We start from the raw sequence: 92398 nt of genomic DNA, 5'->3' as shown, positions 1-92398 counted from the left end.
CACGTACTCGGGGCGGATTACGGGACGCTTTCCCGTCCGGGACGCCTGCCCTCGTTCTGCGCTTTCTCGTCACACGGGAATTTTCCCGTTTGACGAGAAAGCGCAGAACGAAGACCCTCGCCCGCTAGCGACACTCAGGTGTTGCGTCCCAGCTGACCTGACGTAGTCCCGTCCTTCTTGGCGTATTCGTCGGTTGTCCCGCCCTGGTTGACGCATGATCGCTACAGTTGCGATCTCTTCTGGGCGCCGCCTATCTCTGCGCGCCACCCGATCACTGCGGCCGACGCGGCGAGGTCAGGACAGCCGCTCGTCGGCGGCGCTGCGGTGCGGGATCTTCTCGGCGGGGACGGTGCCCATGCGGCCCGCCTGGAAGTCCTCGAAGGCCTCGGTGATCTCCTGACGGGTGTTCATCACGAACGGGCCGTACCGCGCGATCGGCTCGCGGATCGGCAGGCCGCCCAGGACGAGGATCTCCCAGCCATTACTGCTCGCGAGGGGCTGCGAGTCGGCCGCCGTCACGGTCAGCGCGTCGCCCTTGCCGAAGACGGCCAGCTGGCCCTCGTCCACCGGACGCCCGTCCGGGCCCGCCTGGCCGCGTCCCGACAGGGCGTACACCAGCGCGTTGAAGTCCCGCGGCCACGGCAGGGTCAGCCGGGCGCCGGGTGCGACGGTCGCGTGCAGGTAGGTGATCGGGGTGTACGTGACGCCCGGCCCCTGGTGCCCGGCCAGCTCGCCGGCGATGACCCGGACGACGGATGAGCCGTCGTCGCTGGTCAGCAGGGCCACGTCACGCGACCCGATGTCCTGGTAGCGCGGCGGCACGCGCTTCTGGGCGCGCGGCAGGTTCACCCACAGCTGCACGCCGTGGAAGAGGCCGCCCTTGGCGACCAGTTCGGGCGTGGGCTGCTCGATGTGCTGGATCCCCGCACCCGCGGTCATCCACTGGGTGGCGCCGTCGGTGATGAGCCCGCCGCCGCCGGTGGTGTCCTGGTGCTGGAAGGCACCGTCGATGATGTACGTCACGGTCTCGAATCCGCGGTGCGGGTGCCAGGGTGTGCCCTTGGCCTCGCCCGGGCCGTAATCCACGGCTCCCATGTGGTCCAGCAGGAGGAAGGGGTCGGCGAGCGACAGGTCGATGCCGGGGAACGGCCGGCGGACCTGGAAGCCCTCCCCTTCGAGGTGCTTCGAGGCGGTGACGATCTTGGTAACCGGTCGCCAGGCGGTCTCCTGCTCCGGGAGACGGGGCAGCCGGGTCAGGGTCAGCGGATCGGCGGTCACGGCAGGCATCGGAACCTCCTTGGTGGATACGACCCCTGCAACGTGATTGAAGATTAAACTATTCCGCCGCACCCATGCACCGGCACGTCGAAGGGCTGCTCGCCACCGTAAGGGATTCTTGTTGAAAATTCAATCACTCTGTATGATGGAGGCATGAGCGAACCGCGCTGGCTCGATGCCGCACAACAACGCGACTGGCGCGCCTACATCGAAGGCAGCGTCCGGCTGGCCGACCTCCTCGACCGGGACCTGAAGGCCAAGCACGGGCTGGCCACCGCCGAGTACGAGATCCTCGTGCGATTGTCCGAGGCCCCCGACCGGCGGCTGCGCATGGCCGAGCTGGCGGAGTACGCGAGCCAGTCGCGGAGCCGTCTCTCCCACACCGTCGCCCGCCTGGAGTGCAAGGGCTTCGTGGCGCGCGGCACCTGCGGCGCCGACAAGCGCGGGGTCAACGCCGAGCTCACCGAGAAGGGGTTCGCCTTCCTGGAGCAGGCCGCGCGTGATCACGTCGCCACCGTACGCGAGTTCTTCGTCGACGTGATCGACCCCGAGGACCTCGAGGCCATCGGCCGGGCGTTCAGCGCCGTCGCCGAGCAGGTCGGCAAGGTGCGCTAGTCCCCGGCTGCTCATGTGTTCAGCCCGGTGCAGAAGCCGAGCGAGAACAGCGTCATGAAGGTCCAGCCGCACATGAGCCCGACGCCGTACAGCCGCGTGAAGCCGGTCATCTTCCAGGCCAGGAAGCCACCGAGACCGAACGCCAGCAGGAGCAGCGCCAGGGCCTGGGACAGCAGGCTGAAATTCTTGCCGCCCATGACGTTCATCTCGAAGGCGGAGTACATCATGATCGAGTCGACGAGGATGAACGTGCCGAGCCCGCTGCCGACGGCGGTTATCTCGCGCATACCGAGGGGCGGCCGCCGCTTGTCGCTTGTTTCCGTCATGATCGGTCCTCGCGGATGATCGGCCCTCCCGGCCGTAGCGGCAGCCTAATTCGCTCGTCGATTTCGGACGAAGCATCGGCCACCGCATGTAATCCTTCCGTTATGGAACGCCTGACCCTGGCCGCCGCCGTTCTGGGTGGTGCGGCCCTCACTCTTTCGGCCTGCGGCGGAGGATCGTCGGACGCGGCCCGCCCACCGGCCGCGCCGGTGACGTCGCCGGCCTCGATGACCCAGGGGGCCGCCACCCCGACGTCCTCCCCGTCCGCGACCGCGGCTTCGACGCCGGCGAAACCGCAGGCCTTCACCGCGAAGATCACGAAGATCCCGTCGCGCGCGACGGTGAAGTACTCCTGGCACTCCGGGTGCCCGGTCGGGATCGACGGTCTCCGGCTGATCCGGATGACGTACTGGGGCATGGACCACAAGCCGCACCAGGGCGAATTGATCGTCAACGCCGGCGTGGCCACGAAGATCGTGAGCGTCTTCCACAAGCTGTACGACGCCCGCTACCCGATCCGGCGCATGGAGCTCGTCGACAAGTACAAGGGCAGCGACTTCCAGTCGATCGAGGCCGACAACACCTCGGCGTTCAACTGCCGTAACGCGACGGGTTCGAGCAACTGGTCACAGCACGCGTACGGACTCGCCGTCGACGTCAACACGTGCGAAAACCCCTACGTCCACGCGAACGGCCACATCGAGCATCCACGCTGCGTGAAGTACGGCAACCGCAAGCGCATGGATCCCGGCGTGATCCACGCCGGCGACAAGGTCGTCCGGGCCTTCCGTTCGATCGGCTGGGGCTGGGGCGGCACCTGGGGCGGGCCCTGGGACTTCCAGCACTTCTCGGCGAACGGCCGCTGACCCGCGCGTGGTCGCGTGTCAGGGACGCTGTCGTCAGACGACGAGCAGCGCGACCACCACGATGAGCACCAGCAGGACGACCCCGCCACCGACGATCAGCCCGGTGTTCGGGCCGGACGACGCGGACTCTCCCCGGTTGGCGAACGCCCGGAACTGCTGGGTGTTGCCCGCGGGATCCTGTTCGTTTTTCGGCATGCTCGTGACCATAGTGGAGGTACAACGAGGTCATCGAACTTTTGCGACATCCGCGGGGACGAGGCGCCGCAAGGGTGGACAGAAGGGCCGGAGCGTCGCTTTTAAAGCCTGGAAACGTCACATAACGTGACAGGCATGGGCGGATCGGAATTGCGCGCCGAAACGGCGCGCGGCGCGGCGTACGACGCCCCTTCCGGCACCCTGCTCCTCCGGCTGCTCGACGAGCTCGGCCCGGGCAACCAGTACCTCATCGTGGACCGGCTCGCCGAGCACTACATGCAGGTCTACCGCGAGATCGACGGGACGTTCGCCCTGGAGTACCGCGAGGGCGCGGCGGACCGTCACTTCGAGGCCGTCGCCGTCGACCTGTGGCAGGTCCATGAGGTCCTCACCGCCTGGGCGGCCGACGCCCCGGGATGGCGGGAGGCGTTCGACTGGCGGCACTGGCCACCGGAGGGATGACACCCCGTCGTCGATCACCGGAACGGGTTGGCCGCCCGTCGACTCGGCGGCGCCCGCGCGATTACAAATCGGTCGCGGTCACCGCGCCGGTCCGCTTACCGTTCGACCATGGCGCTCCTCGTCTCGGTCAACATCGGAAGGCCACGGTCGAACCCCTGGAAGGACACGGGGACCACGGGCATCGACAAACGCCCCGTCGACGGACCGGTCGCGGTCACGGCGCCGGGCCCCAAGGGCACCGGCGCCGTCGGCCTCGCCGGAGATCGTGTGTATGACGTCAAGCACCACGGCGGCGACGACCAGGCGGTCTACGCCTACGCGCGCGAGGACCTGGACCGCTGGGCGGCGGAACTCGGGCGCGAGCTCCCCGACGGCGCCTTCGGCGAGAACCTCACCACGTCCGGCCTCGACGTGAACGGCGCGTTGATCGGCGAGCGCTGGCGCGTCGGTGAGCAGGTCGTGCTCGAGGTCTCGTGCCCGCGCATCCCCTGCTCCACCTTCCAGGGCTGGATAGGGGACCAGGGCTGGACCAAGCGCTTCATCCGGTCCGCCGTGCCCGGTGCGTACCTTCGGGTGATCGAGCCGGGCGAGATCCAGGCCGGGGACCGGATCACGGTCGAGCACCGGCCGGCGCACGATGTGACGGTCGCGCTGACCTTCCGCGCCCTCACGTCCGAACCCGACCTGCTCCCGAGGCTGGCGGCGGCCGCCGCCCTGCCGGAGGAGACGAAGCAGCGCGTGAGCCGGCGCACGGGCCGGCCCTGACCCTGTCCACACCCTGTGCACCGCGACGCACAACCGGATGCGACCGCCGTCCACGCCTGTGCATCGCGACGCGCGCACCGGCTCGCCGACCGCGGCCGCCGTCCACAGCCTGGGGACACGCGTCCCGCGCGCGTGGCCCCGTCCGGCCCGCTATGGTGGTCATCGCCTGGAGGGTTCGCATAGTGGACGAGTGCAGGCGCCTTGAAAGCGCCCAGGGCTGGGGACAGTCCTCGTGGGTTCGAATCCCACACCCTCCGCCGACCGAAAGGGCCGCCGCCCGTAAGGGGCGACGGCCTTTCGCGTTCTCGCGGCGACCTCAGCGGGGCCAGGCGAAGCCGTCGCCGACCGTCGCGGCCAGGACCAGGTAGGCGTCCTGGGTGGCGGCGGACAGCTGCTCCAGCTCCACCTCGGCGCCCTCCTCCAGGTGCGGGTCGTACGGGATGCGGACGACCGCGCGGCAGCGGCTCTCGAAGTGGCCCTGCAGGCGGTCGAGGTCGACCGTGCTCCTGCTCCGGGACCGCACCATCGACAGCACGACGACCCCGTTTCGGACCAGCTCGCCGTAGTGGTGCGCCTCCAGCCAGTCGAGCGTCGCCGAGGCCGACCGGGCGCCGTCCACCGACGGGGAGCTGACCAGCACGAGCTGGTTGGCCAGGCCGAGGACGCCCGCCATCGCCGAGTGCAGCAGTCCGGTGCCACAGTCGGTGAGGCAGATGGAGTAGAAGTGCTCCAGGACGTGGGAGACCGTGCGGTAGTCCTGCTCGCTGAACGCCTCGGACACCGCCGGGTCTCGGTCGGAGGCGAGCACCTCCAACCGGGAGGAGGCCTGAGAGGTGTAGGCCCGCACGTCGGCGTACCGCTGGATCTGCTCGTGCTCGTTGAGCAGGTCGCGGACGGTCGTCGCGGTCTCCAGCCGGACCTTGTCCGACAGCGTGCCCCGGTCGGGGTTGGCGTCGACCGCGATCACCCGGTCGCCGCGCAGCGACGCGAGCGTGGCGCCCAGGCCGACCGTCGTGGTGGTCTTCCCGACGCCGCCCTTGAGGCTCATCACCGCGACCCGATGGTGGCCGCCGGCCACCGGGGTGCGGGCACGGGCCAGCAGCTCGCGGCGGCGCAGCTCGGCCGGGGACTCGCCGGGGTGGATGGTCCCACCGGACGCCTTGTACAGGGCGCGGCGCCAGCCGTTGGCGGGCGCCTGCCGACGGCCGCGCAGCAGCGTGTCGGCGCTGAGGCTGTCGGCCGTCTGCGCACCGCTCTGCGGCTGGCCGTACGCCTCCGGCAGCGGCGCGAAGGGCGGCCCCTCGTCGGGCTGCTGGACGTACGCGGGCGCCTCCGGCTGCCGACCGTAGGCGAACGCCTCGGGCTGACGGCCGTACGGCGGCGCCTCGGGCTGCGGCGGGAAGCCCGGGGCCTCCGGCTGCCGGCCGTACGGAGCGGCCTCGGGCTGCCGGCCGTACGGCGGTGGGGCGTAGGACTGCCCCGGGTGGTCGGTGGGCGGCGGGCCGGGGAAACGCGGCTCCTGCTGCTCGGGACCCGGCGGCCGACCGGGGTACTGGGCCGCGTAGTCGGGTGCTCCGGGGTACTGCGGCCCGTAGTCCGGATAGGGCTGCCCCTGCTCCGCTCCAGGGACCGGGTAACCGGTCGGCGGCGGCGAATACTGCGGTGGGCCGCCGAACGCCGGAGCGGAGTACTGCGGATAACCGGGGTAGCCCCCGTCGCCGTACATCTCGAACCCGTCGGCCTGGGTGGCCTCGGCGGCGGGGCGCTGCTGCTCCACCAGCTGCGTGCGCTCGGCGTCGGCGACGCCTTGATCGTCCTCCGGCTCGGCCGGCGGGGACGGCTGCTGCACGTCGTACGGCGCGGAGCCGTCGTCCGGATCGGCGGGGCCCGCGTCGTACGGCTGCGCGGAACCCTCGCCAGGGTGCTGCGCGCCGCCCCGCTGGTCGGGCGCCCCGGTGTCCTGCGCGTCCTGCGCGGAGACGGGGCCGAAACCCTGCGTCGGGAACGGCGCGAAGGCGGGGCCGTACTCCGCGGCCGGCGCGCTCGGGTACTGCGGGGGCGCGCCGAAGTCCGGCGGCGGAGGGTACCCCGGGGCCCCGAAGCCGTACGGCGGCTGCCCCTCACCGGACGGCTGCGCCGACGGATCGGGGGACGACGCCGGGAACGTCGGCGCCGGAGGGGTGTTCGTCCAGGGATTGGCCGGGGCCGGATCCTCCTCCGCCGCGTCGTCCCGCGGCTCGGCGGACTCGCTGTTCATGGCATCAAGAGACGCGAGCTGTTCCTCAAGGGAACGGCCCGTTTTATCCTGATCGTTCTTGGCCACCAGGTCCCCCTCGCGGACGCGCAGTGGATGAATCAACACGATATGTTCATCCGCAGCCTAAGCCACCACAGGCCTTGACCAATACCGTGTCGCTTGAGCATCCCCGGGTACCGTCAAACCCATGCATGCCATCGTCATCGAAAAACCGGGCGACCCCGACGTATTGCGCTGGACCGAGGTCCCGGACCCCGTCGCCGGCCATGACGAGGTGGTGCTCGACGTCGTTGCGGCGGGAGTCAACCGCGCCGATCTCATGCAACGGCGTGGATTCTATCCGCCGCCGGAAGGGGCACCGGAGTATCCGGGCCTCGAGGCGTCCGGGCGCGTCGCCGCGGTCGGTGCCGGCGTCACCGGGTGGAAGGTGGGCGACGAGGCCTGCGCGCTCCTCAGCGGGGGCGGCTACGCCACCCGCGTCGCCGTGCCCGCGGGCCAGCTCCTGCCGGTCCCGCGCGGCCTGAGCCTGGTCGAGGCCGCCGCGCTGCCCGAGATCGCCTGCACCGTGTGGTCCAACGTGTTCATGCTGGCCCGGCTCCGTCCCGGCGAGTCGTTCCTCGTGCACGGCGGCGCCGGCGGGATCGGGACGATGGCGATCCAGCTCGCCAAGGCGCACGGGGCGCGGGTGCTGTGCACGGCCGGCAGCGCGGAGAAACTGGAGCAGTGCCGGCGGCTCGGCGCGGACGTCGCCATCAACTACCGCACGGAGGACTTCGTCCAGGCGGCCCGGCCCGTCGACGTGATCCTGGACAACATCGGCGCCGAGTACCTCCCCCGCAACATCGAGGCCCTGGGCACCGGCGGCCGGCTCGTCGTCATCGGACTGCAGGGCGGCCGGGTAGGAGAGCTCGATCTCGGCACGCTCCTGACGAAACGGGCGGCGGTCCACGCAACCTCACTGCGCGCCCAGCCGTTGGAGGAGAAGGCCCAGATCGTCGCCGCGGTCCGCGAGCACGTGTGGCCGCTGGTCGAGTCCGGCGCCGTACGCCCCGTCGTGGACCGTACGCTGCCCATGGCGGAGGCCGCCGAGGCGCATCGCGTGATGGAGGACGGCGGGCACGTCGGAAAGATCGTTCTAACGGTGTGAGACTGGGAATCTATGAACAATCCACTGAGCAGCGAAGACCCGCAGATCGTCGTCGTCGGCCCGGACGGCCTGCCCCTCGGGGCCGGGGAGACCACGGGCGAGGGCGAGTCGGAGGAACGACCGATCACCGAGATGGTCGAACAGCCCGCCAAGGTCATGCGCATCGGCAGCATGATCCGGCAGCTCCTGGAGGAGGTGCGCGCCGCGCCGCTCGACGAGGCCAGCCGGGCCCGCCTGGCGGAGATCCACCAGCGTTCGATCAAGGAGCTCGAGGACGGCCTCGCCCCTGAGCTGATCGCGGAGCTGGAGCGGATCTCCCTCCCGTTCACCGACAACGGCGTCACCCCGAGCGAGGCCGAGCTCCGCGTCGCCCAGGCGCAGCTCGTCGGCTGGCTCGAAGGGCTGTTCCACGGCATACAGACCACGCTGTTCGCCCAGCAGATGGCCGCCCGCGCCCAGCTGGAGCAGATGCGGCGGGCCCTTCCTCCGGGCGTCATCCCGCAGCAGGACGAGTCGGACAACGGCCGCTCCTCCGGCCCGTACCTCTGACCGGCCCGGTCCGTACGCCCACGACGGGGACCGGCGAGAAGCCGGTCCCCGTCGGCCGCCGGTGGCGTCTGCCACGCTGTGCCACCACCCGCCGTCCTTCTTCACCCAGTGACGCGGGCCTGGTCCTCCGGGAAGAGCTCCTCGATCATCCGGGCGACGCCGTCCTCGTCGTTGGCGGCCACCTTGTGGTCGACGGCGGCCAGCACCTCCGGGTGCGCGTTCGCGACGGCGTACGCCCGGCCCGCCCAGTTCAGCATCGGCAGGTCGTTCGGCATGTCGCCGAAGGCGACGACGTCGGCCGCGTCGACGCCGTGGCGCGTGCACAGCTCGGCGAGCGTGCTGGCCTTCGACACCCCGAGCGCACTGATCTCGATCAGCCGGTCGCCGTTGGAGTGGGTGGGCAGAACGACGCCGCCGACCAGCTTCACCGCCTCGGCGAGCAGCGCGTCGGCCGCCAGCTCCGGATGCCGGGCGAGCAGCTTGGCCGCGGGCCGCGCCACCAGCTCGTCGATCGGGACGGGGGTCCGCGGCGTACGGGAGTCCCAGTAGGACAGCGGGAAGCCGTCGGCGTAGGCGAGACCGTCGCCGTTCTCCACCGCGAAGCCGAGCCCCGGCAGTGCCTCGCCGAGCACCTCTACGGCCGTACGGAGCGCGTCGACCGGGATGAGGTGCGTGTCGACGACCTGCTCCGTGTGCAGGTCGTACACGATCGCGCCGTTCGCGCAGATCGCCAGCCCACGGTGCGCGACCGCGTCGGCGACGGGCCGCATCCAGCGCGGCGGGCGGCCCGTCACCAGCACGAGCACGGCACCCGCCCGCTCGACGCGGGCGAACGCCGCCACGGTGCGCTCGGACACCGTATGGTCACTGCGAACGACGGTGCCGTCCAGGTCCGTGGCGACCACCCGCGGACGGGTCATCGCGCCACGGGCTCGAGCACCTCACGGCCGAGGTACTTGCGCAACGCCTGCGGGACACGCACCGAACCATCGGCCTGCTGGTGGTTCTCCAGGATCGCGACGATCCACCGCGTCGTGGCCAGCGTGCCGTTCAGCGTCGCCACCGGACGGGTCCGGCCATCGTCGTCGCGGAAGCGGACGGACAGCCGGCGCGCCTGGAACTCCGTGCAGTTGGAGGTCGAGGTCAGCTCACGGTAACGGCTCTGCGTCGGCACCCAGGCCTCGCAGTCGTACTTGCGGGCGGCGCTCGTGCCCAGGTCGCCCGCCGCGACGTCGATCACGCGGTAGGGCAGCTCGACCTTGGCGAGCATCTCCTTCTCCCAGTTCAGCAGGCGAAGGTGCTCCTCATGCGCGTCCTCCGGATCGCAGTAGGAGAACATCTCCACCTTGTCGAACTGGTGCACCCGGATGATGCCGCGCGTGTCCTTGCCGTACGAGCCGGCCTCCCGCCGGAAACAGGACGACCAGCCGACGTAGCGCCGGGGCAGGGCATTGACGATCTCGTCGCGGTGGTACGCGGCCATCGGCACCTCGGAGGTGCCCACGAGGTACAGGTCGTCCTCGGGCAGGTGGTAGACCTCCGAGGCGTGCGCGCCGAGGAACCCGGTGCCCTCCATGGCCTCCGGCTTCACCAGGACCGGCGGGATCATCGGGATGAACCCGGCCTCGATCGCCTGCTCCATCGCGAGGTTGAGCAGCGCCATCTGCAGCTGCGCGCCGACCCCGGTCAGGAAGAAGAACCGGGCGCCCGACACCTTCGCCCCGCGCTCCATGTCGATGGCGCCGAGCCGCTCGCCGAGCTCCAGGTGGTCCTTCGGCTCGAAGTCGAACGCAGGCGGCGTGCCGACCGTCTCCAGGACGACGTAGTCCTCCTCGCCGCCGGCGGGCGCGCCCTCCTCCACGATGTTCGGCACGGTTCGAAGGACGGTCTGCAGCTCCTGGTCGAGCCGCTGCGCCTCGGCGTCGGCCTCCTTGACCTGCTGGGCGAGCTCCTTGGCCCGGGCGAGCAGCTTCTGACGCTCCTCACCCTGCGCCTTCGACACCGACTTGCCGAAACTCTTCTGCTCCGCGCGCAGCGACTCGAAGGCGTTCAGCGCGGAACGGCGCCGCTCGTCCAGATCGAGCAGCGCATCGACGACGGCCTCGTCCTCGCCCCGGGCGCGCTGGCTCGCGCGCAGCCGGTCGGGATCGTTTCGAAGGGCTCGCAGGTCAATCACAGAGACGAGGCTACCGCCCGGCCCGCCCCGCACCGACCCAATAACCGATCATCCCGGAGCCGATGCCGAAGGTGGCCGCGCGACGGGCGGTGAGGCGACGATGTCGTCGGCGATGCGCCGTCCGTTCACCGGCCGGTGCGGCGCGGATGGGAGAGTCACGGGCATGGACGACGACCTCTCCTTCGCACTGTTCCTTGCGGACCGGGCGGACACGATCACGATGAGCCGGTTCCGGCACGCCGACCTCGACGTACGGACCAAGCCGGACCGGTCGGCGGTGACGGAGGCGGACCTCGCGACCGAGCGCGCGCTGCGATCGCTCATCGCCGAGCACCGGCCGGGCGACGGCATCGTCGGTGAGGAGTTCGACGAGACGCCGGGGGAAGGTCGCCGATGGATCCTCGACCCCGTCGACCACACGGACAACTACACGCGGGGCATCGAGGTCTTCGCGACCCTGATCGCGCTGGAGGAACAGGGGCGGATCACCGTCGGCGTGGTGTCGGCTCCCGCCATGGGCCGCCGCTGGTGGGCGTCGCGCGGTCAGGGCGCCCACACCAGCGGGCCGCCCTGGAACGGCGCCGACGGTGCGCAGTCCGCGAGGCGCATGCGCGTGTCGGACGTCGACGACCTCGCCGACGTCCACCTCTCGTACGCCGCGCTGGACCACTGGGAGCGGCGTGGTCTCGTGCCCGGGCTCATCCAGCTGTCGAAGGCCGCGCGCTATGAGTTCGCCTCGGCCTGCTTCTGGGGCCAGATGCTGGTCGCCGAGGGCCGCTGCGACGTCAGCCTCAACCCCCGGGCCAAGATCTGGGACAACGCCCCGATCCAGGTGATCGTCGAGGAGGCCGGCGGACGGTTCAGCGACCTGGCGGGCGAGCCCCGCATCGACCGGAACTGCGCCGTCGTCACCAACGGACTCCTGCACGACGAGGTGCTGGCGCTGCTCTCCCGCCCGCCGGACGAAACCCTCGGTGAAGGCGACGGCAGGAGCGCCGTTTAGGCGAATCGTTCGGCTTCGGGGCTGCGTTCACCGAGCATCCTGCCCGGTTTTCCCGCTCGATCGAACGAATTGATCATGCACTCGCCGCCGGTGGATGATGCGTGGGCCACGACGACATCTCATCGGAGGAACACCGCATGCGCAGATCGCTGGCGATCGTCGCCGGCCTGGCGATGGCCGCGCTCGCCGTACCCGGCACTGCCCACGCCGCATCGATCCGGACACAGTTCACCGAGTTCGGCGTCACCCCGTTGCAGTCGGACATCGACCACCCGCGGACGTACCAGGGACGCCTGGTCTACAAGGACGCTGGCGGCACCGAGCACGGGCTCGCCGGGGCCACCGTGTCGCTACAGGAGGAGAACCGCCTCACCTGGGTCCCGCTCGGCACGACGACGACCGACGGTGACGGTCGTTTCTCCGGATCGGTGAACTACGCCCACGTCGGGTCGCTGGTCATGCGGTACGAGCCGCCGTCCGGATCGAACTACTACTACGCGACGTCGAATGACGTCCAGGTCTACCCCATTCAGGTCGCCAGCCGGATCTCGATGAGTCTCGCGCCGAAGCCGCAGTTCATCGGCGACAAGGTCACCGTCTCCGGTGTCGTCGAGCGAGTACGGCCGGACGGCTCGTGGGTCGTCGTGCCGAGTCAGCCGGTGCGGGTGTTCTATGTCCCGAGCGACACGCAGTCTCCCGAGCCGATCGCCACCACGCACTCCACGTCCGATGGGACGTACCAGATTCCGGTCGCCATTCCCGGATCCAACGGACGCATCCTGGTCGACGACTACGACGGCGGGACCGGCCCCTACCGGACCGCCCAAGCCTCGAGCGCCCCCCTGTTCCTCTCCTACTACCGGACCCGGATCGTCGGGTTCGACGCCGGGCCGGAGCCGGTGAAGAAGGGGAGGACGCTGACGGTCCGCGGCACCCTGCAGTGGTACGCGAAGACGAAGACCTGGCGCCCGTTGAAGGGGGTCAGTGTGGCCGTCTACTTCAAAAAGTCCGGTTCGACGGCCATGACCAAGATGGCGACGGTGACCTCCGACCGATACGGGCGGTGGCAGAAGAAGTTCAAGGCCGCCAGGGACGGCACCTGGTACGCCACGGCCCTGCGCAAGGACCCGTACCTGCCGATCGCCACCAGCGGCGACTACGTCGACGTCAGGTAGGACGGATCACGGCGGTGGCCCCGGGCAGGGCCCGGGGTCACAGGTCGTGGCCGGAGCGGATGGCGTGCAGCCAGGCGGACGCCTCGGCGAAGTCGCTGTCGTGGGTGCCACGGCGGATCTCGGTGCGCCCGTGGTCGGCTCGTGGGTAGCTGCCGAGGAAGCGCACGTCGGAGCAGATGCGGCGCAGGCCGATGAGCGCCTCGCCGACCCGTGCGTCCGCGACGTGGCCCTCACAGTCGATCCAGAAGCGGTAGCGGCCGAAGCCGTCACCGGTCGGCCGGGACTGGATGAGCGTCAGGTTGACGCCGCGCACCGCGAACTCCGTCAGGAACTCCAGCAGCGCTCCCGGATGATCGTCGGTGAGGTAGGCCATCAGCGACGTGCGGTCGAAGCCGGTGGGGGCGGCGGGCGGGCCGGGCGGCCGGACGAGGACGAACCGCGTGACCGCGCCGGGGCGGTCGGCGATGCTCCGCGCGGCGGCCACCAGGCCGTACCGCTCACCGGCGATGGGCGCGGCGATCGCGGCGTCGTAGCCCGAGGTCGGGTCGGCGACCGCCATGGCGGCACCGGCGGTGGACGTCCCGGTCGCCACCTGGGCATGCGGGAGCGTACGGGCGATCCAGCGACGGCACTGCGCGTGCGCGTGCGGGTGGGTGCAGATGTTCTTGATGTCCTCCATCGCGGTGCCCGGCCGGACGAGCAGCTCGAACTCGACGGGAAGGAGGACCTCGCCGGTGATGAGCAGCACGTCGCCGTCGGCGAGCTCGTCGACGGTCGTGGTCACGGGGCCTTCGACGGAGTTCTCCAGGGGCACCATCGCGGCGGCCGCGTCGCCGCGGCGGACCGCGTCGAGGGCCATCGGCACCGTGGAGAACGGCTCGCGGATGCCCTGCCGGGCCTCGGGAAGAGTGAGGAGGGCGGCTTCGGTGAAAGTGCCCTCAGGGCCGAAGTAGGCGAACCGTTCGGGCCGGTCGGCCGGTGCCGCCTCGTCTCGCGGGCTGTCGTCGATCACGGAGTCCCCTCATGCCACTGCTGTACAGGTCCGGCGTCATCCCAGGTTAAGGCTGGTCTCGGCCTGGAACGCACCGTGGGCCCGGGTCACGTGGACATGGGGGATCGCCCGTTCACGCCGATGTCGCGCCCGTCGTCGAGCCGGATCTGCGGCCCCTGACCGAGCTTGGCCGCGCGCACGACCTGGTCCTCTTCTGGAGAGAGCAACTGGAGGCTGCGGCCACTCTGAACGATCTTGGCATAGGTGCGGGTCTCGGTGCGCCCGTTGATGGAAGTGAGCACGATCCCGTCACCGCCGGAGTTGAGCAGGGCCAGCGAGAAGGACAGGCCGCCGGACTCCTCCCGGAGCGCGTCGTAGTGGACGATCGCGACGTCACGGATGGCACGGTTGTCGGCGACGCCCGCACTGACCTCCAGGCGGCGACGCATCATCTCGGCGCATTCCTCGACGGCCTGCGCGGCGCGGCGCCGGGCGGTCAGCCCGGTGTAGAGACCGAGTCCGCCAACGCCGACACCGGTCAGGGCGAGCGTGATGAGGATCACGGTCCGAGCGTACCCACCTGGGGCTCCTGACGCGACGTGTCCACGCGATCACGTTGAGATTCTCTTACCGGTGCCGCCCTCTCGGGCCGTCGGCGACGGAACACGAGGAGAAGCCCGACGGCCCCCAGGCCGTACGCGTCCTGGACGATGCGGCCGATCGCCCGCGGGCCGACGTGGTGGGCGAGCATGGTGATGCCCCACCACGGGATCGTGAGGACGTAGAACAGCCACACCCCGGCCGCGAGCGCCAGCGCGCGGCGGCCCCGGCCGGATCCGGCGAGCGCCCCGAGGACGACGACCAGCCAGGCGAGATGATGGATCCAGGAGACCGGCGATATGAGCACCGCCACCAGCCCGGTGATCGCGATGCCGCCGATCTCGTCGCCCTCCAGCGCGGTACGCCGCGCGGCGCGGAAGCCGAAGTAGGCGATCAGCCCGGCGCACGCGAGCCACAGCGCGGCCGTGATCGAGTCGGGCAGGTAGGTCCGCAGGAGCATGCCGCGGATCGACTGGTTCGTGGTGGCGGTGTTGGAACCGAGCCGTTCGCTGTCGAACAGGGCACGGAACCAGTAGTCGGCGGAGTCCACCGGCAGGACGAGGAACGTGCCGAGCGTTGCGATCGCGGCGCCGGCGACGGCCGTGCCCGCCTCCCGGCGGCGGCCGGTGACGAGGAAGTAGATGATGAAGACGCCCGGCACCAGCTTGATCGCGGTGGCCAGCCCGATGAGCAGGCCGCGGGGCCAGCGCGGCCGCCGCGCGGCGCAGTCCGCCACGCACATCGCCACGAGGAAGACGTCGACCTGCCCGAACCGGATCTGGTCCCGCAGCGGCATGGGGTACGCGCACAGCGCGACGATGACCCCGGTGAGCACCGGCGCCCAGGGACGGAACCTGTCGAGCAGGGGGCGGAAGGCGTAGCGCACCGTGATGGTCAGCGCGAGCAGGACCAGCGCGACCCACAGCCACTGGGCGACGGTCCACGGGACGAAGGCGAGCGGCACCGCCAGCAGCACGGCGAAGGGCGGGTAGGTGAACGGCAGCAGTTGCGGCGGCTGGGTCATGAAGTCGTAGACCGGTGCGCCGCGCAGGACCGCCTGCCCACCTGACCGGTAGACGTCCAGGTCGACCATCCGCTGGTCGGGCGGGTTGGTCAGCCAGTGCAGCGCGAGCGGCCCGACCGCGGCCACGACGATCGCGAGACCCGCGACGACCATCGCGATCTCGCGTTTCGTCCTTCGCTCAGCCATGGGTCCATCCTGTCCCACGTCGGGGGGTGCCATGGAACCGGACGAGGCCGGTGAGGGTGGCGCACACCGGCCACGAACCCAAGATCCGCAAACGCGAGTACACCGGCGAGCATGACGGACGCGGCATTAGCCTGGGGTCGTCCCAAGATTCCGGAGGTGATCGTGGCACGGCCACGAAAGGCGGAACGTCACCGTTTGAGCGCCGGGGCCGCCGCGCTGGTGGGGTTCACGGCCGCGTTGCTGGGCCTGCTGCCGGCCACCGCGACCGCCGCGCCGCAGACGGCGGAGCCCGCACCGGGCACCGCGATCGCCGCCCCCCTGACGTCGGCCTCGGGTGCGGCCTCCCCCACCTCGGCCCCCACCGCGGGCACGCCGACTGCGGGCACGGGCTCGAAGACGCGGGGACGGGTGCTGCTGATCGGGGTACCGGGGCTGCGCTGGGACGACATCCGCCGGACCGGCACCCCGAACCTCTGGAACCTGACCGGCCAGGCCGCAGTCGGCTCGCTGTCGGTGAAGACGGTGGCCGGGCACACCTGCCCGATCGACGGCTGGCTGACGATCTCGGCCGGCCAGCGGGCACAGTTGCGCAATGGCGGCTGTGGCCTGCCGCCCGCGCCGACGACCGGCACCACCACGGTCCCGGGCTTCCCCGGCCTGCGCGAGGACAACGCGCACAATAAGTACGGCTCGAAGCTGGGCCTCCTCGGTGACGCGGTGCACCGCGCCGGGGGCTGCACGATGGCGATCGGTCCGGGCGCGGCGGTCGGCGTGGCGGACGGCACCGGTCGCGTGGACGGCTACGCCCCCTCGGTCGACAAGGCGCCGGCCGACGCGTGGTCGCGCTGCGCGCTCACGGTGGTCGACGTCGACGACGTCGTACGGGCCTCCGTCAACGCCGGGGTGGACGTGGACGGCCGGCAGGTCCGGGTCACCTCGAAGGACCGCGCCGCGGCGGCCTCGGCCGCCGACGCGCAGGTCGGCCGGATCCTCCGGTCGGCGCCCGCCGGCACGACCGTGCTGCTGGCCGGGCTGTCCGACAACACGCACACCTCACGCCTGCACGTCGCCATGGCCACCGGCCCGGGGTACGGCCCCCGCTACCTGACGGCGAACTCCACGCGTACGGGCGGCCTGGTGACGCTCACCGACGTGACGTCGACGATCCTGCACACCCTCGGCGTCGCCCAGCCGAAGGACGCGGTGGGCTCGCCGTGGCGCCTGGACGGGCGGAAGTCGGCGTCCGTGTCCCGCGTCGTACGCGCGCTGAAGGACAGGGACGCCGCCGCGCAGGCGTACGGCCGTTTCGTCTTCCCCTTCTACCTGGCGCTGATCGCGGTGCAGATCGCGCTGTACGCCTTCGCGACGGTCGCGCTGCGCCGCAAGGCGCACCGGCTGCTGGCGGCCACGAAGGTGGTGGCGCTGGCCGCGGGGGCGCTGCCCGTGGCGTCGTTCCTGGCGAACGCCGTCCCGTGGTGGGCGAGCGGGCAGCCGGCGCTGATGCTGACCGTGCTGATCCTCCTCGGCGTCGCGGTGATCACGGCCGCCGCGGCGGCCGGGCCGTGGCGCCGGTCCGTGACCGGGCCGGGCGCGGTCGTCGCCGGGGCCACCGCGCTGTTCCTGGCGCTGGACGTGATGACCGGGAACCACCTGCAGACCTGCAGCGTGCTCGGCTACACCCCGGTCGTCGCCGGCCGGTTCTACGGTTTCGGCAACACGACGTGGGCCCTGTGGATCACCGGGGTGATCATCGCGGCCGGTGCGCTGGCGGGCCGGTTGATCGCCCGCCGGGGCGACCGCCGCCTCGCCCCCGTCGCCTTGGTCGTCGGCGCGGGACTGGCCGCGCTGGTCGTCGACGGCGCGCCGATGTGGGGGGCCGACTTCGGCGGCCTGATCGCGACGTTCCCGGGGTTCGCGGTGTTCGCGTTCATGCTGAGCGGACGCCGGGCCCGGCCCACGCGGGTGATCGCGGTGCTGGCCGCCGGCGCCGTGCTCATCCTGGGCGTCTCCTTCCTCGACTCGCTCCGGGCGAACCCCACCCACATCGGGGAGTTCTGGAACAGCCTGACGAGCGGGGACGCCGGCACGGTGATCTTCCGGAAGTTCCGCGGCATGATCGGCACGTTCGGCAACTGGAAGCTGTCGGTGATCGCCGTGGCCGCCATCGGCTTCCTGTTCTTCGCCCTGCTCCGGCCGCTGGCCTGGCGCGCCGCCGCGCTGCACATGGCCTACGAGCGCGCCCCCGCGCTGCGGGCCACGCTCGCCTCCGTGCTCGTCACGTCGGTGGTCGGCATGCTCGTCAACGACTCCGGCGTTGCGATCCCCGCCATGGCGTTCACGATCGCGGTCCCGCTTGCGCTCGCGGCGAGTGTACGGGCGCTGGAACTCGGCGCGAGCGAACGGCCACCGCGACCAGAGCGATCAGAAGAGCCGTCAGCACACAAGGGGTGACCTGCGACCGCACACCGGTGACCAGCCAGTCGAGCGAGTGTGGGAGTCCGGCGAGACGCGGATCGCGGGCCGGCAGGTAGGCGAGGGCCAGCACGCTCGTACGGGCGAGGAGCAGACCGTCGATCCGTGACCACGGCACCATCGCGAGCATCGCCCAGCCGAGGCCGTCGTACCAGGGCAGGGCGTACGGCGCGGCGAACAGCCAGGCGATCGCCACCACCGCAGTGATCCGGAGCGCGTCCTCGCCGTCCGGGTCGCCGATCACGCCGATGTCGCGCACGCGCGGCCGGGGGGCGGCGCGCAGCAGCAGGACGGCCAGGACGACGGTCAGGGCGACGGCCGCGCGCTGGACGGCCGAGCGCGGCATCGTCAGGAGGAGCCCGCCCCCGGCCCCGGCGAACAGGTGCCAGGGCGTGGCCAGGGCGACCGCCCGTGACGCGCGGCCCAGCTGGTCGAACGAGTGCGGTCCGGCCATGAGATACGCCAGGCCGGTGACGAGCGCGGCCGAGGCGACCAGCGCCGCCAGTCGCACGGCCGCCGGGCCGGCGCCGGTCCGGGCCGCCGGCCGCGCGGGTCCGGCCGTCCGGCGGGCCTCCCACCAGTCGCGCAGCAGGATCCAGGCCGGTCCGGCTCCGACGATCGCCACGTTGATCTTCACTGCGGCGCCGGCCCCGATGAGGATTCCGGCGACGACGCAGCGGCCGAGCGTGCGGGCGTCCGCCTGGCGCGACCACGGCGGGTCGGGCAGCGCGAACACCACGAGCCCGGCCACGGCGAACGCGAGCGCGAGGACGTCGTTGTGCGCCCCGCCGACCATCGCGTAGAGCATCAGCGGGTTGGCCGACCACAGCAGCGCGGCGCGCAGCCGGCGGTCCCGGTCGCCGCGCGCCGCGTGGGACAGCAGCAGGCCGACGATCAGGAAGGCCATCACCTCGGTCACCGACATCGCGAAGACGGTGAGCCGGACCGAACGCCCTCCGATCAACGACGCGAAGGTCTGCTGCGCCGTGGCGATCGGGCCATAGAGCGTGGGGGCGGCCCGCCAGTCCTGCACCGCGCCGATCACCGGGTCGGCGGGCAGGTCGCGGGCCGCGGTGGCGTACGGGTCGTTACCGGTGACCGCCATCCGGCCGTACGCGGCGTAGTTGAGGTGATCCGCCGAGCCGATGGGCGGCATGAACATGAACGCGACCGCCGCGACGGCACCCGCGATCAGGAGGATCCGCGGCCGGATCCACCAACCGCGCCGGGACGCGTACAGGCACAGGCCGAGACCGAGCGCGGAGAGCCCGACGCCGGCGGCGGTGAGCGCGATGACGAGGTGTGGTGAGGGGTGCGCGACGAGGGAGAAGGGAGGCTGGCCGGGGGCTCCGGGCAGGGCGGGCTCCATCACCGAGGGGCCGAGCAGGGCGACGGTCAGGAAGCAGGCCAGGCCGAGCGCGGCGGCGGACAGCCCCGCGAAGCCCAGTCGATCAGCGCGTGGCACGGCGCAGCCGGGCCAGCCTGCGGGCCACGGCGGGCTCCCGGGCCGCGAGCGCCCGCCCGACGTCGCGGAACTGCCGGGCACGGTGCACCTGGGCCCGCCAGTCGGTGCCGGTGGCGCGGTGGGCGAGAGGGACCTCGACCTCGGTCACCTTGAAGCCCTGGCGCAGCAGGTCGATCGTGAGGCCGGTCTCGACCCCGAAGCCGGGGGCGAGCGGCAGGGCCGCCTCGAACGCCTCGCGCGTGAGGCAGCGCTGGCCGTTCAGCGGCTGCGTGGGGGCCCAGCCGGTCAGGCGCTGGACGCCCTCGCGGGACAGCCGGACGACGAAGCCGTGGCCGCCGAGCTTCACCCGCTCGGAGAACACGGCGATGGTCATGGCGGCGGCACCCGTCCGGACCGGCTCGATCAGCGGCCCCGCCTGCCGGGCCGTCTCGGCCAGGTCGGCGTCGAGGAACAGCAGGTGGCGGGGGACGTCGCCGTCCAGCAGCCGCACCGCGGCGGCACCCGTCTCCATCGCGGCGCCCTTGCCGCGGTTGCGCGAGTGTCGTACGACCTTCGCGCCCGCGCCCTCGGCCAGCCGTCCCGTCGCGTCGGTGGACCCGTCGTCCACGACGACGACGAGGTCGACGCCGGGCAGCGACGCCGCCGCCTCCACCGTCGCGGCGATCCGGTCCTGCTCATCCTTGGCCGCGATGATGACGGCCGTATCCGCCTGCATGAAGGCGATGGTAGTGGCGGTCAGGTGCCTTCGAGGGCCGGTAGGGCATCGTGCACGGAGAACACCGTGTCGAGACCCGTGACCTGAAGGATGCGGCGGACCGCCGGACGTGGTGACGCCAGCTCGAGCGAGCCGCCGTGTTCACGGAGTCGTTTCATGGCCGAGAGCAGGACGTTCATCCCGGTCGAGTCGCAGAACTCGACCCCGCTCAGGTCCACCACGACCCGGCCGGTTCCGTCGCGTACGAGCGAGGCCAGCTCGGCTTGCAATCTGGGTGCCGTATAGAGATCGACCTCGCCGTAGACGGATACGACGGCGTGACCCCCCTGAGATGCGGTCGAGACCTTTAGCTCCACGTGCCGCACACTAGCGCTCTCCGAGCGGGCGAACCAGAGCCGAGCGGGATTAGGGACCGGCCGTTGCCGGGCTGTGGCTCGCGCTTTGCCAAGGTGCCCGTGACTTCTGCACCTTACGACGGAAATGTCCGCCAATTCCGGCCACGGCGCGGCGACAGGGAGATCTTCTCAATTATCGCCGTGGAAGTCCGCGAATCCGTCCACCGGCGCGTCGCCATGCGAGAAGCTGTGATGGTGACACGACGCTCGATGACCTCCGACATGTTCGGCAATTTCGGACACGACCGTGTCCGTGAGCGCCTGGAGACGATTCGCGCCAGGTCCGAGAAATCCAGTTCATGGCGGTCAATGACGCAGTACGTTTCGCGCCTGGTCAATCGCGAGGGATTCGTTCCGATAAAGGCCCGGCTGGCCCGAGAGGACATCGTATTCCTCGCCTCCGCCCGTGACGACGTCATCGCCTTCTGTGAGATGACGCTGCGCCTCATCGACCTGCACCAGCCGCGCGACGCCGGCGGCCTCACCAGCGACACCGACAACCCCCTGTGCCGGTGCCGGGCCTGCATGTGGCGCTGGCCGTGCCCGACCTTCCGCGCCATCCAGGACGCCGTCGACCGGACCCCGGGGTCCTGACCGCGCCCGCGATCATTTCGTTATCGATCACTCCAAACCAACCGTGATCTTGGCGCATCTACCGATGCATGACAAAAACGATGTCCAAGGCCATGGGGTTCACCGCCGCCATCAGCCTGTCCGCTCTGGTCGTCACCGGATGCGGTTCCAAGTCCAAGGAAAATGCTGACGCGCAGCCGAGCGCGAGCGTTTCCGCCTCCGGCTCCGCCGGCGCCGGAACCCCGTCGAAATCGAGCGGGAAGTCCGGCGGGAAATCCACCGGCGGAAAGAGCCAGTCATCCGGCAAGGGAGCGACCGTATTGCCGATGACGGCGTCGGTCCGCTCGGCGCTGCGCGACGCCTTCCTCACGAAGGCGATGGAAACACACCGGAAGGAGAAGCAGGCCAACCTCGTCGGCCCGACGGAAACGCACTACGGAAAGGTCGGTGGCGTCTATTACGCCATCGGTGAGATCTCGTTCAAGGACGACCCGGCGTCCAAGCAGGACGGCCCCCACGTATGGAAGAGCCCGAACGGAACCGACTGGGGTTACGAGGGCGACACCGGAGGCGACGTCTGCAGCAAGGTGCCGAGCGCTCTCGCCAAGGTGTGGGGCAAGTCCTGCTGATCGCTTCGCGGTGACCGACTCGCCGTCACCCGCCAGGCCGGCGACCTCCGCCGTACAGGCTCCCTGACGCGTCGGGCCGCCACCTCCGGACAGGAGGCGGCCCGATGACTCGCGAGCGGACCAACGGACTCATCGAGGCGAGTTGTCCACAGGTTGTGGATTCCGCCGTCCACAGGAAACACGGCGGGAGAAGAGCCGCGCCGACCAGGGATGAGAGGCCCCACCCGATCGGTCCGCCGGCTCACGACCCGGTGTTCTCCACGAGTTGTCCACCGGTTGTCCACAGCCGCACCCGTCGGGTGGCAGCGCGCGGCGCGACGAAGATCGTGACCGGCATCGGCCCGATATGCCCTGTCATCGCGGCCCGAACGCGTACGCTCACCCCATGGGGCGGACGATTCTCACCATCATCGGGATACTGCTGGCGATCTGGCTGTTGTTCACGGTCCTCGGAATGCTCATCGCCGCATTGAAGTTCCTGCTCTGGCTCGGTGTTCTCGCGGTCGTGGGCGCCATCATCGTGACGGTGATCAGCAGAATGGCGAAGAGCCGATAGCGGGCCTTGTGCCGGCCTGTGGATGGCACGGATGATTCCGACATGAACCTGACGGGCATCCTCCGGGACCGGGCGGCCGAGCGGCCGGACGCGACCGCCCTGATCCACGAAGGCGTCCGCGTCTCGTACGGGGAGTTCGACCGCCGGGTGGACCAGGTCGCGACGGCCCTCCGGGCCTCCGGCGTACGCCCGGGCGACCGGGTCGCCGTGCTCGACAAGAATTCCCTGGCCTATGCCGAGGTTCTGTTCGGGGCGGCGCGGGCCGGAGCCGTGCAGGTCCCGATCAATTACCGGTTGTCCGCCGACGAGATCGCCTACATCGTCGACAATTCCAAGGCACCGGTGCTCGTCGTGGGGCATGAATTCCTGCCGATGCTGGACGCCATCGCGGATCGCCTGGAACACACCGAACACCTCATCGTCGTCGGCGGCACCGATCACCGCTACACCGACTACGACACGTGGACCGATGGAGACGCCGAACGCGGCGACGAGTCCGGTGAGGTGTTCGTCCAGCTGTACTCCTCGGGCACCACGGGCCGCCCCAAAGGGGTCATGCTGACCCACGAGAACTTCCTGACCGCGGTGCCGATGAGCCAGGAGATCTGGAACCTCCGCCCGGACAGCGCGCTGATGGTCGCGATGCCGATGTACCACATCGCCGGGTGCATCCTCACCGTCTGCGCGATCTATGACGGCATCCCCTGCGTGATCGTCCGGGAGCCCGATCCGGTCAGGATCGCCAGGGCCGTCGAGGCGCACAAGGTCACCCACGTCTTCCTCGTCCCGGTCCTCCTGCTGCTCATGCAGCAACTCCCGCAGGTGGGGGAGGCGGATCTGTCCAGCCTCCGCCTGCTCATCTACGGTGCCTCGCCGATCAGCGAGGACGTCCTGCGCGGCGCGATGGGGATGCTGCCCTCGTGCGACTTCATGCAGGTGTACGGCCTGACGGAGACGACCGGGGCCATCAGCCACCTGCCCCCGGCCGACCACATGCCCGACGGCACCCGGCTGCGCAGCGCGGGCATCGCCAACCCCGGCACCGAGCTGAAGATCATCGACCCGGCGACCAGTGAGCCGGTGCCGACCGGGCGGGTCGGCGAGATCGTCTGCCGCTCTCCGCAGAACATGAAGGGCTACTGGTCCCTGGAGCAGGCCACCAGGGACGCCATGCTCCCCGGCGGCTGGCTGCGCACCGGTGACGCCGGCTACCTCGACGAGGACGGCTACCTCTACATTCACGACCGCGTCAAGGACATGATCATTTCTGGTGGGGAGAACATCTACCCCGCCGAGGTGGAGAACGTCCTGATGAGTCATCCCGCCGTGGCCGACTGCGCCGTCATCGGTGTGCCGGACGAGAAGTGGGGCGAGACGCCCAAGGCCATCGTCGTCCGCGACGGGGAGGTCGGCGAACGCGAGCTGATCGACTTCTGCCGGAGCGGGCTGGCGCACTTCAAGTGCCCGACCTCCGTCGAGTGGACGGACTCCATCCCGCGGAACCCGACCGGCAAGGTGCTCAAACGCGACCTTCGCAAGCCGTACTGGGAGCACGAGAACCGCGCCGTTCGATGAGCGCATAATCCAGGGGGAGATATGAACGCGTTTCCGCCCGGACCGCCCGGAACACCATCCGGTCCGTCGGGTCCGCCCCAAGGCCCACCGGGTCCGCTCGGGCTGCCGCCGGGTCCCTCCGGAGGGCCGCCGGGTCCGCCGGTGCGGCAGCCGCTCCCGCCCGAACAGCTCCAGGCCATCCTGAACAACGCGATCATGCGTCAGGCGTCTCTCGGCTGGCGTGTACAGGCGCAGTTCGACGCGCAGGCGGTGATGGTCAGCGGCGGCCAGGTGAACCATGTCCTGCACCTGCTCATCACGCTCCTGCTGTGCGGGCTGTGGCTGCCCGTCTGGGTCATCCTCGCCATCACCGGCACCGAGAAGCGCCTGACCATCGCGGTCGACCCGTACGGCGTCCTGTTGTTCAACGGCCGCCCCGTTCCGCCGATGGGGCCCGTGGGACCGATGGTGGGGCCCGTGGGGCCGGTCGGTCCTCTCCCCGGACCGCCGCCGGGCAATGTCAACGCGCAGGCCGTCGCCGCCGCCAACTTCCGGCGTGACCTGCGGCGCAAGGCCCGGGAGCAGGCCGCGACCGACGTCGTGCTGGCTCGCGAGCTGCGGATCGGCCGTCCCGACCTGCCCCGGCACTACGACGACGGCGGGCTGATCGACGTCAACCACGTGCCGCCGCAGGTGCTGACGATGTTCTCGGGCGTCACGCCGGAGCTCGCCGAGCACATCGCCCGCGTCCGCGACCACGTCGGTGGCTTCTCCTCGGCGGAGGAGCTCGCGGCGACCTCCGACCTGCACCCCGACCTCATGCCCGAGATCGCGGAGTACGCCGTCTTCCTGCCCTGACCCGACGGTGTGATCCAGGTCACGGGAACCGTACGGTGTCGACCGGACAGTCCTGGGCCGTGGAGATGAGTATGCGCGCCCGCGTGCGCGCCGGAGATCCGGATGCGTTCAGAGAACTGTTCGACGAGCACGTCCGCTCGGTGTACAACCATGCCTTCCGTCTGACGGGCAGCTGGTCGACGGCGGAGGACGTGGTGTCGCTGACCTTCCTCGAGGCCTGGCGGCTGCGTGACCGGGTCGACGCCGACGCCGACGGCGGTTCGCTGCGCCCCTGGCTCCTCGGAATCGCCACCAACGTCGCACGGAACGTACGCCGGGCCGCCCGGCGATACGACGGCGCGCTGGCCCGTCTTCCGCGGCAGGAGGCGGTCCCGGACTTCGCCGAGGAGGTCACGGGGCGCATCGACGACCGGGAACGCCTCGCCCTCGTGCGTACGGCCCTGGCGGCGCTGCGCAAGCACGAGCGTGAGGTGCTGGCCCTGTGCGTGTGGTCCGGTCTCGACTACGCCGAGGCCGCGGAGGCGCTGGGAATCCCAGTCGGCACGGTGCGCTCCCGGCTGTCGAGGGCCCGCAAGAAGCTGCAGAGACTCGTCGCCACCGGGAAGATCCGGCCGCCCGGAGAAGATCGGGAACCGCACGCCGGCCAAGGACAGGGAGAAGGTGACCGCGAGATCGCGGTCCGGTCCGCTCAGGAGAACACCCGATGAACACCACCCCGACTCAGCCCGACCACGACGATCGTGACGAGTTGGCCCGGCTGCTTCCGCGGCCGACGGAACGGGACCTGCAGAGCGGCCGTCACCAACGACTCCAGGAGTTCGTGATGAGCCAGATCCACCAGGACCTGCAGCCGGCCGAGCGGGCCCCGCGCCGTACGCGGAAGCGTCGCCCCGTCTTCCTGGCCGCGGCGCTGGCCGCCGTCGCCGGCGCGACGGCCACCACTGTCGTGATCAGTACCGGAGACTCCGGGAAGCCGGCGGGCGGACCGGGCGGCCATACGGCGGGCCGTACGACGGCGTCGCTGTCCGCGCGGCAGGTCCTGCTCGCGGCCGCCACGACCGCGGAACGGACTTCCGTGGGCTCGGGCACCTACTGGTACATCAAGACGGTGACCAAGGACGCGAAGGGCGCTCCTCCGTTCCAGTGGGAGAGCTGGACCCGGCGCGACGGCCAGGAGTGGTTCAGAGGAAAGAAGTCGGGCGGCAAGGTGGTAAGGACCGTCCAGCCCGTTCCGTTCCGGCTGGGGGGCGCCGATGTGAGCTTCGCGCAGCTCGAGAAGCTGCCGGCCACACCGGACGCTCTCAAGGCGCGAATCGCCGATATCGTGAAACACGGTGACGTCAGGAGCAGCGCCGGCCGACTGAACGCCGACGACCAGCGGCAGGCCGTCTTCGAGGGATTGGTCTCCCTGGTCTCGGCATTGCCGACCACGCCGAAGGTCCGTGCTGCGGCCTTCCGCGCGATCGCCACTTACCCGAACGTCAAGAACCTGGGTGCCGTGAGCGGCGGGCAGGCTCTGGAGATCGCCTCCGAGCACCCGGCACCGCCCCCGCAGGCCCCCGCCGGCGGCGGCCAGGCGCGGCGCGATCGGGACAGACTGGTGGTCGATCCGGCGACCGGGCGCGTACATGAGACGAACTTCTTCGTCACTCCGGATGGGGCGGAGGTCTTCGTCCCGGGTGGCGCCACCATCGTCGCCGAATGGACGAAGGTGCTGCCCCGCTAGGGCCTGTCTCAAAGTCCCCGTCCGTAGCGAGCGGTGTCCAGGTGGTGCCTCGCAAGGCGGAGGAGGGAGTCAGCCCGGTGTTGGCTGGCGACCGACGACAACGCGGCGAGGCGCCACCTGGGCGCCGCGCAGTAGGACAGCGGGGCTTTGAGACAGGCCCCTAGGGCGCCCTGGCGGGACCCGCGTCATATGGATCACGCGGGTCCCGTCGCTGTCACAGGTCCGCACTGGGTCGAGGAGCGCTGCCAGACCCCGCCCCATACATCCCATTGCAGACTCTTTGGCCGGTTCAAGGCGATCTGAAGGGGTCAGGGGCTAATCAGCCGGGTTAAGCTCCTCATGTGACTCATGCGCACCGCGTCGACAGCGAGGTCGGTCGCCTTCGCACAGTCCTTCTGCACCGGCCGGGCCCAGAGCTGAAGCGACTCACCCCCCGCAACAACGATCAGCTTCTCTTCGACGGCATCCCCTGGGTCGGCCGCGCCCAGCAGGAGCATGACGCCTTCGCCCAGGCCCTGCGCGACCACGGCGTCGAGGTTCTGTACCTCACCGAACTCCTCCAGGACACGCTGGAGTACCAGGACGCGCGCAGCGAGGCCATCGCCGACGTCCTGCGCGACCAGCGGCTCGGCGACCGGCTCCGCACCATCCTGGAGAGCCACCTCGCCGACCTGACCACCGAGGACCTCACCCAGGTCCTCGTGGCCGGTCTCGCCCACGAGGAGCTGAAGACCGGCCGTGGCCTGGTGTACCAGCTGATGGACCGGCACGACTTCGTCATCGATCCGCTGCCGAACGTCCTGTTCACCCGCGACTCCAGCCTGTGGGTCGGTGACCAGGTCGCGGTGACGAGCCTCGCGATGAGGGCGCGCCGGCGCGAGACCGCCCTCACCCGCGTGATCTACCGCCACCACCCCCGGTTCGAGGGCACGAAGCAGCTGTACGACCCGGGCCTGGAGCACATCGAGGGCGGCGACGTCCTCCTGCTGGCCCCGGGCGTGCTGGCGATCGGCACCGGCGAGCGTACGACGCCCGCGGGCGTGGAGCGGATCGCCCGCCGGGCGTTCTACGCCGGCTTGGCGCACACGGTCCTGGCGGTGCCGATCGCGCAGGAACGCGCGACGATGCACCTCGACACCATCTGCACGATGGTCGACGTCGACAAGGTCGTGATGTACCCGGCCGTGGCCTACTCCCTGGTCGCCTACACGGTGACGAAGGACAACGGCGACCTGCGCGTCTCGCGGGCGCGGCCGTTCCTGGAGGCCGCCGCCGAGGCGATGGGCATCGACCGGCTACGGGTGATCGACACCGGCCTGGACCCGGTGACCGCCGAGCGTGAGCAGTGGGACGACGGCAACAACACCCTCGCGGTCGGGCCGCGCCTGGCGGTCGCGTACGAGCGCAACGTGGAGACCAACGCCCGCCTGGAGGCGGCCGGCATCGAGGTCATCCGGATCCAGGGCAGCGAGCTGGGCAGCGGCCGCGGCGGCCCGCGCTGCATGTCCTGTCCCATCCTCCGCGACCCGCTCTAGAGCAGCCCGAGGAGCCGGCGGGTGCTACGGCCGGCCGCGTTCGTCCAAGGCGCGCAACCATCAAGGTGATAGGCGGTCAAGATACACGGCGAGACGCGCGTGCCTGCTCTTCGGACTCAGGCGGAGTGATCGAAGGCGATCCGCATCGGCTTGACCATGGGCACGGTGTGGCCGTTGGCCTGCTGCGTGGCGCGGAGGTTCGCCCAGACGGTGGTGCCGTCGTCCTCGTGGGAGACGCCCCATCCGTCCGACAGCGTCTCGACGATGCTGAGGCCGCGGCCGCCGAGCGAGGACAGGGCAGCGCGCGTACGGCGCGGCTCGGTCATGGAGCCGCCGTCGCTGACGGCCAGCTGGATGAGGTCGCCCTCGCGGGTCCAGGACACGCGGATCTCGCCGGACGGCAGGGGACGCGCGTGGCGCAGCGCGTTGCTGATGAGTTCGCTGATGATGACGGCCGCGTCGTCGGCGACCTCCTCGTAAACGCCGGACGCGCGCAAGTCGGCGCACAGGCGCTTTCGCACGTCCGAGACGCTGGACGGCGCGTGTGGCAGGAACACGACGCTCGACACCCTCACCTCCCCGGGCGGCTACCCCGGATACTCCCCGTAACTTGGTCACCCCGGTAACGACCGAAATGCCCACTTAAAAATCGCGGAAACCGCGCCACAGGAATCTGTTACCAACACCACGTGTAACTGTGACCTCCGCCACGCTAAGAAGGTCAAGCCCATTTGGGCGGTATGCCCAAGTATGACCGGTTACGCAGGGTCATCAAAGCGGGGGAGGGTGAACCGCATGCTGGTGCCCTCCAGGCCGTCCGCGCGCGGGTGCGCGGAGACGTCCCCCTGCTGCGCCCGGGCCAGCCGGCGCACGATGTAGAGGCCCAGTCCCAGGCCTCCGAAACGACGGCGGTCCCCCGCGTCTCCCTGGACGAAGCGCTCGAACACCCGCTCCCGGTCGTCGGCGGCGATCCCGATCCCGTCGTCCTCCACCGTCACCGCGATGACATCGTCCGCGACCTCCGCACGCACCGTGATGACGCCACCGTCCGGGGAGTACTTGACGGCGTTCTCCAGCAGCTGGCCGACGATGATGTCCGTGGCCATGGAGTCCCCGAGGGCGGGAGGCAGGTCGTCGGCGACCCGCAGCTCCACGATGTGGCGCTCGGAGACGCCACGGAAGCCGTACGCCGCGCCGCGCAGCAGCCCGGCCAGGTCGAACGGCTCGCTGGTGACGGAGAGACCGTCCGGCACCGCGCGGGAGTACAGCAGGTTGTCGACGAGACGACCGAGGGCGTCCGCGCGGTCGGCGATCGTCGCGACCGCTCGCCGCCGGTCCACGTCGTCGAGCTTCTCCCACCGGTCGACCAGCGTCTTGGCGAATCCCTGCACGACCGTGATGGGGGTGCGCAGCTCGTGGCTGGTCATGGACAGGAAGAGGTCTTTGGCCTCCTCGAGCGACTTGGCCTCGGTGACGTCGCGGAAGTCCACGACGACCTCGTCATGCCCCTCGATCTCGGTGTGCAGGACGCTCAGCCAGGTGCCGGACTCCAGCTGGATCGTCGGCTCGCCGCCCGGGGCGGGCAGCGGGAACGGCAGTGGCCGGCCGATGACGTCCTCGGTGGCCAGGCCGGTGATCTGGTGCGCGGCGAGGTTCCACCGCTGGACGACGCCGTCGTGGTCGAGCACCGCGATGCCGTCCGCGCTCGCCTCGATCACCGCCCGCTCGTGCCTGCGCTGCCGGACCACCTCCGCGTAGTTCATGGCGTTGCCGAGGACGACGCCGGCGTGCCCGGCGAACAGCTCGAGCAGCTCCAGCTCGATGTGACCGGCCTTCCGCCCGGAGAACAGGGCGTACAGCGCGCCGTACGGACTGCCCTGGACGTTGGAGATGCCCACGGCGATCGTGTGCAGGCCCTCCAGCTCGGACCAGATCAGGTCGCCGAGGCTGCGCGTGTCGGACGTGGCCAGCATCACCGTGCGCCCGGAGCGCAGCAGCTCACCGACGAGGCTGGCGCGGAGGTCGGCCGTGGAGTCGCGCAGCCGCGGGGGCAGTCCGGTCATGCTGACGAGCCGCAGGGTGTTGGTCGCGTGCTCGATGACGACGAAGCCGGCGGCGTCCGCGCCGGTCAGCTCGATGAGGCCGGAGGTGACGCGGTCGAGGACCGCCGGGCTCTCCAGCGCGGCGTTGAGGTCGGCCACCACGTCGTTGAGCCGCCGGACGAGGCGGATGCGCTCGGCGGTCTGGTGCTGGACGGCCTCGTCCTCGCGCACCGGACGGTAGAGGCCCACCCAGCCCAGGAACTCACCGTCCTCGTCCTGCATGGCGCTGACGACCGCCCGGATGTCGAGCAGTCGGCCGTCGCGGTGCAGCCGCCGGGTCAGGAACGAGATGTGGCCGCCCTCGCGGACGCGCTCGAGCACGGCGCGGTGCTCCGCGGTGTGCTCTTCGGGCACGATGCGCAGCGGCCGGCCGAGCATCTCGTCCGCGCTCCAGCCGAACGTCCGCTCGGCGGCCGGATTCCACAGGCGGACGGTCAGGTCGGCCCCCACCGCGATCATTGCGTCGGCGGAGGAGGCCACCGCCGCGCGCATCATCGCGTCCGAGGAGCCCACGGGGCCCATAGTGCCACCCGAACGACGCGCCTACGCGAAGGTCAGCACCAATCCGCACTTGCGGCATCGTTTCTGGTTCGGTGCCGTCTGCACCCAGTCGTGATCACATTGCGCCATCGTGATCGCCTCCCCGCGCTCCGTACTCTCATCATGACGGGCATAACGCCGCCGTGACGTGCGAATCGGGGCAGTCATCGGCGGCGAAGAGCGCCGATCGCCCCGGTGACCGCGGCGGCGACGGCGAAGGACAGGAGCGAGGCGCTCATCCAGTCCGCCGGAGTGAAGTGCAGCGCGCTCTGCGCGTGCGTCCACATCCGGGACCACCAGCCGGCCTGGCCCGGGTTGATGAGCTGGTACGTCGCGATGCCCGCCGCCCACGCGACGACCATCCCCCAGCGGGCCGGGGCGCGGTCGGAGACGTCCCAGCCGCGCCGCCCGGTGAAGCAGAAGAAGTCCACGGCCAGCACGCCGAGCATCGGCACGAACACCGACCCGATCAGCGTCAGGAAGCCCGCGTAATTGTTCATGTTCAGCGCGAGGGCCAGCACCGTCGTCAGCGCGCCCAGCGCGATGGTGAGCACCCGCCGGTCCGCGCGGGTCACGAGGTTCTGGATCGAGACCGCCGTCGAGTAGACGTTCGCGAACGACTGGTCCACCTCGCGCAGGACGAACACCGCGAAGAACAGCGTGCCGAGGGCGACGTGCTGGAACGGGCCGAACACCTTCGAGGAGTCGCCGGCGACGAGCGCGAGCGCCAGGAGCCCGAGGATGTACGCGACGACCTGCGTCACGCCGTACGCCACGCTCGCGGCGCCGAACGCGGCCCGCTCCGAGCGGGAGTGCCGGGTGTAGTCGGCGGCCATCGGCACCCAGGAGATGGACACGGCCAGCGCGGCGTCCGCGCCGATCCAGAAGTGGCTCCAGGACCCGTGGTTCAGGTTCGGCAGGGGCTGCCGGGCGAGCTGGACGTAGAAGTAGGCGAGGGCGAGGACGACCGCGACGGTGACGTACCGGCGCAGGATCCGGACGGAGCCGAGCGGCCAGATCGTCAGCACGGTCGTCACCACGCCGGCGACGATGACGTACGCCCAGTGCGGGCCGCCGCCGATGAGCTGCTCGGCCGCGCTCGCGATCGTGACCAGCTCGAACGTTCCCCAGCCGATCATCTGGAGGATGTTCAGCACGGTGGGGACGTACGACAGGCGGGTGCCGAACAGGCCGCGCAGCAGCATCATGGCCGGGACCCCGGCGCGGGTGCCCGGCACGGCCGCCAGCCCGAGCATGATCCCGCCGATCGCGGTGCCCACGATCATCGCGACGATCCCGGCCATGATCGGGAGCCGGGGCGTGCCGTCGGCGTCCGGGGCGAGCACCGTGTAGGCGCCCGAGAAGGCGAGGAGGCTCACGCCCAGGTTGGCCCAGAAGGCGCTCTGGTCCCAGAAGCTGAGAACCTTCGGCGGGGGTTCGTTGAGGGTGTACGGGGCCTCGTTGCGCGAACGTTCGTCGACGGCAGTGCTCAAGGCACACTCCCTACGCCGGCATTACCCGGTCAGGTTCGAGCGGTCGGCGGCACGTAGGAAGCCGCCCTCTCAGCCCGGTCGTCGTCCGAGCTCCCGCGGTCTGAACTTTTTCGCCGTTAATGTACCCCGTCAGGCGACGTATGGCTCCCCACCCGATTCACTGACCATCGGACGGCCCTCCTGGACCCACGCGTGCATGCCGCCCTGGACGTTCGCGGTCTTCCAGCCGGCGTTGTTGAACGCCACGACCACCGACGCCGAACGAGCCCCCGACCGGCAGATGACGAAGACGTCCTCACCGGTGGGCACCTCGGACGCGCGGGCACCGAGCTGACTGAGCGGGATGTGCACGGCACGAGGCGCGTGGCCGGCCTGCCATTCGTCCAGTTCACGCACGTCCAGGAGGTATGCGTCGTCCGGAACCTTGGCGACCTCCACCGCGGGGACCTGTTCCCTGAAAGCATTCACACGTCAAAGGAACCACGAGCCGGCGCCCGGCGTCGAATCGTCATGAGGCAATCTCTCTCCAGACTGGGACCAGCGGCCGTCGCCATCCCCGGCATCGTCGCCGCCCTCGCGCTGGGCGGTTGCAAGAACGGAGACGGATCCGCGACGGCTTCGCCGAGCGAGGGTTCGACCACCCCCACCTCGTCGTCGCCCGGGACACCGGCGCCGACGACCTCCCCGACGGCGCCCGGGCAGACCGGATCGGCGGCCAAGACCCGGCTGAACATCACCGAACGCGCGTCGCAGACGTCACAGCCGAAGACCTGGACGCTCACCTGTGACCCCGTCGGCGGGGACCTGCCCAAGGCCAAGGAGGCGTGCGCGGCGCTCGCCGCGGCGGCCGCCGCGGGCAAGGACCCGTTCGCGCCGACGCCCAAGGACCAGATGTGCACCCAGATCTACGGCGGCCCGGAGACCGCCACCGTGACGGGCACCTGGAACGGCAAGAAGATCGACACGACGTTCAGCCGGAGGAACGGCTGCGAGATCAAACGGTGGGCCACCGCCGGCCTGCTGCTCGGCTCCCACCCGCCCGTTCGCTGAGCGTCGACGCAGGGCGGCCGCCGGGGCTCACTTGAGCAGGCGGGACATCCGGCGGTCCGCCAGGGGCTTGCCGCCCGTCTGGCAGGTCGGGCAGTACTGCAGGGCGGAGTCGGCGAACGACACCTCCTTGATCGTGTCGCCGCACACCGGGCACTTCTGCCCCGCCCGGCCGTGCACCCGCAGGCCCTCCTTCTTCTCGCCCTTCACGTCCTTGGCGGCCAGCCCCCGGGAGCGCTCGACGGCGTCGCCCAGCGTGCCGACGATCGCGTCGTACAGCGTCGCGACGTCCTCGTCCGTGAAGCTCGAGGCCGGCTTGAACGGTGACATCCGCGCCACGTGCAGCACCTCGTCGGAATAGGCGTTGCCGATCCCGGCGATCACGCTCTGGTCGCGCAGCAGCCCCTTGATCTGGGTGCGCCGCCCGTCGAGGATGCCCTTCAGCGTGTCGACCGTGAAGCCGTCGCCGAGCGGGTCGGGGCCGAGCGACCGGATGCCCGGCACCTCCGCGGCGTCCCGCACGACGTACACCGCGAGCCTCTTCTGGGTGCCGGCCTCGGTCAGGTCGAATCCGGAGCCGTCGTCGAGATGCAGGCGCATGGCCAGCGGGCCCTTGCCCGGCCGGGGCGGCGCCGGAGGCAGCGCGTCCTTCCAGCGCAGCCAGCCCGCGCGGGCCAGGTGGATGACCAGGTGCAGGCCGTCGACGTCCAGATCGAGGAACTTGCCGTGGCGCTCCACCGCGGTGATCGTGAGGCCGTTCAGCGCGGTGATCGGCGGGTCGTACGTCTTCAGCGACGCGATGGCGGTCACGTCGATCCGCGCGACCGCCCGCCCGACGGCGTGCTCGCGCAGGAAGGCGGCGAGGGACTCGACCTCCGGCAGTTCGGGCATGGTCTCAGGGTATGACTCCGTCCACAGGGTGTGGACGATCCCGGCCGGGGTCGGCGCGGGACCTTCGGCCCTTGGCCGGACCCGGTCGGCGCGGCCATCCTGAAGACGGGAGTTCGGCGTGACCATCACGGTCGCCCTGGGCGGCGACACGATGCTCGGACGCGGGGTCGCAGAGCAGATCGCCGCGTTCGGCCCGTACGGTCTGTTCGCCGACGACGTGCGGCAGATCTTCCGTTCCGCCGACCTGTCCCTGGTCAACCTCGAGTGCTGTGTGTCCGCGCGCGGCGAGCCGTGGCGGGCGCCCGACAAGCCGTTCCACTTCCGCGCCCCGCCCCAGGCGGCGGACACGCTCGCCGATCTGGGGATCGACTGCGTGACGCTGGCCAACAACCACGCGCTGGACTACGGCCCCGAGGCCCTGACGGACACGCTCGACCACCTGGCCCGCGCGGGCGTACGCGTCGTCGGGGCGGGTACGGACGTGTGGCGGGCGCGGGAGCCGGCCCTGTTCGACACCGCGGACGGGCAGGTGGCCGTCCTCGGCGTGACCGACCATCCGAACGACTTCGCCGCCGGCGAGGACCGGCCAGGGGTCGCGTACGCCGACCTGCGCCACGAGGTCCCGGCCTGGCTCACCGTGCGAATCCGCAATCTGTCCGCCGGCGGTGCACGCGTGCTCGTGCTGGCTCACTGGGGACCCAACATGACGATCGACCCCCCGCGATACGTACGGGCGGCCGCGCGGGTCCTGGTCGACGCCGGGGCGACCCTGGTCGCCGGGCACTCCGCGCACGTCTTCCACGGCGTGTCGGGCCGTGTGCTGTACGACCTCGGTGATCTCATCGACGACTACGCGGTGGACCCCGCCCTGCGCAACGATCTCGGCCTGCTGTTCCTCGCCACTCTCGCCGGGCGCGGGTTCGTCCGGCTCACGGCCGTCCCACTGGCGCTGGAGTCCGCCCGTACCCGCCTCGCCACCGGCACCGACCGCGCCTGGATCCGCGACCGTTTCACCACCGCCTGCGCGACGTTCGGTACGACCGTGACGGACGAGGACGGACGCCTCGTGGTGGCCCACCCGGCACCGGGCACCTGAGCTCCGCCGTCTCAAGGGGCGAAAGTCCCTGGTCGTTCGGGACGATCGGCCGTCCTGCCGCTCGCGTGGGGCCGCACACGATGAAGACAGCAGCCGGCTTCAGGGGGGAACGATGGAAGGACCAGCGGACGTCTTCCGGGAGAAGATCGCCGAGCGCGTACGCGAGATCACGGCCAACGCCGATGAGGACGGGCTCGCATCGGTGCTCGCCGAGGTCGAGCACGCCATCGACGACAGGAATCAGAGCGAGGATCCCGTCGCCGTGTACGCCGCGGTGTCGTCATGGACCGCACTCTGCTCGGACGTCGTCGCCGCCTTCTACCGCACCCACGACCGGTCTGCGGGAGTGCCCGTGGCGGTGGCCGCGGGCGTCCAGCGGATCGGCCGCCGCCTCAGGCGTCCCCTACGGCACGCGGCGGTCGGGCTCGGCGCCAACGGGTACTCCATCACGATCGGCCCGCGCACGTCCGCGCTGTCCGTCGCCCTGACCTGGCGTACCCCACCGCCCGGTCCGTGAGCTCCTTCGGCACGGCCTCTCTCTTTGACGATGCCTTCACCATGACTCAAACTGGAGTTAGGGGCCACCGTAAACAGCTGGGAGCGGCAACGGGCGGAGGCGGCCATGTCGTTCACGGAGATCACTAGGGTCCTGAGCAGGCACAGCTGGTGGATGAGCGGAGCCCCCGACCGCGACACACGGCATCGGGACGCCACGGATCTCCGGACACTGGCGGTGACGGCCGACGACGGAGTCCGGCTGCACGTCGAGGTGCGCGAGTCTCCCGAGGCGAACGTGACCGTGGTGTTCTGCCACGGATTCCTGCTGAACTCCACCAGCTGGCACGTCCAGCGCGACACTTTGGCCGGCCGGGTCCGCGTCGTGCTCTGGGACCTTCGCGGACACGGCCGATCCGGGTGGGGCACCCCGCCGAACGCCACCATCGACCAGCTCGGCCGTGACCTGTACGCGGTGCTGGAGACGGCCGCGCGGGAGGGGCCCGTCGTGCTGGTCGGCCACTCGATGGGCGGCATGGCCATCCTCGGGCTCGCCGAAGCGCATCCCGAGCTGTTCGGCGACCGGATCGCCGGCGTGCTCCTCGCGTCGACCTCCTCGGGCGACCTGTCCTCCATCACGATCGGGCTCCCCGAACGCACCGCGCGCGTCCTGCACCGGATGGTCCCCGTCACGCTCGCCACGCTCCGCCGCCAGGCCCGGCTCATCGACGCCGCGCGACGACCGCTCGGCGGAATGTCCTTCCTGCTGACCCGCTCGTACCTCTTCGGAGCCCACGTGTCGAAGCAGGTCGCCGAGGTGACCACCCGGCTGATGGCGTCCGTCCCCCTCGAGGTGATCGCCGACTTCTACGCGGAGCTCATCACGTACGACAAGCGAGCGGCCCTGCCCGCGCTCGGCCGCGTGCCCGTCCTCGTCATGGTCGGCGACCGGGACCTGCTCACGCCCGTACAGCACGCCGAGGCCCTGGCCGCGCAGATCCCCGGAGCCGACCTCGTGGTGATCCCCGGCGCCGGCCACCTGCTGACCCTCGAGCGCGCCGCCGACGTCAACCGCCACCTGTGGACCCTGCTCCGGCGTGCGACCGGCATCGAACCGGCCACCGTACCCACCCTCGTCGACGGCGAGGAAGTCGCCCCGCACCTCCGCCTGTGGCGCAGACCGCTGCTCAGACGGCGAGATTCGCGCCCGTAAGAGCCCCACCGGAGACGGTCATCGGTACGGCTCGCGGCACCCGGGGAAGCGGCGTCACCGGTCGCGGCAACAACAGGTGACATCCCCCGCCACCCGAGAAGGTCGCATGCCTGAAACGAGACGCCCGTGAGGGGCGAACTGCGCGCCGAGACCGATGCCGAGGTGATCGAGGTCTCGTTGCGCGAACCGGAGCGGTTCGCCGTCCTGTACGACCGGCACCACCCGACGATCCACCGGTACATCGCACGGAGGCTCGGCCGCGACGAGGCCGACGACCTCATGGCCGAGACCTTCCTGATCGCCTTCCGGCAACGGGACCGCTACGACCTGACGTGCGCGAACGCCCGGCCCTGGCTCTATGGCATCGCCACCCACCTGGTCGGGCGGCACCACCGCGCGGAGAACCGTTTCTGGCGGCTCATCTCCCGGACCGGCGTCGACCCGGCGATCGAGTCCCCGAGCGAGCGCGTCGCCGAACGCGTGAGCGCGCAGAGTCCGCTCTGGGCATCGCCAAGGGCACCGTCCACGCCTATGGTCTGGGGCCCTGACGGGGACGGGGCCCGCCCGGCACGCCGGCGAGATCCACGCCGCGTGCCGGGCGGGTCCGCCGACACGACGCCTACGGGCATATCGGGCCACCGCCGCTGCTTGACATTGACGCCGGTGTCAAGGCGTACCGTCGCTGACGGCCACGGATCAGGGAGGAACCGGTGCGGATCGGGGAACTGGCCGAGCGGGCCGGGGTGAGCACGCGGGCGCTCCGCTACTACGAGCAGCAGGGACTGCTCCCGGCACGCCGCGCCGCGAACGGCTATCGGGAGTACGACGAGTCGGATCTCCGTCTGGTGGTGGAGATCCGCTCGCTGCTGACGGCGGGGTTCACGTTGGAGGACGCCCGGCCGTTCGTGGACTGCCTGCGGTCGGGGCAGTCGACGGGGGCCTCGTGCCCGGAGTCGGTCGCCGTCTACCGGCGCAAGCTCGCCGAGATCGACGCCGACATCCGCGCCCTGATCAGGCGGCGTGCCGAAGTGGCCGACCAACTGGCGCGGGCCCGGCCCGGCTGCGCCCTGTTTCCGGAGGCAACAAATGATCACGCTGACCAGCGAGAACTTCGACGAGCAGGTACTCCGCGCCGACAAGCCGGTACTGGTCGACTTCTGGGCGGAGTGGTGCCCGCCCTGCAGGATGATCGCCCCGATCCTCGAGCAGATCGAGGCGGAGTACGGCGACCGCATCCGGATCGCGAAGATCAACGGTGACGAGAACCCGGAGATCGTGGAGCGGTACGACGTGATGGGCTTCCCCACCCTGAACCTCTACCGCGACGGCCAGGTGGTCCAGCAGATCATGGGTGCCCGCTCCAAGCGCCGGCTCCTGGCCGACCTGGCCGACCACCTCTGACCATGCCGCCGGTCGCTCATCAACCGCTGAGAAGCTTGACCACCGCCGCGACGCCCACGCAGACGATCACACCGCGCAGAACCGGGGGCGGGAGCCTACGCCCCACCCTCGCGCCGAGGAGGCCCCCGACCATCGAACCCAGCGCGACGAGCAGCACGGCCCACCAGTCGACCTTCGCGACCAGCACGTACAGCACCGCCGCCGTGGCGTTCACCAGCAGCGTCAGGACGTTCTTGGCGGCGACGGCGCGTTGCAGGTCTTCATCCAGGAAGACGCCGAACAGGCCGACCAGGAGCACGCCCTGTGCCGCACCGAAATAGCCGCCGTAGACGCCGGCCGCCAACACTCCCAGCCACAGCCAGGGCCCGCCGTGCGCCCGCCGGGGCCGGTCGGCGAGCCGGCGGCTGATCACGGGCTGGGTCAGGACCAGCACGCAGGACAGCCCGATCAGCACGGCGACGGCCGCCGTGAAGGCGCGTTCCGGCAGATTGAGCAGCAGCAACCCGCCGATCAGCGAACCCGCCACCGAGGCCGGGACCAGCCGAGCGAGACGACCACGCTGACCCGCGAGCTCGGGCCGGTATCCGAGGACACCGGTGACCCCGCCGGGCACCAGGCCGATGTTGTTCGAGACGTTCGCCGTGATCGGCGGCAGTCCCACGGCAAGCAGCGTGGGGAAGGTGATGAGGGAGCCCGATCCGATGATCGCATTCATGGCGCCGGCCACAACCCCCGCCGCGAGCACGGCGACCATCGCCCACGGCCGTGCGGACAACTCGAAGATCGCGACGCATCCGGCACCCGGTACGGCAACGGTCAGGCCCACAACGGCCCAGCGATCGGGGGATCTCATGGTCGGCGACTTTAGTTCCACGTCCCACAAAATAAGATAATGCACCTCATCTAGTGAGATAACTCTCGCGCCGTCTCCTGGTCGATCTCCGGTGAGCGCGCGGTGAGCGTCCGGTGAGCGGCCGCCGCCACTGTTGCTCCATCGCCGGATCCACCGAGGACCGGACAGGAGCGAGGAGTCAGGCAATGGGCACGATGACCGGTAAGACCGCGCTGGTGACGGGTGGCTCGCGGGGAATCGGGCGGGCGGTCGCGCTGCGGCTGGCCGCCGAGGGCGCGCTCGTCGCCGTCCACTACGGCGGCAACGACGCAGCGGCCAAGGAGACCGTGGCGCGGATCGAGGAGGCGGGCGGCCGGGCGTTCACCGTCCGGGCCCGGTTCGGCGACGACGGTGCCGTGGACCGGCTGTTCGAGCGCCTGACCCCGGAGCTGGCCGGACGCGGCCTGGACATCCTGGTCAACAACGCGGGCATCGGCTCGGGCAGCCCGATCGCGCAGGTCACCCCGGAGGAGCTCGACAGGCTGCTCACGATCAACGTCACCACGCCGTTCTTCGTGATCCAGCGCGCGCTACCGCTGCTCAACGACGGCGGCCGCATCATCAACATGGGCTCGACGGCCAGCCGGTTCGCGGTCTCCACCCAGATCGGCTACACGATCAGCAAGGCGGCGCTGGAGTCGATGACCCCGTCGCTGGCCAACGAGCTCGGCAGGCGTGGCATCACCGTGAACACCGTCGCGCCGGGCGCGGTGCGGACCGACCTGACCGCCGGGTACACCTCCATCCCCGAGGTCGTCGCCGGCCTGGAGGCGATCACCGCGCTCGGGCGGCTCGGTGAACCCGAGGACGTCGCCGACGTCGTCGGGTTCCTGGCGGGCCCGCAGGGGCGGTGGGTCACCGGCCAGACCGTCGACGTCTCGGGCGGCACCTACCTCGGTCCGATCGCCCCGTGATCACCACCACGGGCCCGATCACCCGCACGTGATCGCGGATGAATAATCACCGGCATGCGATTCGAAATCCTCGGCGAGACCCGGCGTGGCGCGGCGACGGCGCCGAGGTTCCGCTGGGCGGACCGGCCCGCCGCGCGCTCCTGACGCTGCTGCTGGTCCGCCCCGGTGAGGTCGTCTCGGCCGACCGGCTGGCCGACGAGATCGACTCCGACGGTGCACTGTCGGTGCACGCCCTGCAGTCCCAGGTGTCCCGGCTCCGCGCGGCCCTCGGATCCGAGGCCGCGATCGAGCGAGCCGGGACGGCACGCGGCTGCTCGGGCATCGGATGCACCACGGTCGGGTCGGCGGGAACGGTTGACATCACCAATCGTTTCCTTCCTGCGAGGGGTGTTCGCGGGGGGGGCGTCAGGCATCGGCGACGGCGAACAGGCGCGACAAGGCGGCGTCAAGGGCCGCACGGCCGGGCGAACGCTCGGAAGAGCATCGATCATCACTAGTGCGACAACTGCTGCATTAAGATGATGCCACGACGCCGTCCCACCGAGCAACCGGACCACCAGCGATGACTCCCCCAGCACCACGACCGGAGGACACCCGGCCCGTGCCACCGACCCGACGCCGCCCCGGCGGCCGCACCGCCCGTATCCGTACGCAGGTACTCGACGCGGTCCTCGCGGAGCTCGGAGAGCACGGCTATGACGGGCTCACCATGGAGGCCGTCGCCGCCCGTGCCGGCGTGCACCGCGCAACGGTGTACCGGCGCTGGGGAGACGTCGGCGGCCTGCTCGCCGACGTCCTCGACGCGGCGAGCGACGACGCCTGGCAACCTCCGGACACCGCCTCGCTGGAAGGAGACCTGGCGGCACTGAACCATGAGATCCAGGACGCACTGACCGCACAGCCGCCGATCGCGGCGGCCCTGATCGCCGCCTCATTCCGCTCCGAGAAGGCCGACCGCGCCCAACGGCGACTCTGGGAGGACCGGTACGCCCGCTGCGAGATCATCGTCAGCCGGGCCATCCGGCGCGGCGAACTCCCGCCGCACACCAACGCTCGGCGACTGCTCATCGCCGCCACCGCACCGCTGTACCACCAGCTGGTGCTTCTCCGCACGCCACCCGACCCGCACCTGCCCGACCAGACGGCCAGAACCGCCGCCCTCGCCGCGTCCGCCGGCGCCTTCGCCGAACCCTCATGAGCCGGCGACACCTGACGGAACCCATCGCCCCCTCCCACCCCGACGCGGGGATCGTCGACTCGTAGCCCGCGAAAAGCGTCAGAGCTGCGTGCCGGTCCCAACTTCTGCGACTCGTCAGGGCTCGAGGTCTGTCACTCCTTTGCCGCTCGATATATCGAACGGCACAGAAGCCTGGTCGTGCACGATCAACCAATTGCCGTCGATCTTCCGGAAGCAGAAAGTGCCCCGGACCCACATACCGCTCGTCGCCGTCCCGTTCTTCAGCGTGCCGCTGAGCCGACCGAAGCAGTGCCCGAATGCCACTTCGTCGCCCACGGTGAGCGTCAGGTCGCGCACCTCATAAGTCGCATCCTGGAAGAACGTGAACACATTCGCCCAGTTCTTCAATTTCGCCGCTATTCCTACATGCTGCAGCGGTGGCTCGACGTCGAAGGACACGACGTCCGTTGCGTAAAGCTGCTTCAGGCCCTCGAGATCCTTGGCTCGGATTCCTTCGACTATCTTGTCGACTTGCCGCCTGACCTTGGCTTCGTCTACCTCGCGTTGCGTAGGCATCGCTACCCATCCCCATTCGGTGTGGAACCTTGACTTCTCACTAGTACGACAACACAGCACCCAGAGATGTCAGGCCCGCGGCGCTGACAATTCTCACCTGCGGGCAGCCGAGATAGCCGCAAGGAGCGCCGTCCCGCGCGCCTTGACGGGACCCATCGCCCCCTCCCACCCCGACGCCGGAGGACCGTGGCGCGACGTCCCCCAGGGGGCGGGACGCCTCGTTCAGCGGCATCTACCCACGCGAGCATCTTTCTCGTCTGTGTAGACACCGCGGAGCAAGACGCCCGCCTCCGTGACGATCGGCATGTCGCCGACCGAACGGCGGTGGAACGGCTTCGGGATCGATCTACTCCGGCCGTGGGTCCCAGCGGAACCGGCGGATGGCCACCACCGCACTGACCGCACCCCACACGAGCAGAGTGCCGTAGTCATGCCACCGGAAGCCGGAGCCGCTGCCGGTGAAGGCGGTCAGCAGCGCGTCGTTCAACGGCTTCACCGGCAGCACGCTGGAGATGGTGCCGATGGCGCCGTGGATCGGCACCATGGTGCCGGAAATGATCACTAGTGGGAACAGGACGAACTGCACGACGGCCGGCGCGGCGTCCGCGTTTTTGATCACCGAGGCCACGGCGGCGCCGAGCGCGCAGTAGGCCGTCGCGCCGAGCGCCAGGGATACGACAATCGGGAGCCACTGTGAGGACGCGGGCAGCGAGAGCCCGTAGAACCGGCCGACCACGATGATGAGCAGGACGTCGACGAAGCTCACCAGGACGCAGTGCGCCAGCAGGCCCACGAAGTACACGGAGGCGGGCAGCGGTGTGGCCCGGACCCGCTTCAGGATCCCGTTCTGGCGCCGGGTCGCGAGCACGATGGCCAACTGGCTGTAGCAGGAGCCCAGTACGGACATCGCGATGATCGTGGACACGTAGTACTGGAGCGCGTCCCCGCCATAGTAGAAAGAGCTGTCCTTGACGTCACCGAACAACCCGCCGAAGATCGAGATGACCAAGACCGGGAACACGAAGGTGAAGAACGCGCTCTGCGGGTTGCGCCAGAAGGTCAGTTGCTCGTAGCGAATCTGGTGCCAGAACAGGCCGACCCCGCGGCGAGGTGCGCGGTGCCCCGCGCCCGGAACCGCAACGGTCACGGTGCGCTCCTTTCCAGCGTGCGTTCCGGCGCACTCCGGTCATCGCCGGTCAGATGCAGGTAGATGTCCTCCAGGCTGGGCCGGTCGACGGTCAGCCGGGCGAGCACCGCACCGCGGCCCAGCGCCCAGCCGGTCAGCTGGTGCAGCATCTCGGTCGGCTCCGCGGACTCCACGGTGACCAGGCCGTCATCGCCCGGCACGGCGGCCACCGGCAGATCGGTGACCGCGCACGCCGGAGGCAGCTCGAAACGGATGCGAGTCTGCGCGGTATTGCGTCCGCCGAGGGCGTCGGGGGTGCCCTCGGCCACGATCCGCCCGGCGGCGATCACCGCCACGCGGTCGGCCAGCGCCTGGGCCTCTTCCATGTAGTGCGTGGTGAGCAGGATGGCCATCCCCGCGTCGCGCAGATTCCGCACCAGCCGCCAGGCGCCCCGGCGGGCGTTCGGGTCGAACCCGGTCGTCGGCTCGTCGAGGAAGAGCAGATCGGGGTCGCCGATGATTCCCAGTGCGAGGTCCAAGCGGCGCTTCTGGCCGCCGGAGAGCGTGCGGACCTTCTTCTTCTCATGTCCGACGAGGTCGACCAGGCCGATCACCTCGTCGATGTCGCGCGGCGCCGAGTAGTAGCCCGCGTCGCGGGCGATCGTCTCGCGGACGGTCAGGTACGGCTCGACCGCGATGTCCTGCAGCACGAGACCGATGCGCTCGCTCAGCCGTCGCTTGGTGGCCGGGTCGCCCGGGTCGAGGCCGAGCACTTCGGCACGCCCGCCGTCCCTGGTGCGGAAACCCTCGAGGATCTCCATGGTGGTGGTCTTGCCTGCACCATTGCGGCCCAGCAGCGCGAATATCTCGCCGTGCTCGACCGTGAAGGTCACGCCGTTCACGGCCCGTACCGTGCCGTAGGCCTTGTGCAGACTTTCCACCACGACCGCGTTGGTCATGGTCGTCTCCGGTGATTCGGTGGTGTGCGGTCGTCGAGGTCAGCGATGCACACAGGTGACCTCCAGCGTCAGGTCGAGGTGCCGCCCGGCCATCAGGCGGGACGCCGTCACACCGAAGTCGTGGCGGTCGACCCGGGTCGTGGCACGCACGGTGAAGGTCTCCGCGGCCACCTCGGAGTGCACGATCGCCAGGCTCACGGGCTGCGAGACGTCGCACACGGTGAGCGTTCCGGAGACCGTGGTGGTGTCCACGCCGTCGGAGACGAACGTGATCAGAGGGTGGCGGCCGGTGTCGAGGAACGCCGCCGACCGTACGTGCGCGTCCCGTTGGTCGTTGCCGGTGTGGAAGCTCGCCGCGTCGGCCTCCACCCGAAGGCTCGACTCGGCGAGCGGCTCGGCCACCTCGATCGTTCCGCTGCGGATCGCGAAGGTGCCCTTCACCGGCAGCAGGCCGAAGAAGTGGCGACTCCTGAACGTGATGGAGGAGCGGTTCGTGTCGATCGTGTAGCGGCCCAGCCGGGGGGTCGTCGTGACGGGGTTGTTCGTCGTAGCCATGCCCCTAATCTCATGTCGGCGGACCCTCGCGCGACAGGGCCGGCCGTCGGTTCCGGGAGCGACGAAGGGGCTGTTCGCAGGGAGTGGCATACGACTTTCGCATGGTGCGCCCAAGACGGACGTACTGAGCGATTCCCGTTCGGGCGATACGACAGCCCGCATTCCCTACGGTAGGAGGCATGGCAGAGGCACCGTGGTACCGAGTGCACCGGGTCGCCTTGGACGTGGCGATCGCGGTCGCCTTCGGGCTGCTCGACACCGGCGTGACGCTGGTCGGCGCCACGTGGTGGCCGGATCACCCGGGCACCCTCGCCTGGGTCATGCTGGGCGTGCAGGCGCTCGCCTGCGGCTCGCTGGCCGTCCGCCGCACCGCCCCGCTCACCGTCGTCGGCGTGCTCGGTACGTTCACGCTGGCGGTGACGCTGCTGATCTCACCGGTGGGCGCGCTGACGCCGGCGCACCACGAGAATTCCTGGGCCCCCTTTTCCACCGTGCTGGCCGCGTACGGTCCGCTGTTCTACCGGCACAACCGCAGGAGAGCGCTCGTCGCGGTCGCCGCCTTGACCGTCGTCGTCATGCGGCCCTGGGACCCGTCGGTGACGGTCATGACGATAGGGCTGCTGCGCACCGCGGTCGGCCCGCTGCTGGCGCTGTACTTCGATGCCCGCCGGCGGATGGTCTGCGCCCTGGTGGAGCGGGCCGAGCGGGCCGAGCGGGAGCAGCACCTGCTGGCCGAGCAGGCGCGCGCGGAGGAGCGCGCGCGGCTGGCCGTCGAAATGCACGACGTGGTCACCCACCGAGTGAGCCTGATGGTGCTGCAAGCCGGCGCGCTGCGCGTGACCGCCAAGGACGAGGCGACCCGGCAGGCCGCGGAGGACCTGCGGGCGGCGGGCTGCCAGGCACTGGACGAGCTGCGCGACGTGGTCGGCATCCTGCGCGCCGCGTCCGACGGCGATCACACGCCCTCGGTGGGAGGCTTCGACAACCTGATCGCCGAGTCGGTCGCGGTGGGGATACCCACCGAACTGATCCAGGAGGGCGACCCTGCACTCGCCTCACCGGTGGTGGGGCGCATCGCCTACCGCGTACTGCGCGAGGCTCTTACCAACGTGCGCAAGCACGCGCCCGGCGCGCGGGTGACGGTGCGGGTCGAGTACGAGGAGGCGCGGCTGCGGCTCACGGTGCACAACACGCCACCGACCAGCAGACCCAGCATTGCCCTCGCCGGCTCCGGTTCCGGTCTGGGCATCCCCCACCTGCGGCAGCGCGTCGAGTTGGTGCAGGGCAGACTGCGTGCCGGACCCGGTCCCGACGGCGGGTTCAGCGTCGAGGCGACGCTGCCCGCGCACGTACCTACCGCGGAATTGACGGTGTGAGAATGCCCCGAGTGCTGGTAGTGGACGACGAGCCCATGGTGCGCGTGTTTCTGCGCACCATCCTCGGCTCGGCCGAGGACATCGAGGTCGTCGCTGAGGCACACGACGGGGCGGCCGGCCTCCAAGCCGTCCAGCAGGACCGCCCGGACGTCGTCCTGATGGACCTGCGCATGCCGGGCATGGACGGCCTGACCGCGATCCAGCGCATCAACGAGCTGGCGGACCCGCCGAACGTCGTGGTGCTGACGACCTTCGACGCCGACCCGTATGTGCTGCGTGCCCTGCGGGCCGGGGCGACCGGCTTCCTGGTCAAGTCCACGCCGCCGGAGGAGCTGATCGGGCTGGTGCGCGCGGCGGCCCAGGGGCACACCGTCCTGTCGCCCGCCGCCGCCCGCCGACTCGTCGCGGTGTCGACGGACAACCTGGCGGCCCGGGAACGCGCGCGCGAACTGGTCGGCTCGCTGACCGAGCGGGAGGCCCAAGTGCTGGCCGGCCTCGGCGAGGGCCTGTCGAACGCGCAGATCGCGGCACGGCTGTTCCTCTCCGAGGCCACCATCAAGGGCTATGTGTCACGCACCCTGGACAAGCTGGGGTGCGTCAACCGCACCCAGGCCGGACTACTCGCGCACGACGCGGGGATCGTCGACTCGTAGCCCGCGAGTCCCCATCGCAAGGGATGGAGCTGAAACAACAGAGAACTCCGTGATCTCAGCTCCGGCGAGGACGCACTCGACACGAACCAACCACGTAAATCTTTTCGCGGCCACCCACCCGAAGCCCCCAGCCCCAACCCGAGCAGGGGGTAGGGGGCGAAGCCCCCACAGAACAGTCCCGGACAACCGGACCACGAGCTCCAGCCTGGGCGGGGGGTGCAGGGGGCGAAGCCCCCACCAGCACCCGGACCGCCACCCAGCCCGCGCAGGGGGGAGCGTGGGGGGCGAAACCCCCACCAGCACCCGGACCCGCCAACCCCAGCCCGCGCAGGGGGGCGTGGGGGGCGAAGCCCCCCCACATCGGGGGGCCCGGGGGGTCGTCCCCCCGGAGGAAATGACGAAGGGGTCAGAGGGAGGAAGCCCCCGCTTCCGACCACACTGACCCCGACACCGAGTGGGCGAGGAGGGATTTGAACCCTCACGTCCTTTCGGACACACGGACCTGAACCGTGCGCGTCTGCCGTTCCGCCACCCGCCCCGGGCGCGTCCAAAGGTTAGCACCATTCCCTGCGTGGTCCGAATCGGTTGCTCGGGACGAACCAGCGCACAGATACGATCGTCTAGCAGTGGAGAGGGGAGGTGCACGTGGGTGTCCTACAGCGCTTCGAGCGTCGGCTCGAGGGCATGGTCGAGGGTGCCTTCGCGCGGGCGTTCAAGTCGGAACTCCAGCCCGTCGAGGTCGCCAGCGCCATTCAGCGCGAGATGGACGAACGCGCCGCGATCGTGGCGCAGGGTCGCACGCTGGTGCCGAACGACTTCGTCGTCGAGATCTCACATCCGGACGGTGAGCGGCTGGAGGTGTACGCCGACAGCCTGAGCCAGGAGCTGGCCAACCTCGCCCGTGAGCACGCGAAGGAGCAGGGTTACTCCTTCGTCGGCCCGGTGCGGGTGCGGTTCGAGAACGCCGATGACCTGCGGACGGGGATGTTCCGGATCCGTTCCGGCGTCATCCGTGGTTCCACGGTCGAGGGCGGTGAGATCCGCCAGCCGATGAGCGACATGCCGCCACCGCCGAGCGGGTTCGCCGGCGGCCGGCCGCGACTGCTGGTCAGCACCGAGGGCCAGAAGAGTCACATGTACGACCTGACCACCCCGGTGACACTGCTCGGCCGGGGCACCGATTGTGATCTTCGGCTTGTCGATCCGGGCGTTTCCCGGCACCATGCCGAGATCAGAGTCGAGGGCCCGGAGGTGGTTGCGGTTGATCTAGGGTCGACAAACGGCACTTTCGTGAACGGCCAGCCGATCCGCCGTGTGACGTTGCACGACGGCGCACGGGTGACGCTTGGCCGCACAACCCTGGTGTTCCGCCGCGATAGGGAGTAGCTCCGACTCCGATGAACCAAATCACCCTGACGCTCATGAAGGTGGCGTTCCTAGCCGTACTCTGGCTGTTCGTCATCGCGGCCGCGGGCGTCATCCGTGCCGACCTGTGGGGTTCGAAGGCCGCCGCGAAGGCGGCACGGCCCCGGAAGGCCGCCCAACCCGCCCGCCCGCCGCGGTCGGCGGCGCCGCCGCGCGCCAGGCGGGCGGAACCGACCAAGCTCGTCATCACCGAAGGAGCCCGGGCCGGCACGACGATGGATCTCGCCGGCACGGAGATCACGATGGGTCGTGCCAATGACGTCACGTTGCCTCTGGGAGACGACTACTCTTCGGGACGGCACGCCCGGCTCTTCTCGCAGAACGGTCAGTGGTTCGTGGAGGATCTCGGTTCGACGAACGGCACCTTTCTCGGGCGAGCCAAGGTGAGCAGGCCGGAACCCGTCCCCGTCGGCGTACCGATCCGCATCGGGAAGACCGTCATAGAGCTGCGCAAATGACCATCGGAATTCGCTTCGCCGCCCGGTCGGACGTCGGCATGCTTCGCGAGGGCAACGAGGACTCGGCGTACGCGGGGTACCGGTTGCTCGCGGTCGCCGACGGCATGGGCGGCCATGTCGGCGGCGAGATCGCCAGCGCCGCGGCCATCGAGACCCTGAAGCCGCTCGACCACGACGTCCCGCCACAAGAGTTGGTCGGCGTGCTCGAGCAGTCGGTGCACCGCGCCAACGAGACCTTGCACAGCATCGTCGAGGGTGACCCGTCCCTGCAGGGCATGGGCTGCACCCTGACCGCGATGCTCTGGAACGGCCCGCAGTTCGCCCTCGTCCACATCGGGGACTCCCGCGCGTACCTCCTCCGGAACGGCGAGCTCTTCCAGATCACCCATGATCACACGCTGGTGCAGTCGCTCGTCGACGAGGGCCGGATCAGCCTGGACGAGGCCGCTTCTCACCCACAGCGTTCCCTTCTGTTGCGGGCGCTGGACGGGCGGGGCGAGGTCGACCCGGACATCTCGCTGCGCGAGGCGCAGCTCGGCGACCGCTACCTGCTGTGCTCCGACGGGCTGAGCACGGTGGTGAGCGCGGAGACGATCCACCACGCGCTGAGCACGGTGGCAGAGCCGGACCAGGCCGTACGCCAGCTCATCGATCTGGCGAACCGCGGTGGCGGACCGGACAACATCACGTGTGTGGTGGCCGACGTCGTCGAGCTGGAGCAGCAGCACGGCCCGCCGTCGGCTTCGATCACCGCGGGCGCCGCGCACAGCTCAGGCGTGGGTCGAGGCGAGGCGGACATGCCGCCGCCCGGCGCGATGGCCGCGGAGACGCCGGCGCAGCGGGCGGCCGCGTTGCGGGAGCCGCAGCAGCAGCCGTCGCCGGTGACCGTCGCGGACATGCCCGCGATCGGCCGGCAGCCCGACGACACGCTGCCGCAGATGGCGGTGGGGCGGCGACGGCGTCGCTGGCCGTGGGTGGTGGCGGCGGCCGGTGCGGTCGTCCTGCTGGCCGCCGGCGGGTCGTACGTCACCTGGAGCACCGTCCAGGGGCAGTACTACGTCGCCGCGGACGGTGGTCAGGTCGCCATCTTCCAGGGGATGAACCAATCGGTTCTGGGGCTCAAACTGTCCCACCTGAAGGAGCACCCGAGCCCGGCGCTGAAGGTCGCGGACCTGACCCCGACGGCACGGGACTCGGTGACCCGGACGATCGACAACCTGAGCAGTCTGACGAAGGCCCGAAGCACCGTCGACAAGCTGCGGCAGAGCGTCTGCCACATCGTCGTGTCCGACAACACCCAGGGCGTCGTGACGATCTGGAAGGGCAAGGGGCAGAAGCAGCAGGGCTGCGACGAGACCGTCCTCGAGGCGTCGAGTCCGCCAGTGCAGACGAGCGAGCTCCCCAAACCGGTCAAGGAAAGCGTGCACAAGGGCATCGTCGTACCGGACGTGCAGAAGGCGCGCACCAAGGTGCTGGAGCTGCGCGACCAGGCCGACGCGTGCCACAGCCACCCGGGCAAAAACGGGTGTCCTCCCAAGTCGAACAGCACTCACTGATGACCTCTGTAGCCGCCGAACCCGAGGTTCAGATCGCGACCCGCCCCCGGCGGAGCGCCCAGCTCAGCCTGCTGATCTTCGCGATGGTCATCACCATCGCGGGCTTCGCGCAGGTCGGACTGGCGCGAGACGGCAGCCTGCCTGCTGGAATGTACGGATACGGTATCGGCCTCGGAATCCTCGCGGCCGGCGCCTACTTCGTCGTGGTCCGGTTCGCACCGTACGCCGATCCGCTGCTGCTGCCGCTCTCCGTGTTCCTCAACGGCATCGGCCTGGCCATGATCTACCGGCTGGACCTCAAGACCAGCCTGGACCAGAAGAAGGCGATCGCCGAGGGCAAGAAGATCTCCTACATCGGGCCCTCCACGACCAACCAGCTCATGTGGACCGCGCTCGGCATCATCTTCTTCGCCGTGACGCTGCTGGTGCTGAAGGAGATCAAGGTCCTGCAGCGCTACATGTACACCATCGGCGCCGTCGGCCTGTTCTTCCTCGCCCTCCCAGGCTTCCTGCCGTCATCGATCAGTGGCGCGCTGGGCGCGAAGATCTGGATCCGCATCGGCGGTTTCTCAATCCAGCCCAGCGAGTTCTCCAAGCTGGCGCTGGTGGCGTTCTTCGCCGGGTACCTGGTCAACAAGCGCCAGACGCTGTCGATCGTCGGGAAGAAGATCGGGCCGGTCAATCTGCCCCGCGGCCGTGACCTCGGCCCGATCCTCGTCATCTTCGTGATCTGCCTGGGCGTGCTCGCCCTGGAGAACGACTTCGGAACGGCCATCCTGTTCTTCGGGCTGTTCGTCAGCATGCTGTACGTCGCGACCGAACGCTTCATATGGGTGGTCATCGGCGCGCTGCTGCTGGCCTGCGCCTGCCTCGTCGCGCCGATGATCCCCCACGTCGCGCAGCGGATCGACGCCTGGATGGACCCGAGGGCCTACTTCGACGGCGGCTGTCAGATCGCCGGCAAGATCGTCAATCAGACCCACTACGACGTCTGTGTGGCCAAGGGCGGTCATTACATCACCGACAGCAGTCAGCTGATGTTCGGCCTGTTCTCGATGGGCCAGGGGGGCGTGCTGGGCACCGGCCTCGGCCAGGGCGAGCCGTGGCGCACTCCGCTGTCCTACAGCGACTTCATCTTCACGTCCTTCGGCGAGGAGCTCGGACTCACCGGCGTCATGGTGATCCTCATCGTGTACGCACTGATCGTGCAGCGGGGCATGAAGGCCGCGCTGGCGACCAAGGACAACTTCGCGAAGCTGTTCGCGGGCGGCGTGTCGTTCGTCTTCGCCCTGCAGGTCTTCGTGATCGTCGGCGGTGTCACGAAGCTGATTCCGCTGACCGGTCTGACCACTCCGTTCCTCGCCCAGGGCGGATCGTCGCTGCTCGCGAACTGGATTCTGATCGCCATTCTGATCCGCATCAGTGACGGCGCGCGGCGACCCGCCCCGCAGCCCATCCAGGACGAAGGAATGACCCAGGTGGTGAGTACCCAGTGAACAAGCCGCTCCGCAAGGTCGCGGTCGCCGGCCTGCTGCTGGTGGTCGTCCTGATCGTGAACGTCAACTACATCCAGGGGTCGCAGGCCGACAAGCTGAGGACCGACCCGCTGAACTCCCGTCAGTTCGCGCAGCAGTGGCAGTACAACCGCGGCCCGATCATGGCGGGGAAGGTCACGCTCGCCTTCTCGACGAAGACGGACAAGGACGGCAAGAACTACCAGCGGCACTACAACGAGAGCACGATGTACTCGCCGATCACCGGCTACGTCAGCGTGTTCAGCCGTACGGGTCTGGAGGGCGCGCAGAACGGCCTGCTGGACGGCACGGACAAGCGGCTGGCCCTGCACAAGTGGTTCGACGCCCTGGTCGGCAAGAAGGCCGCCGGCGCCACCGTACAGACGACCATCGACCCGGGCGCGCAGCAGGCGGCCTACAGCGGCGTCAAGAACAGGACGATCAAGCGTGGCGCGGCGGTCGCCTTGGACGTCAAGACGGGAGCCATCCTCGCGATGGCGTCCTTCCCGTCGTACGACACGAACGACGTCTCGACCCACGACGGGGTCAAGGCGAACAAGGCCTTCACGTCGCTGCAGCATCAGAAGCCGGACCCGATGTTGAACTACGCGATGAACGAGACGTTCGCGCCGGGCTCGTCATTCAAGATCGTCAACTCGGCGGCGGCGATCGAGAGCGGGCTTCTCAACAAGGACTCGTCGTTCGACGCCAGTGAGCTGAAGCTGCCCGAGTCGGGCCGCACACTGCCCAACTCCGACGGCGACGAGGCCAAGTGCAGCGGCGCCCCGTCCCTGATCAACTCCTTCGCGGCGTCCTGCAACTCGACGTTCGGCCGGCTCGCGATCAAGCAGGGACAGCAGCAGCTCGGCGCGATGGCGGCCAAGTTCGGCTTCAACCAGCGCGTCCAGGTCGAGAAGGACATGTCCAGCGCCTCCAGCGTCTACCCGACCAAGACCATCGGCGGCGACTCCCTCGCCCGCAGCGGCATCGGTCAGGAGGTCGTGACCGCGACGCCGCTGCAGATGGCGATGGTGGCGCAGGCGATCGCCAACGACGGCAAGATGATGAAGCCGTACCTCGTCAAGCGGGTCACCGCCCAGGACCAGTCCGAGCTGGTGACGGCCGACCCGAAGCAGATCGGCCAGCCGATCAGCGCCGACACGGCCCAACAGCTGCAGGAGATGATGCGCGCGGTCGTCGACCACGGTACGGCGGCGAGCACGATCGGCGGCAACGACATCGCCGGCAAGACCGGAACGGCCGAGACGGGAACGTCCGTCAACGAGGACTGGTTCGTCGGCTTCGCCCCGAAGAACAATCCCAAGGTCGCCTTCGCCGTCGTCACCGAGGGACCGACCGGTTCGACCGGTGCGAAGTTCTCGGCGCCGATCGCCCTGAGAATCGCCCAGGCGGTGCGCTGACCATGACCCCCCCAGACGTCCTGAACGACCGTTACGTGCTTGACGAGCGTCTGGCCGTCGGCGGGATGGGCGAAGTCTGGAAGGCCACCGACCGGCTCCTCGGCCGGCCGGTGGCGGTCAAGCTGCTCAAACAGCAGTACCTCGACGACGAGACGTTCCGTGGCCGATTCCGGGCCGAGGCGCGTTTCGCCGCGGGGCTCCAGCACGGCGGCATCGCCCAGGTGTACGACTACGGCGAGCAGGACGACCTCGCCTACCTCGTCATGGAGCTCGTTCTCGGCGAGACGCTCTCGCAGATCCTCGCCCGCGACGGGCGGCTGTCGGTCGACGCGACACTGGACCTCATCGGGCAGGCCGCGCGGGCGCTGCAGATCGCGCACTCGGCGGGCATCATCCACCGGGACATCAAGCCCGGCAACCTGATGGTGACCGACGACGGCACCGTGAAGATCACCGATTTCGGCATCGCGCGGGGCGGTGACAGCTCCATGACCCAGACCGGCATGGTGATGGGCACCGCGCAGTACGTCGCGCCGGAGCAGGCGACGGGCAAGCGGGTGACCCCGGTCGCCGATCTCTACGCCCTCGGCGTCGTGGCGTACGAATGCCTGTCCGGGCATCCGCCGTTCGTCGCCGACACCCCCGTCGCGCTGGCCCTCAAGCACGTGCGGGAGGAGCCGCCGCCGCTGCCGACATCGATGCCGCCGGCGGTCCGCGGCCTGGTCGGCGCACTGCTGGCCAAGCACCCGGACGACCGGCCGAGCTCGGCACAGGAGGTCGCCGAGGGCGCCTACGCCATCCGGCACGCGCTGGGCCTCGGGGACGCCGCCGCCGCCGAGGAGACCGCCGCGGCGTACGGGTGGACGGTCGAGAGTCCCGTCGCCGGGGAATGGGCGGCGGAGGGTCCGGCGTCCCAGCCGTGGTCGGCCGAGGCGTCCTGGACCGGCGAGAGCCCGGCATCTCAGCCGTGGTCGGCCGAAGCCTCGTGGACCGGAGGGAGCCCGGCGGCCCGGCCGTGGCCGGCCGACGACGCGGCCGGATACCAGCAGCCCGGCTTCGCGACCGAGCAGATCGGCGCGTCCGCGGCCGGGACGGCACGGGGCTCCCACGCGCGCCGGCGCGGCCGCACCGGCCGGTTCGTTCTGGTGGGAGCCGCCGCCGTCATCGTCATCGGCGCTGGCGTGTTCACCGTCGGAGCGCTGTGGAAGGCCCCCGACCACACTAAGCTCGTGGACGGCAACCGGGTCCAGCCGGCGGGCCGTACCGCTCCGGCGAGGCACACCCGACGGCCCCATCTTGGCGAGCCGACGTATCGACCCGTACCCTCGGGTTCGACATTCGAACGGACGACTCCCGGATCGACGCCGAGTTCGGCGACGAGCTCGGCGCCCATCCCGAAACCGACCAGAACGAGGAGAACCCCGAAAACGACGCCTACCACACCGGCGGCGGAATCGCCGTCGACCTCTCCGGAACAGCCGCCTGTCAGCAGCTCTCCAGGCGGATAGGTTCGGAGAGCACGGTGTAGACGACGAGGGAAAGTGCGTGACATGACTCAGCCTCGGCTACTCGGTGGTCGCTACGAGCTCGATGGTGTCATCGGGCGTGGTGGCATGGCCGAGGTCTACCGAGCTCGAGATCTTCGTCTTGATCGAATTGTCGCGATCAAGACGCTTCGGGCCGATCTTGCCCGGGATCCGACGTTTCAGGCGCGGTTCGGCCGGGAGGCGCAGTCCGCCGCATCGCTGAACCATCCATCCGTCATCGCCGTGTACGACACGGGCGAAGACGTGATCGACGGCAACCCGGTGCCGTACATCGTCATGGAGTACGTCGAGGGCCGCACGCTCCGCGACGTCCTGCGCGACGAGCAGAAACTGTCGCCCGAGCGGGCCATGGAGATGACGGACGGGATCCTGCGCGCGCTGGACTACAGCCATCGCGGCGGGATCGTGCACCGGGACATCAAACCGGCCAACGTGATGTTGACCCCCAGCGGCGAGGTCAAGGTCATGGACTTCGGCATCGCCCGCGCGCTCGCCGACTCGGCCGCCACGATGACCGCGACGGCGCAGGTCATCGGCACGGCGCAGTACCTCTCGCCGGAGCAGGCGCGGGGCGAGCGGGTCGACGCCCGCAGCGACCTCTACTCCACCGCCTGTGTGCTGTTCGAGCTGCTCACCGGGCGCCCGCCGTTCCAGGGCGACTCGCCGGTGGCCATCGCCTACCAGCACGTGCGGGAGGAGCCACCTCCGCCGTCGCGCATCGACCCGTCGATCCCGCACTGGGCCGACGCGATCGTCATGAAGGGGCTCACGAAGGACCCCAACTACCGGTACCAGAGCGCGGCGGAGATGCGCGCCGACATCCAGCGCGCGTTGCAGGGCATGCCGGTCTCCGCCCCGACCATGGCGATGAACGGCGGCACCCAGGTCATGCAGGGCGGCCCGCAGACCCATGCGGCGCGCCCGGCGACGATGGGCTACGACCTGCCCCCGGTGAACTACGGGGAGCCGGAGAAGTCCGAGGGCCCCGGCAAGAAGATCGCGCTGTGGGTGGTCGTCGGCCTGCTCGCCGTGGGCGCGGTGACGGCTCTGTTCGTCATGTTCAACGATGGCGGTGGCGCACAGAAGGACGCCACGACCGTCGCCATCCCGGCCGGCGTCGTCGGCAACGACCAGGACGCCGCCAAGCAGCAACTGGAGGGCATCGGCATCACCGACGGCCACATCCACACCAAGCGGAAGTCGAGCGACCAGGTCGACAGCGGCAAGGTCATCAGCGTCACGCCTAACGAGAACACCAAGATCGACAAGACCAAGGTGGCGACCACCGAGGTGACCCTGGTCGTCTCGACCGGCAAGCCCAAGGTGACGGTCCCAACGCTCCGCGGCAAGAGCGAGGACGACGCCAAGAACGCCCTGGAGAACGTCGGCCTCAAGGCCGGCTCCTCGGACAAGGAGAACAGCTCCACCGTGCCCAAGGGCTACGTGATCAAATCTGATCCGACCGCCGGCACGAAGGTCGCGAAGGACACCGAGGTCAATCTGATCGTCTCCGACGGTCCTGGCAAGACCACCGTGCCGAACGAGGTCGGCAAGCAGCTCAGCGACGCCAAGGCCGACCTGAGGAGTAACGGTTTCAGGGCCAGCGTGACCTACGTGACCGCCCAGGACGGGCAGGTCCCCGGGACCGTCGTCGACCAGAGCCCTAAGGACGGCGACACGGCCAACAAGAGCAGCACGGTCGTCCTGGTCGTCGCCAAGCAGCAGCCGCAGCAACCGCCGACCAGCCCGGACCCGAGCGACACCGGAGGCACCGGCTGGCCGCGCTTCTGAGGAACACCGATCGAACGCGACGGCGTCTCCACCCCTCGGGGGTGGAGACGCCGTCGTGTTCGTGCCGGGGTCGCGTCGTGGGGACGCCCGACAGGACCGCGAGTCCGTCGTACGGGGGTCGCCCGCCTCCGCCGAAGGCGGGGCCGCCGGGCGCACATCGTGATTCCGGCCGCGCGGGTTCACGACGGCGACGCTCCGGACATGAGGGAGGGCTTCCGCCGCTCGGGGGCAACGGCGGAAGCCCTCACTCGTTGATCCGCCTTGACCCCCCCTGGCGTTACACGGTCTCCCAATAATCTTTTTACCGGTGTTTCGCGCCCGGGGTCGGGGGTGCCGTAGCCGACGTGCCGCCGTCATCGACCGTCCCGTGATCGAACTGAATCTTGGGCTCGAACCAGGGGAAGACGATGTACCAGAGCAGGGCGCCGGCGACGAGCAGGCAGACCACGGCGGTGTAGACCCGCGTCAGCGGTCCGCCGGGCAGGTGACGCCACAGCCAGGTGTACATCAGGAAGATGCTCCGTTCACCCGTGGGATCGAGCCGACCATCCGCCCGAACACGATGAGCCGCTGGGCCGCAGAGTACTTCGGGTGGCAGGTGGTGAGAGTGATCAGCCGGTCGGTCGGGTCTTTGGTCGGGTGCTCCGGCACCGGCGCGACGACGCTGACGTCGGAGGGCGAGACGACCGTCTTGCCGGTGATCTTGTAGGTGTACTGCCGGGTCCGGGTGTCGATGAGGATCTTGTCACCGGCCTGCAGCTCGCCGATGCGGTTGAACGGCGCCAGGTAGGTCGTCCGGTGCCCGGAGACGACGAAGTTGCCGATCTCCCCTGGCATCGCGGTGCCCGGGTAGTGACCGGGCCCCTTGCGCAGGTCGGCGACGGAGACGCCCTCGATGATCACGTAGTGGAAGCCCTTCCCCAGCCGGGGGATCCGGATCAGGGCCAGGCCGTGCCCCAGCTGCACGCGCTCGGCCGTCACGGCCCCCGAGGGCTTCCGTTGGGGCGCGGCCCAGGTGCGGGTCAGCTCGCCGTCCAGCTTGCGCTGCTCGGCCTGCGTGTAGGCGCCCGTTCCCCACAGCTCGTACGCGACGAACAGCAGCAGCACGGCCCCGGCGGTGATGCAGAGTTCACCGAGGCTACGGATGAGCGTTCGCACCGTCGGGCTCCTGGGCGGTGGCGTACTTCGGCTGCACGTTGCCCGTGTAGGCGGGCAGCGTGGTCTTCTTGAGGGTTGTCACGGTGTACCCGAGTCCGTATTCGGCGACGTACTGCCGGTAGACCTGAATGGCCGGCGAGGCGTCCAGCGCCGCTCGCAGCCTACCCGGATCGCCGGTGGCGGTGATCCGGAACGGCGGCGAGTAGACGACGCCCTGGAGGATGAGCGTATTGCCAACGCAACGGACGGCGCTGGTCGAGATCAGACGTTGATCCATGATTTGCACGCCCGTGGCACCGCCGGTCCACAGCGCGTTGACGACGGCCTGGACGTCCTGCTGATGGACGACGAGGTCGTCGGGGCCGGGGTCGCCCGCGATCCGCCGGCCGGGAGGCGCGTCGTCGAGGCTGACGCGGACGCCGCCTCCGGTGAGCGGGGCGAAGCCCGTACGGGCCGCGAGGCGGTCGGCGTCCTCCTGCGCGGCCTTCACCCGGGCGTCACGCTGCCCGGCCGCCCGTACGAGGCCTTCCACCTGCCGCCGCAGATGGCCGTAGTGTGCCTGCGAGCCCTGGTACTGCCGCTGTTCCTGGGCGATGAGCTCGGTGATCTTCGTACGGCCGCCGCCGCGCAGGTCCGTTCCGTGCGCGGTGCTCGCGCTGGCCGTGAAGAGGGTTCCGGCAAAGATCGTCAGGGCGGGGATCGCGTATCGCCACGCCCGGCCGGCGCCGCTCATCCCGCCGTTACCGGGTTTTCGCCGCATCGCGACACCCCACCGCCCCCAATAAGGTCGTACGCTGCACACCAGCGACTACGCTAACTGACAAATTGACCCATGCGCGGACCCGGCGTGCGGCCGCGTTCCGCCCCGAGGAGAGACCCACCGTGCCCAAGTCGAAGGTACGCAAGAAGGCCGTCTACACCCCGCCGCAGCGCTCACAGAAGGTCGCGGTCAGCCCCCGGTGGCTGGTGCCGACGATGGTGGCCTGCTGGCTGCTCGGCCTCGCCTGGATCGCCGTCTACTACATCACGGCGAGCGTCAGCGCCACGGTGCCGCTGATCACCTCCCTGAGCAACTGGAACCTGCTCATCGGATTCGGCGTGATCGTGGTCGGCGTGGTGCTGTCGACGCGCTGGCGTTGACTTCCCCACACGGTTATCCACACCCTGTGGACCGCCCTGTGGGTTATCCACAGCGCCCGTCCCCAGCCCTTCGCCGCGTACGCCGCGGGCGGAAACGCCGTCCGCGGCCGGATGACGTCGCCTGCGTGAGAACGCCTGGACGGAGGGCCTGCCCGCCGTCCAGGAGGCGTCAGGAGGCGAGCGCGGTGGCCACGGCGGTGAGGATCACGAGCAGCGCGGCGACGATGGCCGACGCGGCGACCTGCACGGCCTTCTGCCGCCGGCGCGGGGCGTAGGCGAACGCCACCGCGAGCACCGCACCGGTGACCAGCCCGCCGACGTGCCCTTCCCAGGAGATCCCGGAGAAGGTGAACGTGAACATCAGGTTGATCACGATGAGGAAGACGATGCCGCGCGTGTCGACGCCCAGGCGGCGGCCGACCACGAAGAACGCCGCGAACAGCCCGAAGATCGCGCCGGAGGCGCCGACGGCGGGCTGAGTCGGGTCCACCAGGTAGAGCAGGACGTTCCCGCCGAGCGCCGACAGGACGTACAGCACCGTGAACCGCACGCGGCCGAGCACGTGCTCGAGCTGCGGGCCGAGCGCCCACAGCGCCCACATGTTGAACAGGATGTGGGTGATGCCGAACCCGCCCGCGTTCATCGGCATGTGCAGGAACGCCGCGGTGATCAGGCGGTACCACTCGCCGTCCGCGACGCCGAACCCGGGGAGCCGGCCGTGCGCCGGCATCCCGCCGATCATCTCGAACCGGCCGACGAACGCCGGCGAGGCCAGCTCCCCCAGGTAGGCGAGGACGTTCAAGGCGATGAGCGTCAGCGTCACCACCGGGCGGCCCCGCATCCGGCCGCCGAACACCGTACGCGCCTCACGCACCGTACGGTTGCCCTCGCGGACGCATTCGGGGCACTGATGCCCGACCGAGGCGTCACGCATGCAGTCCGGGCAGATCGGCCGGTCGCAGCGCGTGCAGCGGACGTACGTCTCCCGGTCCGGATGCCGGTAGCACATCGATGCCCCGGGAGCCTGGGCCTGCGGCCGATCGGTGCTCATCGTCGCCTTCTCGTCGTGGGCCGGTACCTGTCTAACGACGCTCGATCGTCACCGATTCCAGAACGATGTCCTTGACCGGGCGGTCGTTACGGCCGATCTCCGCCTTGGCGATCGCGTCGACGACCTCGCTGCCCTGCACGACCTCACCGAAGATGGTGTGGCGGCCGTTCAGATGCGACGTGGGAACGACGGTCACGAAGAACTGCGAGCCGTTGGTGTTCGCGCCGGCGTTGGCCATCGCCAGGAGGTACGGACGGTCGAAGCGCAGCTGCGGGTGGATCTCGTCCTCGAACTCATAGCCCGGGCCGCCGAAGCCCTGGCCGAGCGGGTCGCCTCCCTGGATCATGAAGCCGTCGATGACCCGGTGGAAGATCGTGCCGTTGTAGAGCGGGTTCGTCGACCGCTGCCCGGTCTCGGGGTGCGTCCACTCGATCGTCCCCTCGGCGAGGCCGACGAAGTTGTCGACGGTCTTGGGCGCCTGGGCGGGGAACAGGCGGATGACGATGGGACCCAGGGTCGTGCGCAGGGTCGCGATGAGTTCTTCGGCCATGGAGACCGCCTCCTCGGTATCGGAGTGCGCCCTCGGCGGGCGCGTTCGGATGTCACTGAGGTAGCCAACGCTACTTGCTTCGCCGCTTGCCCGGACGACCCGTCGTGCGCGCTGCACCGGGTCGGCGGGCCGGGCCGGCACGCGGCGCGCGGCCGAACCGCATCCTCACGGATCCGGTGATTGACGTCGCCTTCCGAGGGAAGAGGTTCGTCGAGACCGCACATTACGGAGGGGTATCCATGTCCCTACGATCGAAGAAGCCGCAGGTGAAGCTGCGAGGCTCACAGCTGACCCGGGCGCAGAAGCGCGCGATGCGCAGCGCGCGGCAGCTGCGTCTCTCGGAGCTCAGCCGGGCGCAGAAGCGTGCCGTCCGGTCAGCGCAGCGGACGGCCCAGCGGACCGCGCAGTCGGCACAGACGGCCGCGCTGTCGGCCCAGAGCGCCGCTCAGAGCGCCGCACAGCGGCTCGGCCCCCCTGCGGGCCAGGCCCGCCAGGCGGCCTCCATGGGCGTGCAGAACGCCCGCATGTGGGGGGCGCCGCGACTCGACCGGGCCGGTGCGTACGTCGAGGAGGAGCTGGGCCCCCGGGTCGGCTCGATGCTGCGCCGGACGGCCGAGAGGATCGAGCCGCCGCGACCGCGGCGTGCCCGGCGCGGCATCGCCGCGACGCTGCTGCTGGCCGGTGGCGCGCTCGGTGCCGCCGGAGCGATCGCGACGCGTCGCACCGTCGCGCGTAAGCAGGCCGAGGAGCCCGAGCCGGCGCCGGCCGAGCACCTCTCGTCGGTGTCGGACGACGACAGCACGGAGCGTGCCCGCACGTCCTGACGACGCTTGATCGGCGGCGAGCCCGGCCCACCGGCCGGGCTCGCCGCCGTCTCGCGCCCGGCCTGCCGCTGTGATGCTTCCGCAGCGAACACGCGGACATCCCATGCCGTACCGTTTCCGGCATGTCGCTTAGGTCGTTGATCGGTTCCGCGACCCGCAGGGTGGTGGCGGTCGCTCTGCACCGGGGCTGGGAGTGGCTTCGCCGGCATGGCGAGATAACGCCGAGCACGCCCGCCGGGCGGCGGTTCGGCCATCTGGGAAAAGGGGTCTGCATCGGCTTCCCCACCGGTGCGCTCTTCGGTGAACCCTGGATCCACATCGGCGACGACACGCTCGTCGGAGTGCACGTCACGATCTCGGCGGGCTTCGGCCCCGGCCTCGACCTGGGTCCGGACCCCATCGTGAAGATCGGGAAGGCCTGCTCCATCGGACGGGGCAGCCACATCGTCGGCCATCAGTCGATCGAGATCGGCGACGACGTCTTCACCGGACCGTACGTCTACATCACCGACCAGAACCACGGCTACGCCGACCCGGACGTCCCCGTGGGCCGGCAGTGGCCGGTCAACGACTCGGTCGTCATCGGCGGCGGCTGCTGGCTCGGCGCCGGCGCCATCATCCTGCCCGGCACCCGCCTGGGCCGGAACGTCGTCGTCGCCGGTGGCGCGGTGGTGCGCGGGGAGTTCCCCGACCACAGCGTCATCGCCGGTGTGCCCGCCAAGGTGGTCCGGCACTACGACCCGAAGACCGGCTGGAGCCCGCCGTTCCCGGAGACGCCGCTGGACGAGAAGACACTGGCGGAGCTGGCGAAACTGCCGCCGATCCCCAAGCGCGGGGAACTGGCGAGCTGACCGGCCATCTCTAGGAACGCGGGCGGCTCACGAGATCGGCGTAGTCGGGGTGCCGCTCGATCCACCCCTTGGCGAAGGGGCACAGCGGCAGGACCCGCCGCCCTTCCTTCCGCCACTCGTCGAGGGCCGTACGGACGAGCGCGCCGCCCACCCCGTGCCCCTCGAACTCGGGCGCCACCTCGGTGTGGGTGATGACCATGAGGCGGTTCTCGTCCCGATAGTCCATGAGGCCGGCCCGCCGGTCGCCGGCCCATGCCTCGTACCGGCCCTCGGTGTGCGTCACGGTGACGTCCATCGTGCCCCTCGATCGGTCGCTGCGGTGGGACACCATCATGCCGCTTTCCGGGAAGCGGCCGCGTCAGGGCGTGAGCGTCAGCGCCTGCTCACGGGTGATCCGGCGCCCCCGGGCGTACGCCGCCTCGAACGCGTCGGTGCCGAGCGCGGCCAGCGCGGCGGCTCTGGCCCGGTCGTTCTCCAGACTCCACGGCGGGACGAAGCCCTGCAGGGCGTGCGCGCATCCCAGGAGCTCGGCCGCCCGCGTGTGCTCGCCGCGTGCCGCGGCCAGTGCCGCGAACCCCTCGACGATGGTGCCCACCGTCTGGTCGATCGGCAGCTCTCCGACGACCGTGAGCGCGGCCATGGCCTTGGCGTGCCAGTCGGCGGAGGCCCGCAGGTCCCCCTCCTGTTCGGTGAGGCAACCGAGCCTGCCGAACGTCGTCGCGGCCGACACTCCGAGATCGACCCGGGCCCGCCTCGGCTCGAGGACCGCCCGGGCCCGCTCCAGCAGTCTCCGGGCCTCGCGCAGATCGCCGGATCGACGCGCCAGCTCGCTCAGCCAGACGTGGCCGTACGTGACGAGGCTGTGCTCCCCGGTCCGTTCGGCGGAACGCACCGCTCGCCGCAGCTCGGTACGGGCCCGCTCGACGTCACCCGTATGGCCGTACGCCCTGCCGAGCTGGACCAGCAGTGCGGCGCCCTGGTCCGGGCTGATGCCCTCGCTCGCATAGCCGTAGGCCTCCCGGGCCGCGCGCACCGCTTCCTCGGCTTCGCCGCGCGCCAGCGAAACCTCCGCGAGAGCGCTCAGGCAGCTGACCATGCCCCAGCGTTCGCCCAGGCCGCTGAAGACCGCGTACCCCGCCGCTGCCTCGGCGCCGCACTCGTCGATCGCGCCGTGGTTCGCCGCCAGGAACGCGCGGAAGGCGTGCACCGCACCCCGGACCCACGGATCCGGATGTTCGGTGACGACGTCCAACGCGCGCAGGCAGCCCTCGAGGTCGCCCCCGAACACGGCGGCGAGCGGCCGGCACAGGGCGAGCCCCGGATGAGCCGGGAGTTCGGGCAGGCCGGAGGCCACCTGTGCCATCACCAGGCGCAGGGCGTCCATCCGCGGTCCGTCGTTCCGGGACATCTCTCTGACCATGGCGGCCGTGAAGGCGCAGATGGCGTAGGCGTCCTCGATGCCGTCCGGCGGGTCGTCCTCGACGAACCCCCAGACCTCGTCCGCCCAGCCACCGGCCTCCGTCTCCTGATCCTGGAGGACCCAGAACCACGCCAGAGCCCCGATGAAGCGGACCGCCGTGGACCCGTCACGGACGTCGATCGAATGGCGCAGCGCGGCGTTGCAGTTGTCGCGTTCGGCGCTCAGCCGCGCGGCCCAGTACAACTGATCGCGACGGCGCAGCTCCGGCTCGGCCCGCTCGGCCAGGTCGAGGAAGTACGCCGCGTGCGCGTCCTTCAGCCGCTTCTCCTCACCCGCCTCGGCGAGGCGTTCGGCGGCGTACGCCCGCACGGTCTCCAGCAGCCGGTAGCGGACCGCGCGGTCGCCCTCCGCCACCATGAGCGACTTGTCGACCAGTGAGGCGATCACATCGATGACGTCGTCGCCGAGGACCCGCTCGGCGGCCTCAGGCGTGGCACCCCCGGTGAACACCGACAGCCGTCTCAGCACGCGGCGTTCGACGTCGTCCAGCAGCTCCCAGCTCCAGTCCACGATCGCGCGCAGCGTCCGATGCTGCGGAAGCGCGGTCCGGCTGCCGACGGTCAGCAGGCGGAACCGGTCGCCGAGCCGGTCGGCCACCTGCCCGGGCGTCAGCGCCCGGAGCCGGGCCGCGGCCAGCTCGATGGCGAGCGGTATCCCGTCGAGCGCGCGGCATATCCGGACCACGGGGCCGACCGTGTCGGCGTCGACCGTGAAACCGGGCCGTACGGCGGCCGCGCGGTCGGCGAACAGCCGGACCGCACCATGGGCCATGGCCGTCTCGGCGTCCGCGTCCTCAGGAGGCAGCGGGAGGGAGGGGACCGGGCACAGCGACTCGCCGGTGATGCCGAGCGGCTCGCGGCTCGTGATGAGGATCCGCACGCCCGGAGCCGTGGACAGCACCCGGTCCGCCAGCCGCGCGACCGCCTCCAGCAGGTGCTCGCAGTTGTCCAGGACGAGGAGGAGCCGCTGGTCCGCGAGCGCGTCGACGAGCCGGTCCAGCGGCCACACGATCTCCTTGGCGTCGATGAGCCGGACCGTCTCCGCGATGCCCATGGCGACCACCACCGCCTGCGGCACCTCGGCGGCGTCCCGGACGGGCGCCAGCGGAACGAACCAGACGCCGTCCGGCGTCACGGCGATCTCCCTGGCCGCCGCCTCGATCGCCAACCGGGTCTTGCCCGCTCCACCCGGCCCGGTCAGCGTGACGAGCCGCGAGCCGACCAGCAGCCCACCGACCCGAACCAGCTCACCCTCCCGGCCCACGAAGCTGGTGAGCTGGGCCGGAAGGTTACTCCTGCCCTTGGACCGTCCCGAGCCATCGGCCGATGCCGGTGACGAGGCGCGCCCGATCGACGCCGGTGATCCGGTGCGCCCGGTGGAGGCCGGTGATCCGGTGCGCCCGGCCCCTTCCGGTGCCGCGTGACCCGGCCGGCCGTTGCCGTCGGGCGCCGACACGCCGGTTTCGCCCCGCAGGATCGCCAGGTGGACGGCGGTCAGCCCCGGCGACGGGTCGACGCCGAGCGCGTCGGCCAGCTGCCGCCGGGTCTGCTCGTACAGCGTCAGCGCGTCCGCCCGCCGGCCCGCCGCACAGAGCGCCCGCATGAGCTGGCCGCGTACGCGCTCGCGCAGAGGATGCCGCACGGCGAGCTCTTCGAGCTCGGGGACCAGCCCGGCGCCGTCGCCGAGGGCGAGCTCCGCGTCGACCCGATCCTCGGTGGCGAAGATCCGCAGCTCTTCCAGGCGCGCGATCGGACCGGTGGCGAACGCCATGTCCGCGACGTCCGCGAGCGCCGGACCGTGCCACAGGCCGAGCGCCTCTCGCAGCAGCTCCGCCCGGCGCGCTGGGTCGCCCTCGGCCCCGGCCGCCGCGATGAGACGCTCGAAGGCGACGGCGTCGACGTCGGCGGGATCGACGGTCAGCCGGTAGCCGCCCGGCACCGAGGCGACGACGCCCCTGCCGCCCGCGCCACGCAGTCGGGAGACCAGCGCCTGCAGCGCGTTGGCCGCCCCGGCCGGGGCGGCGTTCTCCCACAGGTCCTCGATCAGCCGCTCGGCCGGGGTCGTACGGCCCGCGTCGAGCGCCAAGCGGATCAGCAGCGCGCGCAGCCGAGATCCCCCGATCTCGACGGGGCCGCCGGCGTCGTCTCGCACATCCAGCGGCCCGAGAATGGCGATGCGCACGCCGCCATTGTCCCCGTTTGCGGCACCGCCAGCGTGACGCGTTCCTCCGGACGATCGGTGCCACCCGCGGCCACACCGCCGGCCAGATCCGCTCACCGGTGACACCGCCGACCAGACGGGCGTCCCGTGGTGTGCTTGGGTATTGGGGTGATCACGGCCCACCTGCCCGTTCTGTTCGGCGTCGGCGTCCTCGCCGGGGTGGTCAGCACGGTCGTGAGCCTCGCGTCGATCGTCTCCTATCCGGCCCTTCTGGCGCTCGGGCTGCCGGCCCTCAGCGCCAACGTGACGAACACGGTCGCCCTGATGTTCACGGCGGTGGGCGCGACGGCCGGCTCACAGCGGGAGCTCGCCGGGCAGCGCGGCCGGGTGCTGCGGCTGGGCGTGCTGACCGCGCTCGGCGGCGCGACCGGCGCGGCACTTTTGATGGTGACGCCGTCACGGACGTTCGAGCTGATCGCACCCTGGCTGATCGCGGGCGCGTCCCTGATCCTGCTCCTTCAACCCAGGGCCGGCCGGCTCGCGGAACGCTTCCACGGTGAACACAGCCGGCTCCTCCGTGTGGCGCTCTTCACGGTCGCCGTCTACACGGGGTACTTCGGAGCGGCCGGCGGCATCCTCATGCTGGCCGTGCTCTCCGCGATGATCGACCTGCCGATGGTCCGCGTCAACGCCGTGAAGAACGTCATCGCCGGGCTGGCCAACGGCGTCGCCGCCGCCGGGTTCGCGCTGTTCGGGCCGGTACGGTGGGACGCCGTCCTGCCGCTGGCCGCGGGCTTCCTCGTCGGCGGCTGGATCGGGCCCTCGCTCGTACGCCGGCTCCCCGGCCAGGCGCTGCGCGTCCTCGTCGCCGTGTGCGGGGTGGCCGTGGCCGTCAAACTCGGCATCGACAGCTACACCTGACCGGCCGACCGACCGGCGACCGCGTTCGGCGAAGGCGTGGGCCGGTGGCTCCCTCCTGAATCCCGGCACTGCCAATAAGAAGTGTTTCCCTGCTTTTTAGGTAGGTATGGAACGATTAGAACGTCGGTGGACGCCTGATGGGGAGGACTGGATGGCGCTTCCGAACTTCCTGGTGATCGGTGCCCCCAAGGCGGGCACCACGGCACTGCACGCCGCACTGGCCTGCCACCCCGACCTGTTCATGTCCCCGGTCAAGGAGCCGAAGTTCTTCCTCAGCGACGGCCCTCCGCCCACGCGCGGCGGTCCCGGCGACGCCCAGACCTACCGGGAGCACATCTGGCGGCGCGAAGACTACGAGGCGCTGTTCGCGGCCGCACCCGAGGGGACGCCGCGCGGGGAGAGCACGCCTTTCTACCTCCACGACCGGGACGCCCAGCTCCGCATCCGCGCCCTGATCCCCGACGTGAAGATGATCGCCCTGATCCGGGACCCGGTGGAACGGGCCCACTCCAACTGGACGCACCTGTGGTCGGCCGGCCTGGAGCCGATCGGCACCGTCGTCGAAGCGTGCGCCGCCGAACCCGAGCGGGTCGCGGCGGGCTGGGCGGCGTTCTGGCGGTACGTCGACCTGGGCCGGTACGGCGAACAACTCCAGCACCTGTACAAGGTGTTCCCGCGCGACCAGGTGCTCGTGGTCAGGTACCGGCGCATCCACGAGGAACCCGCGGCGACCCTCGACCGGATCTGCGCGTTCCTCGGCGTGCGCACCGGAATGATCGACGCGATCCCCCGCGAGAACGTCACCAACCACGTGGCCGACTCCCCGAGCACCCGCGCCCTGCGGCAGGTGCTGCGCGCGGGGGCCCGGATCGGCTCGAACATGCCGCTGCCCGTCCGCCGTCTCGCCCGCGGCCCGCTGCTCGCCGCGCTGCACCGCGAGCGGCGCCCCCGGCAGCCGCTGACCTGGGACGACCGGCAGCGGCTGATCCCCTACTTCGCCGACGACATCCGGCTGCTGCAAGAGGTCACGGGCGAGGACTACGGCGACTGGCTCAAGCCGCGATGAACTCGGTGCGCAGCTCGTGCGCACCGTCCGGACGCGTCGCCTCGTAGTAGAGCCGCCACCCCGCGTCCCCGAGGGGGACGGCGGTCAGGTAGCGCAGGCCCCCGCCGGCGTACGGCGAGACCGCCGCCGGGCCGGTGCCCTGCTGCTCCAGCAGGCCGAACCCGTCGCCGGTCGCGATCCCGGTGCGCTCCTCGTAGTTCTCCGCGGCGCTGGCCCGGCCGTCGTAGTAGGCGACGGTCTCCCCGCCGTCCGTGACCACGGACGAGATCCGTACGCCGCGGGAGTCCCACCGCCCAGGACGGCCCGTCAGCACCGTGCCGTGCCAGGTCCACTCCAGACCGTCGGCGCTGGTCGCGTAGTCGGTCACCATCTGGTCGGCCTCCTCCGGGTCGGCGAGCGGGTGGCAGGACGCCCACAGGTGCCACTTGTCGCCCTGACGGAGGATCACCGGGTCCTTCACCCCGATCAGGTCGCTGCCGGGGAGGACCACCTCGGCCGTCGACGGGTCGAAAGAGCGCGGATCGGCCGCCTCCAGCACCTCGACCCGCCAGTGCTTGGTCCCCGGCGTGGCGCAGCTGACGTACAGCCGCCACGTCCCGTCGGGGGTCACGACCAGCGCGGGGCGCTCAAGGGACTCGGCCGCCATCCGGTCGCTGTCGATGACCGCGAGGGTCTCCAGCCGCTCGCCGTCGACCGCGTGCGCGACCACGACGGCGTATCCCCGCCCCTGCCCGATGGGGCGGCGCAGGCGGTACGCCAGGTAGATCTCGCCGTCCACGACACAGGCACTGGGCGCGCCCGCCCAGTAACCGGCGCCCTGCTGAGGAGGGGCCACGACGACGCGGGACCGCTCGTACGACGGCAGGGGAAACGGCATGGAGTCCTCCTTTGAACGCGCCGGCGACGGGGCCGCACCGGCACGGACACGGCGATGCATCGGAGCGACGCCCCTCGGCGCCACAGTCGAGCGATGGCGCCTACCACATTAACCGAGTATGAAAAGTAAATAATCCGCTCAGCTGCGACGATGTCAAAATCCGCCCATGGCGAGGTGCGACCGCGTCGCCTGTCGGACCGTGTCCCGCCACGAGGTCGCGCGCGTCGAACCGCCGTTGCCGCCTCGTGCTGTCCGGGATCAGGCGACGGGATTGTCGGGTGAGTCGAGGTACACGTACTGGCGGTCGGAGGTGACGGCGAGCCCGAAGCGGCCGGTCTCCGGATGTCCGACCTTGTCCCACCACTGGTACGCGGCCTCGATCTCGGTCCACAGCGAGCGCGGACCCTGCTGACGCACCCGGTGCGTGACGGCACCGTCGGTGACGTCGACGCGGGCCCAGGACGGCCCGGAGAACGCCCAGAAGGCGAAGTCGTCGTCGCCGCCGTCGGCGTCTTGGAACTTCGTGGTCACATCGGGCACCCGCAGGCCGACCGCGAACGTGGCGTCGTAGTCGTCGAAGGCGACCGCGTCCGGGTGCAGGGTCGTGGCCGACTCGGCCGCACCCGCCAGATCCGCCGGCACCGCAGGTCGTGGCGCACGCTGTGCGCGCAACCACATGAACGCCACCGTGTTGTCGACGAACGGACCGTACGCCGCGCCGTGGCCGTCGACCGTCAGGCGGGCCAGCGCACCGTTGTCGTAGGCGTTGCCCCACGGGATGAGGATCACCCCGCCCGGCTTGGTCTGCACCACCCACTGATAGGGAACGGCATGCACTGCCGCGATGGCGATGACCCCGTACCGTGCCTGCCCATAGGTTTTCTCCTTCTATTCGCTGCCGCTTGAAATCGCGGTGGTCGGTCTACTTCCTCCGGCGGCCGTGCCCCGGCCGTCGGGCCGGGGCGGGGCCGCCGGGGGAACGCGGGCCACCGAAACCCCGCGCTCGCCCCACCGGTCCATCTGTCCCGCACGGCCGCCTCAGGGGTGGGCAGCCACGCGGGCCGGGTGGGCGCGCCGCTACGGTCGGCTCTCTCCCCGGCCGGACACTGGCGGCGCACCCGGCTCTCTAGAAGATTGATTCCAAGGGATTCTCGGTGTCGGTAGGCGGTACTTTGTGCACCGATGGGATCCGGCGCGGTCCACCACGGCCGCGCCTCGGCCCTCTCGTTCCGGCGCTTCTACTGAGGCGATAAATATCTTGCCTCAGTAGAAACATCAGAGAAGACACCCGCGCCTCCCTCGTGCAATTCGCCCGGAATGCAGGGTTTCCGCAAAGGATGCCGCGACGCCGGTTCACAGCCGGGTGTGCCGTAGAGCGAGCGCACCGACGATCACCGCGGACGCCTTGGAATCAATCGTCTAGATCGGTCCGAACGGCTCGGTGAACATTTGCCGCGACTCCCCGACGTACTGCTCGAGAGCAACCGCAACCGGTCGAGGTCATACTCCCCGTCCCGCTGACCCACACGGTCGGCAGTTCGAGCGCCTTCCGGAACTCGGCGAGCTTGCTCTCGTAGCTCATGACCCTGCGACCGTGAGGACGTTGATGATGCGGCGGGCCGCCTCCTCGACGTCGTCCACGGGGACCATGGGCTCGTACTCGGGGGACGCGTCGCGGGTCGGACCGGACCACTGCCAGTGCCACCAAAGCGCGGACTGGTGCTCGCGGAGCACAAGTGGCTGCCGCATCCGCACGTCGCAGGGATTCCGGGCCTCGACCACGCCGGCCGAGTTGACCGTGACGTTCAGGCCGGCCCGCATCAGCAGCGGGGCGAGCCGTACAGCCGCCGCCTTAACGATGTCGACCGGCGGCAGTGGGGTGGTTCGTACATGCACCTGGCGCCTCCCAGCGTCCGCGTGTCCGTCTGCGCACCAGAGAGACTCTGGCGCATTGGTAACCGACAACTCACGCTAGGCAATCGGGAGGGTGACAATGCACACGACTTGTGTGCACGAAAATCCTTGACGACGCGCGTCAGGCCAAGCTCATGCGGTCCTGGAGCAGCCGGAGAGCCTCAGGGAGCGTGCGATGATGATCAATCAGCCGGACCACTGACTCCCGCGCCATCGGGTGATATCGCGTCATCTGTGGAGCGATCGTTTCAGCATTGAGCAGTCGACGGAGCGCCTGGTCCCACTGACCGGTCGACACCAGCGCACGGCCCACATCGATCTCATGATGAGCCCGCCGCTCCGCCGAGACCGAGGACGGCAGCGACAGACGAGAATCCCGCCGGATCGCCTCGTCGAAGTCGGTGAGCTCTACCGCGACAGCCACCCCGTGAATTTCGACGTTCAGCGGATGGAACTGCAGCCCATAGAAATCCGGCGCCCGCTCGGGCAACTGCCGGGCGGCCTCGGTCGCGAGCCCGTAATACTCCCAGGCATCGCCAGCCGTCCCGGCACGGGCGGACAGGACCGCCGCGCGCAGCTGAAGCGCTCCGTACACCGCACGGGACTCGGCGCTGTCCAAGTCCATTCCGTCGCCCGCGCGCTGTACGAGCCTCATCCCAGAGTCCCAGGCGCCGATCGTCATCAGCAGCAGCGCTCGGGAGAGCTGGGCGAGTCGGGGGAGATTGGCATCATCGGACCGGGCCGCCGCAGCGGCAGCGCGGTCGAGGCCGAAGTTGGCGAGGTCGTTGTAGCCCAGACGGCGCGCGAGCGAGACAGCTATCGCCTGGGTGTTGTTGAGCAGCGTCCACGCCCGTGGGTCGCCGGTTTCGTTGACGTGAATGGACAACTCGGTGAGCAGAGCCGAGATGCGGTCGCCGACCTGCAAGTGCTGCGCGTCTTGCGCCAATCGACGGACCTTTGCGACCTCGGCGGCGAGCTTCGTGAGCGACCGCGGGGGAACATCGAGGTCCGGAGGCACGTCGGCGCAAGCGAGCGCGCGGCGCATCTCGTCAATGGAGTCGTGGATGCGATCGGCGCGCCCGGCGACGTTGCCGTACGGCTGCCCGTAGATCTCCGAAGGGTCGGCGTGTAGGGCGGACGCGACGGCGGCGACGAGTGAGGGGGTTGCCGGCTTGCGGCCGGTCTCTACCTGCTGGATGAGGCTGCGGCTCACATAGGCGCGAGCGGCGAGGCCCTGCTGTGTCAGGCCGCGGGCGCGTCGTTTCCGGGCAATTCGGCGCCCTATTCCTTCATGGGCGTCGCGAGTCGCGTTAACGTCAGGCACAGGCCCTGCACCTCCTGAAGCTTCGACAACCTCAGGCTACGGTGCAGGGCGGTGCTGTTTGTAGATATGGCGATGAACTATCGCCATCGATCGCGGCAATACGCGCTATTTCACCGGAATGATCCGATGATCAGTCGCCAAACAGACTTGTGAAACATCCCTTGGTACGCAGTTCACGTGGTCAGCTCGGCGAGGTCCTCCTCGGTGAGGTGCACGCCGGCGGCCGCGATGTTCTCCTCCAGGTGATCCAGTGAGCCGGTGCCCGGGATGGCGAGCATGACGGGAGAGGCCGCCAGCAGCCAGGCCAGCGCCACCTGTTCGGGCGTGGCCCCGTGGCGGGCGCCGACCTTCGCCAGGCGATCCCGGTCGAGCGGCCGGTTCCCGCCACCGAGCGGGAAGAACGGGACGTACGCGACACCGAGGTCCTCGCACGGGGCGAGCAGCCCGCCGTCGTCCCCGTACTGGACGTGGAAGTGGTTCTGCACCGCCGTGACCGGGGCGATGGAGCGTGCCTCGGCGAACTGCTCGGCGTCGACGTTGCTGACGCCGAGGTGGCGGATCAGCCCCTCCTCGCGCAGCCCGGCCAGGACCTCGAACCGCTCGCCGATCGACTCGCCGCCGGGCACGGACATGCCGCCGACCCGCAGGTAGACCAGGTCCAGGCGGTCGAGACCGAGTCGTCGCAGGTCCTCCTCGACCAGCCCCCGCAGCTGATCGGGTGTCGCCTGGCCGCTGGGGATGCCGTCCGGTCCCCGGAGGGGCCCGACCTTCGTCGCGATGACCAGGTCGTCGGCGTACGGGGACAGCGCCTCGCGGATCAGTTCGTGGGCGTGCACGTCGCCCCGCCCGTAGAAGCCCGCGGTGTCGATATGGTTCACGCCCAGTTCCACGGCGCGGCGCAGCACCGCGATGCCGGTCTCCGGGTCGCGCGTCGGCCCGTCGAAGGTGCCCACGGGCAGCCGCATCGCGCCGAAGCCGAGCCGGTTCACCCGCAGATCTCCACCGAGAAGGAAGTCGCCGCTCGCGGCGGCCGTCGTGTTCGTCGTCATGCCTCGAGCCTGCCCCCCGCGCGGCGGCGGTACCAACGCCTGGCAGCAACCTGCCATTGCTCCGCCAGACCGGGTCGACCAGACTTGGTCGGGTGACGAGCGAACAGGTCATCACGGTCCACGGAGAGCGCGAGCTCGCCGCCCGCACCGTCCCTCTTTTCACCGGCGTGACGTCGGAGTTCATCTGCGCGGCCACGGACCTGGACACCTGGTCGCACCGCGACACCCGCCCGCGGATGCGCCCGGCGCTCGCCGAGGACGGTCTGGTCGTGCGCAAGCTGTACACGCCCGCCGCGCCGGCCGAGGAGGAGCAGCGTGATCACCTGCTCACGTTGGTGGGCATGGGCGCGCGAGTCCGCATCTGCGCCACGGGCCTGCCGAACGAGACGATCATCATCGACCGGCGCGTCATGATCCTGGCGGGAGCCGCGACACCCGGCGACCGTGAGTTCACCATCACCACGTCGCCGACGCTGATCAACGGCGTGTACGCCCTGTTCGAGGCCACCTGGGAGGCCGCGACCGAGCTGACGGCCTACCTCCACCGCGATCCGCCCCAGGTGGATGCCGAGGGCAGGCGGATCCTGCGGGCGCTCGGCGACGGGCTCACCGACGAGGTCGCCGCCCGCCGGCTGGGGCTCTCGCTGCGGACGTACCGCCGTCGTGTGGCCGAGCTGATGCGGCTGCTGGGGTCGGAGTCGCGGTTCCAGGCCGGCGTGCACGCCGGTGAGTTCGGCCTGATCCCCTGACGGTTCCTCGGGCCGGAACGGCCGCGGTGCACCGGGAGACGCTCACCTACATCCTCGCTGTCAGGCGAGGGCCAGGTCGTCCATCGTCCGTCCGATCAGCGCGCTGATCTGCTCCGCGACGCCCGGTGCCGCCGCGATGGTGGCCGCCGAGTCGGTCGTGTGATCGCTGCCGTCCTGGTCGATCACCACGGCGCCGGCCTCACGGGCGATGACGACACCCGCCGCGGTGTCCCACGGCTTGTTGGACATGCTCACGCTGACGTCGAGCCTGCCTTCGGCGACCCACGCCAGGTCGATGGCGGAAGACCCCAGCATCCGCACCCGCTGGACCTCGGCGGCCAGGGCGGCGGTCAGCGCGAGGCGCAGGCGGTTCTTCTCCTCGGCGGCCGGCCCGACGGCGTAGTCGCCGATGGCGACGATGGCGTCCTGGAGCGCGCCCGTCGCACTCGCCGCGATCCGCCGCTCCCCGAGGTGCGCGCCGGCGTGCTCGACGGCGGAGTAGCGGGTGCCGAGGAACGGCAGGTCGATCACTCCGAGGACGGCGTGGCCCCTGCGGAGGAGGCCCAGGGAGACGCCGCACAACGGCAGTCCGTGGACGAAATTGGCCGTGCCGTCGATCGGGTCGAGCGCCCACAGCAGGTCCCCGCCGCCGTCGCCGGTGACCCCTTCCTCCTCCCCGAGGATCGGCACGCCGGGCGTCCGGTCCCGGAGATGCGCCCGTACGGCGCGCTCGACGGCGTAGTCCAGGTCGGTCGCCATGTCCCGGTCGCCCTTGGCGGTGAGCGGGCCGGGGGCACGGGAACGGATCAGATCGGCGGCGAGCGCGACGGCGTCCAGAGCGACGGGCAGCAACGCTCCGACGGACGTCGTCATACTGGGCGGCTCCGTTCCGACAACTCGCAGTAAATCTGCTCAAAGGTGTTATACAGCCCCACTCCGTCAGAGTTACGGCGGAGCAGGAACGTCGGCGAGTCCACGCCACGGGCCTGCGGCAGGTAGGGCTGCATCACGCAGGTCGCACCGTCGATCAGGACGATGCCGAACCGGATCGTCTCGTCGTAGACGGCGAGCGAGAGCCGGTCCCGCGCCTCGGCCGGAAGGCGGTCGCGGACGCGGGAGAGCACCTCGATGTTCAGCTTGGTCAGGGTGGACAGATAGTGGTCGGTGTAGCCCTCTTCGCACTCGCGCGCCTTGATCGCGTCGCCGTCCGGGTCGAGGAAGAGGCACTCCAGACGGGCGCCGCTCTCGACCAGGTGACGCAGCCGCTGATCGGGATACTGCTGGCAGAGGAGGTTGAGCGACAGCCCGGCCGCCCTGATGTGCTTCGCGTCGTCGAACATCACCTGCGGCGGCATGGCGTACGTGAACTCCGCCCGGGTGGCGAAGACGGCGGCCACATCGGCCAACGGCAGGCCTGGACCGCCCGGCGTGTCGAACGACAGAGCGCCTGTGGATGCGATCCGGGCGGGTCCTGCTCCGCGGCCGATGGACGGATGGACCGCGAGGGTCCGGGCGCGCGCGACGCGGTCCGCCGAAGGCGCCCCCTCAGCGGCCAGGAGGTCGTCCGGGCACGGCGCGAACAACTGGTCGGCGGTCCACCCGGGGAACATCGTCTCCAGGACGCGGCAGTGATCGGTATAGGGGAGCCGTTTGAGCCCGCCGGAGATCCAGCGGTGCAGTTGCGCACGGCTCGGCGCGGTGCCGACGAGGTCGCGATCGACTTTCCTCGCGGCTCTTTCGTATGCGGCGCGAAACATCCCATATCGTGTTAATTGCCGCTGCTGCACCATAATTTGCAGCAAGATCGGTTGCCGCACAGCACTTTCGCTCACACGACCAGCCTAGCCACCCTTTATCGCCATGACGAGACGAATTCAAGACAGAGACAAGACATTGGCGTCGAAAAAACAGCTTGTACGGCATCGAGACGAAACACCGATACGAAGGATGCTATGGCCGGAGGGTGCGGGGGACCGGAGGCATTGGGGGGCAACGGCGGTGTGCGCCGATCACAGCGAGAAAATGCGGCTTCTGGTGTCCTTGTGCCGCGAACTGGCCAGACTCGGGTTGCCTTCGGTGATGAGCGACGCCAGGCCCGCGCTCTCGGTGCGCGGCGACCCGGCGGACCCCCGGGTGTGGATATCCGTGAGCGCGTGCGGGGAATTCTTCGAATGGTGCCCGCGGTCCGGGGATCGGCTACTGGCGGCGGACCCGGAAACGGCCGCCGAACGCATCGCGGCACACCTGCGCACCGACGCCGGCCACTACGCGACCCCGGCCGACGCCCTTCACGAGCGCGGATGACGGGCCTCTGCCCGGAGGCACTTACCGCACCGGCATCCGACCATTGATCCGATATCCACCTATCGCAACCCTCTGACCAGGGCCAAAGGTGGGCATCTCACGCCGTCTCACACGACAGCGGGGCCGCGACCCGGGCGCCCGCGACACGTCGGGCGCCCGCAGCGAACGACAACAACGCTGGGGCCGCCCGCAGCCAAAGGCCGCCTGACCAACCCGGCAAGGTACGTGATCATCGCGTTTTATTCTAGTACTAGAATAGAAGCGTGGCTGCCGACCTGACCCCCGCCGAGCTGACCTTGCTCGGCTTGCTCATGGAGAAGCCGAGACACGGCTACGAACTGGACGAAGTCATCAGCACCCGCGGCATGCGCGAGTGGACCGAGATCGGCTTCAGCTCGATCTACTACCTGTTGGCCCGACTCCGCGACCGTGGGCTGATCACCGAGATCGACACGTCGCGAGCCGCCCGGGGAAAGGCCCGCCGGGTATACGGGCCAACGGCCGAGGGGCGCCGGGCGTGCGCACGGTCGGCCGAGGCGGCGCTGACCGAACTTCGGCCGGTGTTCCCGCCCATCCTGGCCGGTCTAGCCAACCAACCGGTCATTCCGCCCGAACGCCTCCAGGCCGCGCTCGACCGGCGGGCCGCAGCCCTGGCGGAGAAGATCGCCACCATCGGCGCGGCCCGCGACGCCCAACCTGACCTGCCCGGTTTCGTCCGCGCCATCTTCGACTACGCACTGGGCCAGCTGGCCGCCGAACAGCAGTGGCTGGCCGCCTACCAGGCGGCCGAACTCGGTAACCGATCTCCCAACGAGCCCCCCGCCAGGAAGGCAGACGGCCATGACCCGCTATGACGTCAAACGAGAACTCAAGGAGTGCTACGCGCCAAGGAACGCCGACTGGGCACTGGTCGACGTACCCACGCAGCAATTCATCGCCGTCGACGGTTGCGGCGATCCCAACACCAGCGCCGACTACGCCCGCGCCGTCGAGGCGCTCTACGCCGTCGCCTACACGATCAAGTTCACCAGCAAAGCCGCCCTCGGCCAGGACTTCGTCGTCGGGCCGCTCGAAGGACTGTGGTGGTCCGACCGCCCGGAAGTGTTCACCACTCGCGCCAAGGACGCCTGGCACTGGCGCATGCTGATCAGCCAGCCCGACTGGATCACCGACGACCTCATCAACGAGGCCAAACAGGCCGCGCAGGCGAAGAAGAGCCTCCCCACGATCGCCGAAATCCGCCGCGAGACCCTGAAGGAGGGCACCAGCGCCCAGCTCCTGCACATCGGACCCTACGACGACGAAGGACCCGTCCTCGCCAGGCTCCACCGCGAGTACCTCGCCGCCAACAACCTGCGAATGTCCGGGCACCACCACGAGATCTACCTCGGCGACCACCGCCGAACCGAGCCCGCCAAACTCAAGACCATCCTCCGACAACCCGTTCAGACGGCGAACTAACGGCACACTGGCCACCCACGGCGACTCAGCAGCCTGTTCGAACGCCCTTCGTAAGCGGGGGTGACGGGCCTCCCTCCCGAAGGTACGTTGACGATCATGGCGTGCTCCGTCGTGATCGCGCTCGCCTGCTTAAGCGGCGTGCCCGAAAGGCCAGACCTCCGGTGAGCCCGGACCCGGGCGAATCGCGACCCCGATTCCTGGTCCTCGGCGGGTTGGAGATCCAGGTGGCGGGCGAGCTCACCGGTGTCCGCCAGCCGAAACGGCGGGCGTTACTGGCGGCACTGCTCATCCGGCCCGGCCGTGTCGTACCGACCCGTTCCCTGATCCGGGCGGTATGGCCGGAGGGACCGCCGACCTCCCACAGGTCGAACCTCCGCACCCACGTGCGCGCGTTACGTCGCCTGCTGGGTCCCGCCAGTACCGTTCTGCGCACGCGGCCGCCTGGCTACGCGCTCGCCGTGGAGCCTCCCGACCTCGACGCGTACGACTTCGCGACGGCCGTCGGCGAAGGACGCGCGGCGTACGCGCGTGGTGACTTCCCGACCTCCATCGCCCGCTACGAACACGCGCTCGGCCTGTGGCGCGGCGAAGCGTACGAGGAGGTGCCGCGCTGGCCCGAATTGGACAACGAGATCGCGCTGCTCGCCGAGCAACGATTGATCGCCATCGAAAACCTGGGCGACGCCCGCTTGTCGGCCGGGCTCCATGAGGAGGCCGTGGCGGACCTGCGGGCGCTCGTGACAGTCCACCCTCTGCGGGAGCGGCTGCATGGGCAGCTCATGGTGGCGCTGTACCGGTCCGGACGCCAGGGCGACGCGGTCGACGCTTATCACCGGGCGCGGACCGTCCTGGCGAAGGAACTCGGCGTCGAGCCGCACCCGGAGTTACGCCGGTTGCACGCGGCCATGCTGCGCGGCGAGGTCTAGGGGCGCCCCAGAGCCGTGACGGGGACCTCGGCGACCCCGGCCTCGCGGGCCGTCCGCCGGGCCGCTCCCGGCGAGTCGCCGCGGCCGACGACCTTCCCCTCGTGCAGGGCGACCCATGTCCCGTCGGCGGGCTCGTCCTCGCCGTACGATGCCCGGAGCGCCGCCTCGAGCGGATCGCGCACGGGAACGACGACAGGGATGCGCCGGCGCCAGTAGAAGTACTGGGCGACGATGAGCAGCCCGAGCGGCGTGAGCAGCGGAATATAGGTGATCGCCCCCGTGGCGAACCCGGCGAACACCGCCGCCATCAGAAGCACGTCGACCGCGATCGCGCAGATCCCGGCGGCCCGCCCGTACGACTTGATCGCGACCAGGGGCCACAGCGTCAGCATGAGGGTGTCGCCGAGCCCCATCATGATCGGCTCGGGCGTGTACCGGGCCGCCAGCATCGGCGCGAACGGGATGCCGTTGACCAGGTGCATGAAGTCCGAGGTCACCGACGAGAGCCCGGTCGCCACCGTGTCGTACACGACCAGCGCCGCGGCGAACCCGGCGACGAGAGGCGGCCTCATCCCCGTTTGCACCCACAGGTTGGTCACCCCGGTGGCCACGACGACGAGCGCGACGTCGTTGACCAGCATCAGGGCGGTGGACCAGTGGGCGAAGTACGCGACGATCTCGAAGGCGCACGCCGGCGTCGCCACTGCCACCGCGCCCCGGCCACCGATGAGGGGGGCGAGCGTGAACTGCAACCCGACGAACACGGTCAGCCCGAACACCGTGCAGACGAGCGCGGCCGGCATGTCGAGGTACGCGAACGGCATGATGACCAGGAGCGCCACCATGATCACGATGTCGGATCGCACGAACAGGCCCGCCGGTGGCCGTGGCATCCGCACCTTGGCCAGGTAACCGACGGCCAGGCCGATGGTGACCAGCACGACGGTGTCCAGGGCGAGGGCGCCCTGCAGTCCGTGGTTCACGCGCTCCTCCCGGCGGGGACGGTGTGGAAGGTGTGCTCCCGCAGGTCGGCGCGGACCCGGCAGGGCGTGGGAAGATCGGCCGGGTCCTCGACCAGGACCACCCCGGACAGTGGAAGCGCCAGGTCGGCCACCCGCCCCTCCAACCGGGCCGACAGCGTACGGGAGGCCCGCTCGGCGACCACGTGCAGCACGGGTCCGCCCGGATCACCGGTCTCCTCGATCGCGTACCGCGTCGGCAGCGGCAGTGCGCGCTCCGCCTGCAGGAGTTCGAGCACGTCCCTGGTGGTGAGGTCCGAACCGGTCACGCGCCCGAGGATCCGCGAGGTCGCGGGTACGGCCGCCATCTCACAGCCCAGCTTCTCCGCCTCGGGCAGCACGCGGACCAGGTCCCCGGTCACGTACCGCAGCAGCGTCGTGGTGTCCCGGTACGACAGGAACGGCGTGATGGTCAGGGAGCCGACGGCTCCGGGTGCGGCCGGTTCGAGCGTCACCGGGTCCAGCACCTCGACGTATCCCAGGTCGACCGGCAGGTGCAGGTGGTCGTGCGCGCAGACCTGACCGGCCACGGGGATGATCTCGGTCATCGAGTAGCCGTCGGTGACGGGGACGTTGAACAGCTCGCGCGCCCGGTCCCGCAGCGCGTCGGTGAGGATCTCCCCGCCGACATGGATCTCCTGGAGCCCGAAGTCGGCGGCGGTCCAGCCATCCCTCTCCGCCTCCTGGACGATCGCCGCCAGGTAGGAGGGCGTCGCGTTGAGATGGGTGATCTGGGGGCGCTTGCCGGGCAGGTGCATGGGGGTGGCGAGCCGGTCGAGCGCGACCCGTGGGTCGACCGGGCCGATCGGCACATAACCGGCTCCTGCCATCGGGACGGAGCGCCCCTCCAGGTACTGGGCGATGGATCGCGTCGTGATGCAGTTGGCCCAGACATGTTCGGAACGCAGCCCCGCGGTGAGCATCAACGCCAGCGCTCCCGTCGCCACCGTGATGTCGAGCTCGTACTGCGAGAACCACACCGTGGTCGGAATGCCCGTCGTGCCGGTGGTCTGTGCCGCCATGGCGGGCCGGGCGCGATCCGAGACGAACGCCGCCGGCATGCTCCGCAGCGCGTTCTTCGGTGTCGGAGGGATGCTCGCGATCGTGTCCGGCGTCACGGACGCCGGGTCGACGCCGATCCGCTCGAACAGGTGCCGGTAGTACGGCGTGTGGCGAGCGGCGTTGCGCACGGTCCGGCGCAACCGTCGCCGGGTGAGACCGTCCTGGACCTCCGGGTCGGGGGCGCTGAGCATGTCCCCGGCCCCATCGCCGGCGGAGCCGAACTCCTCGATCGTCGCGCGCACGTCATCGGCGAGCGCCATGGCGTCCCGGACCCGGAATCCGCGTCCCGACAACATCGACCAGGCGAACCCCAACTGCCGTAGGCCTGTGCTGAGCACCGATCCTCCAGATCGTGGCCGGCGGGAACGGGGCCCTCCCCGGGAGCGGACCCCGCCCCGGGGAGAGCGGGATCACGTCAGGCGGCGCTGCTCGTGAACAGCGCGGCCGACAGGGCGCTGACCGTGTACTTCGCGTACACACGCACAGTCTTGATCATCGGGGAACCTCCTCCGATCCGAGGTGGCCGGGGCAGCCGCCTTCGAGATCGACTGTGCGGTCCGGGGGCACACTGGGACGTACATTTCACCTACATCTGCCATACATTCGTCAGGTATCGCCGGAGACCGCCCGCGATGGAACCACACGCGCCCAACCGGGCTCCCTCGCCCAGGCCCCCGTGGACCACCGGCCCACGCGGGCTAGGGTCGTTCCCCATGACCGACCCCTCCCTGGACGTCACCCGGGCGGCGTACAACGACGTCGCCACCCTTTACGCCGAACTGTTCCGCGACTCGGTTGACGGCCGCCCGCTGGACCGTGCCCTGGTCACCGCGTTCGCCGAGCTCGTACGAGCCGCGGACGCCGGGCCGGTGGCCGATCTCGGATGCGGTCCCGGTGGCGTGACGGCGCGCCTGGCCGGCCTCGGCGTGACCGCCTTCGGCGTCGACGCGTCGCCGGCGATGATCGAGCTGGCCCGCCAGGCGTACCCGCACCTGCGGTTCGACGAGGGTTCGATGCTCGCGCTGGACATCGCGGATGACACGCTGGGCGGCGTTCTCGCCTGGTACTCCATCATCCACACCCCGCCGGAGGAGCTGCCGGTGATCTTCGCGGAGTTCGCACGGGTGCTGGCCCCCGGCGGTCACCTGCTCCTCGGCTTCTTCACGACCGACGGCGACTCGCCGCACCCGGCCGAGCCGTTCGACCACAAGGTCTCCCTCGCCTACCGGCTCTCCATCGACCACGTCGCGGACCTGGCCCGAAAGGCCGGGCTCGTCGAAATCGCGCGGCTGCGCCGCGAGCCGGGCGAGAACGAGAGGTTCCAGCACGGCCGCCTCCTCGCCCGCAGGCCGACGGAGCCGTAGGCCCGGTCGCGGGTCAGCAGGTCGATGACGGCTGGACCGGGTGCCGGCGTAGGACGTCACGGGCCTGGGCCCGGGAGAGGTTGAAAGACGCAGGAGCGCTGCGGCTCGGGAAGCCGGTCGAGGGCGGGGACCGCGTCGGCGGACAGGCCGGCCAGGTAGGGCAGGTCGGCGCTGCCGGTGTGCCGAAGGCGGTCCACGTTGTGGGCCGCAATGAACCCGTCGGGGTTGAGCAGCCCAAGGGCCAGCAGGCCGACGGCGCCGCCGGCGGCCACCGCGCGGGGCAGCCAGGCCGCCTTGAGGCGGATGCCGGCGACGGCGACCAGGACGATGACCAGGCCCATCCACAGCTCGAAGGCGTGCACCCACAGCCGGAGCCTCGTCCAGCCGTACGCCTCCTCGTAGAGGAACAGCCGGCGCAGCGCGACGGCGACGACCACGAGGGTCACCGCCAGTTGGCCCTCGCGGGGCGCACCACACTCACGGCGGCGGGGACCGGTTCAGTAGGTGCCGTAGAGCCAGTTCCCAGGGGCGTCGGGGTCCGTGCTGGCGAAGAACTCTTCGATCAGTTTGCGCCATTGGTTCAGGTCGAGGTAGCCCCGGTTTTGGGGGTCTAGGCGCTGGAACGCCTGGATCGCATCTCGTCGCGCCAGCCCGCATCCGACGGAGAACAGGTCCACGTACTCGTCCTTGACCAGGTGTCCGTCTCCGTTGACGTCGGCGAAGTCGAAGAATGCGTCGCCGGTGGCGTGGAACTCCCTGGCTTGCTGGGGGTCGGCGAGCGCCGCCGTCATCCTCTGCAGGTGCTCTTGGCGGGTGACTCGTTGGTCGCCGTCGATGTCCATGGGGGATATGACGGTCTTCCAGAACTGCTCCAGAGCCGCGCGCAGGCGCTGCGCCTCGGCGGACGTGGAGGCGTAGCCGCGGATCCGGGCGTAGCGGTCGCCGATGCCCAGCATGGTCGGCAGGGTCAGCGCGCCGGCCCCGTCGGGGTCGAGTACATCGAAGAAGCGGTTGATCTTGCGCTCCTGGAGCTGCTTGGACATGGTGGATCCTTTCCGTTGTGACGCCTCCGACAACATCTATTACGATACGCAATTGATTGAACACACATAGTGACCGACTTGGTCAGGCTTCTGTCGCGAGTTGGCCCGGCGGTGTGCCTTTAATCTCTCGAGCGCCGAGGAGGGGCGTGCGGAGGCTCCGCACGGCTTCAGGCTTCCTCCTGCCGAGCAGCTGCCAAGCAGGTGGGTGGCGTTGGCGTTCTGGATCGCCGGCGCCACCATTGATCTGGCGTTCCGCGTCGGCGGCGCGCGTAGTACAGGGTGCGTGGTAAAGGTCGTGATCGCTGCAGCGTGGAGGTCACCCGGCCCGCGACCGGGCGAATCGACCGTGCCGATGCCATAGGCGAAGGTGCCGGCGGCTGGACAATCTCGTCCAGATACCGCCAAGCGGCTGCCACTGGGCCCCGAAACAGGCTGCGACCTTTCCCGGACGTCTTGCCCTTCGCAGGTAGGAAGAACGGGCAGGGCCCGCTGGCGGGGATTCGATAGCCGCCACGTCGATGTGATCGCTTTGCGGCTTCGGCGAATCAGACCCGATCTACCAGTGGCTTCTTTGCGCCGAGGCGGAAGCCGACGTCGTGGTCATACTGTGCCCGGAAGGTCGTCTTCGGGGGCGAAGTGGGCGCAGCGATCGTGGGGTACGGCCCAATATCAACGTACCGCCGCTGTTTGCGTCGGCTTTCAGTGGCTTGCGTCACGAAGGATGTCGACACTGGCCTTCTGGGAGAGGGTCTGTATGGCTGCGATAAGGAACAGGCCCGGCATCTTCGGAAATACCGAGGCGTCCACGATGCGTAGCCCTTCCACTCCGTGGACCTTGAAGCGGCTGTCGACGACCGAGTCGTCGATGGTCCTGCCGAGTGGGCTGGAGCATGCCGGATGGTGGCCGTAGTGCTCCCTGCGGATGAAGTCGCCGAGGTCCTGGACGTCGGGGCCGGGGAAGATCTCGCCTTGGCCGGGTTCGGCGCGGTTCAGTTCGCGGCACATCTGGATGGCCTGCGTCAGTGCGGCGAGGTCGTGTTCTCCACCTGTGCCGTTGCCGAACGCGCGGAAGTTGATTTCCGGGCAGCGGGTCGGGTCGCCTGAACGCAGGCGCACGTAGCCGTTGCGGTCCCCGGTGTACCCCATGAGCGTCAACCAGGTCCAGGTCTGGCCGACGTGCGCGAGCGCCTCCTTGACCCAGCCGGGGTGATGGGCCCGGAACTGGGTGGGCACTCCTAGCGTGACGCAGTTGGCGGGGGATCCGTCGGGGCCCTCGGTGCGATACCTGATGCAGGGGATGCCGAACTGGCCCAGTTGAGAGTTTTCTGGGTCGGCCCGCCACCCGGACAAGCAGACGCTCAGCCGTGGCCCGGTCAGGCCGAGCGACTTGACCAGTGCACTCACATAGCGATCCTCTGCCAGGTCCGGCATGGCGTAGCGGTCGATGACCGAGATCTCACGCCGGTCCTGCAGGTTGGCGCCGACGAGCGGGGAGTCGACGAGGACTTCGATGCCGTGGGCCTGCAGGTGGTCGGCGGGGCCGATTCCGCTCAGCATGAGGATTTGCGGGGTGTTGTAGGCACCGCCGGCGACGATGACCTCGCGACGAGCTCGGACCACCTGGCGACGAGTTGCGCGCTCCTCCTCAGCCGTCTCCTGGAACTTCGGTGAGGCTTGGTAGAGATGACGTCCGTTCAGGAGTTGGACGCCTACCGCCCTGGGGCCTGTCGGCCCGGGCTCGAAGAGGACCTTCTCCACCAGTGCGTCGCACTGGATTTCCAGTTGCGGACAGCTTCGCTCGGCCGAGATGAGGCGATCCCGGACACCTTGGCGCACGCCGGCCTTGATCCCGATCTCCAGGTCCCAGGATCCCGGGGCGCCGACGTTGTCCTTGTCGTTGAGCGACCCCGAACGTGGAGCGCCCCCCATCGACTTGAGGAACCAGTCCGGGCCCCTGAGAGATCCGACCAGGCTGCCGAGATCGGTTCGCGGAGACTCCAGTTGGGCGAACGGGTTCCTGGAGGAAACGGCCTGCCATTCGAGCACTTTTTGCCAGTGCTGCCACATGGCTTCGTGGTGCCATCCCTCGTCGCCCGTCAGCTCCATGATGTCGTCCCAGTCGCTGTGCGCCGGGTACATGATGATGCCGGAGTTGTGGATGGTGCAGCCGCCGAGGGCTGACGCGCGGGGGTAGAGGACCCCGCCCTTTTCATCGACCCACGTGTCACCGTGAGCGGCTTTGCCGCCGTCGTTGTGCTGAACCCAGTACTCCCAGGCCACCTCAGGGTCTTCGGTGGCTTGTGCGAAGAACATGGGGACGTCCCGGTAGACCTCGTTCCCGCTGGGCGGACCCGCCTCAAGGACGAGCACTGAGAAGCCGGCCTCGGCGAGATTCGCCGCGACAGGTCCGCCGCCTGGCCCAGAGCCGACGACGATGTAATCGTAGGTGGACGTTTCGCGCGAATCATCTACTGGAACGTTTTCCATTCGATGCCCCGAAGAATCGCAGGTCCGGCCCCAAGCGCATGATATCGCCACAGGAACCGCCGAGTACTAACTGTAGTTATCTAAGCACATAGCGTAATGAATCTCTGTGGCCGCTTGGTGACCCTTTGGTGGCCGGGACTGGCGGCGATAGGTACCTGACGGCGATGCGGAGCGGTCTTCAGAGCAGACCTCCGGTGGCGCTGATGGTCTGCCCGGTGATCCAGCCGGAGTCGGGGCCCACCAGGAAGGCGACGACGCCGGCGATGTCCTCGCCGGTGCCGAGGCGTCCGAGGATCGTGTTGCGCGCGGCACGCGCCAGAAGCCGAGGGGGGAGCGACTCGCGCAGCATCGCGGTGTCGGTCGCGCCGGGGGCGATGCAGTTGACCGTGATGCCGCGGGCGCCGAGCTCGAGCGCGGCCACGGCGGTGAACTGCTCGACGGCGGCTTTGGACGCGGCGTACACGGCGTTGCCCGGCGTCGGGCGGCGGACCGACACCGACGACAGGTTCACCACGCGGCCGCCGTCCCGCAGCCGTTCGGCCGCGTACCGCAGTGCCAGGAAGGTGCCCTTGGCGTTGACTGCCATCATGGCGTCGAAGTCCTCCTCGCTCGCCTCCGCCAGGCGTCCGCGCGGCAGCCAGACGGCGGCGTTGTTGACCAGTACGTCGAGCGGGCCGAGCAGGCTCTCGGCCCGCCGGTACAGGTCCTCGACCTCCGCGGCCACGGCGACGTCGGCTCGCACCGCGTGTGCTCCCGTGGCCGCCGCGACCTCGCCGGCCGCCTCCTTGTCCCGGCGGTAGCCGAAGACGACGTCCGCGCCGTCGACGGCGAGTCGCTCGACGATGGCCCGGCCGATGCCCCGGGAGCCTCCGGTTACCAGAACCCTCTTGCCGTCCAGTGCTCCCATGACGCTCCTTTTGACATCACATGGTGACTGATAGACTACGAACTGTAATGTACGTGATCGTCTGCCCCGTCCGGGGCGGATGGAGGGTAGGACTTTGGGTGATCGGCGGCTGAGCCGGGACGAGGTGCGCGCGGTACTGGTCACGGCGGTGCGGGAGGTGCGGCCCGCGCTCACGGGCACATCGATCACCGGTGACGAGCATCTCGTCGGCGAACTGGGGATCGATTCGGTCGAACGGGTGGAGCTGCTGATCGCGCTGGAGGAGGCCTTGGAGGTGGAGGACGAGGTCGATCCGCGCGTCTTCATGATCCCGATGACGATCAACGATCTGGTCGACCAGATCGTGGTCGCGGAGCCGGCGGTGCGCGAATGAACGCCGCTGGCGGCTTCCCGCCCGGCGCACCGGGCAACCGCAGGGTGTACCTGCGCGGCGTGGCGCTGGCCGACCACTTCTTCCGAGCCAAGGACCACGAGCTCTCGCACGCCGACGGCTGGGACGCCATCTTCGGCGATCGTTTCGGCCGCGGCGTCCTGAACCTCGACGGTGTGCAGCACCGCGGCTGCCGCAAGGCCCTGTTGCCGCTGTTGGGACGGGCCGCCGCACCCGCACACGAGCGGCGTATCAACGACACCCTCGACCGGGTGCTGCCGACGCTGCCTCTCGGTACGCCGTTCGATTTGCACTCCTTCACCACCCCGCTGGTCTTCGAGATCGCCGCGGGCGCGTTCGCCGGCCTGTCGGCCGCCGAGGCCCACGAGATGTACGAGCTCTACAACGTGCTGCGCATCCGCGACGTCGAACTCGGGACGGCGGACGGCGACCGGGATGTTCGCCGCATCGGGCGGGCACGCCGCCGTATGCGCGCCTTGCTGCTGACGGCCGTCCAACGGCTCGCCGACGTCGAGGGGCCCGTTCGCCGCCTGCGGGCACTGCCGCAGCCGCCACCAGACGAAGAGATCGCCGGAAACATCGCCATCCTGATCCTCGCCGGATACGAGACCACCGGTTACCTCACCGCCAGACTGTTGTGGCTGCTGGCCCGCCACCCCGCCGAGCAGGACGCGATCCGCCGCGAGACCGGCGACCGAACGCCGGTGTCGGCGCAGACCACCCCGCTGCTGGACGCGGCCTTCGCCGAAGCCGCCCGCCTGCACCCGCCGCTGCGGTACCTGCCCCGCCGCGCACTCACCGATCTCGCCTTCGACGGGACGCGGCTGCCAGCCGGAAGCGAGGTGTTCTACGCGATCGGCGACACCCAGCGCGATCCCGACCTGTTCGACGACCCGCACCAGTTCCGGCCACGACGATTCCGCGACAGTACACACGAGCGGCTGGCGTGGACACCTTTCAGCGCGGGACGACGCGTCTGCGCCGGTATCCATCTCGGGACCTTGGGAACTCAATTGATCACTGCCAGGTTGCTGCGAGAACTCCGGCTGAGCGCCCCGCCCGGCCCCTACATCCAGGACGTCTGCCGCAACGGCGCGACCGTAGAACCCGAGAGCCCGCTCATGGTCGTGTTCCAGAAAGTGCACCGGTGAGCGCGGACGCCCTAGACGCGGCGACACTGGCCGAGGCCGTCGGACTCCTGGCCCCCGGCGTCACGGTGACGTTCCCGCACACCGGCCACAGCTTGACCGCGACCGACCTCGACACTGCGTCGGCACGCTTCGCGCATGGATTGCTGGCGCACGGTGCAGGCCCCGGCGACATCGTCGGCGTCCTGGCCCCGACCGGCCCGCACGCCCTGATCGCCCTGCTGGGAATCGTTCGCGCGGGAGCAACGGCAAGCATGTTCCCCATCCCCGCCGGAGCTGCGGACCTGGCGGCCGAACGGCTCGCCCCCTCCATCGACAAGGCCCGAATACGGCACCTCGTCACCCACCCCGACGGCGTGCAGATCGCGACCGAGCTGACCGCGCGCCGCCCGCGACTGGCGATCCTGGATGCCGACCTGGACGCACCGGGCAGCGGGAGGCTCCCTGCGGTGGCCGCGGACACCCTGGCGGTCGTGCAATTCACCTCGGGCAGTACCAGCAGGCCCAAGGGCGTCAAGCTGCCGCACTCCACGGTGATGAGCGGATTGCGGGCGATCGTCCGGTCCAGCGCCATCACGCAAGACGACACCATCGTGTCGTGGGTACCGCACTTCCATGACATGGGCCTGTTCGGTCCGCTCGCCGTGCTGCTCGCCGGAGGACGTGCCCACCTGGTCCCTCCGCTGACCTTCCTCCGCCGGCCCGCCGCCGTCCTGCGGCTGATGTCACAGGCCGGCGGGACCATGCTGACCGGGCCCGACTTCTCCTACCGGCGCCTGGCGGCCACCGATCTGCCCTCTGACCTCGATCTGTCCCGGTGGCGGCTGGCCTACAACGGTGCCGAGCCGGTACGGGCCAAGACCGTCACCGCTTTCACCGAGCGCTTCGCCGCCGCCGGCGTGACCGCCTCGGTGATGTATCCGGTGTACGGGATGGCCGAGGCCACGCTCGCCGTCGCGTTCCCCGAACCCGGCGCCACCCCCAGGACCGTTCATGTGGACCGGTCGCTGCTGGCCGACGAGCGGCGTGCCGTCCAGGTCGCCTCCGACCACCCCAGGGCCAAGGCGCTGGTCTCCGTCGGGCGTCCCGTGCACGGCCTGCGGATGCGGCTGACGGACGGCACCGAGATTCCGCCGGGACGTCTCGGCGAGATCGAGATCAGCGGACCCGCGGTGACCCCTGGCTACCTGCACGACCCGTCCGCCACGGCCGAGGCGTTCGACGGCCCCTGGCTGCGCACCGGCGACCTGGGCTTCCGCCTCGGCGACGACCTCTTCGTCACCGGCCGCCGCAAGGAGATGATCATCGTGCGGGGACAGAACCACTTCCCCGAGGACGTGGAGGACATCGCCCGCCGCCAGCCCGGTGTCCACCGCGAACGGTGCGTGGCGTTCGCCGACGCCGAACGGCTGACCGTCGTCGCCGAGATCGCGCCCCGCACCGACCCGGCCGCCCTGACGACCCGGATCAAAGTGGCGGTCGCCGACCACCTCGGCCTGTCGGCGATCGAGGTCCACACCGTCCGTCCCGGCTGGCTGCCGCGTACCACCAGCGGCAAATGGCAGCGGGAGTTGACGCGCGAACGCATCACACAGCGAACCTGAAACAGCACCGCCCGGCAAGGAGCACATCAGCCGCTCCTGCCATCGACCCGGCGAACCCAGCAGGACCGCTCTGGTCAGCACGGCACCCGGCGTACGGGCGAGACAGTCGAGCAGGTCGTACTCGGTGGGCGTCAGATGCACGGGTGCCCCGTCGACGGCGACCCTGCGGGCCGCCCGGTCGATCTCCAGCGGGCCGAGCCGGAGCACGTCGCGGGCGGGGGTGGCCGCCAGCGCGGCCGCGTGCTCGACCCGGCGCAGCAGGGCCCGGACGCGGGCAGTCAGCTCACGCATGCTGAACGGCTTGGTCAGGTAGTCGTCGGCCCCCACCGCCAGGCCGACGAGCAGGTCGGTCTCGTCATCGCGGGCCGTCAGCATGAGCACGGGGACCGGTCGCTCCCCCTGGATACGGCGGCAGACCTCCAGCCCGTCGAAGCCGGGCAGCATGAGGTCGAGCACGACGAGATCGGGCCGGTACTCCCCGAAGGCCGTTACGGCGGCCGGTCCATCGGCGACCGTCCGCACCTCGAAGCCTTCGGCCGCCAGCCGGTCGGCGACCGCCTGCGCGATGGCGGGCTCATCCTCGACGACAAGGATTCGTTGCATGGCGGCGAGCCTAAAAGCCGCGTGCGGAGATCCCTCGGACGATCTGTGGGGAATCTGTGAAGATCCCGGCCGAGATGCGCCTCTAGGCCGGAACGTGCCCGTACTCGGCGACGAACGGCCTGAGATCGGGGACGCCGAAGGTCTCGCACATCGCCGTGAACTTCGCGACCTTGTCCGCACCGAACCGCCGGATCCGGTCGGCGTAGGAGGTGGCGGAGACGAAGGTCGGCGGGTCGGTCTTGCTGTGGAACTTGTCGGCGTACATGACGAGTTCTTCCTCGCGCGACTCCGCGACGTAGTCGGCGACCGGCAGGGGGAGTTCCTGTCGCCGCACGTCGTCCCGCGTGATGCCCACTCCGGTATGGCGCGAGCAGAAGCGGCGGAGGACGTCGGGGATCCCTTCGTCCCTCAGGAGTTCGTCGCCGAGGATCCCGTGACGGATGTAGCCCGACTCGTCGATTCTCCCGTCGGTGTCGTACAGGCGATAGACCCCGATGTCGTGCAGCAGACTCCCGGCGCGCACCAGATCCGCGTCGAGGCTCGGGTCACCGTCGGCCAGGAGTTGTTCCGCGATCCCGCACACGATTTCGCAGTGCGTGTGAACGAGGTCGAACGCCGCCCGCGTGGGCGCGTGTTTCTCATGCAACGCGCGGATCTCTTCGTCCGTCGGGAGGAGCATGCCGAGAGTCTAACGACGCCCGTCTTCGCCTCTGGGCCGTTGAAGTTCTGTTCTCCCAGGTCAGGGGCTGCCATGGAGCAGGCGGGAGGGCCGAAGGTGAACCTGGTACCACCCGAGATCGGATGGCCGCATTACTGATCTTCGGCCCCGGAACGACGACGCTGGTCCTCATGCCCGACAAGCCGGGCGCGGAAGGAGATCAACCCCATGGTCGCCAGCGTGGTGTCCCTCGAGCGGTGCCTGAACGCCACCCCGTGGACGGTCCGGCTCGGCCGGGGCTCGATGGGACAGCCCGCGCTGGAGGTGTACGACGCGGAGACGCTGATCGACGTCGTCGTGGAGACCTCGGTGGCCCCGGAGATCCTGCGGGGCGCCCGGTGCGGCGTCTCCCGAGGACGCCCGTACGCCGTCGCCTGGGGCCGGCTTCCGGCCGATTCGATCGTCCCCGCGGTGCTGTTCTCCACGGGCCGGTGGGCACGCGAGACGCACCCGGCCGAGGCGATCGGGGTCGGCGGGTTCTGCTGGCTGGCCGTCATGCCCGGCCGGTACCGGACCGTCACCGTCGGCCAAGACGGCACCCGATGCGCCCGCCTCCGCGTCCGGGCGGGCCACCCCTCGTGACGATCGCCGCCCGCCGCAACCGCCTCCCGGGCCACCGCTCGTGGCGAGCGTCGCACGCCGCAACCGCCTCCGATGCGTGCGCGGCACCGGCGACCGATCTCTTCCCCCCAGATCCCGCTCCGGCCGGCGGCCGGAGTCCATCGCGTCGAGACAGAAGGCACAACTCCGTGAAGACCTCCCTCATACAGTCCGGAACGCGACGGCACGTCACCATCGTGTCGGCGAGCGTGGGCGCCGGGCACGACGGCGCGGCGACCGAGCTGGCCCGGCGGCTACGCCAGGCCGGGTACTCCGTCGACGTCCACGACTTCCTCGACCTGCTCCCCGCCTCGCTCGGACGCATGCTGCGGCGGACGTACGAGCTGCAGCTGCGGGCCGCTCCGGAGAGCTGGGAGCGGTTGTTCACGGCACTGGAGCGACGGCAGGACCTCGCGGCGGCGGCGCGGGCCCTGAGCGGGCTGGCCGCGCGCCGCCTCGCCCGTACGACGGCGGGCTCCGTCGCGGTCGTCTCGACCTACCCGCTGGCGAGCCAGGCGCTGGGCCGGCTGCGGCGCCGCGGCGTCCTGAAGGTCCCGGTGGTCACGTACCTCACCGACCTGTCCGTGCACCCTCTGTGGATCGCCGAGGGGGTCGACGCCCACCTGGCGCTCCACGCGACGACGGCGGCCGAGGCGCGGCGGCTGGGCGCCGCCGACGTACGGGTGTGCACGCCGGCCGTACGCCCGGCGTTCCGGCCGCCGGCGTCCACCGCCGAACGGCAGATGGCGCGGCTGTACTTCGGCCTGCCCGAGGACCGGCGCCTGGCCCTGGTGGTCGCGGGGTCGTGGGGCGCCGGAGACGTCGCGGCCACCGTGCGGGACGTGGCCGCGTCCGGGCTGGTGACGCCCGTCGTCGTCTGCGGGCGGAACGGGGCGCTGCGCGAGGCGTTGAACAGCTCCGGCGTGGGCATCACTCTGGGCTGGGTGGAGGACATGCCGTCGTTGATGCGAGCCTGTGACGTCGTGGTCCAGAACGCGGGGGGCCTGAGCTCCCTCGAGGCGCTGGCGACGGCGCTGCCCGTGATCAGCTACCGGTGCCTTCCGGGGCATGGGAGGACGAACGCCGCCGTGCTGGAGGATGCGGGCTGGGCCCCGTGGGCGCGCCGGCCGGAAGATCTGCCCGAGGCGTTGTTCGCGGCGCTGGCCGGACCCGGTCGGACGACGCCCCCGAGCACGGCCGACCCGGCGGCGATCGTCGCCGCCCTCGCCGGCGGAACCCCGGTGACCTCGCCACTCACGACGAAGGCGCTCGCCACGGCCGCGGAGGTCGCCCGATGAGCTCCTTCCCACGCGTGCTTCTCGCCGCCGCCGGCGTCCT

The 92398-nt window shown here is 70.2% G+C and carries 96 protein-coding genes, 2 tRNA genes, 2 pseudogenes and 1 riboswitch (1 of these 101 running past the window's edge); of the genes and pseudogenes, 54 read left to right on the top strand and 46 right to left on the bottom strand.

Annotated features, from left to right (window positions below):
* Positions 1-294: 294 nt before the first annotated feature.
* Complete coding sequence (locus NE236_RS20885; RefSeq protein ID WP_252843715.1) at positions 295-1287, bottom strand: pirin family protein; 993 nt, start codon at positions 1285-1287, stop codon at positions 295-297.
* Between the two features lie 144 nt (positions 1288-1431).
* Here NE236_RS20885 and NE236_RS20880 point away from each other — a divergent pair, with 144 nt between their 5' ends.
* Positions 1432-1893, top strand: a complete 462-nt coding sequence (locus NE236_RS20880; protein ID WP_252843714.1) for a MarR family winged helix-turn-helix transcriptional regulator — start codon at positions 1432-1434, stop codon at positions 1891-1893.
* A gap of 11 nt (positions 1894-1904) precedes the next feature.
* On the opposite strand, the gene NE236_RS20875 is transcribed toward NE236_RS20880, so the two are convergent.
* The gene (locus tag NE236_RS20875; protein ID WP_252843713.1) at positions 1905-2219 is read right to left on the bottom strand and encodes a hypothetical protein; all 315 of its coding nucleotides are present in this window, start codon (positions 2217-2219) and stop codon (positions 1905-1907) included.
* 102 nt (positions 2220-2321) lie between these two features.
* On the opposite strand from NE236_RS20875, the gene NE236_RS20870 reads away from it, so the two are divergent.
* On the top strand, positions 2322-3083 hold the full coding sequence (locus tag NE236_RS20870) for a M15 family metallopeptidase (protein WP_252843712.1): 762 nt from the start codon (positions 2322-2324) through the stop codon (positions 3081-3083).
* A 33-nt stretch (positions 3084-3116) separates the two neighbouring features.
* On the opposite strand, the gene NE236_RS20865 is transcribed toward NE236_RS20870, so the two are convergent.
* Positions 3117-3278, bottom strand: coding sequence for a hypothetical protein (locus NE236_RS20865; RefSeq protein ID WP_252843711.1), 162 nt, complete (start codon positions 3276-3278; stop codon positions 3117-3119).
* A gap of 135 nt (positions 3279-3413) precedes the next feature.
* Between NE236_RS20865 and NE236_RS20860 the strand changes: the two genes are divergently transcribed.
* The 3 genes from NE236_RS20860 (at position 3414) to NE236_RS20850 (ending at position 4762) form a co-directional block, all read left to right on the top strand.
* On the top strand, positions 3414-3740 hold the full coding sequence (locus NE236_RS20860) for a hypothetical protein (protein ID WP_252843710.1): 327 nt from the start codon (positions 3414-3416) through the stop codon (positions 3738-3740).
* Positions 3741-3848: 108 nt separating this feature from the next.
* Positions 3849-4505, top strand: a complete 657-nt coding sequence (locus tag NE236_RS20855) for an MOSC domain-containing protein (protein WP_252843709.1) — start codon at positions 3849-3851, stop codon at positions 4503-4505.
* A 168-nt stretch (positions 4506-4673) separates the two neighbouring features.
* Positions 4674-4762, top strand: a tRNA-Ser gene (locus NE236_RS20850).
* 59 nt (positions 4763-4821) lie between these two features.
* On the opposite strand, the gene NE236_RS20845 is transcribed toward NE236_RS20850, so the two are convergent.
* A complete protein-coding gene (locus tag NE236_RS20845; RefSeq protein ID WP_252843708.1) occupies positions 4822-6867 on the bottom strand; it encodes a MinD/ParA family ATP-binding protein in 2046 nt (681 codons plus the stop codon).
* Between the two features lie 82 nt (positions 6868-6949).
* Here NE236_RS20845 and NE236_RS20840 point away from each other — a divergent pair, with 82 nt between their 5' ends.
* Both NE236_RS20840 and NE236_RS20835 read left to right on the top strand, forming a co-directional pair.
* Entirely contained in the window at positions 6950-7909 is a 960-nt protein-coding gene (locus NE236_RS20840; RefSeq protein WP_252843707.1) for an NAD(P)H-quinone oxidoreductase, read from the top strand.
* 12 nt (positions 7910-7921) lie between these two features.
* Positions 7922-8458 carry a bacterial proteasome activator family protein gene (locus tag NE236_RS20835; protein ID WP_252843706.1) on the top strand — a complete coding sequence of 179 codons (537 nt, stop codon included), beginning with the start codon at positions 7922-7924 and terminating at the stop codon, positions 8456-8458.
* 101 nt (positions 8459-8559) lie between these two features.
* Here NE236_RS20835 and NE236_RS20830 read toward each other — a convergent pair whose 3' ends face one another.
* Together NE236_RS20830 and serS are read right to left on the bottom strand one after the other, a co-directional pair.
* Complete coding sequence (locus NE236_RS20830; RefSeq protein WP_252843705.1) at positions 8560-9378, bottom strand: HAD family hydrolase; 819 nt, start codon at positions 9376-9378, stop codon at positions 8560-8562.
* The gene (gene serS / locus NE236_RS20825) at positions 9375-10634 is read right to left on the bottom strand and encodes a serine--tRNA ligase (RefSeq protein ID WP_252843704.1); all 1260 of its coding nucleotides are present in this window, start codon (positions 10632-10634) and stop codon (positions 9375-9377) included. Before serS ends, NE236_RS20830 begins: the two co-directional genes overlap by 4 nt.
* Before the next feature lie 163 nt (positions 10635-10797).
* On the opposite strand from serS, the gene NE236_RS20820 reads away from it, so the two are divergent.
* Entirely contained in the window at positions 10798-11637 is an 840-nt protein-coding gene (locus NE236_RS20820) for an inositol monophosphatase family protein (protein WP_252843703.1), read from the top strand.
* Between the two features lie 137 nt (positions 11638-11774).
* Positions 11775-12812 (top strand): hypothetical protein, encoded by a 1038-nt coding sequence (locus tag NE236_RS20815; RefSeq protein ID WP_252843702.1) that lies wholly within the window; start codon positions 11775-11777, stop codon positions 12810-12812.
* Positions 12813-12849: 37 nt separating this feature from the next.
* On the opposite strand, the gene pheA is transcribed toward NE236_RS20815, so the two are convergent.
* From pheA to NE236_RS20800, 3 genes are all read right to left on the bottom strand, one after another.
* Entirely contained in the window at positions 12850-13824 is a 975-nt protein-coding gene (gene pheA / locus NE236_RS20810) for a prephenate dehydratase (protein WP_252843701.1), read from the bottom strand.
* 86 nt (positions 13825-13910) lie between these two features.
* A complete protein-coding gene (locus tag NE236_RS20805) occupies positions 13911-14366 on the bottom strand; it encodes a DUF4446 family protein (protein WP_252843700.1) in 456 nt (151 codons plus the stop codon).
* Positions 14363-15613, bottom strand: a complete 1251-nt coding sequence (locus NE236_RS20800; protein WP_252843699.1) for a glycosyltransferase 87 family protein — start codon at positions 15611-15613, stop codon at positions 14363-14365. The genes NE236_RS20805 and NE236_RS20800 overlap by 4 nt, the downstream gene beginning before the upstream one ends.
* A gap of 195 nt (positions 15614-15808) precedes the next feature.
* Here NE236_RS20800 and NE236_RS20795 point away from each other — a divergent pair, with 195 nt between their 5' ends.
* Positions 15809-18064: a hypothetical protein gene (locus NE236_RS20795; RefSeq protein ID WP_252843698.1), complete on the top strand. Its 2256-nt coding sequence runs from the start codon at positions 15809-15811 to the stop codon at positions 18062-18064.
* On the opposite strand, the gene NE236_RS20790 is transcribed toward NE236_RS20795, so the two are convergent.
* Genes NE236_RS20790 through NE236_RS20780 form a run of 3 tightly spaced genes read right to left on the bottom strand, consistent with a single transcriptional unit; the run spans position 17949 to position 20621 of the window.
* Positions 17949-19550, bottom strand: coding sequence for an MptA/MptB family glycosyltransferase (locus NE236_RS20790; RefSeq protein ID WP_252843697.1), 1602 nt, complete (start codon positions 19548-19550; stop codon positions 17949-17951). The genes NE236_RS20795 and NE236_RS20790 overlap by 116 nt on opposite strands.
* On the bottom strand, positions 19537-20265 hold the full coding sequence (locus NE236_RS20785) for a glycosyltransferase family 2 protein (RefSeq protein WP_252843696.1): 729 nt from the start codon (positions 20263-20265) through the stop codon (positions 19537-19539). Before NE236_RS20785 ends, NE236_RS20790 begins: the two co-directional genes overlap by 14 nt.
* A gap of 20 nt (positions 20266-20285) precedes the next feature.
* Complete coding sequence (locus NE236_RS20780) at positions 20286-20621, bottom strand: STAS domain-containing protein (RefSeq protein WP_252843695.1); 336 nt, start codon at positions 20619-20621, stop codon at positions 20286-20288.
* A 63-nt stretch (positions 20622-20684) separates the two neighbouring features.
* On the opposite strand from NE236_RS20780, the gene NE236_RS20775 reads away from it, so the two are divergent.
* On the top strand, positions 20685-21254 hold the full coding sequence (locus NE236_RS20775; protein WP_252843694.1) for a hypothetical protein: 570 nt from the start codon (positions 20685-20687) through the stop codon (positions 21252-21254).
* Between the two features lie 58 nt (positions 21255-21312).
* On the opposite strand, the gene NE236_RS20770 is transcribed toward NE236_RS20775, so the two are convergent.
* Positions 21313-21540, bottom strand: coding sequence for a hypothetical protein (locus NE236_RS20770; RefSeq protein ID WP_252843693.1), 228 nt, complete (start codon positions 21538-21540; stop codon positions 21313-21315).
* Between the two features lie 19 nt (positions 21541-21559).
* Here NE236_RS20770 and NE236_RS20765 point away from each other — a divergent pair, with 19 nt between their 5' ends.
* From NE236_RS20765 to NE236_RS20735, 7 genes are all read left to right on the top strand, one after another.
* Positions 21560-21862 (top strand): hypothetical protein, encoded by a 303-nt coding sequence (locus NE236_RS20765; RefSeq protein WP_252843692.1) that lies wholly within the window; start codon positions 21560-21562, stop codon positions 21860-21862.
* Between the two features lie 385 nt (positions 21863-22247).
* Entirely contained in the window at positions 22248-22418 is a 171-nt protein-coding gene (locus NE236_RS20760; protein ID WP_252843691.1) for a hypothetical protein, read from the top strand.
* A 42-nt stretch (positions 22419-22460) separates the two neighbouring features.
* Positions 22461-23993: a long-chain-fatty-acid--CoA ligase gene (locus NE236_RS20755; RefSeq protein WP_252843690.1), complete on the top strand. Its 1533-nt coding sequence runs from the start codon at positions 22461-22463 to the stop codon at positions 23991-23993.
* 141 nt (positions 23994-24134) lie between these two features.
* On the top strand, positions 24135-24830 hold the full coding sequence (locus NE236_RS20750; RefSeq protein ID WP_252843689.1) for a DUF8108 domain-containing protein: 696 nt from the start codon (positions 24135-24137) through the stop codon (positions 24828-24830).
* Between the two features lie 71 nt (positions 24831-24901).
* Complete coding sequence (locus tag NE236_RS20745) at positions 24902-25537, top strand: RNA polymerase sigma factor (protein WP_252843688.1); 636 nt, start codon at positions 24902-24904, stop codon at positions 25535-25537.
* The gene (locus tag NE236_RS20740) at positions 25534-26556 is read left to right on the top strand and encodes a CU044_5270 family protein (RefSeq protein ID WP_252843687.1); all 1023 of its coding nucleotides are present in this window, start codon (positions 25534-25536) and stop codon (positions 26554-26556) included. Before NE236_RS20745 ends, NE236_RS20740 begins: the two co-directional genes overlap by 4 nt.
* 341 nt (positions 26557-26897) lie before the next feature.
* Positions 26898-28091 (top strand): arginine deiminase, encoded by a 1194-nt coding sequence (locus NE236_RS20735; protein ID WP_252843686.1) that lies wholly within the window; start codon positions 26898-26900, stop codon positions 28089-28091.
* A gap of 116 nt (positions 28092-28207) precedes the next feature.
* Here NE236_RS20735 and NE236_RS20730 read toward each other — a convergent pair whose 3' ends face one another.
* The 4 genes from NE236_RS20730 to NE236_RS20715 all read right to left on the bottom strand — a co-directional run bounded on the left by NE236_RS20730 (position 28208) and on the right by NE236_RS20715 (position 32694).
* On the bottom strand, positions 28208-28660 hold the full coding sequence (locus NE236_RS20730) for an ATP-binding protein (protein ID WP_252843685.1): 453 nt from the start codon (positions 28658-28660) through the stop codon (positions 28208-28210).
* A gap of 189 nt (positions 28661-28849) precedes the next feature.
* Entirely contained in the window at positions 28850-30715 is a 1866-nt protein-coding gene (locus NE236_RS20725; RefSeq protein WP_252843684.1) for a PAS domain S-box protein, read from the bottom strand.
* A 182-nt stretch (positions 30716-30897) separates the two neighbouring features.
* Complete coding sequence (locus NE236_RS20720; protein WP_252843683.1) at positions 30898-32226, bottom strand: purine-cytosine permease family protein; 1329 nt, start codon at positions 32224-32226, stop codon at positions 30898-30900.
* Positions 32217-32334: riboswitch (TPP riboswitch) on the bottom strand. (Overlaps the previous gene by 10 nt.)
* 21 nt (positions 32335-32355) lie before the next feature.
* Positions 32356-32694: a rhodanese-like domain-containing protein gene (locus tag NE236_RS20715; RefSeq protein WP_252843682.1), complete on the bottom strand. Its 339-nt coding sequence runs from the start codon at positions 32692-32694 to the stop codon at positions 32356-32358.
* A gap of 42 nt (positions 32695-32736) precedes the next feature.
* Between NE236_RS20715 and NE236_RS20710 the strand changes: the two genes are divergently transcribed.
* Positions 32737-33276: an SSI family serine proteinase inhibitor gene (locus NE236_RS20710; RefSeq protein ID WP_252843681.1), complete on the top strand. Its 540-nt coding sequence runs from the start codon at positions 32737-32739 to the stop codon at positions 33274-33276.
* A 27-nt stretch (positions 33277-33303) separates the two neighbouring features.
* Here the strand turns inward: NE236_RS20710 and NE236_RS20705 are convergent, their stop codons facing one another.
* Positions 33304-34164, bottom strand: coding sequence for an Fpg/Nei family DNA glycosylase (locus NE236_RS20705; RefSeq protein WP_252843680.1), 861 nt, complete (start codon positions 34162-34164; stop codon positions 33304-33306).
* Positions 34165-34282: 118 nt separating this feature from the next.
* Between NE236_RS20705 and NE236_RS20700 the strand changes: the two genes are divergently transcribed.
* The 6 genes and pseudogenes from NE236_RS20700 (at position 34283) to trxA (ending at position 38369) form a co-directional block, all read left to right on the top strand.
* Positions 34283-35260, top strand: a complete 978-nt coding sequence (locus tag NE236_RS20700; RefSeq protein ID WP_252843679.1) for a CapA family protein — start codon at positions 34283-34285, stop codon at positions 35258-35260.
* Between the two features lie 112 nt (positions 35261-35372).
* The gene (locus NE236_RS20695) at positions 35373-35777 is read left to right on the top strand and encodes a hypothetical protein (protein WP_252843678.1); all 405 of its coding nucleotides are present in this window, start codon (positions 35373-35375) and stop codon (positions 35775-35777) included.
* A gap of 105 nt (positions 35778-35882) precedes the next feature.
* The gene (locus NE236_RS20690; protein ID WP_252843677.1) at positions 35883-36968 is read left to right on the top strand and encodes an alpha/beta fold hydrolase; all 1086 of its coding nucleotides are present in this window, start codon (positions 35883-35885) and stop codon (positions 36966-36968) included.
* Positions 36969-37094: 126 nt separating this feature from the next.
* A complete protein-coding gene (locus NE236_RS20685; RefSeq protein ID WP_252843676.1) occupies positions 37095-37715 on the top strand; it encodes an RNA polymerase sigma factor in 621 nt (206 codons plus the stop codon).
* Positions 37679-37942, top strand: a pseudogene (locus NE236_RS45545) (MerR family transcriptional regulator); the annotation flags it as partial. The gene NE236_RS20685 and the pseudogene NE236_RS45545, both read left to right, overlap by 37 nt.
* Before the next feature lie 112 nt (positions 37943-38054).
* A complete protein-coding gene (gene trxA / locus NE236_RS20675; protein ID WP_252843675.1) occupies positions 38055-38369 on the top strand; it encodes a thioredoxin in 315 nt (104 codons plus the stop codon).
* Between the two features lie 19 nt (positions 38370-38388).
* Here trxA and NE236_RS20670 read toward each other — a convergent pair whose 3' ends face one another.
* Positions 38389-39123: a sulfite exporter TauE/SafE family protein gene (locus tag NE236_RS20670; protein WP_252843728.1), complete on the bottom strand. Its 735-nt coding sequence runs from the start codon at positions 39121-39123 to the stop codon at positions 38389-38391.
* A 284-nt stretch (positions 39124-39407) separates the two neighbouring features.
* Between NE236_RS20670 and NE236_RS20665 the strand changes: the two genes are divergently transcribed.
* From NE236_RS20665 to NE236_RS20660, 3 genes are all read left to right on the top strand, one after another.
* A complete protein-coding gene (locus tag NE236_RS20665; protein ID WP_252843674.1) occupies positions 39408-40175 on the top strand; it encodes an SDR family NAD(P)-dependent oxidoreductase in 768 nt (255 codons plus the stop codon).
* Positions 40176-40288: 113 nt separating this feature from the next.
* Positions 40289-40672 carry a helix-turn-helix domain-containing protein gene (locus NE236_RS44565; protein ID WP_308209132.1) on the top strand — a complete coding sequence of 128 codons (384 nt, stop codon included), beginning with the start codon at positions 40289-40291 and terminating at the stop codon, positions 40670-40672.
* 104 nt (positions 40673-40776) lie between these two features.
* On the top strand, positions 40777-41373 hold the full coding sequence (locus tag NE236_RS20660; RefSeq protein ID WP_252843673.1) for a TetR/AcrR family transcriptional regulator: 597 nt from the start codon (positions 40777-40779) through the stop codon (positions 41371-41373).
* A 114-nt stretch (positions 41374-41487) separates the two neighbouring features.
* Here the strand turns inward: NE236_RS20660 and NE236_RS20655 are convergent, their stop codons facing one another.
* The 4 genes from NE236_RS20655 to NE236_RS20640 form a co-directional block, all read right to left on the bottom strand.
* A complete protein-coding gene (locus NE236_RS20655) occupies positions 41488-41928 on the bottom strand; it encodes a YybH family protein (RefSeq protein WP_252843672.1) in 441 nt (146 codons plus the stop codon).
* A gap of 346 nt (positions 41929-42274) precedes the next feature.
* Complete coding sequence (locus tag NE236_RS20650) at positions 42275-43075, bottom strand: ABC transporter permease (protein ID WP_252843671.1); 801 nt, start codon at positions 43073-43075, stop codon at positions 42275-42277.
* Complete coding sequence (locus tag NE236_RS20645; protein WP_252843670.1) at positions 43072-44013, bottom strand: ABC transporter ATP-binding protein; 942 nt, start codon at positions 44011-44013, stop codon at positions 43072-43074. Before NE236_RS20645 ends, NE236_RS20650 begins: the two co-directional genes overlap by 4 nt.
* A gap of 39 nt (positions 44014-44052) precedes the next feature.
* Complete coding sequence (locus NE236_RS20640; protein ID WP_252843669.1) at positions 44053-44568, bottom strand: YceI family protein; 516 nt, start codon at positions 44566-44568, stop codon at positions 44053-44055.
* 179 nt (positions 44569-44747) lie between these two features.
* Between NE236_RS20640 and NE236_RS20635 the strand changes: the two genes are divergently transcribed.
* Both NE236_RS20635 and NE236_RS20630 read left to right on the top strand, forming a co-directional pair.
* Positions 44748-45944 (top strand): sensor histidine kinase, encoded by a 1197-nt coding sequence (locus tag NE236_RS20635; RefSeq protein ID WP_252843668.1) that lies wholly within the window; start codon positions 44748-44750, stop codon positions 45942-45944.
* Positions 45945-45946: 2 nt separating this feature from the next.
* Positions 45947-46597, top strand: coding sequence for a response regulator (locus NE236_RS20630; protein WP_252843667.1), 651 nt, complete (start codon positions 45947-45949; stop codon positions 46595-46597).
* 455 nt (positions 46598-47052) lie between these two features.
* On the opposite strand, the gene NE236_RS20625 is transcribed toward NE236_RS20630, so the two are convergent.
* Positions 47053-47135 (bottom strand) — tRNA-Leu (locus tag NE236_RS20625).
* Positions 47136-47242: 107 nt separating this feature from the next.
* On the opposite strand from NE236_RS20625, the gene NE236_RS20620 reads away from it, so the two are divergent.
* From NE236_RS20620 to pknB, 7 genes are read left to right on the top strand one after another with little or no spacing between them, the layout of a single operon-like run.
* Complete coding sequence (locus NE236_RS20620; RefSeq protein WP_252843666.1) at positions 47243-47983, top strand: FHA domain-containing protein; 741 nt, start codon at positions 47243-47245, stop codon at positions 47981-47983.
* 11 nt (positions 47984-47994) lie between these two features.
* Positions 47995-48480, top strand: coding sequence for an FHA domain-containing protein FhaB/FipA (locus NE236_RS20615; protein ID WP_252843665.1), 486 nt, complete (start codon positions 47995-47997; stop codon positions 48478-48480).
* Entirely contained in the window at positions 48477-50036 is a 1560-nt protein-coding gene (locus tag NE236_RS20610) for a PP2C family protein-serine/threonine phosphatase (protein ID WP_252843664.1), read from the top strand. The genes NE236_RS20615 and NE236_RS20610 overlap by 4 nt, the downstream gene beginning before the upstream one ends.
* Positions 50036-51532: an FtsW/RodA/SpoVE family cell cycle protein gene (locus NE236_RS20605; protein ID WP_252843663.1), complete on the top strand. Its 1497-nt coding sequence runs from the start codon at positions 50036-50038 to the stop codon at positions 51530-51532. Before NE236_RS20610 ends, NE236_RS20605 begins: the two co-directional genes overlap by 1 nt.
* Positions 51529-52971 (top strand): peptidoglycan D,D-transpeptidase FtsI family protein, encoded by a 1443-nt coding sequence (locus tag NE236_RS44560; protein WP_252843662.1) that lies wholly within the window; start codon positions 51529-51531, stop codon positions 52969-52971. Before NE236_RS20605 ends, NE236_RS44560 begins: the two co-directional genes overlap by 4 nt.
* Positions 52972-52973: 2 nt before the next feature.
* Entirely contained in the window at positions 52974-54479 is a 1506-nt protein-coding gene (locus NE236_RS20595; RefSeq protein WP_252843661.1) for a serine/threonine-protein kinase, read from the top strand.
* Between the two features lie 42 nt (positions 54480-54521).
* Positions 54522-56309, top strand: coding sequence for a Stk1 family PASTA domain-containing Ser/Thr kinase (pknB, locus tag NE236_RS20590; protein ID WP_252843660.1), 1788 nt, complete (start codon positions 54522-54524; stop codon positions 56307-56309).
* A 301-nt stretch (positions 56310-56610) separates the two neighbouring features.
* Here pknB and NE236_RS20585 read toward each other — a convergent pair whose 3' ends face one another.
* The 3 genes from NE236_RS20585 to NE236_RS20575 are packed head-to-tail and all read right to left on the bottom strand — an operon-like array spanning position 56611 to position 58227.
* The gene (locus NE236_RS20585; RefSeq protein WP_252843659.1) at positions 56611-56817 is read right to left on the bottom strand and encodes a hypothetical protein; all 207 of its coding nucleotides are present in this window, start codon (positions 56815-56817) and stop codon (positions 56611-56613) included.
* Positions 56817-57467, bottom strand: coding sequence for a class E sortase (locus tag NE236_RS20580; protein ID WP_252843658.1), 651 nt, complete (start codon positions 57465-57467; stop codon positions 56817-56819). The genes NE236_RS20585 and NE236_RS20580 overlap by 1 nt, the downstream gene beginning before the upstream one ends.
* Positions 57448-58227, bottom strand: a complete 780-nt coding sequence (locus NE236_RS20575; RefSeq protein WP_252843657.1) for a DUF881 domain-containing protein — start codon at positions 58225-58227, stop codon at positions 57448-57450. Before NE236_RS20575 ends, NE236_RS20580 begins: the two co-directional genes overlap by 20 nt.
* Before the next feature lie 122 nt (positions 58228-58349).
* Between NE236_RS20575 and NE236_RS20570 the strand changes: the two genes are divergently transcribed.
* On the top strand, positions 58350-58607 hold the full coding sequence (locus NE236_RS20570) for a cell division protein CrgA (protein ID WP_252843656.1): 258 nt from the start codon (positions 58350-58352) through the stop codon (positions 58605-58607).
* Positions 58608-58776: 169 nt separating this feature from the next.
* Here NE236_RS20570 and NE236_RS20565 read toward each other — a convergent pair whose 3' ends face one another.
* Together NE236_RS20565 and NE236_RS20560 are read right to left on the bottom strand one after the other, a co-directional pair.
* A complete protein-coding gene (locus NE236_RS20565; protein WP_252843655.1) occupies positions 58777-59658 on the bottom strand; it encodes a rhomboid family intramembrane serine protease in 882 nt (293 codons plus the stop codon).
* A 31-nt stretch (positions 59659-59689) separates the two neighbouring features.
* Complete coding sequence (locus NE236_RS20560) at positions 59690-60208, bottom strand: peptidylprolyl isomerase (protein WP_252843654.1); 519 nt, start codon at positions 60206-60208, stop codon at positions 59690-59692.
* A gap of 239 nt (positions 60209-60447) precedes the next feature.
* Here NE236_RS20560 and NE236_RS20555 point away from each other — a divergent pair, with 239 nt between their 5' ends.
* Complete coding sequence (locus tag NE236_RS20555) at positions 60448-61032, top strand: hypothetical protein (protein WP_252843653.1); 585 nt, start codon at positions 60448-60450, stop codon at positions 61030-61032.
* 122 nt (positions 61033-61154) lie between these two features.
* Positions 61155-61883 (top strand): acyltransferase, encoded by a 729-nt coding sequence (locus NE236_RS20550; protein WP_252843652.1) that lies wholly within the window; start codon positions 61155-61157, stop codon positions 61881-61883.
* A gap of 10 nt (positions 61884-61893) precedes the next feature.
* On the opposite strand, the gene NE236_RS20545 is transcribed toward NE236_RS20550, so the two are convergent.
* Together NE236_RS20545 and NE236_RS20540 are read right to left on the bottom strand one after the other, a co-directional pair.
* Positions 61894-62178, bottom strand: a complete 285-nt coding sequence (locus NE236_RS20545; RefSeq protein ID WP_252843651.1) for a GNAT family N-acetyltransferase — start codon at positions 62176-62178, stop codon at positions 61894-61896.
* 63 nt (positions 62179-62241) lie between these two features.
* Positions 62242-65544, bottom strand: a complete 3303-nt coding sequence (locus tag NE236_RS20540; RefSeq protein ID WP_252843650.1) for an AfsR/SARP family transcriptional regulator — start codon at positions 65542-65544, stop codon at positions 62242-62244.
* Positions 65545-65679: 135 nt separating this feature from the next.
* Between NE236_RS20540 and NE236_RS20535 the strand changes: the two genes are divergently transcribed.
* Entirely contained in the window at positions 65680-66444 is a 765-nt protein-coding gene (locus NE236_RS20535) for a sulfite exporter TauE/SafE family protein (RefSeq protein WP_252843649.1), read from the top strand.
* Positions 66445-66595: 151 nt separating this feature from the next.
* Entirely contained in the window at positions 66596-67510 is a 915-nt protein-coding gene (locus NE236_RS20530) for a sulfotransferase family protein (RefSeq protein ID WP_252843648.1), read from the top strand.
* On the opposite strand, the gene NE236_RS20525 is transcribed toward NE236_RS20530, so the two are convergent.
* The 5 genes from NE236_RS20525 to NE236_RS20505 all read right to left on the bottom strand — a co-directional run bounded on the left by NE236_RS20525 (position 67497) and on the right by NE236_RS20505 (position 72674).
* On the bottom strand, positions 67497-68387 hold the full coding sequence (locus NE236_RS20525) for a glycoside hydrolase family protein (protein ID WP_252843647.1): 891 nt from the start codon (positions 68385-68387) through the stop codon (positions 67497-67499). The two genes, NE236_RS20530 and NE236_RS20525, sit on opposite strands and share 14 nt — an antisense overlap.
* 258 nt (positions 68388-68645) lie before the next feature.
* Complete coding sequence (locus NE236_RS20520) at positions 68646-69224, bottom strand: hypothetical protein (protein WP_252843646.1); 579 nt, start codon at positions 69222-69224, stop codon at positions 68646-68648.
* A gap of 741 nt (positions 69225-69965) precedes the next feature.
* Positions 69966-70283: a hypothetical protein gene (locus tag NE236_RS20515; protein WP_252843645.1), complete on the bottom strand. Its 318-nt coding sequence runs from the start codon at positions 70281-70283 to the stop codon at positions 69966-69968.
* 139 nt (positions 70284-70422) lie between these two features.
* A complete protein-coding gene (locus NE236_RS20510) occupies positions 70423-71625 on the bottom strand; it encodes a helix-turn-helix domain-containing protein (RefSeq protein WP_252843644.1) in 1203 nt (400 codons plus the stop codon).
* Positions 71626-71798: 173 nt separating this feature from the next.
* Entirely contained in the window at positions 71799-72674 is an 876-nt protein-coding gene (locus tag NE236_RS20505; protein ID WP_252843643.1) for an oxidoreductase, read from the bottom strand.
* Positions 72675-72766: 92 nt separating this feature from the next.
* Between NE236_RS20505 and NE236_RS20500 the strand changes: the two genes are divergently transcribed.
* A complete protein-coding gene (locus NE236_RS20500; RefSeq protein ID WP_252843642.1) occupies positions 72767-73423 on the top strand; it encodes a helix-turn-helix domain-containing protein in 657 nt (218 codons plus the stop codon).
* Between the two features lie 60 nt (positions 73424-73483).
* Here the strand turns inward: NE236_RS20500 and NE236_RS20495 are convergent, their stop codons facing one another.
* Positions 73484-74296 (bottom strand): inositol monophosphatase family protein, encoded by an 813-nt coding sequence (locus NE236_RS20495; RefSeq protein ID WP_252843641.1) that lies wholly within the window; start codon positions 74294-74296, stop codon positions 73484-73486.
* Positions 74293-75255 carry a DUF5919 domain-containing protein gene (locus tag NE236_RS44555; RefSeq protein WP_252843640.1) on the bottom strand — a complete coding sequence of 321 codons (963 nt, stop codon included), beginning with the start codon at positions 75253-75255 and terminating at the stop codon, positions 74293-74295. Before NE236_RS44555 ends, NE236_RS20495 begins: the two co-directional genes overlap by 4 nt.
* 247 nt (positions 75256-75502) lie before the next feature.
* Here NE236_RS44555 and NE236_RS20485 point away from each other — a divergent pair, with 247 nt between their 5' ends.
* The 4 genes from NE236_RS20485 (at position 75503) to NE236_RS20470 (ending at position 78114) form a co-directional block, all read left to right on the top strand.
* Positions 75503-75727, top strand: coding sequence for a hypothetical protein (locus NE236_RS20485; protein WP_252843639.1), 225 nt, complete (start codon positions 75503-75505; stop codon positions 75725-75727).
* A 263-nt stretch (positions 75728-75990) separates the two neighbouring features.
* Entirely contained in the window at positions 75991-76581 is a 591-nt protein-coding gene (locus NE236_RS20480; RefSeq protein WP_252843638.1) for a PadR family transcriptional regulator, read from the top strand.
* A complete protein-coding gene (locus NE236_RS20475) occupies positions 76568-77188 on the top strand; it encodes a GyrI-like domain-containing protein (RefSeq protein WP_252843637.1) in 621 nt (206 codons plus the stop codon). Before NE236_RS20480 ends, NE236_RS20475 begins: the two co-directional genes overlap by 14 nt.
* Before the next feature lie 161 nt (positions 77189-77349).
* A complete protein-coding gene (locus tag NE236_RS20470) occupies positions 77350-78114 on the top strand; it encodes an AfsR/SARP family transcriptional regulator (protein WP_252843636.1) in 765 nt (254 codons plus the stop codon).
* Here the strand turns inward: NE236_RS20470 and NE236_RS20465 are convergent.
* Positions 78111-79097, bottom strand: coding sequence for a hypothetical protein (locus tag NE236_RS20465; protein ID WP_252843635.1), 987 nt, complete (start codon positions 79095-79097; stop codon positions 78111-78113). The genes NE236_RS20470 and NE236_RS20465 overlap by 4 nt on opposite strands.
* Entirely contained in the window at positions 79094-80533 is a 1440-nt protein-coding gene (locus NE236_RS20460; RefSeq protein WP_252843634.1) for a phenylacetate--CoA ligase family protein, read from the bottom strand. Before NE236_RS20460 ends, NE236_RS20465 begins: the two co-directional genes overlap by 4 nt.
* Before the next feature lie 375 nt (positions 80534-80908).
* Between NE236_RS20460 and NE236_RS20455 the strand changes: the two genes are divergently transcribed.
* Complete coding sequence (locus tag NE236_RS20455) at positions 80909-81559, top strand: class I SAM-dependent methyltransferase (RefSeq protein WP_252843633.1); 651 nt, start codon at positions 80909-80911, stop codon at positions 81557-81559.
* Between the two features lie 56 nt (positions 81560-81615).
* On the opposite strand, the gene NE236_RS20450 is transcribed toward NE236_RS20455, so the two are convergent.
* From NE236_RS20450 to NE236_RS20435, 4 genes are all read right to left on the bottom strand, one after another.
* Positions 81616-82005 carry a DUF4153 domain-containing protein gene (locus NE236_RS20450; RefSeq protein ID WP_252843632.1) on the bottom strand — a complete coding sequence of 130 codons (390 nt, stop codon included), beginning with the start codon at positions 82003-82005 and terminating at the stop codon, positions 81616-81618.
* 51 nt (positions 82006-82056) lie between these two features.
* Positions 82057-82602, bottom strand: coding sequence for an EF-hand domain-containing protein (locus NE236_RS20445; RefSeq protein ID WP_252843631.1), 546 nt, complete (start codon positions 82600-82602; stop codon positions 82057-82059).
* A 699-nt stretch (positions 82603-83301) separates the two neighbouring features.
* Positions 83302-85089, bottom strand: coding sequence for a GMC family oxidoreductase (locus NE236_RS20440; protein WP_252843630.1), 1788 nt, complete (start codon positions 85087-85089; stop codon positions 83302-83304).
* 178 nt (positions 85090-85267) lie between these two features.
* Positions 85268-85996: an SDR family oxidoreductase gene (locus NE236_RS20435; protein WP_252843629.1), complete on the bottom strand. Its 729-nt coding sequence runs from the start codon at positions 85994-85996 to the stop codon at positions 85268-85270.
* Between the two features lie 94 nt (positions 85997-86090).
* Between NE236_RS20435 and NE236_RS20430 the strand changes: the two genes are divergently transcribed.
* Genes NE236_RS20430 through NE236_RS20420 form a run of 3 tightly spaced genes read left to right on the top strand, consistent with a single transcriptional unit; the run spans position 86091 to position 89139 of the window.
* Positions 86091-86369: an acyl carrier protein gene (locus NE236_RS20430; protein WP_252843628.1), complete on the top strand. Its 279-nt coding sequence runs from the start codon at positions 86091-86093 to the stop codon at positions 86367-86369.
* Positions 86366-87538: a cytochrome P450 gene (locus NE236_RS20425; RefSeq protein WP_252843627.1), complete on the top strand. Its 1173-nt coding sequence runs from the start codon at positions 86366-86368 to the stop codon at positions 87536-87538. Before NE236_RS20430 ends, NE236_RS20425 begins: the two co-directional genes overlap by 4 nt.
* The gene (locus NE236_RS20420; protein ID WP_252843626.1) at positions 87535-89139 is read left to right on the top strand and encodes an AMP-binding protein; all 1605 of its coding nucleotides are present in this window, start codon (positions 87535-87537) and stop codon (positions 89137-89139) included. The genes NE236_RS20425 and NE236_RS20420 overlap by 4 nt, the downstream gene beginning before the upstream one ends.
* A gap of 324 nt (positions 89140-89463) precedes the next feature.
* Here the strand turns inward: NE236_RS20420 and NE236_RS20415 are convergent.
* Positions 89464-89742 (bottom strand): annotated as a pseudogene (locus NE236_RS20415) (response regulator); the annotation flags it as partial.
* 82 nt (positions 89743-89824) lie between these two features.
* On the bottom strand, positions 89825-90421 hold the full coding sequence (locus tag NE236_RS20410) for an HD domain-containing protein (protein ID WP_252843625.1): 597 nt from the start codon (positions 90419-90421) through the stop codon (positions 89825-89827).
* A gap of 207 nt (positions 90422-90628) precedes the next feature.
* Between NE236_RS20410 and NE236_RS20405 the strand changes: the two genes are divergently transcribed.
* From NE236_RS20405 to NE236_RS20395, 3 genes are all read left to right on the top strand, one after another.
* On the top strand, positions 90629-91042 hold the full coding sequence (locus NE236_RS20405) for a hypothetical protein (protein ID WP_252843624.1): 414 nt from the start codon (positions 90629-90631) through the stop codon (positions 91040-91042).
* Positions 91043-91209: 167 nt separating this feature from the next.
* Positions 91210-92358 (top strand): MGDG synthase family glycosyltransferase, encoded by a 1149-nt coding sequence (locus tag NE236_RS20400; RefSeq protein WP_252843623.1) that lies wholly within the window; start codon positions 91210-91212, stop codon positions 92356-92358.
* Positions 92355-92398: the beginning of a polysaccharide deacetylase family protein gene (locus NE236_RS20395; RefSeq protein ID WP_252843622.1), read on the top strand. 691 nt of this gene lie beyond the right edge of the window; only the first 44 of its 735 coding nucleotides appear in the window; its start codon is at positions 92355-92357; its stop codon lies beyond the right edge, outside the window. Before NE236_RS20400 ends, NE236_RS20395 begins: the two co-directional genes overlap by 4 nt.

The sequence above is a fragment of the Actinoallomurus purpureus genome (assembly GCF_024055795.1).
GTDB lineage: Bacteria > Actinomycetota > Actinomycetes > Streptosporangiales > Streptosporangiaceae > Actinoallomurus > Actinoallomurus purpureus.
This window is presented reverse-complemented; position numbering and strand designations above follow the sequence as displayed.

What these genes read in the sequence shown, in the direction of transcription:
- NE236_RS20885 (WP_252843715.1), bottom strand. Translation starts at nt 1,287, where the DNA reads ATGCCTGCCGTGACCGCCGATCCGCTGACCCTGACCCGGCTGCCCCGT.
- NE236_RS20880 (WP_252843714.1), top strand. Translation starts at nt 1,432, where the DNA reads ATGAGCGAACCGCGCTGGCTCGATGCCGCACAACAACGCGACTGGCGC.
- NE236_RS20875 (WP_252843713.1), bottom strand. Translation starts at nt 2,219, where the DNA reads ATGACGGAAACAAGCGACAAGCGGCGGCCGCCCCTCGGTATGCGCGAG.
- NE236_RS20870 (WP_252843712.1), top strand. Translation starts at nt 2,322, where the DNA reads ATGGAACGCCTGACCCTGGCCGCCGCCGTTCTGGGTGGTGCGGCCCTC.
- NE236_RS20865 (WP_252843711.1), bottom strand. Translation starts at nt 3,278, where the DNA reads ATGCCGAAAAACGAACAGGATCCCGCGGGCAACACCCAGCAGTTCCGG.
- NE236_RS20860 (WP_252843710.1), top strand. Translation starts at nt 3,414, where the DNA reads ATGGGCGGATCGGAATTGCGCGCCGAAACGGCGCGCGGCGCGGCGTAC.
- NE236_RS20855 (WP_252843709.1), top strand. Translation starts at nt 3,849, where the DNA reads ATGGCGCTCCTCGTCTCGGTCAACATCGGAAGGCCACGGTCGAACCCC.
- NE236_RS20840 (WP_252843707.1), top strand. Translation starts at nt 6,950, where the DNA reads ATGCATGCCATCGTCATCGAAAAACCGGGCGACCCCGACGTATTGCGC.
- NE236_RS20835 (WP_252843706.1), top strand. Translation starts at nt 7,922, where the DNA reads ATGAACAATCCACTGAGCAGCGAAGACCCGCAGATCGTCGTCGTCGGC.
- NE236_RS20830 (WP_252843705.1), bottom strand. Translation starts at nt 9,378, where the DNA reads ATGACCCGTCCGCGGGTGGTCGCCACGGACCTGGACGGCACCGTCGTT.
- NE236_RS20820 (WP_252843703.1), top strand. Translation starts at nt 10,798, where the DNA reads ATGGACGACGACCTCTCCTTCGCACTGTTCCTTGCGGACCGGGCGGAC.
- NE236_RS20815 (WP_252843702.1), top strand. Translation starts at nt 11,775, where the DNA reads ATGCGCAGATCGCTGGCGATCGTCGCCGGCCTGGCGATGGCCGCGCTC.
- NE236_RS20800 (WP_252843699.1), bottom strand. Translation starts at nt 15,613, where the DNA reads ATGGCTGAGCGAAGGACGAAACGCGAGATCGCGATGGTCGTCGCGGGT.
- NE236_RS20785 (WP_252843696.1), bottom strand. Translation starts at nt 20,265, where the DNA reads ATGCAGGCGGATACGGCCGTCATCATCGCGGCCAAGGATGAGCAGGAC.
- NE236_RS20765 (WP_252843692.1), top strand. Translation starts at nt 21,560, where the DNA reads ATGACGGCGTCGGTCCGCTCGGCGCTGCGCGACGCCTTCCTCACGAAG.
- NE236_RS20760 (WP_252843691.1), top strand. Translation starts at nt 22,248, where the DNA reads ATGGGGCGGACGATTCTCACCATCATCGGGATACTGCTGGCGATCTGG.
- NE236_RS20755 (WP_252843690.1), top strand. Translation starts at nt 22,461, where the DNA reads ATGAACCTGACGGGCATCCTCCGGGACCGGGCGGCCGAGCGGCCGGAC.
- NE236_RS20745 (WP_252843688.1), top strand. Translation starts at nt 24,902, where the DNA reads ATGCGCGCCCGCGTGCGCGCCGGAGATCCGGATGCGTTCAGAGAACTG.
- NE236_RS20740 (WP_252843687.1), top strand. Translation starts at nt 25,534, where the DNA reads ATGAACACCACCCCGACTCAGCCCGACCACGACGATCGTGACGAGTTG.
- NE236_RS20725 (WP_252843684.1), bottom strand. Translation starts at nt 30,715, where the DNA reads ATGGGCCCCGTGGGCTCCTCGGACGCGATGATGCGCGCGGCGGTGGCC.
- NE236_RS20710 (WP_252843681.1), top strand. Translation starts at nt 32,737, where the DNA reads ATGAGGCAATCTCTCTCCAGACTGGGACCAGCGGCCGTCGCCATCCCC.
- NE236_RS20705 (WP_252843680.1), bottom strand. Translation starts at nt 34,164, where the DNA reads ATGCCCGAACTGCCGGAGGTCGAGTCCCTCGCCGCCTTCCTGCGCGAG.
- NE236_RS20695 (WP_252843678.1), top strand. Translation starts at nt 35,373, where the DNA reads ATGGAAGGACCAGCGGACGTCTTCCGGGAGAAGATCGCCGAGCGCGTA.
- NE236_RS20690 (WP_252843677.1), top strand. Translation starts at nt 35,883, where the DNA reads ATGTCGTTCACGGAGATCACTAGGGTCCTGAGCAGGCACAGCTGGTGG.
- trxA (WP_252843675.1), top strand. Translation starts at nt 38,055, where the DNA reads ATGATCACGCTGACCAGCGAGAACTTCGACGAGCAGGTACTCCGCGCC.
- NE236_RS20670 (WP_252843728.1), bottom strand. Translation starts at nt 39,123, where the DNA reads ATGGTCGCCGTGCTCGCGGCGGGGGTTGTGGCCGGCGCCATGAATGCG.
- NE236_RS20665 (WP_252843674.1), top strand. Translation starts at nt 39,408, where the DNA reads ATGGGCACGATGACCGGTAAGACCGCGCTGGTGACGGGTGGCTCGCGG.
- NE236_RS20655 (WP_252843672.1), bottom strand. Translation starts at nt 41,928, where the DNA reads ATGCCTACGCAACGCGAGGTAGACGAAGCCAAGGTCAGGCGGCAAGTC.
- NE236_RS20645 (WP_252843670.1), bottom strand. Translation starts at nt 44,013, where the DNA reads ATGACCAACGCGGTCGTGGTGGAAAGTCTGCACAAGGCCTACGGCACG.
- NE236_RS20640 (WP_252843669.1), bottom strand. Translation starts at nt 44,568, where the DNA reads ATGGCTACGACGAACAACCCCGTCACGACGACCCCCCGGCTGGGCCGC.
- NE236_RS20635 (WP_252843668.1), top strand. Translation starts at nt 44,748, where the DNA reads ATGGCAGAGGCACCGTGGTACCGAGTGCACCGGGTCGCCTTGGACGTG.
- NE236_RS20630 (WP_252843667.1), top strand. Translation starts at nt 45,947, where the DNA reads ATGCCCCGAGTGCTGGTAGTGGACGACGAGCCCATGGTGCGCGTGTTT.
- NE236_RS20615 (WP_252843665.1), top strand. Translation starts at nt 47,995, where the DNA reads ATGAACCAAATCACCCTGACGCTCATGAAGGTGGCGTTCCTAGCCGTA.
- NE236_RS20610 (WP_252843664.1), top strand. Translation starts at nt 48,477, where the DNA reads ATGACCATCGGAATTCGCTTCGCCGCCCGGTCGGACGTCGGCATGCTT.
- NE236_RS20605 (WP_252843663.1), top strand. Translation starts at nt 50,036, where the DNA reads ATGACCTCTGTAGCCGCCGAACCCGAGGTTCAGATCGCGACCCGCCCC.
- NE236_RS20595 (WP_252843661.1), top strand. Translation starts at nt 52,974, where the DNA reads ATGACCCCCCCAGACGTCCTGAACGACCGTTACGTGCTTGACGAGCGT.
- pknB (WP_252843660.1), top strand. Translation starts at nt 54,522, where the DNA reads ATGACTCAGCCTCGGCTACTCGGTGGTCGCTACGAGCTCGATGGTGTC.
- NE236_RS20585 (WP_252843659.1), bottom strand. Translation starts at nt 56,817, where the DNA reads ATGTACACCTGGCTGTGGCGTCACCTGCCCGGCGGACCGCTGACGCGG.
- NE236_RS20575 (WP_252843657.1), bottom strand. Translation starts at nt 58,227, where the DNA reads ATGCGGCGAAAACCCGGTAACGGCGGGATGAGCGGCGCCGGCCGGGCG.
- NE236_RS20565 (WP_252843655.1), bottom strand. Translation starts at nt 59,658, where the DNA reads ATGAGCACCGATCGGCCGCAGGCCCAGGCTCCCGGGGCATCGATGTGC.
- NE236_RS20560 (WP_252843654.1), bottom strand. Translation starts at nt 60,208, where the DNA reads ATGGCCGAAGAACTCATCGCGACCCTGCGCACGACCCTGGGTCCCATC.
- NE236_RS20555 (WP_252843653.1), top strand. Translation starts at nt 60,448, where the DNA reads ATGTCCCTACGATCGAAGAAGCCGCAGGTGAAGCTGCGAGGCTCACAG.
- NE236_RS20550 (WP_252843652.1), top strand. Translation starts at nt 61,155, where the DNA reads ATGTCGCTTAGGTCGTTGATCGGTTCCGCGACCCGCAGGGTGGTGGCG.
- NE236_RS20545 (WP_252843651.1), bottom strand. Translation starts at nt 62,178, where the DNA reads ATGGACGTCACCGTGACGCACACCGAGGGCCGGTACGAGGCATGGGCC.
- NE236_RS20530 (WP_252843648.1), top strand. Translation starts at nt 66,596, where the DNA reads ATGGCGCTTCCGAACTTCCTGGTGATCGGTGCCCCCAAGGCGGGCACC.
- NE236_RS20525 (WP_252843647.1), bottom strand. Translation starts at nt 68,387, where the DNA reads ATGCCGTTTCCCCTGCCGTCGTACGAGCGGTCCCGCGTCGTCGTGGCC.
- NE236_RS20505 (WP_252843643.1), bottom strand. Translation starts at nt 72,674, where the DNA reads ATGACGACGAACACGACGGCCGCCGCGAGCGGCGACTTCCTTCTCGGT.
- NE236_RS20495 (WP_252843641.1), bottom strand. Translation starts at nt 74,296, where the DNA reads ATGACGACGTCCGTCGGAGCGTTGCTGCCCGTCGCTCTGGACGCCGTC.
- NE236_RS20485 (WP_252843639.1), top strand. Translation starts at nt 75,503, where the DNA reads ATGAGCGACGCCAGGCCCGCGCTCTCGGTGCGCGGCGACCCGGCGGAC.
- NE236_RS20475 (WP_252843637.1), top strand. Translation starts at nt 76,568, where the DNA reads ATGACCCGCTATGACGTCAAACGAGAACTCAAGGAGTGCTACGCGCCA.
- NE236_RS20455 (WP_252843633.1), top strand. Translation starts at nt 80,909, where the DNA reads ATGACCGACCCCTCCCTGGACGTCACCCGGGCGGCGTACAACGACGTC.
- NE236_RS20445 (WP_252843631.1), bottom strand. Translation starts at nt 82,602, where the DNA reads ATGTCCAAGCAGCTCCAGGAGCGCAAGATCAACCGCTTCTTCGATGTA.
- NE236_RS20440 (WP_252843630.1), bottom strand. Translation starts at nt 85,089, where the DNA reads ATGGAAAACGTTCCAGTAGATGATTCGCGCGAAACGTCCACCTACGAT.
- NE236_RS20435 (WP_252843629.1), bottom strand. Translation starts at nt 85,996, where the DNA reads ATGGGAGCACTGGACGGCAAGAGGGTTCTGGTAACCGGAGGCTCCCGG.
- NE236_RS20425 (WP_252843627.1), top strand. Translation starts at nt 86,366, where the DNA reads ATGAACGCCGCTGGCGGCTTCCCGCCCGGCGCACCGGGCAACCGCAGG.
- NE236_RS20410 (WP_252843625.1), bottom strand. Translation starts at nt 90,421, where the DNA reads ATGCTCCTCCCGACGGACGAAGAGATCCGCGCGTTGCATGAGAAACAC.
- NE236_RS20405 (WP_252843624.1), top strand. Translation starts at nt 90,629, where the DNA reads ATGGTCGCCAGCGTGGTGTCCCTCGAGCGGTGCCTGAACGCCACCCCG.